Origin of the sequence: Carboxylicivirga mesophila (assembly GCF_018271975.1) — a bacterium.
In the GTDB taxonomy this organism is placed as follows: domain Bacteria; phylum Bacteroidota; class Bacteroidia; order Bacteroidales; family Marinilabiliaceae; genus Carboxylicivirga; species Carboxylicivirga mesophila.
Genome location: NZ_JAGUCN010000014.1, coordinates 1 through 115,343 on the forward strand (window position 1 = coordinate 1; position 115,343 = coordinate 115,343).

Sequence of the window (115,343 nt, forward strand, 5' to 3'; positions counted from 1 at the left end):
ACTAAATTTCAAAATGACAAAGAACGTTTTAGGCTTAATGAGCCAAATTTGTTTAATCATTAATAACGTCCCAATTTTAATGGGACACTAGTGACTCAACTATTATTATTCCCTTATTAATAAATCATAACTCTAACTACATCAGGCATCTTAGAGCGATACCGTCGCCACCATAAAAACACTTTCGGCATGCGGATTAACGGCAAACATGAGTGTGAATGGAAATTCGATGTGCTCATTAATCCTTAATTGACGCTCTGCTGTTACTCCCACATTTACAAATGCAGCCTTAGTTGCATATAAGCTTTCAACTGGTGTAAACCCGGCAAAAACTTTCATCTGATTATCTTGAATCAAGAAACGATACTGCGGCTCAAAATAAGCCGAGTAGTATGATCGATTGCTTTCATCTTTATCATCTCCATATATGAAAACCCCGGCTTCGAGGGAAAATGAACTTTCCATTATATCCCACCACTCAGCAATTAGTTCTACTGCATGGGTTGTGGTGGTATTAGACCAGTCAAAATACTGATGCGAAACATCCAGGGAGTCTATGGAACTAAAATAATCGTAGATAGTCAGACGTTTATTATCATGCTCTATCGATAAGTACACATCAATTTCCTGATAGGGTTCTTTGGCAAATGAATACGAACCCCAAGCACCTAAAGTAACCATCCCCTTATTAAGCTCCAGGTATGGTTGAAATGCCGGTGAAGCACTAAGCAACATACCTCTCCAATAAAACCTTGTTGTTAAATCACCACCTAAATATACCTCTGCCTTTCCTGACTTTTCCTGTGCACAAACATGATTCAATTGGAGCAAAAGCATTGCTATACTCACTGCACAGTGAATAGGTTTAAATATCTTCGACATGTTAAATTAATTAATAGATTCCCCTTTTTACTGCTATTTCCCGGTCTATAGCAGACTTATAAAATATTTCTTAATACTAACTCTTTGGGAAATGCCAACTCATTCTTCAGAACGGCATTTAGCACATTTGCCAAATCTTCGACAATGGTGTGCTTTAAAACGTACCCCCGGAAACCAGCCTCCACCAGTTCTCTTAGGCATACCATATCATTATTTTGCGTAATAGCAACCAGCTTAATATCAGGCAATATACAGTTAATCTGTTTCCCGGCATCTACGCCATTAACGATTGGCATGCTCATATCCATTATAATTAAATCGGCTTGTGCCAGATAAGGATATTCAATCACATCTTTTACATCGCTGAGTATAGCTAAAACCTCATATTGAGGCATATGACTTAAGAGAAACTGCAAACTTTGCCCAAAAGCCTCACAATCGTCTACAATAATCACCTTAAAGATTGTTGCTGCATTCATATGCGTGTAAACGCATATGTACATCTTGAGTTGCGTATATATCCCTACATGTGGAAAGGGTTTTTACTATATCTTTGATAGGGTTTTCCCTATTGTGGAATCAGATTTTAACTATGTGATGCTTGATAGCCCAAACGATTAAACCAGCATTGTTTCGAGATCCTGTTTTTCTCAGAAGTTTTGTTTTTTGACTTTCAATGGCTTTAACGCTTAGAAACAATGCCTCGGCCAGCTCCTTATTGGTGTAACCTTTGCATATTAATGTTAAAAGTTGTTGTTCACTTTCATGTAATTCACCTGCCTCATAACGTAGTACCTTTTCTTCTTCTCGTTCGGATTTGAGACTAGATGCCACCGCCTTTAAAAACTCATCAGAAAAATAAGTCTGCCCTTCATTCACCAGGCGGATAGCATGGGCCAGCTCTTCTACGCTCATATCTTTAAGCACAAATCCTTTTGCCCCCTTTACAAATGCCTCCTTGAAGTAGTTGACATCATGATGCATGGACAGCATAATAATCTGATGATCCGGCTGAATCTGCAAGGCCTTGCCAAGTGCATCCAGCCCATTTAATTGCGGCATATTAATATCTACCAATGATACATCATAGTGTTGACTACCAAAACTGTTCAGCCATTCAACGCCATTATCAAATTCGGCCACTACCTGCATGTCCTCCACTTGATTAATAAACATTTTTATTCCCTCGCGAACCATTACATGATCTTCAACTATGGCAATACGTATCATTAGTATACATTTTAATGCTTGAAAGCTATTTCAACATACACACCAGCTCCTGCACCAGTGTTAAAACTTATTTTACCTCCAATCGTTTCAATTCTATTGGTAATATTGGACAAGCCAAAGCCATTCTGTTTAACTTGGTCAATGTCAAATCCTACACCATTGTCAATATAGGAAACTACTAGTCCACCATCATCATTCTTAATAGCTATCTTAATTTCAGTTGGTGAACCATACTTTATAGAGTTATTGATTAGCTCAATGAGCGCTCTATAAACGGCCAGCTCAATGAGGGAATCACGAAAGGATAACTCATCTACATCTATAAGAAACTGAATACTTGTGATTGGCTGTATATGGTTAACAAACGATTCAACAGCCCTTGCTAATCCATACTTTTGTAATATTTGAGGCGTCACATTGTTAATGGTGTTTCTTAACTCCTTTAAAGCTCCATTTAACAATTCGTTTAGTTTTTCACTTAACATTTCTTTATCTGCATCAACAGTATGATTAGTCAGGCTATGAGCATATATTTTTGCAGCAGAAAGTAAAGGACCTACTCCATCGTGTAGCTCCTGGGCAATCCGCTTGTTTTCTTTTTCTTCAGCCTTCATCATTGTTTCAACAATAAGGCGTCGCTTCCTCTTTCGCTCAGTTAAATCAATAAATGCACAAATAGCCACATCACCCAGAAATGTGTGATTCACTTCTGCACTTTTTACCTCTCCACTTTTTGTAAGAAAATCGTTGTATTCGATTGGCAACTGCAATTGTTCTCGAAAACCATTTTTTATCTGTCTTTGCGAATTTGCTTCAATTTCTATTCTTTTAGCAGGATCAGGATACACTTGTCTAAACCAATCTTCGATATACGGTATTTCTTCGGCGTCAAAGCCAAAATATTGATAGAATGCCTCGTTAAAATAGCTTATTCGCTTATCAACTGTTAATGCAGCTACCGGAATTGGTAAATTATCCAACGTGTAGTTGAACTTTTTAAAGCTATCATGTTGCTCTTTCACTTTATACTGATAAGCTATAAACGTTTTTCGAATAGCATATCCTCCAATAGCCATCACCACTATTGTCAGGATAAAATCAGCCAGCCACACCATTTTACTTCGAACCAGTAATTGAGGAGAAACGTCATACTGCAACTGACCCGTTGTATACAAATGCATATATATGAAAAAGTAGACCACCAAAACGATATTAATACCAATGGCCCACCATCGATTATAGTAAAAGATAGATAAGCCAAAAATGAGTATCATAAAATACTGTCCACCTCCAAAGAAACCATACCGGTAGATGCTATAAAGGTTGCCGAATATGAGCACAAAAAGCAGAAAGAGTGTTTTTACGCGAATGGGTATTTTGGATTTAAAAACAACTACTACCACCAATCCGAGTAAGACAATTGAATTAAGTACAAATGCCAGCACAGGAGACTCTTCAAAATACAGGTTATAAGCATATAGGGGACCCAGCAGAAGAGTTATTGTCAGATATGAAAAATCAATAATATCTCCTTTAACCGTATTAAATGAATTAACAACTCCTTTAAACGTGTAATCAATCCCCAAAACCTTATCCTTTTAATAATGATGTATTCTCAGGCTTACTAACGTTATTTTTCCAATAAGGTTATAGAATTTTGAACTGCTCGCTAACTTATGCCTAGACCCACAATTTGGATGTGGTCCTAAAGATGCCTTTTGTAATATGAGGGTACAAAAAAGGGATAAGTATAAAACTTATCCCTTGTATTTTGTCGGGGTACCAGGATTCGAACCTGGGACCCCCTGGTCCCAAACCAGGTGCGCTAACCGGACTGCGCTACACCCCGAATCAATAAACTTAAAACTCAAAATAAAAGAGCTAAACATTATTTAGCTCTTGAAAGTTGTCGGGGTACCAGGATTCGAACCTGGGACCCCCTGGTCCCAAACCAGGTGCGCTAACCGGACTGCGCTACACCCCGAAACTAAATTTGAGCGGAGGGAGGGGGATTCGAACCCCCGGTACGGTTACCCGTACGCCAGTTTAGCAAACTGGTGGTTTCAGCCACTCACCCATCTCTCCTTTTTCTTCTCTTTCTTTAAAGAGAAACAACCGCTCTGTCTTCTCTATCCCTCGTCCCCTTTGCGATTGCGATTGCAAAAGTAGCAAATAGAATTAAACCTCCAAAATTAAAATGAAAAAAATCTACACAAAATATCATCGCTTTTTTGTTCGGCTCTTCTAACTAATTATCGATCAAAAAAAAAGCTACCCGAAGGTAGCTGTAAAAAAAGTTAATCTTTTTTCGGAGGCTTACCGCCAGGCTTGGCGATTGAGTCTCTCATGGCCGTGTCAGCCTCAATATTTTTATACTTGAGGTAATCCATTACACCTAAATTACCATTACGAAAAGCTTCCGCCAGCGCCTTAGGTACGTCAGCTTCTGCTTCTATTACCTTAGCTCGTGCTTCCTGAGCCTTGGCTTTCATTTCCTGCTCTAATGCTACTGCCATAGCTCTGCGCTCTTCTGCTTTGGCCTGAGCAATATTTTTATCAGCTTCTGCCTGATCAATCTGTAAGCCTGCACCAATGTTTTTACCTATATCAATATCGGCGATATCAATGGATAAAATTTCGAAAGCAGTACCTGCGTCTAATCCTTTTTCTAAAACCACCTTAGAGATCGAGTCCGGATTTTCCAACACGGCTTTATGCGATACTGAAGAACCGATAGAAGATACAATGCCTTCTCCTACACGTGCTAATACGGTCTCCTCTCCGGCTCCACCAACCAACTGCTTAATACTGGCACGAACCGTTACACGAGCCTTAGCAATCAACTGAATACCATCTTTAGCTACTGCAGCTACCGGAGGTGTATCAATCACCTTTGGATTAACCGACATTTGCACCGCCTCAAATACATCGCGACCGGCCAAATCGATGGCAGTAGCCATTTGGAAATTCAAGTCAATATTTGCTTTGGCTGCTGATACCAATGCATGCACCACACTCTCAACATGACCACCAGCCAGATAGTGTGCTTCCAGTTCATCGCGTTTTATTTCCGATAATCCGGCTTTTGATGCTTCAATCAAAGCACGTACAATAATGCCTGGAGGCACCTTACGTATACGCATCAGCACCAGCTGAATTAGCGAGATACGAACACCCGATACCAAGGCTGAGAACCATAGTAATATTGGCACATAATAAAGAAATAGAAATACAACGACTATAATCGCTGCAATTAAGAAAATAGGAGCTAAACCTGCCATTTAAGTATTTTTTGGTTTGACAATTATATAGGTTTTAAAAACTTCTTTTACGGTCACCGGTGAGTTTTCATCAATGAAATGACCAGGACATCTGCCCTCAAGTACTTCACCATTGATCATTACCTTACCAATAGGATTGAGACGGGTAATTGTCACTCCTTCATCTCCTGCATGGATTGTATCTTCACCTACGGTTTCCACCTTACCATCAACCTGCGAATGCAACATCAGGCGATTCCATGTTTTAGACCTGAAGGAGAGAACCAGTATGATTATTCCGGCAAATAATGTACTCACTAAGGCAATATTTCCGTAGGTATTACCATACCCCTGATAGGCCAGAAAGATACCTCCGGCCGTAAATATAAAACCGCCGATACCCGCAAAAGTAACGCCCGGAAATACAAAGAATTCTAAAATAAGCAGAAACAAGCCCAGGAGGATGATCAAGATAATAACAAGTGCTGACATAGGATTAATCTATTGTAACCAGTAAACGTTGTTCTGAGAGTTGTTCTTTCAAAAGGATTAAATCGTCCATGTTGCCCAATTTTATCTGGCATGAACCAGTATAGTGCGTTAAAAAAGCACATTGTTCGGCCTGAATGGCATCATGCTGACACACTTCGCATAGCACATCAATAACATGATCAAACGAGTTAATATCATCATTGTGCAAGGTCAAGGTACGAACTTCATTGCCGTTGCCTTCTCTGTTATGCTCCTCGCTACGTTTACTAAATGAAACCATACATTAAAAGTTTCTATAAATTAACCATATTTTTTTGTGAAATACTAATTTCTACTTTTTGAGTTCTTCGGTCAGGTTAATTTGCTTCCCATCTTTAAACACCACAATAAATGCCCCGGGAAAACCAGATGATTGCACCTGGTCAATATCTTTTTGTGCGTCAGTGTATGATGGGTATTCTCCTGCAAAATATTTGGTTAAACCTTTTGAAGGGATTTCCACCTTTGAGATAGGCGGTATTTTGGATACAGCGGCTGCATCAGGCTCATTTCTAAATACGCCAATCTGTATTTTATAAATCAATTGATTGGCACTTTCTTTCTTAAAGGCTTCCTCAACCACCTTTGCCGGTGCCTTTGTTTCCTCTGCTGTGCCCTGCAACTCCTGATATGTTTTTGGCACATGCCTTTCAACTTCCTCTCCCACTTTTACATCCTCACCCCTAACAACATTGGTATATGTTATGAGACTTTGCTCCTGAATGGAAACAGCTGTACGTTTAACGGCTCCTGATTTTTCATAACCATTCAAATCGTAGCCCTTAATTGGATCAATCAGCTCCATGGCCTCCTTATAGTATTCTCTGCTACCCGCCTGGGCTTCTTCCATAAAAGAAAGATCATCAACAGTATTTGCAATAAGTGTCTCTCTCAACTTATTACTATAAATTTTATACTTACTATCAAGTGACTCGTGATAGAGCTTTAATGCCGTTTCCTTAAGTTCATTGGCTTTATCAACATTGACTCTTGCCTGCCCTTCCTCTTCCAAAGAATCTTTTTGTCGTAATACGGCAATGACAGACTCTGCCTCATCAGTGGCATCATTAGCCATCTCCAATAGCTTTGAAGACTCAAGGTTAAGGATATTACCCCATATATAGAGTGAATCGGCATGGTGAAGCTGCTTAATTTCTTCAGTCGAGAACAATAAACTATACATCTTCTCCAGCTCTTCTAATTGCCTGGCAAATTCTTCATCGGTATAAAAGGTATATTCCTCAGGTATTAATATATCCTGAAGTTTCTTGTCATCAGCCCCATTTTTTTTGACATGCACTGAAGATGAGTATGTTCCTGCAGCTACCCGTTTTTTTATCTCTTCAATCTCGGTTAGACGGGCCTGGTAAAAACTGCTCTCTATTGAATCATCCAAGCCGTATACTTTCTTTTCAAGACTAAGAATATCATTCACCAACATAGCCCTTTCATCGTCTGAATTGGTGCGGGCATATGCCTGTCTCTTTTGGCGCATCAAAGCTGAAAGGCTATCTTTTTGATGTTGCAGTTCCATGGCCTCGGTAAACGTAGCCTTGGCATCAGCACTTTTAAAATGGTCCAATTGGGTATACTCGAGGGTATCGGCCACCATAAAACGAAATGCCGGCTGCTTTGACGCATTAACATCCGATTGTTTAGCTTCTCCGTTTACTCCATAGGTATATGATTCAGAGGATAGTGACAATTCAGCTTCTGAACGCACCTGGTTGATGTCCTCAACAAAATTCTTAACCACCGTATCATCCCATTTGATGGTATACACAATCAGGGTCGAATCATTGGTTTCGCGGTTAGAGGCAAACCAAGCCACACTATTGAATTCATCAGCCACAAATAAAAAGTCATCCTTTGGCGAGTTAAATGGAATACCCATGTTAACAGGCTGTGAAAACGATTTACTTTCAGCATCGTAATTGGCCTTATATAAATCATAACCACCTAAACCTCCTTCACGATTCGATGAAAAGAAGATGGTTGAGCCATCAATCAAAAGAAAAGGATGCCGTTCGTTAAATTCTGAACTGATTCCATCCAATTCCAGGCTTTCGCTCCATCCATCCAGCAGTTTCTCCATTTTATAAATCCCTTCGCCTTTATCTTCCTTCGTCATGGTAAAATAGACCTCATCTCCACGTTCAGTGAGATACAAAATACCTTTGGGGTCCAGACCAGATTCAAAAAACGACTCATTATGCATCACCTTACCCACATCTTTGGCTGGATGATAAGCATTCAAGAAATCCTCTGCCGGAACGGTATCGCGCTGATAAACCGTTAACGAAAATATTTTGGCCGACTGCTGCAGGCCATATTCACACTCTTGCTGATACTTAATGGCCTTCTCATTTCGTATATCGGAAGCAGAAGCATATTTGAGGAATCGCGCATATTGTTTTCCAGCTTCATCAAACTGGTAACTCAGCTGATAGGCACGTCCCAGGTAGTAAAACGCATCTCTGCTAACGCCTTTTAAAGCAGCATATTTCAAGCGCTTTACAGCCTGCGAAATATCATTATTATTTTGCAGCAGGCAAATGCCATAATAGTAGTTGTGCTTTAAATCCCGTTCATTACGTTTTAATAAAGCAGCGTAGGCTTTTTCAGCTTCAGCATAGTCGCCATCTTTAAATAGAGCAAGCGCTTCCTGCGCGGAATATGTCCTATCCTGAGCCATGCTCATTTGCAATGAACCTGCTATAAAAATAAATACTAGTATGAGTGACCTTAAATTATACATTCAGTTATTTTCTTACATGTGGATTAAACTTCAAAATTAAACAATACCGCCAAAATAGCTAAATGCCCAACGAATTTATTAGCCTGAGCAGGTCTTACTGCCTCGTACTCAAAATTATCAACAACTAAATCAAATACCAGGCAAAGCAAGCCTATGATAAGCATTGTTGCTGTTAATAACTTTTGAACCATGCATCCTGCTAATCGTTGTTTAATAAATATATTTGTAAATTAGGAATCATGAAAAAGTCTTTTTCCTATTCCACTCTAAAACAATAAAGTAATGCTTAAAGAAGGAGACAAAGCTCCCATTTTCAAAGGGATTAACCAAGACGAGAAAGAAATCAGTTTGACTGATTTTTCTGGTAAAAAAGTCATCTTGTATTTCTACCCAAAGGACAACACGCCCGGTTGTACGGCTGAATCGTGCAATTTAAGCGACAATTATGAAGACTTAACCTCTAAAGGATTTGAGGTGGTTGGCGTAAGCCCGGATAGTGCAGGATCGCACCAGCGATTTATTGCCAAGCATAATCTGCGCTTTAATTTAATAGCCGATACCGAAAAGGATATCCTTCAGCAATATGATGCCTGGGGACTTAAAAAGATGTACGGCAAAGAATACATGGGTGTATTACGCAAAACCTTCATCATCGATGAAAACGGGGTGATCATCAAAATATTTGAAAAGGTAAAGACGAAAGATCACACAAATCAGATTCTGGAAGCGCTAAGCCTTTAACAATCAACCCCTAATAGAAGAAACAGCTTAAAATCAATATAATGGCAGAAAAAAAAGAAAACAATGTAAACAAAGAAAAGCTGAAAGCCCTTCAGCTGACCATGGACAAGATTGACAAGACCTATGGCAAAGGTACCATCATGAAGATGGACGACACAGCCATTGAGGAAGTTCCTGTTATTTCAACCGGCTCCATTGCACTTAACCAGGCTTTGGGTGTGGGCGGTTTCCCTCGCGGCCGTATCATTGAAATATATGGTCCTGAGTCATCTGGTAAAACTACTTTGGCTATTCACGCTATCGCTGAAGCTCAAAAAGCCGGGGGTATTGCTGCCTTTATTGATGCCGAGCACGCTTTTGACCGTTTCTATGCCGAAAAACTGGGCGTTGATCTGGAAAGCCTTTTGATTTCGCAACCTGACAATGGCGAACAAGCACTGGAAATTGCTGATCAGTTGATTCGCTCTTCGGCCATTGATATCATTGTTATTGACTCGGTTGCTGCTCTTACACCTAAAGCTGAGATTGAAGGCGATATGGGAGATTCACGCATGGGGTTACAGGCCCGCCTGATGTCACAAGCCCTGCGTAAGCTAACCTCAACCATTAACAAAACCAACACCACGTGTATCTTCATCAACCAGTTGCGCGAAAAAATTGGTGTAATGTTTGGTAACCCAGAGACCACTACAGGTGGTAATGCGCTTAAATTCTACGCTTCTGTCCGTTTAGATATCCGCAGAGTGACTCAAATTAAAGATGGTGAAAATGTAGTAGGCAGCCACACCCGTGTTAAAGTGGTGAAAAACAAAGTGGCACCTCCATTTAAAAAGGCTGAATTCGAGATTCGCTATGGCGAAGGTATCTCACGCGTTGGTGAAATTCTTGACATGAGCGTTGAGCTGGATATTGTCAAGAAAAGTGGTTCGTGGTTTAGCTATGGCGAAACCAAACTAGGACAAGGCCGTGAAGCCGTTAAGGAAGTTATCAAAGATAATCCTGAGCTGGCTGATGAGCTGGAACAAAAAATCACAGAGGCCATCAAAGCTACCAAATAACAAAAAGGCGAGCAATGCTCGCCTTTCTTATATCTTCTTTGTCATAAGCTCTATGGCTCTACCACTTTTAGCGAGTAATGCACGTCAACTTTATAGTTTTCAGGAAACTTAGGCATCAACAGCCATTTGCGATTCTCGTACACTTTACCGGGCCGCTGAATCTGCGCATTCCCAAATGAAGCAAAATACACATCTATACGTTTTGCCTGATCATTGCGCAACACTTCCACCTTAGTTGTTTTAATAGCTGTTTCACCATTTCGCACATATTGACTACATACAACCACACTCTTTTTTTCAAAGTTGATTTTGCCAAAATCGACACTTTCGCATTTCGCATTATATTTCAGCGGAATCTTTTTAAGGTCATCAATACTTTGGGCAACTTCAAAGTTGTTAATCTGCAAACACAGTAAAGGATCGAGCTTTACCTCTTTATAAACAACTGGTGTTTGAGCCACGGCGGCGTTTAAAAAGCAAAGCAGATAAATAACCTGACAATAGATTTTTTTCATTTTCTAAGGTATGTTTTCGGATTTAACACCATAAACATAAGCTTTTCGGAGAAAATAGAAAACTACTCGACAGCCAATTCTTTCCTATAACGTTTTTGTTTTCGAATAAAGAGTACTACAAACAGCGTTTTAATAATAATCCCTGTAGACAAAAACCAGGCATACAGATGCATTAATTGCTCCGTTTTTCTTAAGTATACTGCAGTAAAAATCAGCATCAAGCCAAGCGCCAGCAACAGCATCTCGCTACCCAATTTAACCTGCCCCGAACGGACTCCCAAAACCAGGTAGAGTATCTTCATGGTTCCACCAACGCCAAAGCAAATCGCTGCCCATGGTCCTTCAACGCCAAATATTTTAAAAATAATACCTAGCAGAATGAGTGTGCCTCCTGCCATTATTAAATACTTAATCTTATCCATAGTTTGTAATTAATGATTACCTCCTATCAAACAGTCGCCAAATTAAATGGTTCATTCTAACATTTTGCATGTTTAGACTGTTATTTTTCTAATACAAAACCATTGCAACTTATATTTGAGCAAGTTTAACAAACCAAAGAACTAATCTCTATGAAGAATTACGGCTTCCTGATTTTTATAAGTATCATACTAAGCATTCACTTTCTGGTTAACTATTACATTTATCACAGAGGGATACAATGGCTTGAAACAATGCCGGCTTTCAAAACAGCTTTCAGGATAACGATGCTGATATTAGTAATTGCCTATCCTGCCGGACGTTTTCTTGAAAGAATTTGGTACTCACCTGTCTCCAACACACTGCACTGGATTGGAGCATTCTGGTTTGCAGGCATGCTGTATTTTACATTGCTGCTATTTGCCACTGATATTATTAGGATGGCCAACTACATTATTCACTTTTTACCAAAAGTTGGTACACCAGCCTATCTGAATCTGAAATTATACACAGGCATAACCATTACTGCAATAGGATTATTGGTGATACTAGGTGGCTTTATTAATGCCTGGAGCCCTAAAATAAGCAGACACCAACTCACAATCAACAAAACAGCTAATGGTGCAAAAGAGCTGAAGATAGTAGCTGCATCAGATATTCACCTGGGCACAATAATAGGTCCCAGAAAAACCCGCAAGCTGGTTGAAACTATCAACAGCCTGAAGCCAGATATTATTCTACTGGCAGGCGATGTGGTAGATGAAGATGTAATGCCCGTTATTAAGCAAAACCTGGGCGAAAGTTTAAAGCAACTACAAGCACCCATGGGTGTATATGCATCAACTGGTAATCACGAATACATAGGCGGAGCTGAGCGCTCTGTAAAATACCTGGAAGAACATGGCATAAACGTTTTGCGTGATACGTCGGTATTCATCAATAATCAGTTTTATATTATTGGCCGCGAAGACCGCGATAAAAATCGCACTGCACAAGCTCGCCTTGAGATAAATGAACTCATTGCTCAACTTGATCAAACTAAACCTCTGATAATGCTGGACCACCAGCCCTATAACCTGGATCTGCCTACGCAATCGGGCATTGACTTACAAATATCAGGACATACGCACCACGGCCAATTATGGCCCTTTGGCTACATTACCAATCGAATATTTGAACTTAGCCGGGGCTATTTAAAAAAACAGGACAGCCACTTTATTGTCAGCACTGGTTTTGGCACCTGGGGCCCGCCTGTGCGAACCGGTAATCGACCCGAAATACTGGAAATCAATGTAAATTTCAAGTAGACTATTCGACCTGAGTTGTTAAGCGCAAATTGGCAATAAAATCATCTAACTGTCCTGCCTGCATGTGCTTTTCAACTTCTTTCAGTTCCTTGGTCATTTTTATTTTATTGGCTGTATTAGCACAATACTCAACCACGTTCTTCAAAGCATCAAGCTGCAGTTCTCGTAAGCCCCCCTGTTGATCATGGTTCAGGTAGTTAAGCGCAAAATAGGCCATATAAATATCGCCTACTTCCGTATCCTTTTCAATGAGCCCATTGATTAAGTAATTATCAGAATGATTAGCCTCCAGCCATTTTCTTACGAAGCTGCTGGCATTCTGACGCTGACTATCTTTTTTATTGTAGCGTACACCAGTTAAATAACAACAACATTCCATGGCGGCTTCAGCTGCTTCTGTGGACTGCTCCTCATCTTCTACATCAATTGCTTTTAAATAGGAAAAATCTTGTGCGCTGGCAAGAATGCAAACAAACAATACTGTACAAATAAACAATATACGTTTCATTATCAACTTCAATTTTTATTAGATTTAGTTAATCATTAAGCTATTACGACAATATGGATGAACGTTTGTTATATTTTGACAAATTGCTTCTGTAAAACGACTAACCGTTATTACAGCCTGATTAAACACAACAACAAGTTTGTAATGAGCACAATATAAACACATTGATAAATAGATAACAGATACAGCTATTTATCAGCTAAAATTTGCCCGACAAAAACTCTATATTTGCACAATATTTGCTGTAAAAGCGGCCATTAACCCAAATAATAAGTTCGAATGTATCGATTCTACATACTTGCATTTTTTAATATTATTACCCTTTTTGCTTCTGCTCAAACACTACAGGTGAGAGACAAGCAAACACATCAGCCACTTGAATTAGTCACTGTATTTTCTCAGGCCCCTCAGGTTAATACCATCACCAACATGAAAGGGCAGTGTGACTTTAGTGAATTCGAAGGACTTAATAGCATCATTTTCAGACTTATTGGTTATGAAACTATTGAATTAAGCTACGACGAACTCCAGCAGGCTGGCTTCAAACTATACATGGAACAAACCGAACTGTCGTTGGATGAAGTGGTTGTTTCGGCTACTAAATGGAAACAGGGCCGACGAGAAACACCAGCTAAAATATCAGTTCTCAAACCCAAGGAGGTAAACTTTCTGAACCCACAGACAGCTGCTGACCTGGTTGAAATGACAGGTGATGTGTATGTTCAAAAAAGTCAAATGGGTGGCGGAAGCCCTATGATAAGAGGTTTTGCTACAAACCGGGTGTTAATTGCAGTAGATGGAGTGCGCATGAATAATGCCATCTTCCGAAGTGGAAATATTCAGAACATTATATCACTCGATCCGTTTGCCACCAACAGAGCTGAAGTGATATTTGGACCAGGTTCAGTAATTTATGGCAGTGATGCTATTGGTGGTGTTATGGGCTTTTATACCTTCGAACCTATTTTATCGCATGAGGATGAAGAGCAGCTGGTAAAAGCCAATGCTATTACGCGCTACTCTTCAGCTAATCATGAAAAAACAGGCCATATTGATTTAAACCTTGGATTTAACAAACTGGCTTCATTTACCTCCATCAGTTATTCTGATTTTGATGATTTAAAGATGGGAAGTAATGGCCCTGACGATTATTTACGTCCGGAATATGTCAAACGCATCAATGGTGAAGATATTATCATTAAGAATAATGATGACCGGGTACAAACACCAAGTGGCTACAATCAGCTCAATCTGATGCAAAAATTCAAATACATGCCAAATGAGCGCTGGCTGGTCAACTATGGTTTTCACTACTCTCAATCATCTGATGTACCGCGTTATGATCGTTTAATCATGTATAGTGAAGATGAATTAAAATATGGTGATTGGTATTACGGTCCTCAAAAATGGATGATGAACAACCTGAATATTCAGCATTCGGCCAGCAATCAGTATTTCGATCACCTGCAATTAATTATTGCCCATCAACATTTCGAAGAAAGCAGACATAACCGGAAAATACATAAAGACGACATAACCAGAAGAACAGAAAAAGTAAATGCATTCAGCATCAATCTGGATTTTGAAAAACACTGGGACAGTGGACATAAGCTATTCTACGGTAGCGAATTGATAACCAATAAAATTGGCTCTGAAGGTCTTGAAGAAAACTTATCTGACGGTACTACCAGTGCAGCATCCACGCGCTACCCCGACGGCTCAACCTGGCTATCGGCAGCCCTTTACTGCAATTACCTGATGCATATGAGTGAGAAAACAAATGTTCAGGCTGGCTTACGATATAATACTGTGCATATAGATGCTGAGTTTGACAACGCTTTCTACGATTTCCCCTTTACCGGCACATCGGTTGACAATGGGGCATTAACAGGTAGCCTGGGTATCGTTCATAATCCGAATAACAGCTGGCAGTTAAGCAGCTCATTATCCACCGGTTTCAGAGCTCCCAACATTGATGATGTAGGAAAAGTTTTTGATTCGGAGCCTGGTGCTGTTGTGGTACCCAACCCAAATCTTAAACCCGAATATGCTATTAACGGAGAAATTGGTGCAGCCGTTGTTGTAGCGAAAAAATGGAAACTGGACATGGCAGCCTATTACACGCACCTTACAAATGCTATGGTACGCCACGACTACCAGCTAAACAATGCTGATAGCATCATGTACGATCATGAATTAAGCCAGGTGCAAGCCATTCAGAATGCTGCTAAAGCCTATGTTTATGGACTCCAGTTGGGTGTTGAATACAAATGGAAAAGTGGTATCAGTGCCTCTTCACGTTTTAACTATCAAGTAGGTGAAGAGGAGCTGGAGGATGGAACATATTCGCCACTGCGCCATGCTGCACCATGGTTTGGCAATACGCATGTAAGCTACGAAAAACAAAGAATCAAGGTAGATATTTACGTACATTACAACGGCGAAATTAGTTTTAGCAACATGCCTGAGTCTGAAGCTGGAAAAGATTATCTATATGCAAAAGATGCCAATGGCAATCCCTATTCACCTGGTTGGACTACACTAAACATTAAAGCCCAATATGCCTTAAAGCAGTACGCTACCATAACTGCCGGCATCGAAAATATTACTGATGAGCGTTTTAAAACCTATTCTTCAGGTATTGCTGCTCCAGGGCGTAATTTTATTCTTTCGTTAAAAGTGGCATTGTAGTTATAGACATCAGCCTATAGTTGAACTTAAATTATACTACCCGGCTACTGTCAGAGGTGTCCTTATTTGAGGCTTTAGTCATTGATTGCCAGTTATCAATCAACACTTTACCAACTCTACAATGATTCAACTTCTCAACTCTTCAACTAATAAGCTATCTTCAAATCTTCAATCAGGTAGTTGAGCAGTTAGACCATTCAATCCATTCAATAAAATACAACCCCATAACGTTAATTAATCACAAATAATCCATTAAGTAATATTGAATACTGCTGATATTCGAAAAAACGCTCTATCTTTGCCGCTCATTAAAAATAAGGACCACTCCGGTCACTTTCGGTAGCACATCGTGGCATATTTGCTAACTCTGGGTAACAGCTGCAAGAACGTGGTAGCGGGTGGATAAAGAGCAAATTATGCAAACATTTAAAGAAACAGGACTTCCTGAGGAAATCCTAAGTGCCATTGGTGAGCTTGGCTACGAAACACCAACACCTATTCAAAGCAAAACCATTCCTGAAATCCTTAACTACGGTAATGACCTGATAGCACTGGCGCAAACAGGAACTGGTAAAACAGGTGCATTTGGCTTACCGGTTATTCCACAAATCGAACGTGCCGACAAAAATGTGCAGGCGCTGATTTTGTGTCCAACACGTGAGCTTTGCCTGCAAATAACACAGGATTTAAAAGCTTATGCGAAAAACTACAGAGACCTTTACATTACGCCGGTTTATGGTGGAGCTGATATTCGCACGCAAATTAAATCATTAAAGCGAGGTACACACATTGTAGTTGGTACTCCAGGGCGTATGAACGACCTAATCAACCGCAACGCCATACAATTGGGCGATGTGCGCTGGTTAATATTAGACGAAGCTGATGAAATGCTTAACATGGGTTTTAAAGATGACCTGGAAAGCATCATGGCTCAAACACCTGAGTGGCGTCAGACTTTATTATTCTCTGCAACTATGCCACCTGAGATTGCTCGCATGTCGAAAAACTACATGCAGGAGCCGGTTGAGATTAGTGTAGGTAAGAAAAACCAGGGAGCCGAAAAAGTAGACCACCATTTTTATATGGTGCAGGCACATGACCGTTACCGTGCTTTGAAACGCATTGTAGATGTGACACCTGATGTATATGGTATTATCTTCTGCCGTACACGACAAGAAACCAAAGACATTGCTGATAAACTAATGGCTGATGGCTACAATGCCGATGCCTTACATGGCGACCTGTCGCAGGCACAGCGTGATTTGGTGATGCACCGCTTCCGAAAAAAACACCTGCAACTATTAGTAGCTACAGACGTGGCTGCCCGTGGTATTGATGTAAATGATCTGACGCATGTTATCAACTATAACCTGCCCGATGATATTGAGGTGTATATACACCGAAGTGGCCGAACAGGTCGTGCCGGTAAAGAAGGTATCTCGGTATCAATTATTCACTCACGCGAGATGCACCGCATCAAGGCCATTGAAAAGATTGCCAAGAAAACCTTCGTGCGCAAGATGGTTCCAAAGGCCGATGAGATCTGTGAAAAGCAGCTTTTCCACTTCCTTGAGCGTGTAGCTCAAACCGAACTGGAGGAGACATCGCCTGTTAATGCCGTGCTTCCGGCTGTGTATGAAAAGCTGGCAGCCATCGATAAAGAAGAGTTGATTAAGCAATTTGTAGCAGCTGAATTCAATCGCTTCATGGAGTATTATAAAGATGCTCCCGACTTAAATATTTACAAGGAAGAAGGCGGAAGAGCCGGTAAGCGCGACCGCGGAGGCGTTAAATTCAGCCGTTTGTTCCTGAATATTGGTAAAACTGATAAGCTGACTTCTGGTGAGGTGATTGGCCTTATCAACAGCAATATGAAAGGCATTACTGTTAAAATTGGTAAGATAGAGCTCTTACGTAACTTCTCGTTTGTTGAAGTGGATAAAGAATATGAGCAGGAGCTGATTAATAAGCTGAACAAAACGAAACTGAAAGGTAAAAAAGTGAGCCTTGAAGTGGCTTCACCTAAGCCTGCACGCAGAAAGAATAAAAGACGATAGTCTGCTGACAGACATTATAAAAGCCGCATTTCTAAATGAGATGCGGCTTTCTTTATTAAGTCTGTTCTGATTAATTTTCCAGCAAGGCATTGAGCAGTTCGGCATGAGTCGCTGGCGCCTTCGAGTCAATAATGCCAGCAATAATACCTTTTTGATAACTTATCCTCAGCTTACCAAGGTAGGGATCATCAAAATCATAAGTTTTCTCTTTCAACTTTTTCTTATACTTCATTCGCTCAAAGTACTTATTCATGATGGCCTGACACGTATCTTCCGAGCCGGTGTAAATGAATAAGCGAAAGCTCTCTCCTGCCATCGAATAGTTGACCGTACAAACCCCATTAAAGCCTGTAAGCCCCATGAAATTCTCAGGCATGTAACGTTCGCTTAAATCCACTTTACCTTTAGGTGGAAATAAAGCAAATTCAGCCGGCAACTCACAGCTACTGCAAATAGCATTGGCAATAGTTTTAGCAAATGCTAGAAATTCATCAGCCGGTACCTCAGGTCTGCTATTATAAACCTTAACGTAGTAATCATCTGCCAGAAAAAAGACAGCGCCTCCTTCCATAAAGCCCTGCGCCCCTATCGCCTGCAGCTTAACCCCCTGGGGACGTTCCTCAGAGTAAATCCCAAAAGCCTTTAGCTTATTTCCGTGACGATACAATTCGAGGGTCAGCATTTGGTCGGCTTCATTTTTATAATCCACCACCCACAAATCCTGAAAATCATACCCCAGGTAAAAATCTGATGCGCCATTAATATAGTCATACAAGTTATCCTGCGAATAGTATTGCTTCTCCCCTTCAATTGTCCATCCTTCAATACCTGTGAATTTCGTTGGGTACTCTTGTGCAACGACCGTGCTGCTCAATAAAATCAGAGCTAAAATTAATTTGTTGATTTGCATATGTGCTTATTTGTTGATTGGTTCTTTCAACTTATACTTCATATCCGGTGCCAGCTTATATTATACAACTACTGACTACTATCTTTAAACTATAAATTCGTCCGGCACATCCATCAGTCGGCTAACTGCCTTTACTTTATCGCCCACCGCAAATTGTTTCACACAGCTAACTGCACAATCGCTGCAATCGGAGCAAGGATCATTTACAAGGCCCATATTGGCCAACAACTCTTTGGCTTTTCCCATATCGCGGTAGCCATAAGTGTACATGTAAGAACGCATTATTTCCGGAATTGGCAAATTCTTATGACACTGACCATCGCACTGGTTACAGGCATTACAATACAATCCCGCATAGTCGCGGGCAAACTCAAGGTCTCTTTCCTCCTCTTTGGTCAGTTTGAGCTTTTCCATAATACCCCAGCTCTCTTCCAGCTGATCAATAGTTGCTACACTAGGTATGGATGTACATATGTTTTCATTTTGCATGGCCCACTTTAAAGCAGCTTTAGTGTTCACTGCTTTTGTCTTATCCTTATCAAGAAAACCACCAGCCATGGTTTTCATGGCCACAAAGCCTAAACCTTTGGCAGCTCCCTCGGCAATGGCAGCATTTAGCTCTTTGATATGATCCTGCTTAAAGTTATAGGCCGTTAGCACCACATCGTATATACCAGCTTCAATAGCCGCCCGTATCACTTCTGGCTCATTTTTATGCGTTGAAACGCCCAGAAACTTGCACTTACCTTGCTCTTTGGCCTTTTTAATGGCTTTTAGCACCTCAGGGTGTTGCACAGCCTGCTTAGTGGATACGGCATGGACATACAATAAGTCTACCGACTCCACTTGGAGACGCTCCAGACTGGTGTCAAACATCTTCAGAAAATTCTCAGCAGTACAACCTTCGCCCACTAAGCCGGTTTGACGATCCATATCGTCGGGCACTACCTTGGTAACAGTAAAGAGCTGGCTTAAGTCCTGTCCTTTAAGTGCCTCTCCCAACATGGTTTCATTCTTCCCTTTCTGGTATACATGTGCCGTATCAAAGTGCCTTACACCTAATGTTAATCCGGCCTTTATCATGGTAGCATCTTTCATGGCACCCATGCTTACAATCGGTAACTTAACACCTGTTCTGCCTAGTGTTCTGTAAATAATTTTATCGTCTTTTTTGGCTTTGGCCTCTGAAGCCTGGGGTAATAAAGTAGCTCCTGCCAGTCCCGCAGCGGTCACTTTCAAAAAATGACGGCGGTTGTTCTTGTTGGTTCTATTCATGACAATGGGTTTTGTAAAGGAAAATGTAAATTAGTTAAAAATGCGGGGAGTACGAAGATTATCTACCAAAGCCATAAGTATTTAGAAAGATTCTTAACAACTTTCACTATTCAAAACAATATGGTATCGAACTGATAAAAGATTGATTTAACCACTGGGATGCACGATATTGTTATAAGAACAGTATCTGAAAAAACAAAAAACATGCACATTCTAATCACAGGAACCAGTTCAGGAATCGGACACGGATTGGCCCAGGAATTTCTGGCCAGAGGTGCAAAAGTTTGGGGCATTAGCCGCCGTATAGCCGATGACCTCAATGGAGAAGCAAATTTTCATCATATTCAGCTGGATTTAACGAATCATGCTGCCTTATTGCAACAACTTCCGGCATTTATAAGCGACACCAAGCGGTTTGACATGGTCATACTCAATGCTGGTGTACTGGGGCCGGTTAAGTGGATGAGCGAGGTGGATATTGTTGCTATGCAACAAGTGATGGATACCAACCTGTGGTCCAATAAAGTCTTGCTCGACCTGCTGTTTGAGCTGGGCAAGGATATCCGACAGGTAGTAGGCATGTCAAGTAAAGCCTCACTACGAAGCACACCCGGCTGGGGCCCCTACTCCTTATCCAAAGCAGCCCTTAACATGCTGATGAACATTTACGCCAAAGAACACACCAGTACCCATTTTATTGCCTTTGCTCCGGGACTGGTGGATAGTGAAATACAGGAAACCATCTGGAACATAAAGGCAACAGATAAATACCCGGCCGTTAAACGTTTGCAGGAAGCACGATATACCGAGGATATGCCCGACTCACGCGCTGCTGCCTCCAATCTTATTCGAGGTATTGAGAAATGCCGGGAGCTTGAAAGCGGATCGTTTGCCGACGTGCGCGAACTGTAGCTACCCCAGGCTGTAGTTAGTTAAGTATTATTAATACGATGGCAGAATGAGCAAAGTAAAACGAGAGTTAAGTCTTCTGGAGGTCATTAGCGTTTCTTCAGGCGTAATGATTAGCTCCGGCTTGTTTATCTTACCAGCCATTGCCTATGCTCAAACCGGACCTGCCATGATCTTATCTTATGCCATTGCCAGCCTGATGATTATACCCACCGTACTGGCTAAGTCGGAGCTGGTTACGGCGATGCCTGTTACTGGTGGTATTTACATATTTGCCGATCGGAGCATGGGGCCTTTAATGGGTACCATAGGTGGCTTAACCGCATGGATTTCCCTGGCTTTTAAATCAGCCTTTTCGCTGTTGGCTATGGGTATTTTTGTAATTCTCTTAAAACCCGATATCACCGAGATGCAGATGAAAATCATCAGTGTGGCCTGGTGTTTGATTTTTACAGCTCTCAATATCAAAGGCGTTAAGTTTTCTGGACGCTTCCAAACCACCACCGTCATCATTCTGGTACTTATACTTCTGATGTATATTACTGTTGGAGCTTTTTCTGTTGAGACGGAGCGATTTGTCCCTTTTGCTCCTGAAGGTTTTGATGCCATATTTATGACTGCCGGCCTCATTTTTATCGCGTTTTCGGGCACTACCAAAGTTACCGCTATTGCCGGTGAGGTAAAGAATCCCGGGCGCAACCTGCCGCTTGGCATCTTCTCTTCGTGGGGCATTGTATCGCTTTTATATGTGGCTGTTGTTTTTATTACGGTTGGCATTTTAAATCCTGATGAATTGAATAACACTTTCACTCCCATATCCATTGGTGGGCAAGCAATAATGGGGCGTTTTGGTATTGTTATAATGACGTTGGCTGCCCTGCTGGCATTTATATCAACAGGTAATGCCGGGCTGCTGGCGGCATCACGTAATCCATTGGCCATGGGTAAAGATGAGCTTCTTCCAGGCTTTTTCACAAAACTTAGCTCTGCCGGAACCCCAGTGACTGCCATTTTATTCACGGGTGGCCTCATGATAGCTGTCATCATCTTTCTTGACATTGAAACCTTTGTCAAAACGGCTTCGGCTCTGAAACTGGTGCTATTCATCATCGCCAATATCGCCTTGATTTTTATGCGCGAAGCCAATATTAATCACTATCGTCCCAAGTACAGAGCCCCGTTTTACCCCTGGGCCCAGATAATTGGCATCATATGTTATATATTCCTATTGATTGAGATGGGTACTATGCCACTGCTTTTTGTCCTGGTTTTTATTATTGGTGGCATTGCCTGGTATTTTGTTTATGCCCACGGACGCATCAAAAGGGAATATGCCATTTTGCATTTAATAGAGCGGGTAACAGGCATTAAAACAACCGATCAGCTGCTTGAAGAAGAACTTAGAGAAATACTGGTTGAAAGAGACGGCACCACGCATCAATGGTATGAACAATTTATAAGACAACAAGCGATCATGGAAATAGCTAACGCCTGTTCGGCTGAAGAATTTGCCAAGCAAGCTGCTCCTCTCCTTTCACTGAAGATTAAAGTAAATGAACAATGGCTTATTAAGCGGCTTGCTGAAAAGCTGAACAAAGCAGATAGTAAAGTTGCTGATGGTGTAGCATGTCTGATTGTTCCGGTTAAAGGCAATCGAAAGTTTGAATTGATGCTATTCCGATCGCATGAAGGCATTGCCACAGCCCACTCGGCTTCTGTACATACTATAATGATTATTGCCTACTCCAAAGACGAGTGGAACCTTCAGCTTCACACCTTATCACGCCTAATCAAAGCCATTAAATCTGACGGCTTTTTAAATGATTGGCTCAGTGCCGGCAACAACCAACAATTGCATCAACTACTATTAAAAGAGCACAAAAAATAGTTGAAAAGTATTTAAATATATTTTGCATCCACCTTTCCATCCATCACCCAAGCATTCCCTGACAAAACTCAAATCCTGATTACAAATATCTTCTTACCTTAGTCGGAACGAATAAACGCGACAATAACAGTTCATTAATAAATCATATTTACCATGAAACAAATTGCTTTATTAGCATTGGTTGTTATGCTGTTGGGAGCCTGCGCAGCTCCTCAGAAAGCAGACAAAGAGGCAACCTTTACCAACCGAAATATGAAGGTTGACAGCGAAATAATGACTCCCGAAGCACTCTGGTCTTTTGGCCGCGTGGGTAGTGTAGCCGTATCGCCTGATGGCAAAACCGTGGCTTTCACCATCTCTTACACCAAAATTGAAGAGAACAAAACCTATTCTGACATTTACACGATGCCGGCAGAAGGTGGCGACTATAAGCAGATTACCTTTACCAAAGGTGGAGAGTTTGATATCAACTGGCGTCCTGACGGGGCTAAAATCACCTATATGTCGGCTGCATCTGGCGATGTACAGTTGTGGGAGATGAATCCTGACGGCACACAAAACCAACAGGTAACCAAGGTTGATGGTGGTATTGAAGGCTATAAGTATTCACCAACCATGGACAAAATTGCTTTTGCCAAAAGCGTGAAGTTGGACAAAACAGTGCATGACATGTATCCTGACCTGAAATATGCCGATGCCCGCATTGAAGATGATCTGATGTACCGCCATTGGGATCATTGGGTAGATCCGACCTACTCGCATATCTTTTATATCGACTATGCCAATGGGGCAACAACTGGCAGTGCAACGGACATTATGGAAGGTGAGCGCTACCATTCGCCACTTAAACCATTTGGTGGCATGGAGCAGGTTACTTTTACGCCTGATGGCAAGAGCATTGCCTACACCTGTAAAAAGAAAACAGGCATGGAATCAGCCTTCTCTACTAACAGCGATATTTATTTGTACGACATCAAAGCGGCCAGCACAAAGAACCTGACCGAAGGCATGATGGGCTATGACATTGCTCCAAAATATTCGCCCGATGGCAAATACCTGGCTTGGGAAAGCATGGCACGCGATGGTTATGAGGCCGACCAAAATCGTTTATTTATGATGGATTTGGCTAGTGGGGAAAAGAAAGATTACACGGCTGATTTTGACCAGAATGTGCATGGCTTGACCTGGACACCAGACAGCAAGCACATCTACTTCACCAGTGAGGACAAAGGTTCGAACGAAATCTTCCGTTTTGACCTGGCAGACAACAGCATCTCACAAATTACTGAAGGCATCCACAACTATAACTCGGTAGCTATTGCAGCCAATGGACTGATTGCCACACAAACATCAATGAAACACCCGACTGAAATCATCAGTGTGAATGCAGAGACTGGCGAAGGCAGCAACATCTCTAAAGTGAATGAGCCATTGCTTGGCCAGTTAAAAATGGGTGATGTAGAAAAGCGCAGGATCAAAACAACTGACAATAAAGACATGCTGGTTTGGGTGATCTATCCACCAAACTTTGATAAGAACAAGAAATACCCGGCCCTATTATACTGCGGAGGTGGCCCACAGAGCATGGTCAGCCAGTTTTGGAGCCTGCGCTGGAACTTCCAGATGATGGCAGCCAATGATTACATTATTGTGGCACCAAACCGCCGAGGCCTGCCAGGTTTTGGACAGGAATGGAACGAGCAGATCAGTGGCGACTATGGTGGCCAGAATATGAAAGACTATTTCTCAGCCATCGATGCTGTTTCTAAAGAGTCATTCGTTGATGAAAACCGCTTGGGAGCAGTTGGTGCCAGCTACGGAGGTTTTTCAGTATACTGGCTGGCCGGTAACCACAATAAGCGCTTCAAAGCATTTATTTCGCACTGCGGCATCTTCAACTTTGAGCAAATGTACAGCACTACCGAAGAGATGTTCTTTGTGGACTGGGATTACAAAGGCAACTACTGGGATACCGACAATAAAACTGCGATGCGCAGTTATGCCAACTCTCCTCACCGATTTGTGAAGAACTGGGATACGCCTATGCTGGTGATTCACGGTGCCAAAGACTTCCGTATTCCTTACACACAAGGCATGGGCGCCTTTAATGTAGCTAAGATGCGCGGCGTACCGGCCCGCTTCCTGTATTTCCCTGAGGAGAACCACTGGGTATTGTCGTGCCACAACGGTATTTTGTGGCAACGTGAGTTCTTCCGCTGGCTAGATACTTATTTGAAGTAAGCAAAGCTAAAGGATAGAATATCTTATATAGAACACTGAAATATGACGATAATAAACCCCGCCAACTGAATTAGTTGGCGGGGTTTATTGTTATCCTCAGTTCTACTTCAAATGTAACAGCTCTCAGTGAAATAAACTCAGACTATTATTGCTTAATAATCTTTTAGGAATAGAACCGGCCTTTTATCCGACAGCTGATAATATAAATACCATCGCCCAAATCAGCCATCTCAACTTTGCTATCTGGTAAAACCACAATGCCCACTAACTCGCCATTGATGGTGAGAATATCATGTTTGTCAATAAACCCATTTCCCATATAAAATTATGCTCTTAAAAACGGACTATTTGTTGTTTGGTTATATACTCAAATTCTAAAAATCCAATTAAACGCTTCAACCTGTTCGTATTCGAACGATAACCGTACATTTAAGTACGTATTTGCCTATTTAATAATCATGCCAAACACAATTAAGGACTATCCCACTGTCATTTGTTAAATTTGGTGTAATAGTTGAACTACCCCACACACTATTAACTTAATACTTAAAGCCATGAAAAAGATAGGAATAGGAATGGTGCTTATGCTTTTTACAATAAGCATAATTGCACAGGAAGAAGAGGCTATTAAACAGAAGTTTATAGAAGAAACACGCATTGAAGCACCTGTTTTCAGTGGTGACATGAGTAATAATGAAACAGAACGCCTAAGCCTTAATCAATATCTTCAAGATGAACTCAGCTACCTTGCTAACTATGATTACCTGGATGACGAGGGCATCGTATCAGTCACTTTCACCATTGAGGCTGATGGTCAGGTCAACAATGCATTTGTAAGCAATTCGGTAGCTCCGGAACTTGACAACGCAGTACTTAATGCCATCAGCAACAGCAGTCAACTTTGGTTATCAGGAAAGATTAATGGAGAAGCCACCGCAATGGAGAAAACCGTATTTGTGAAATTTGACATCCCTGGCAATGCCAGTCATAACCAATTGGCCATTGATTACATGAACAAAGCTGTTACACAAGTATACGCCATTGAATACATTCAACACCTGCCACTTGCAAAAAACAAACAAGATCGAAAAACCAATCGTAAAGCCCGCTATGCACAAAACTGCCTTGTAAGAGCTGAGAAATTTAAACCTGATGACTTATCTATCACTTTCTGGCAAGCCAAGGTATATGAAATACAGGGAAACAATGATTTAATGCGCCAGCACCTAAATAAATACCTCGAACTAGTGGCCTACAGGGAATTTGAAAATGATTTATTGATGAATCAGGATATGGCAGTTATTACAATCAAATAATATAGACAATTACAATGGCCAAAGATGTTGCTATATAATATCTTTGGCTATTTACATTTATGGCCTACCTGTTTTATAAAGCTCCATAGTAGCATCTAGTTCTGCAATGTATTGCGAAAAGGCATTGAAAGTCTGGTTAATATCAGTAACAGTTGTGTTTAGGCTTGTAATCACTTCAATCAGCTGATGTCCCTCGCCCAAATTGGCTTGCGAAGCCTGTTCAATGGTCGAAAAAACCTCCTGAAATTGCTGATTTTGCTTCAGGTTATCATTAAATTGTGTGGCAATAATAGCATTAATTGCTTCAGTTTGATGAAGTTCATCATTTAAAGCGGCGAATATACCTTCAACCTGTTGCACCGAGCCTGCAATATCCACAGACAGATTACGCACCTCATTGGCAACCACAGAAAAACTCCTGCCGTGTACACCTGCCTTGGCCGCCTCAATACCTGCATTTAGTGCCAGGAGGTTGGTTTGAATGGCAATCTCCTTAATGAGCAAAACAATACGGTTAATCTCTTCAGCATGTTTAGCCAGCTTATTAGCAGAGGTTTCAAAGGATTGTATACTTTTGGAGGTAGTTTCGAGGTTACTGGTTGTACTACGCAACGATTGCCTACTGATAATTACCTTATCCTGAATGGTTTTAGAATGTTCATTGGCTGAATAAACAGACGAGGTTACCTGGTTTAAAATCGCATTAAGGCTATTAATCGATCCACTAACATCTTGCTTATTACCAACTATGCTGCGAGCCTTTCCTGAAATAACCTTCATTTCACCAACGAATTCATTCAAGCGCTGAATAGCTAGGTTAAATCCACTGGCAATATCACCTACTGCATCATCACTTTTGATATCAATAAATTGAGATATATCGCGTTTGGAAATACTATCGGCCACTGCTGACATTTTAAGCAATTGTCGTATTAAAATAATCTTCACAAACCAAAAGCTGACTATCCCTACTGTGATACCCGCCATTATGCACCCTACCAGAAAATAAGGGAATAACCCATCTTTCCATTCAACAAAAAAATTGGCATATACCGGGAAAATAAACCCCATGCCTATGCCAAATCCCATCATATACATAAAAAGCTTGCGCAGAATACTTTTATTTTTCTTCATAGGATTAGATTTTGGGCAACAATAAACGAATATGAATTATTATTAGCAAATTGTAAATCATACATCAAACTGCACTTATCTTCAAAACAATTCTTACTTATAATTTAACACTTACCATGACACATAAAACGAAAAACGCCAACTGGTATTATATCAGTTGGCGTTTTTCAATGCGTATTTTCTTCCTAATTAGTTCTTCACAATATATATACCAAAGGGGGTATCTTGGTTATAACCTTTATAGACACGATTATACTCAACCTGTGATACTGAAATTGCCTGCTCAACAAAAAACACTATCAACTTATCATCTTCAACTAAAATATATACCGGGTATCCTGGCAAATCAATAGTGCCCACATAGTTTCCACTACGATCGTATTTATAGAGTGCCTTACTATTAAATGGAGCGGTGAAAATATTGATAGAGTTAAAAGCAATGTCCTGACAATTTCCGAAATTACTATATACAGTATTGCTAACACCCGCTGGTTTCATCTTTCCATAAGGCTGGATATAAATATGGCCCGTAAAAGGATCTTCCTTTATGCAGCTATAGTTATACCCTTGTAGATAACTAGAGGTGTAATTATTGTAACCAATGTCGCCATACGAATCAGCATTATAAACATACAAGTAACTATAACTATCATCTTCATTAGCGATGAGTGCATTTTGCGATTCACTGTACTTCAAATATTGTTGATCATATGAACTATTAATCAAGTATGCCCCTGTCATATTGCGGTTAATCACCTCAATATAACTACCATAATCACACGAAGCGTATATTTTACCATCACCATTGCTTGCCAAACTATATAAGTATTGGTTATTCAATGGTAAACTACCTGTCTTTTTTAGTGATTTGGTATCATATATCCCAATTTCATTGGTATTATTCTCACCTAAATACAACTCTGTCAACCCATTGTATTTTCCAAAACACGGATATTGGAAATTATAATTAACCTCTTTTGTTCCTACAACAACATCACTCTCATAATTATAAAGCGTAAATTTGTTGCGACCATCAATAAAGCCAATCAACATTTCATCCTTATTATGGATGACGCTCTTAGGGAAAAATGAAAAGGAAGGATAATTACCTATATTAATCGAATCAATGTTACTCTTATACGAACGCGTATAGTCAAAATCATTCCCACTCAATGCCTCTACCCAATAATAATTTGTTCCTAAGGCATTAGGGTTTTCATCAACAAATGTATGGTGAAAAAAATCTGTTCCACTATATATAAGTGAATTCTGGTAATAATTATTTTTATCTTTTGAGCGATATACTCTGTACTCGCGGAAATTATTTATTTTGGCAAGTGTCCACTTTAATTGTACAGTACCATCATTTTCGGTGGCACTAATTCGCAAATTTTTACTTAATGCCGTATAATCATCACTACCTGATTCACAAGATGATAAGATGTTCATCAGAAAAACAAAAACGCCACAAATACTAACTATTTTAACTGTTTTCATAGATTAGGTTACTAAAAAGAATGTTTACTTTTGTAAAATTAGCAAAAAAATATTCATCTTAGCAGAAATTTATTAATAATAAAATCTAACCAAATGAAGCATCTGTTATTAACAGGAAGTATCTTACTATTTCTTTCAACACTTTCATTAGCTCAAACAGATACCACAAAATTTAACCTTACATCTAAAAGAGGCTTTTACTATTTCCCTGAAAAAGGTGACTGGTCGTTGAGTATCAATGCTAATCCGTTTTTAGAGTATTTTGGAAATATGATTGGTAATAAAACTGTAACCAACAATTACTCAAATGGCTATTATTCATACAATGTGGTAAATGATGCTCCAAAATTTGCCTTTACAGCCCAAAATCCAGGAACTATTTACTTTAAATATTATACACGTGATGACAGGGCCTGGCGCGTAAAACTTCTGTTTGGCTATAGTAGCTCAAAAGATAAAGATGGTAGCGGAGAAGAAACTCCCAAAAATGTTTACCTGACTCAAAATGCCCTGGCAATTGGCTTATCTGTTGGACAAGAGTTTTATCGACCGATTAAAAGTCGTATCAGAGGGTATTATGGTTATGAAGCTGGTATATCATCAATGCCCTACAGCGGATACCTGCATAATAGCAATAATACGTACGTTACCGGAAACGTTGAATACGTTGATGAAACTATGCCCGAATTGGAATTTAAGGAAGAGGGAGGGCAGACACTCGGATTTAATGGAGCAGGCTTGATAGGGGTTGAGTGGTTTTTTGCCCCAAAAATTTCACTGGGTGGTGAATTTGGGTTAGGATTTAACTACAGCAAACAAAAAGAAAGAAAGTACACAACAGATGCAAATAAGATTATCGTCGATTCAGGTGGTAATAGCTTCACTTTTGAGCCTTATGCCAGTGGCGATTTAATAGTGCACATTTATTTTTAATAAGATAAAGGCTGTTTCGATTGAGACAGCCTTCTTTTGTATCTAATTAATAGTTAATGATTCATCCACTCCTTAAATGGACCGGCTTTAGCCCGACTAATCATTACCTTACCGTTAAGGCCATTAACCAGTTTCACTACCAGCTTACCACTAAAATAGCTTTCGAAGCGCTCAATAGCATCTACATTGATAATCGTTTGCCTGTTACTACGGAAAAACTTTTCTGGATCAAGCTCTTCTTCCAGCTTATCCAGTGACTGGTTAAGTATGTGTTGCTTACCTTCAAAAGTAACGGCAAACGTTACCCGGGCATCAAAATAAAAATAGGCCACATCTTCAACACCAAGCTTAAAAAAGGCATCACGTCTGGCAATTAAAAAGCGCTTGCGATAACCACCTTGTGTTTTCGCTATCGATCGGGCTAATTCGGTATAATCAATTACATCAGCTTGCTTCTTAGGGCTCTCCCCTTCATGCAAATTATTAATTACCTCAATGGCCTTTTCAAATTTGGTGATGGCTCGTTCCAACTCCTCTTCTTTTATAGGCTTCAATAAATAATCGATGCTATTAAGATTAAAAGCTTTGAGAGCAAACTCATTATAGGCTGTAGTAAAAATGATGCCACTTTCCTCCACTTCAATCTGCTCAAAAATTGAAAAACAATTGCCATCGGCTAGTTCAATATCTAAGAAAATAATCTGCGGATGCTCATGTGTTTTAAGGTAATCAACGGTTTCACTCACACTTTGCAGCATGGCTTTTACTTTCCAGGAAGGACGAATCTCCGCAATCATATCCCGCAGCATTTCACCACTGTGTATTTCATCCTCTACAATTATGATATTGATTTCCATTGCTTCTGCTTTAACTTATTGTTTGATTAGTGGTAATTCTACCCTAAACTCATTGCCATTTTTGATAATAACCACCTCTTTATTCGTCAATAACTTATACCTCTCGCGTAAGTTACTTAATCCTGTATTTGTACTGTAGGTGGTTGTTTTGGCATTGATATTATTGGAGACCACTACCTTTCCATCTTTGGTATACATCTTCATTTTTAAAGGCGATGCTTTAGTGGCTACATTGTGCTTCACTGCATTTTCAAGCAGTAACTGCATACTTAAAGGAGGCAAGTGCCAGTTGTAATATTCTTCATCGAAATGATGCTCTACAACTAATCCTTCTTTTAAACGCTCCTGGTGCAGAGCTCCATATGCTTTCAGAAATTTCAATTCGTCAATTAGTTTGATAGAACGATGTTTATTACTCTCAAGTACATATCGGTACACGTCTGAAAAATTAATGGCAAAACGTATTGCTGCCTCCTTATCGTGCCTGATGATAGCAATAAGCGTACTCAGATTATTGAATAAAAAATGTGGATTAATCTGATCCTGCAAGGCCCGGTAATCCTGCTTAAGTTTATCCTGTTGCAAACGCTCCACCTCTAGCATAACTACGCTTAAGCTCTGATGGTAATTATAAGCGAATAGCAGTACTACATATATCGTTACAAACAATATAGCGATAATGAGGCTAACATTGTAGGCTACTGGAGCCATGGGTTCGCCAGACTCAATCCAAGGTTTAAAATAGTGAGCCATCATGATGGCCAGTAAAAACCATATAATGGAAAAGCTTAATAAAAACAATACACGCCCACGCGTATGCGTATGCCAGGGGTGTTTGCAGGCAATCAGCTTATTAAATGCAAATATCCCTTCGCTGATAAAAATGAATAGCCATAGCGAAAAAAGATAGCCCTTCCACTCAATAGGTTGGCCCGAATAGAAAATTGCCAATAAAACAGTATAAAAAACTGTTCCCATCAAACATTCAAATAGCAACCTGGTTTTATAATTAATAAATAAAATAGGTTTGCCCTTCAAAAAGCGGTCGTAATAACAACTATCAAATGTTTTCATATCTATTCCCATACATGATGATAAAGGTAGTGACTCATCTCAACTTTTTAAAATGAGCCACTACAAATCGAGAAACACTATTAATTACTGTATGTGTCTGCTTCTGTGTATAACTGACCAATTCCTTTATAATAAGCAGTTTTAGCCACCTCGTAGCTGGCCAGTGCATTTAATAGTTCAGCATTAGCACTCAACCAGGCTGCCTGCGAGTTCAAAACATCGGTGGTGGTATTTAATCCGGCCTCAAAGCTGGCTGTTACCTCTTCCAGCGACTCTTCAGATTCTTCTTTATTCTTTTTGGCGAGCATAATGGCCTCATAAGCTTCATTAACCCTTATGATGTACTGCTGTACCTCCAGCTGCACAAAATCCTTAGTTTCATCGAGCTGCAGGCGGGCCTGTTCAATTCGTAATTTGGCAGCATCTTTTTTGTGCTTCTTTTCGCGCCAGTGCACCAATGGTATGGACAATTGAGCAGAGGCCTGTGTCATGGTCTGTCCATCAACCAGGTTTGGAATATCCATGTAACCATAGCTGACCTGGGCACCTAACTGAGGCTTATAAGCACTCATATCTGACTTTTTTTGAAGCTCCGATAGCGTAACTTGTCCATCCAGCATTTTCAGTTCGTTACGGTTTACAAAAGCCAGGTTAACGCTGTTACTCATGGTAATGAGCTCTGGATTGAGGTTTAATGAATCAGTTACATCAATATTGGTATTCATATCAAGCCCAACAATCTGGCAAAGATTCATTTTCATCACTTTAAAAGCATTTTCAGCTTTCATCAGATTTAGCTGAGCCTCGTTTTTTTGTACAGTTACAATCAGCTGTTCACTCTTGGGAGTTAAGCCCAACTCATACATGTCTTTCATCTGTTGCTCCAATGAATCCAGCATTTCGTAGTACTTGTAGGCAACAGTCAGTTGTTCTTTAAAAGCCACCAGGCTCCAATAGGCGTTATCTGTGTTAAAAATAACCTCATCAGTCTTTAGCTGATAGGCTTGCTCGGAAATTTCAACACCCATATCAGCCATTTGGTTGGCATACCTGATTTGTCCGCCCAAATAGAGTGGCAGTTGCATTGCCACCTGACCGTTATAATATTGCATCTTTTCGGTGCCAATACTCATACCCGGGAAACCAACATTTTGGCCTGTTTGGTTACCCGCTGCATCCATCACTGGTAATTGAAAGCCAGGTATATTAATATCGTCCATACTAGGCAGGTAGGTGGCAGTAGCCGTTCCGTCAATATTTGGCAAATAGGCGGTACGTGCTTCTTTACGTTGTGATTCAGCTTCAAAGTGCTTTAACTTGGCTGCTTTAAGCGACTTATTGTAATCGAGTGCCATTTGACGACTCTCCTGCAATGAAACCTGTTGTTGAGCAACCCCTTTAATGCTTATGAACAAAGCTATGATGAATATATAGTGTTTCATACTGAAAGTTTTATAGTAGATGGTTAGTTCATTCTCTCTTTAAAAAGGAACCGGCTAACAAAGCAATGCCAACCAGCTCCTTTACCTAACCTATACATGAAAAAAATTATTCTTCTATCTCTTTTACAATTGTAGCATGTAACGATTTAGTATTGACCCTGTACATCACAGCATACAGCACGGGTATTACAACCAGAGTGATGATCGAACCTACCAGCAAACCAAACATAATGGCAATGGCCATAGTACGAAACATCGGGTCGAAGGCCAATGGCAACATACCCAAAATAGTGGTCAGTGAAGCCATCATTACTGGTCGCACTCTCGATAATGTCGAATCAATTATCGCTGTGAGCTTATCTTTTCCTTCGCCTACCTGCAGATTTATCTCATCGAGTAGTACCACCGCATTTTTAATCATCATACCCATTAAACCAAGGGTACCGATTATTGAAAAGAAGGTGAAATAAGTGCCGGTTACCAGGAAGCCTATAATCACTCCAATAAAGGCCAATGGCATAATTGAGAAAATGATGATGGGTTGTCGGAAATTATTAAATAAGCCTATGACAATGATGATCATTAACAGGATAGCCAGTGGTAGTTTCTCACCCAAACCTTCATTGGCCTCATTACTGCTCTTATATTCACCCAGCCACTCTAATTTGTAACCTTCGGGCAATGGAATGGCTTCAATTTTATCGCGCAAGGCTGTGAACAGTTCTGGTGGCGCAACACCCGTAATCGGGTCACACTGAGCAATTATCGCACGTTGATTATCGTAACGGCGAATCATACTGTTTTCCCATCGTACATCAATGGAATCAACCAACTGACTTAAAGCTACACTTTGTGGCAAACCCGACCATACGGGTACCGAAGCCAACTGATTAACGTCCTGTTCAATGGTTTTATCGAGTTTGAGCATAACTGGAAGCTGGTAATCACCATCGTAAAACAAGCCAACCGGCATACCACTTGATGCAATTGCCAGGGCATTGGCCACATCGGCCCTGTTCACCATCAGTTCACGTGCCCGATCCTGCGAATAAACCGGCGCCAGCACCTTAATCTGGTTCTTCCAGTCGTTTGTGACAAAAACGGCCTTTGGCTCCTGACGCATCACCTCATTAGCCTGCTCTGCCAACTGACGCAACACTTCGTCATCGGGACCGGTAAACTTAGCTTCAATTTTAAAATCACCACCAACAGCAATATAGGTTCTTACCCTTGCAAAAGCCTCGGGGTAATATTGATTGACATAGGTCTGAAGTTCTTCAATGGTTTGGTCAATCTGCTCCTTGTCCTTGATGGTGATAATCAGTTCACCATAGCTCAGGCTAAGTCCGTTCATGGGACGCATAAGCGTGTAACGAGCCGGCGTGCTGCCCAATCCTGTTACAACCGAGCCGATGTTATCCCAGTCTGCAATGGCAACCTGTATCTCATCCAAATCCTTTTCTACCTGGCTGATGTCTTTTCCCTCGGGCAAACGGTACTCCAATATAAACTGATCGTACTCAGCACCAGGAAAGAAGTTTTGTTTCACAAAACCAAATGACCAGAATGACAACACCAATATTACGGTTGTTCCAATCACAAACAAGGACTTATGCCAAAGTGCAAAACGAATAAATCGTCCGAAAAACTGGTAAAAACGACCGCCATAAGGATCGTGCTCTTCGTCATCAGCTCCTTTCTTCGAGCGTTTCTTATAAAAATATTCGGCATGAAAAGGTGTTTGTACCATTGCCAACACCCAACTTACGAACAAGGATATAGCTAACACATAAAACAATGGGCGTAAAAACTCTCCAGCACCTGTACTATTGAAAGCCAGCGGCATAAAAGCCAGAATGGCAACCAGAGTAGCACCTAAAAGTGGTATAGCTGATTTCTTAGCCGTATTTACAAAAGCCTTCTTCCGCTCCATGCCCTTATCCAGGTCAATCAGGATGCCATCGGCTATTACAATGGCATTATCCACCAGCATACCCATGGCGATGATAATAGCTGCCAATGATACGCGGTGCAGCTCTATATCAAACCCGGCCATAATGATAAATGTTGCCAGAATAGTAAACACCAGTCCGCTGGCTATGAGCAAACCAGCACGCATCCCCATGGCCAGCAGCAATACGACTATTACAATAATCACCGACTCAATCAGATTAACCATAAAATCGTCGATTGATTCGCTCACATTATTGTGCTGATAAAACACTTTATGACATTCAATACCAACCGGTAACTTCTCCTGCAATTCGGCTAAGCGTTTCTCAACGGCTTCACCAAGGACAATTACATTACCCCCCTTTTCCATGGAAATGGCCAAACTGATGGCTTCCCGTCCGTTGAATTTAAGCTTTTGAAGGGTTGGCTCGTAAAACTCACGCTCAACCTTAGCTATTTGGCCGAGACGGTAACGTCCGCCGTTGGGTAGTTTCACTTCAAAATTGCGTATCTCGTCCAGGTTCTGGAACTTATTGCCTATGCTAATACGAATGCGTTCACTTCCTGTCACAAAACTACCCGGATCAACAATGGCTCCCTGATCATTGAACGATTGGAAAATTAGCATGGGGTTAATACCCAGGGAGGCAAAATACTCATTATCAAAACTGATATTCACCACCTCGGTGCGCTTACCAAATACTTCGATACGCTTAACGCCGTCTACCAGCATCAGCTCTTGTTTCACGTAATCAACGTAATTCTGAAACTCATGGTACTCGTATCCATCATTGGAAATTGCTAAAAATATACCAGACACATCACCAAAATCATCATTGATAATTGGTTCGGATGCGTTTGCAGGCAAACTACCTTTTACATCAGATATTTTTCGACGAAGGTGATCCCACAGCTGAGGCATCTCCGCGGTTTTTACTCCCGACTTAATATTGATGGTGATTTCAGACAGACCAGGTGCTGAACGCGATTCGAGGAAATCAATATTTTCGAGGCGCTGGATGGCTTTCTCAAGCACATCAGTCACCTCCTGCTCCACTTCTTCGGCTGATGCACCAGGGTAACGAGTAATGACCACAGCTGCCTTCACAGGAATCTCCGGATCTTCGAGCTTTCCCATCGAATTGAAAGAATACAATCCGCCTATAATTAAGGCAATAAAGATGAAGCTCAAAAAAGCTTTTTGAGATAATATCTTATCTAACATGTTGATTTAGGCTTATAAAAGGTTTGTATTCTTTAAAATTCGCACAGCCTGCGATTCGGTTAAACTATACACGCCGGCTGTCACCACATATTCGTTTCCGGTGAGGCCGGAACTGACTGACAAATGGCCATTGTTTTCCAATTTATTGACTTTTACGGCCCTACTTGATACAGTTGAGCTGGCCTCATCAAATACCCATACATAGGCTTTCTGCTCTTTGTAAAACACAGACTCCACTGGCACAACAACACCAGTCTTGTCAGCAGCTTTCAATTGAATCCTCACCTTGGCTGACATGCCAGGCTTCAATCCGCTATCCGCCTGATTGTTTACCATCAGGCGCACATCAAACATATCATTCCCGTTGGCCTTCTCATTAACAGACAACACATTAGCAGGCACATCATAAGCACCAGCATTGGCTACATCAATGGTAATTTGCGAAAAGCTTTTTGCTTTATTCACTTTACTTTCAGGCAGGCTGAATAGTACCTCGAGATGGCTCACATCCAATAAGGCATAAATAGGTTGCCCGGGAGCCACATTTTCAAAATTATTCGTTTGCTTACGATAGATATAGCCATTGAATGGTGCTTTTAACTCTGTATCAGCCAGTGCATTTTCAGCCGATTCATAAGCACTCTTGGCAGCCAGGTAACCGGCTTCGAGTTTTTCCAGCGTGTTAATGGGTAGCTTATTCTTTTTATAAAGTTCTTTGTAGCGGGTATATTCACCACTGGCCTGTTCAAATTGCGCTTTAGCCGATTGTAAACGGATTTTGTAGTCACGAGGATCAATGCGGGCTATCACCTGTTCTTTTGTCACATAATCACCCTCATCCACCAACATATTGTAGACTTGTCCGCCTACTTTAAATGCTACACTCACTTCCTTTTTTTCCTTTAGCTGCCCGTGGAATATAAGCTCCTCGGCACTTTGAGCCTTGCCCAGGCGCTCTACTTTAACATAGCGATGTGTTGTTGCTGATTTGCTTTCATCTGATGAACTACAGCCAATAATCCCCATTCCAATTATTAGCATTGCAACCACCCCTTGTAACATCTGTTTAATCATGATAAAATCCTATTTGTTATCTTTTCGTTTGAGAATAGTTAATTTCTATTGACAAAAATACCTCTGGAAAAAGGGCAGTAGGATGCTTTATGCACGAAGTTGCAATATTGCTGCACGAGGCGGTTGAGCTTTTGATCGAAGTACACAATAAGGCATTAAAAAAGGCCCTAATTATAATTAATTAAGACCTTTCAAATATGGTTTCAGATAGCTCTATTTCGCAAATCGCATGCGGTAACGCGGCGCCACTTTGCCTTCTGCTATCTTGTTTAATTTACCTTTCAACAGTCGCTTTGAGATGCCAGAAAGATGATCGACGTATAAAATGCCTTCGGTATGGTCATACTCATGCTGAATAACGCGGGCATTATAACCGGTAAATGTTTTCTTATGCTTATTGAAATCACGATCATAATACTCAATTTCAATAGCCCAGGGACGTTCCACCTCACCACTCAGGTCGGGTAAACTTAGACAACCTTCATTGTCGGCCCATACCTCATCTGATTCACCTGTAATTTTAGCATTAATAAATACCTCTTTCACCGGTTGCTCATCTTCAAATAAATCTTCTTTATCCTCTTCCTTCATCCCCTCAAACACCTGCACTGTATCAACCGTAAACAGACGAATGGCTTTATTAACCTGAGGAGCAGCCAGCCCAACACCACCAGCCTCATACATGGTTTCCCACATATTGTCAATCAGTACCTGCAAGCCTTCATAATCCGCAGTAATTTCATCACACACTTTTCGGAGTACCTTGGTACCATATGCTGTTATCGCTAATGCCATTTATCTTCTTTTTTGTTTTCCGCTGCAAAAATAGTCTTTTTAGGGTAAACCAAAATCGAAGTGAAAAGTTTATTGCCTTAAAACGATGCGAGTTCACCGGTATTGTTTCATTAACAACAAGCCATTAACGTTTACCTTTACGCACTGTGAACCAAAATTCAGAACCAATGCCTTCCTGGCTGTTAACACCAATAGTGCCTCCGTTCTTTTCCGCAAACTCCTTACAGATAATTAGTCCCAGGCCTGTTCCTTTCTCGCCTTCCGTTCCTTCAGTCTTTAGTTTTTTGTCAATCCGAAACAGTTGCTGCTGGTTTTCTTCACTAATACCCAGCCCTGTATCTTTGATACTTATCTTCCAAAAGCCACCATTTTCATGAATAGAATAGTGTATTTCACCACCGCTACCGGTAAACTTCACGGCATTGCCGGTAAGATTACGAATAATGGTATTGATGGTGTCACGGTCGCCCCTCGCTATCATTGAATCAGCCGCATTATTTACCAGGCTGATGGATTTCCTGGTGGCCGCTGTTCGGTATAGGTTAATGTTTTCGGTTAGTAATGCAGCAACATCAAAATCCTCATCCTTAAAACAAATCTTGCCCCTTTGCGATCGCGACCATGTCAGCAGGTTTTCAAGCAGCTTATAGATGCTATGTACCGAGCTGTTAATACGCTTTACCGCATGCCGCTTATCCTCCTCATCGGTTACTTCGTAATTTTCATCCAACATCTCACTGATCGACATCAGGCTGCTGAAGGGATTTTTCAAATCGTGCGATATTATGGAAAAGAACTTATCCTTGGTGGCATTCATTTGCTTCAGGTTTTCCTCGGATATATGCAGCTGCCTGTTGGCCTCAAGCACCTGCTCATTTTGCACCATCAAAAGCTTATTGGTCTTTATCTTGAGTAAGAAACGGTAGATAAAAATGACGAGCATTAATACAATCAACACCTCAATCAGCACAAACCAGATGGCCTGCCAGAAAGGCGGACGAATGGTGATTTTCAGTTCTGCAGAATCTTGACTCCACACGCCATCGCTATTGGTGCATAATACCTTAAACACATAGTCGCCCGGCTTTACATTGGCAAACGATACATAATTGCGATTGCCGGCCCTGGTCCATTTTTTATCGAGTGGAGATAACTGAAAAGCATATTGGGTTTTGTCCGAAAACAGATGGTTAAGCCCTGAATATTCCAAGGCAAAAAACCGTTGACTGTAATCAAGTACAATCTGCTCTGTATAACTTATATCGGCCGGCAACACGTATTGGCTATCAACTTCTGCCACCGCATTACCATGCCTGTCAGTTCCGGCTAATGTTTTAACTTCATTCCCCAGCACCTCCAGACGCGTAATAACCGGTTGAGCAACAAAAGAACTGGCAGTGAGCACTTCTGGTATCATCACATTTAGTCCGTATACACCCCCGAAATATAATTTGCCTGAACGCCCCTTGTGAAAGGCGCCACCATTAAACTCATTGCTTTGCAAACCATCACTCACGTCGTAATTTTTACATTTAAGCGTTGAGGGATCGATGCAACAAATACCATGATTGGTACTCAACCACAACTGCCCGGTTTTATCTGGTAAAATACTGTATATAACCTCATTGGGCAAACCGTCCTTTATGCCCAATACCTTTACCTGTCCACTGTCCGGATTAAGAATATTCAATCCTTCATTGGTACCCACCCATATCTGTCCGTCGCTGTCTTCATAAATACAAAATACAATATCATTACTTAGGCTCTTTCCCTCTCCCATTTCACTGGTATAGTGCTCAAATACGCCCGACTCAGGATCCAGGCGATTGAGGCCACCGCCATAGGTGCCAATCCAAAGCTTGCCCTGCTTATCTTCGATAATACTGGCATAAACAAAATTATTCGATATACTCTGAGGGTCATTGAGTTTATTTAAGTAATGCTTAAAACGATGCGTTTCGCGGTCAAACAGATTCAGCCCATGCCTGGTGCCCACCCACAATCGCTGCTGACTGTCTTCAAAAATAACTCGCACTGAATTATCAGATATTGTATGCTCATCATCTTCATCACTTACATAGGCTTTAAAACTTCTGGTCGATGCATTAAAACGATTTAATCCCCCACCATCAGTACCAATCCATACCGTACCACGGCTGTCCTGATACACCTCACGTACTGTATTATTGCTTAATGAGCTAATGTCGTCAGCTATATGCGAATAAGTTTTAAACCGATCTGTTTTAGGACAATAACGACATACCCCTTTATCGTTGGTTCCTATCCAAAGGCAGCTATCAGCTGTTTCGAAAATGGACCAGACAAAATTACTCGGCAGGCTATTGGTGTTTAGAGGATTATGCTTTATCAAATCAAATTTATTGGCTGAGGGCTGATAGATATTTATGCCTGCACCATAGGTACCTAACCAGATATTGCCATTTTGCTTGTCGGCATAAAGGCAGTTAAAGGCATTCTGGCTAATACTTTCCTTATCGGTAGGGTTGTGAAGGCACCGCGTCACCTGCATTTTTTTGTTGATAATAAACAGGCCATCGCCATGTGTGGCATACCATACTTTTTCGTTACCGTCAATCCACAACGACTTACTGGTGTTAATAGCCAGGCTTCGTGTAGTATTATATGTATCAACTAGTTTTTTTGCCCATTCCTTTTGAGGAAAGTATACCCATAATCCGCCAATGGCACTTATCCATAAACGTCCTTGCCCGTCTGCTTCCAGGTTATCAATGCCCTCAATAGCTTTTGATACCTTAAGCGATGCCGTAGTTACTCCATCCAATTCGTATTTGAACACCCCAGTTGCAGTGGCATAATAGGCCACGTGCTGACTGATGCTAATATCCGTAATATCAAAACCAGATAAACGCTTCAGCTTATTATCAGACGTCAACCGGAACAATCCATTACTTGCACCGATGATTAAATCATCTTTATATAATTGGATGGAGTTAATAGATACTGGTTCATCAAAAAGTACAGCCTCACCGTTCATTACGTTGAATAGGCTCAAGCCCTTTTTAGTGCCAATCACCACATTATTACCATGAATTTCAAGGCAGGTTATGGTATCGTTAACAATTAGTTCAGACTGCCCGGCCTTGTAATTGGTAAAAACTTCGGTAACCGGATTAAAATTGGATAACCCGCTGCGTGAGGCAAACCAAAGATTCCCTTTGGCATCCTCAGCAATGTGCTCAATCCATTTGTAGCAGATACTATTTGGGTTTTTCACATCAGTGCGATAAATGGTGAAATGATAGCCATCGAATTTATTCAAGCCATCTTCAGTGCCAAACCACATAAAGCCTTTACTATCCTTATGAATGCAATAAACAGAGCTTAAAGACAAACCATCGTTTATGGAAATATTCTGGAAACGAATCGGGGAATCTTGCGCATGCACCAGCCGGCAGCATAACAGCAAAGATACTATTAATAGGAAGTTTTTCATTTTAACCGGGTTAGTTGCATAAAATTACTTAATGATATGCCATAAACCAAGTCAATAAATGGGAATTAAAAACTAAAATAGCAGATGAAGTTGTAGTTCCCAAATTATACGATACACTTTATACAAAAATATCACAAAGAATTATTCAATCCAGATATGTCCCACCATATAGGTACGTGCTCTGCCGCTTATCAACACGCGCTCATCCAAATCCTTACAATAAAGTATGCCTCTTCGTTCAGACACCTGAAAAGCTGTTAACTCCTTTTTATTGAGCTGCTGGCTCCAGTATGGTACTAAAGTGCAATGTGCCGAACCTGTAACGGGATCTTCTAGTATGGTGGCCTGCGGGGTGAAAAAGCGTGACACAAAATCGCAGTTGCTACCTTTTGAGGTAGCAATTACTCCACCTGTCCCCAGGTTTATTCTATCAAAGGTATTACGATCAATCTGCAGATTCATTACCATGCTTTCCGATGGATACACTAACACATAATCGCGGGCTTTCAGCACGGCATCGGGTTGTATATTGATAGCTTCTTTTATGGCCTTTGGCAGTGTTTCCCTTTGCGCCGGCCGTGATGGAAAATCAAGGATAAATACATCCCTGTCACACTTTACTTCCAACTGGCCACTGATTGTCTCAAAAACCATGTTACTACAGGCATGCTCCAAATGAACTTTCAGCACATAAGCAGCAGCCAATGTAGCATGACCGCACAAATCCATCTCAATATCAGGTGTAAACCAGCGCAAGTGGTACCTATCTTCTTTTTTAACAAAAAAGGCAGTTTCGGCCACGGCATTCTCCATAGCTATCTTCAGCAGCAACTCGTCGGGCAGCCAATCTTCCAAAGGCACCACACAAGCCGGGTTACCCCCAAACACTTTATCGGTAAACGCGTCAATCTGATAGATGGTTAACTTCATAACAATAGTTTCATTTTTCTCTAAAAAGTACCTGCAACACCAATAGCCAGGTCAACTCCATAGCTTAAAGATATCAAATATATACCGAACCTGCACCAGCTATAATTAATCAGCCAGCGGCCACAAATGTTTTTTTAATCAGCAGATATGCCAATAAATAGAATGCGCCGGCCATGACCATACCATAGGTGAAACCATATAAAAATACTGGTATTAGCACCAGTGTGCTTCCAATGACTGAAGCAGCTCCATTGATGGCAAATCCCCAATCAATCAGCTCCCCGGATTTTGCACTGCCTTTAACAAATGGCATACCCATAAAAAAGCCAACAGGTGCCACCATCAGGCAGGTGATTATAATACGCCATGCCAATGATAGCACACCCAAATGAGCTACCACAAGCGGAAACAATACAGCATCGGCTATCAACCACAAAACAATGGCAACAAATGGCAGTGAGGTTTTAAAACGCGTACTGAAATAACTACCCAACCCTGAACTGGCCAGCAGTACAAACAGTAACGTCATAAAGGTGTAGGACGATGAACCAATGAACAAGGTATATTTTTGTATTAACACCACTTCGATGGCCATAAAGCCCACACCAATGACAAAGAAATAGAGCCAGCCCGCCGCTGTAAGGGCGCTATTTTTCTTGAGATAGGGCAACAGATTAAGTGGTAATACCACTATTATAACAAGTGCCAGAATAACCAATACAATGACCATCGATAACGGAAAACCCTGAAACTCGTATGGCAACAAGCGCTTTTTAACTTGTTCAAGCGACAAATTTTTCATCAGCCCCAGTTGCCCTGTAAAAGGTCGATCATCGGTGCAGGGCGACAGGTTGGTGGATGCTTCCGCCTGACGCGCCTCCCAACCATTGGTTATAATCTGGTTGATGGGATTGGTCTGCAGGGAGTCAGCTGCCGGATACAACTGCCTGAAAAATGCATAGTTCTCCTCATTTGTTTCATGCACCGCCTGACTTATGGTGGCCCCATCAAGCGGCTGCTTGCCCAACAGTATTAAGTGGCGACGCATGGTAGGCAAATGATATACAGCCAGGTGAGCTGCGGGGTTTTCAATCCCCTCACGCTTCAGGGCATCAAGCACCTCAGATACCATACGAGGTACATAAAACTGATGTTCCATCATCAGATAACCGTTGGGAGATAAGGCCTTGTAATAGTCCTGAAAGGCCTCAGTGGTAAACAAATAATTTTCTGCCAATGCAAATGAACCAGATGCCAAAGCAGCAAAACTATTGGAGCTTAATGAATAGATGACATCAAAATAATTATCGAAGCGACGTACGTAAGCACGAGCATCTTCACTCACTACCTTCACACGCTCATCGTTATACAAGTTACCAGAGAATTCATTTAAAAAACCACTAGTCATCATGTTATTGATGTGTGAATTAACCTCAACAGCGTGCACCTCGGTAACACCATCCTGCAAGGCCATCAGCACATCACCTCCACCACCGGCACCTAACGAAAGAAACCGGCAGTTATCAAATTTGCTTGTGAGATAAGTTGAAGGAATGGAGAAAGGAATCCGTAACGAGTCGGGACGGTTGAAGTTACCATCAAAGGCAATCACTGGCGAGTTAGCCGCATTATCAATATTCAGCCCCCAATACTCATCGCTGTACTTGTATACCTTCAACCTGGCCATGGCGTCCCAGTGCTGGTAGATAACTTCTGCCCTGTCTTTTTGTGCACTCACCAAAAGTTGATCAGTACGGGGTAGTAATATAACACCGGATAACATCAGCAATGCAGGAATGGCCTTAAACCAAGTGGTAAAGGCCAGAAAAGAGGCGATGAACACAGGCAGTACAATCACAAAAGCGGCCTTATCGGTGCCGATGCCATTCATTAATAAAACAGAAGCAACCACGCCCAAGGCTGCGCCCAGCAAATCAGCCATGTATAATTGTGGCATGGCGACATGTGCCTTTCTGAAAATACTACTTAAGACTATACCTCCTGTAAAAAACGATGAGCCCAGAATGATAATGGTCGCCATCAATTTCAACAGCATCTGGTAATTATTCAGAAGCTGCGTAAAATCCAGTTTCAGGTAAAGAACCACTGGTGGTCCGGCCAACATAAGCAAACCTGTTAAACTCAACAGGCAGCCATACGACTCTTTAGCCGCCAGCCGCTTGCTCATCCTTAGTGTTAAAGCGCCAAGCCCCAGCCCGAGAATACTGATACTTAGTATAAGAAAAGCAAATGTGTAGAAGTATTCAGCCGAAAAAATCCTCGACCAGATGATTTCCATGGATATAAGTGATAGTGATAACAGGAAGATCAATACGGTTTGTTTGGTCACTTTCATTTTGTTTAGGTTTTTGTCGTGTTGAGTCTCGCCTAATTAAGCAAGAAGCATACCTAATAGTGCAGCATTATAATTTTCAAGTAATTATATTCAGTCACCTCTAAAATCAGCTGAAAAAGCTGTTCGCATCAGGGCGAAAGAGCGTTCATTTTCGAACACAAGTAAGCTACTAAAACACGCGTAATACCACTTTTATTGATCATTCATAAGGAAACGAAAGAAATGTCATATCCAGAACATAAAGGATTATATATATTCGCCATGCATACATTAATTCAATATCGACAATGAAAAAACACTTTCTATGGCTGATGCTATTGGGTGCCATTATAACGGTTACCTCAGCACAGGAGGCCAACTTTGACCTGGCCAATAAGTTTACGCAGAGTAATGTTAAAAAATACCTTGGTTCGAGCCGTGTTAATCCGAACTGGATTGAAAACAGTCACTTGTTTTGGTATAACTACAAAACAGCTGACGGCAACTTCTATTGGTTTGTAGATCCGGTGAAGCGAACTAAAACACCACTTTTTGACAATAACGACCTGGCCGCCAAAGTAACTACTATCACACACAAGGCCTATAATGTGAATGATTTGCCAATTAAGAAGATTGAGTTTGAGAAAAACAGTCAATCGTTGTTCACGTTTGAAATGGATGAGCTCAAATTTAAGTACAACATGAAAACCAGGCTGGTGAGTAAAATTGATACGGTGAAGAAGGAAACTAAAGATGCCTGGAAAAGCTACTCGCCCGATAGCACATTCATTGTATTTGCCCGTCAGCACAACCTGTACCTGATGCGTGCCAATGATGTCGATAGCGTTGAAACACAGCTGACCACTGATGGTGAACGCTGGTTCAGTTACCAGAGCAATGGCGGCGATACCACCTCTGACAAGCGTCTGAAGGCCTGGGTGTCCTGGTTTAAGGATGAGAAAAAGTTTTACACCATGCGCTATGATATGCGTCAGGTAAAAGAAATGGCGGTTATCAATTCTGTGTCGGACCCGCGCCCTAAGGTTGAAACCTATAAATATGCCATGCCTGGCGATGAACACATTGGCATTCCCCACCTTGAGATTTATGATTTAGCCGGTGAGAATTGGGTGAAGCCCGACCTGGCCAAGTGGAAGGACCAGAGCATACGGACCTACCGCCCCTCAAAAACATCGGACAAGCTGTTTGCCATACGTAAAAAACGTACTTGTGATGAGCTGGAAGTAGTGCGTATCAACACCAATACGGGTGAAGTTACTCCACTTTTCAGTGAAGAGTCTAAGCCTTATTTTAATGACCAGATGAATCAACTGCACGTCATCAACGAAGGTGAGGAATTCATCTGGTGGTCGGAGCGTACCGGCTGGGGGCAACTCTACCGCTACGATGCCAACGGTAACCTCAAGAACCAGATTACAAGAGGTAACTATGTGGTTGGCCAGGTGGCGCGTATCGATACAGCCTCCAACACCATTTACTACCCGGCCTATGGCAAAGAAAAAGGCTTTGATCCTTATTACAACATCTACTATCGCAGCAGTTTTGATGGCACTACCACGCGTATAATCACGCCAGAGGAGGCAAACCACCACTTTAGCATGCCTAAAACAGACAAGCACGCCAACTACTTTGTCAACAACTACTCGCGTGTTGATCAGGCGCCCAAAGCGGTGGTGCGCGATAAAAATGGTGCTGTAATAATGGAACTGGAAACCATGGATCTGTCGCGGGTGAAAGAGCTGGGCTGGTCCTTCCCCGAAAAATTTGTGGTAAAAGCCGAAGATGGCGTCACCGACCTGCATGGCGTTATCTGGAAACCTTTTGATTTTGATTCCACCCGCCAATATCCGGTGATATCATATGTATACCCAGGTCCGCAAACCGAAGCTGTGGTGCGCGATTTTACAGTTACAGCGCGTTACAATACGGCTCTGGCTCAGCTGGGTTTTGTTGTCGTTTCTGTTGGTCACCGGGGCGGTAGTCCAAAACGTCATAAGTATTACCACACCTATGGGTATGACAACCTGCGCGATTACGCCCTGAAGGACGATATGTTTGCCCTGCAGCAACTGGCCAACCGTTACGATTACATCGACATCAAGCGTGTAGGCATCTTCGGGCATAGTGGTGGTGGTTTTATGTCAACGGCAGCCATGTTTGCCTATCCTGACTTTTACAAAGCCGCTGTATCGTCGGCCGGTAACCACGATAACAACATTTACAACAAATGGTGGGGCGAAACGCACCACGGTGTAAAAGAGGTGAAGAAGAAAATTAAGAAAGAAGAGAATGTGAACGACTCGACTAAAGTGGAAGCCAGTGAAGATGAGTATGAAATTACCTTTAAGAGTAAGATACCTACTAATCCATCCATTGCCAAGAACCTGAAAGGACACCTGATGCTGGTGCATGGCGAGATTGATAACAATGTGCACCCGGCCAACACCATGCGCGTTGTCAAAGCTTTGATGGATGCCCGTAAGCGCTTCGATTTTATGATCATCCCTAATGTGCGCCACGGATTCTCGCAGTATTCGCCGTATTTTGAGAAGATGATATGGTACCATTTTGCCGAACACCTGTTGGGCGATTACCGCAATAATGTGGATTTAGATTTGCCTTAAGCGAGAAGATTCAATAAGTTTATAAAAGCGCCCCACATTCAATCAGTAATGCGGGGCGCAAATATTACATTGTTTCTTAAAAGATATTTTGCATTTTCTAACCTTACTCCATTTGCCATAGAGCGGCAGCTGAAATCATCTGCTTTGCATTCAACATGAGGTCTCGCCTATTTGCATTCTCGCATGCCACATAATTATGAATCTCATTAGCTCCGTCGTATCCTGGCGTCTCACCATTATCCGTCATGTCCATTATCATTTCACAGAGTTTCAAAGTTAATAGTTGTGGGAATTTCATCTCATGAATCATATTTCCTGATGAACTTGAACTTAAATAAATGGCACCAGCATCAATACTCCATCCAGACAGTGAGCTGTTTTTAAAATCGTTATGATGAATAAAATTATTTTGTCCTAACACAAGTATACCACCAAAACATAAATTTTGGTTTAAATTCATAAAAGTATTGTCCTCAATGCCTGCATTATTAACCAAGTTGTGAAGAAAGATACCCCAGTAACGAGGTGTTTCAATTGTATTATCAAATACATGAAGGCCTGAGGGAATATTAAAGAAGAACATACCAGGCAATCCGGCTGAATGGATTTTAACATGAGTATTTCTCACAGTTGCCTGTGAATTCAGTACATTCATTCCAGTTATTCCTTGTCCTACATTAATAGCCTGAAGCTTATCAATACTTATCAACGAGCCTGGAGCAAAGCGCATAAATAAACAAGCTGCATCCCCCAGGTTTTCAGCCTCTACATTTTTAACGAAAAGCTTTCCTGATTCATTAATATCTGTAACTGGAGATCCCAACATTACATGGATTCCCCAACTGACATTCATGCCAGCAATATTTCCAAATGCATTAGTTTGCAATCCTCGCAGACATACATTCTCAATATATGTATCATGTTCCCCACCTAATATTTCGATAAATGTGCTTATATAAGTGGAAGGGTTTCCATAGTAATCAGGCATAATATCAGTCGGTTGCTCATCCTCTATTAGAATTGTGAAATTGTTTAAAACCACATCTCCCACTGCATTGTCAAATTGCAAAACGGTAGCTAAGAAGGGATTTCCACCAGTTAAAGACCACCATTCTGAAGTAGCCCCCTCGAATCCTATTTCTGCACTCTGTCTGCCAGCGTGAATTATGCTATTGTACTTTCCTTCTCCACACAAGGTACCCTGAAACCCAGGTACCACTATATTTCTGCTTGTATAGTAATGATCAACTGTCGATTTATCTCCATCAGTCAAACAAACCATTCCGCCAGTTTGACTAACATATAGCAATGCAGTCTCTATATTATCTGCATCCGTAACTCCTGTAGCATCACCACTGGGAGTTACATATACAGCATCCCCGGTAACTACTAAGGCCTTTAAGCCCAATCGCTCCTCATCCACTTTTAATGGCAAATCATCATCAGCAATCTGATTGCAACAAACTAATACTATTGCCATAGTCATCCAAACTCCTATTCTTCTCATCTGACAAATTATTAAAATGTTATATTGTATGTTTCACGCCTTGAGCAATTGCGCAGGTAGGTTACTATGTCACCAAGATACTATGCCAAACAGTAGATGTCAATAAGCGTTTTTGCATCACTATTGGACAACCAAATTAACCTTTTAAAAAACCAATCAAAACCAGTTAAAAAAGCATTATATTGAATTCCTTAAACCAATCTTATGGAAAGGTTTAACCTTTTCATCTCTTTCCTTTAACCTTTCTTGCCAAAAGGTTTAACCTTTACGCCGCTTTCCCTTAACCTTTTATGCCAAAAGGTTTAACCTTTACGTCTCTTGCCTTTAACCTTTGCGTTACAACCATATATCCATACATAATGATGACTATTAAAATGAAAATTATAATTTAGTAGTCACTGAACTAAAAATCCAGAAATGGTATCTGCGTAAGATAACTTTCAGCAAATAAAACCAGATGGAGAATTGGACTACAACAAAAATTGAGCTTGATACTGACAAAAAAGAAGTGAATAAGTATCTGTTTAAATCATTTACGATAGACGCTCGTGGGAATATGCTCAATGAAATAGAATACGATTCTAACAATAACGCCCTTTATAAGCGTGTTTGCAGATACTTTGACACTGATAAAATCAAAGAGTTCATTGAATATGACCCATTTAATGAATTATTAGAGAGGCACCTTTATACCAAGAATGATAATGGAGAAATTGATAAAGTAGAATTTGAGTTTGAAGAAGGTAGAAAAACCGTTAAAACTTTCGCTTTTACTGATATCGGAAACGCTGATAAAGCCACAATAACTGATGAGAATGGGGATGTAACGGGCTATGAGATTTACCAATTGGATGAATTAGGACGCGTGGTGGCTGAAATAGAATTGGATGCTGACAATAATGAAATATCCAGATACGAGAAAACCTACCAAGAAGACGAGAAATTGTTATATGAAAAACTATTTCGCGATGACCAACTTTGCAACGGCGAACACTTTGAATATGACAACAATGGAAACCTAATTAAGAAAACGCAAAGAGACTACATCAATAATAATGAAGTGATTGATACCTATACCTATGACAGTAACAATAATATGCTGCTCAATTGCTCACATCAAAATGGCACCTTGGTTTTTGAAAACAAGTGCACGTATAATGAATACAATCAACTAATCTCAGAAGAGGTCTTTCAGATTAATATTTGGACCGGACACATCATATGCCATGAAAAGTTGATCCACGAAAAGGCAAAATAAACATAATCATTCAACGGCATCAGGCAGTCAACACATTGCCCTCTCACCTTATCGCCTCTGATTTAATACCAATTGCATTTCAATATGAGCTTTAAGCAAAACTGTGAAATTGCAATGGTTAATGCCGATAATAAACGAAAGCGTCTTTGGAAATATATGAACCAAAGGCACATTTCGATATTAAATAGGTATAACAGACATACTTTCAATCACATTAATTGTATGCTCATTTGCGTTATCAGCTCAATCACTTTTAAACGACAGCACTTTTTCAGGACTCCAACTACGCAGCATTGGCCCTGCACTCATGTCGGGGCGCATAGCCGATATAGCCATTCACCCCACCAATCCAAACATCTGGTACGTTGCCGTTGGTTCGGGTGGTGTGTGGAAAACCGTAAATGCCGGCACCACCTGGCAACCCATCTTCGATAAGCAAAGTGTATACTCCACCGGCTGCATTACCATCGACCCAAACAATCACCATGTGATATGGCTGGGCACCGGCGAAAATGTGGGCGGACGACACGTTAGTTTTGGCGATGGCATCTACAAAAGTGAAGACGATGGTGCCACCTGGACAAACATAGGACTGACGGCCTCCGAACACATATCCAAAATCATTGTCCACCCGCATAACTCCAATATAATTTGGGTAGCAGCCCAGGGACCACTCTGGAGTAAAGGCGACGAGCGAGGCATCTTTCTCTCAATCGATGGCGGACAAAACTGGACACAAACTTTGGGCGACAAGCAATGGAAGGGGGCAACCGATTTGGTAATAGACCCGCGTAACCCCAATGTGCTTTATGCTGCCACCTGGCAACGTCATCGTAACGTAGCGGCTTATTTGGGCGGCGGCCCCGGTTCGGGCATCTACCGTTCCGATGATGGTGGCAACACCTGGCAAAAGCTGAATAAAGGACTTCCTGATAGCAACATGGGGAAGATTGGTTTGGCCATATCACCTCAGCAACCCGATGTGGTTTATGCAGCCATTGAGCTGAACCATCGCACAGGAGGCGTTTATCGTTCCTCCAACAAAGGGGCGTCGTGGAGCAAAATGTCGGATGCAGTTTCTGGTGCTACCGGACCACACTACTACCAGGAGCTGTATGCCTGTCCGCATCAGTTCGATAAGCTGTACCTGGTGGATGTACGTATGCAGGTTTCCGCAGATGGAGGCAAAACCTTTAAGCGAATGAGTGAACAGCACAAGCATTCGGATAATCATGCCATCGCTTTCAGGGATGATGACCCTGACTATTTGCTGGTGGGCACCGATGGCGGCCTGTACGAAACATTTGACGGCACCAAAAACTGGCGTTATGTAGCCAATCTGCCGGTCACACAGTTTTACAAGCTCGCAGTAGATGATGCCGAACCATTTTACCATATCTACGGCGGTACACAGGATAATAACACACAGGGTGGCCCTTCTCGCACCGATAAATCCAATGGCATAACCAATGCCGACTGGTACATCACCCTCTTTGCCGATGGCCATCAACCAGCTACCGAGCCCGGTAATCCTAACATTGTTTACTGCGAATGGCAGGAAGGTAACCTGGTGCGCGTGGACAAAACCAACGGTGAGATTGTGCACATACAACCGCAACCTCAAGAGGGAGAGCCCTTTGAGCGCTTTAACTGGGATGGACCCATTCTGGTGAGTCCGCATCAGCCAACACGCCTTTATTTTGCTTCACAGCGGGTGTGGCGCTCCGATAACAGAGGCGATAGCTGGACAGCCATTTCGGGCGACCTGACCAAAAATGAAGAACGGCTAAGCCTGCCAATAATGGGCAGTATACAAAGCTGGGACAATGCCTGGGACCTATCAGCCATGTCTACCTACAACACCATTACCTCACTGGCCGAATCGCCCTTGCAACAAGGCTTGATCTATGCCGGCACCGATGATGGCCTAATTAGTATTACGGACGATGGAGGTGCCAACTGGCGTAGCCTGACCGTGGATAAACTGCCCGGAGTACCAGCCACCGCTTTTGTCAATGATATTAAGGCCGATTTGTTTGATGCCAACACGGTATATGTGTGTCTCGATAACCATAAGTTTGGCGACTTTAAACCCTATTTATATAGAAGTACCAATAAAGGTCAATCGTGGAGTGCCATTAAAGGTAATCTTCCCGACAAAACTCTGGTTTGGCGTTTTGTGCAGGACCATATCAATCCATCCCTATGCTTTGTGGGTACAGAGTTTGGCCTTTACTTCACCATTGATGGAGGCGATAACTGGACGCAGCTGACAGGCAATGTACCAACCATCTCATTCAGAGATATTGCCATACAGCGGCGCGAAAACGATTTGGTGGGTGCTTCCTTTGGTCGCGGCTTTTATGTATTGGATGACTACTCCCCATTGCGCCATGTCAGTCAGGAACAGCTTCAGCAAGAAGCCACCCTCTTCCCTACACGTGCTGCATTGCGTTACATTCCACGCCCAAGCATGACCATGGCTGGAAAAGGAGCGCAGGGTGCCGCTTTCTTTACAGCACCTAACCCCGCTTTTGGTGCTGTTTTTACCTACTATCTGAAGGACGACTATCCCATGCTAAAGCAACAACGCCGAAAAAAAGAAAAAGCAGCCCTGAATAAAGGGGAAGCAATACAATTTCCGGGCTGGGAACAAGTAGAGAAAGAGCGCCGGCAAGATACCACCAAGGTGTGGCTCAGCATTACCGATGACAATGGTCAATTAATCCGCCGCCTGCGAGTTCCTGCTGGCAAAGGGTTCCACAGGGTCGCCTGGGATTTACGTTATGCTTCCATATCCCCTGTCAGCCCCGCTAAACCATCTAGCAAGGGTAGCGGCTACCTCGCACCTTCGGGTACTTACACTGCGAGTTTATCCAAGGAAGCTGATGGTGAAACAATCCCTTTATCATCGCCCATTGAATTTGAGGTGGTGCCCATTAATGCAGGAAGCCTTGAGCAAGCCACCGAAAATAGTTTTGATGGATATATCACTGAGTTGAGGGCTATGCAAAAAGACATCTCAGCCATCAATAAAGTTGTTAAAGAAGCTTTTAAGCAGGTTGATGCATTGACTCTGGCCGCACAACAATCGAAACTGGAAGCAGGCATTGCAGAGCAGCAATTACATGGTATCAGGCAACGTTTATATGAGATTGATAAAAAGTTAAACGGCAATGCCAGCAAAAACATGATTGGTGAAAAAACAAAACCATCGGTTAACAGTCGTTTCATGGCTGCTTCGCAGAATATTGCCAACAACACCTATGGCCCAACAGCTACGCAGAAGGAGAATCTGGCCATTGCTCAACATGCTTTTATGGCTATAAAAGAAGACGTTAAGCAAATCATAGAGATTGACCTGAAGCAGGTAATGCAGCTTATTCTGGATAATGACGGCCCATGGGTGGAAGGCATGCCTCTGCCCTAAAATAATTTTTTCGAAACAGCATCGCAAAAGGACTTTCTGAAAAAAAAAGGAAGTTCCTTTTGCTTGCATCAATAGGTCATTTCCAATTCTTCTGCGTATTTTTAACTGATAATTTCTAACTCTAATCGGATGACTGTCTTTCGTATCTGCTTTTTTATATGCTCCCTGTCAATTGCTGTTCAGGCCAATGGCCAGATAGCTGAAAATGATTCGGCAAGCAACGTTATTGTACAGATAGATGCTATTGAAGTGCCGGGGCGCAGTGCAATGGCCATTTCCCAACTCAATAAAATTGATAAAGCATTATTAGAGCAGGATGAGCTCAACAATCTCATCAGCGAAAGTCAGGAACGGCTGATGGACATCGACAGTATCTACGAAACAGAAAACTACAAAGACCTCAGTAGCTTCAACCGACGTCACCTGCTTAATAAACGCTCATACTGGAAACAACGTCAGGAACAGGTAGAATCAATAGTGGATATTCTTGCAGCAGAGCTGGATAAGCTGGATTCCCAGCGTCGCAGCGTGCAAAAAATTGATAAGCAATGGCGTTCAATTACCCAATACCTTGGCATTGAGGCCAAAGACAGTATTATTCAAACTAATATTAACCGGGTTTACACTAAAAAAAATCAGCTGCTTGGTAAACTTATCAAACAGGAAAGTCAATTACTAATGACCCAGGATCAAGCCATTACTGAAAGGGCCAGAGTTCTGTCTTTAGTAGATGAAATAGAACAACAAATAAATGAAGATGAAGACAATGTTTTTGCCCGTAGTCCTTTAGCATTTAATGAGTTGTTTAAACACGACTCTTTCAGCTCAGTTAAAACAGCTCTTAAAAAGAATGTAAAGATAGAAGGGCAACTGGTGGCGGATTATCTAAAAGACCACCGCGCCAATGCCTTCATGTTCTTAGTATTGTTGTTGAGTGGCATTTTTGCTTTTCGGTGGGTAAAAAAAGTTATCATGCGAAAGGGCATCATTAAAAATGGCTCCTATTACCAACAGCAATTCCATCGCCTCTTAAGTGATTACAAAAGCACTGCATTTGTAATAATCATCTGGCTGTCGGCTTTACTATTTCCCAATCAGCCACTATTATTTAAAGATATCATTCGGGTGGTTATTTGCATCCCTCTCATCATCTTATTGTCTCGCCTGGTTGATAGGCGCTTGTTTATAAATATTCTGATATTATTTACCCTGATTCTGATTCAACTACCTTTCAACTTGTTTCCGCCCAATCAGATTCACTACCAGGTATTTATTATTATTGCAGCACTCATCGAAATGGTGGTACTGGTTAATATCCGCTTGTACCTTCTTCAGTTGATATTGCCCGGCAAACCATTAAGATCTTTCATTAACCGCTTTTTAATTGGTGTTATAGGCTTGCTTGTCGTTTTTTCATTAATGGGAATTGCCGGATATACTGTGCTCACTGAACTAATAGTTAACACCATCCTTACAAATACCTTTAGCATTGCTCTGCTGTTCGTATCTATGCTTATTGCCATTGGTATGATTGATTACCTGTTTGACAGCATGCGTAACCGTAACCTAAAAGTGTTTTATACGCATGGCGCCAGTTTAAGAAAAAGACTGGTGCAGGCTGTTGTTACTGTCTCTGTTATTATGGGTGTTTATATTATTCTGCTGAGTATAAAATTAGATGATGAAGTACTGACATTTATTGGTGATGTGCTCACCTACCAGTTTGTCATCAGTGATACATTTAGTTTTTCACTGGGGCGAATTATTATGCTGATTGCCATTTTAACGCTGTCTATATTCACGGCCAATGTAATTAAAACGATATTGGAAGAAGATGTGCTGAGCCGAACAAAACTTGGCCAGGGACTCCCGCATACCATTGCTTTGCTCGCCAAATACACACTTATTACCATTGGTATTACCCTGGCTGTATCTATGGCGGGTATACCCATGACCAGCCTTACAGTGCTGATTGGGGCCTTTGGTGTTGGTATTGGCTTTGGCTTGCAGAATATCTTTAACAACCTGGTATCTGGTTTAATACTGCTCTTTGAACGTCCTATAAAAATTGATGATGTGATTGAAGTGGGACAGCTGTTGGGACGGGTTAAATCAATTGGCATACGCTCCAGCATTGTGCGCACCTTTGATGGTGCTGAAGTGATAGTGCCCAATGGTCAGCTCATATCCAACGAAGTGATTAACTGGACACATTCTGATCCGCAACGTCGCCATGAGGTAATTGTGGGTGTAGCATACGGCTCCAATGCCGAACAGGTAAAACAGATACTGGAAGATCTTTTACATGCTCATGATGATGTGCTCAAAGACCCTGAACCAAGCGTCCTGTTTATCAACATGGGTGATAGCTCTCTGGATTTCAGGCTATTATTCTGGATATCGAAAGTACAGGAAGGTTTAAAAATTAAAAGTGAAATTACGCAAATGGTTTATGATGCATTGAACCAAGCAGGCATTACTATCCCATTCCCTCAGCGAGATATTCATATTATCAGCCAACCTGACAAAAAGTAGCCAAAATCTGCTGTCAAAATAATGCTAACATCACTTTTTTTGGAAATATCGACTATCCGTTGTTTTTCTGAAATAGCGATTATCGGGAACATGGCCCCCCGTCTGAAGCTTCTGTTTTTGTGTTGCTTTTTGCACCATGGCTTTTGTGGTTGATGGATCATCGCTTAGATACACCGGTATATCTGCATCTTCTGCTATTTCCAATACTCGCCCATAAGACTCTGGCAGGTTCAGGCTTTGAGGAGTCTTCCATACACCCTTGCCCAATACCGCTATCTCCTCACCTTCTTCAAGAATACCTTCACGGTAACGCAAAGTTTTATTAAAACCCAGCATATTCTCGCTCTCGTAGCCCTTATGATTCAGGTACCACTCCAGCTGCTCACTGGCATCATTCATAAACCCTGATGAGAAGTTGCGATCCTGCACAATGTAGCTTTTCAGTTGACCTCTGCCGATACAGGCATAATCTGCACCATCGCGAATGACAAATTTACCGGTTACCTCTTCTTCAATCAACTTCTTCCAATGAGAGCTTTTGCCCGAGGACACCTTTTGCTCAACAAGCACATGGTAATAGGCACATTTTCTGTTTGACAAAGGCGCTACCAAAGCTTCATCGGCAAATTCAACCGTCCCAACCACCTTCGCCACATCGCCATCCCGAAAATCACTAAGGTGCTTCAAAACAGCTTTTTTAAGCTTACGTTTAATCAGTGCTTTCTTGTTAAAAAAAGAAGCCAGAACAATAACGACTATAAAGCCGACCACAAAGATGATAAAAACAGGATTTTCCAACATAAGGGATGTGATTTGAGTAAAACTCCGTAAACAAGAGCACCTAAATATACAATACATTTTGATAATACCATTCGCCCATCACCTCTTATGATAGTTACATTAATATTTATGCATCAAAAACAGACCATATCTGAACAATTTCGATAACAGATCCTTGAATGATTAAACCACATACATGATGAATACATTTAAGGATACTATATACATCCTGTTTGGCAGCCGAACAGGCAACTCCAAGGCGGTTGCTATACTGGCCCATGAATATGCCCAAAGTTTAGGATATGCTTCGGAATTGCGCGATATGCAGGACATGGATTTTAATGAATTGCAACAGATGACATATCTTCTTGTGGCAGTTAGCACCCATGGTGAAGGAGAACCACCTGTACAAGCCGAAGGTTTTTATGAATATATTCACGGAAATACTATCAGTCAATTAAACACCAGGTATGCAGTACTTGGCCTGGGTGATAGCAGTTACCGCTATTTCTGTCAAACAGGTGAAGACATTGATAAGCGCATGCAAGAGTTAGGTGGCCAACGCTTAATGGAGCATGTCAAATGTGACATCGATTTTGAAGAGACAGCCAAAAGCTGGGTGCTGGATGTATTTAAAACACTCGAAAGTCAGCTAAAAGCGGTTAATCCCCCGCAAAAGGAAGGCTTTGTATTTGACCTGAAGCTGGGACACGATTCTACCTCAGCCTACAAAGCTGAACTGCTCCAGAAAACCATGCTTACCGCCGAAGGCAGTAGTAAAAAGGTACTGCATGTGAGTTTATCGCTCAAAAACGCTGGTATGGATTATCAACCCGGTGATGCAATAGGTGTTTATGGCACCAATTCGCGTAGCCTGGTGGATGAGCTACTCAAGCAACTTGACTTCGACAAAGCCTATCCGGTGGTGGTAAAGGACCAGACTCGTATGCTCAAGGAGCTGCTGATACATGATTATGAGTTGACTTTGATTACCCCGCTTGTGATTCGCAACTATGCCGAAATTGTGAATAACACAGCCCTTAACGAACTGATTGTTGATGACCAACAACTGGAAGCGTATGCTGAAGAAAAAGATGTGATGGACATGGTGTCAGATTTTCCGGGCCCAATAACGGTTGAAGAATTTCTGAGTGTACTGCGCAAACTAAGCCAGCGCTTATATTCCGTTGCATCAAGTAGCCTGGTGGTGGGTGAGCAGGCTGATATTACTGTTAAAATCATTGAAAACAGACACGACCAGCGCACCCGTAATGGCGTATGCTCATCCTTTTTATGGAACCGCCTGGATGTGGGTGACCGAGTGCCCGTTACGCTCGAGACCATCTCTAAATTCAGGTTGCCGGAAACAGACACTACTCCCATTATCATGATTGGTGCTGGTACGGGTGTTGCACCGTTCCGCGGTTTCCTGCAGGAACGCTTTGCACGTAAGGCATCGGGCCCAAACTGGCTATTATTTGGTGAAAGAAACAGCCAAACCGACTTTCTATACGAAGAGGAATTAAAAAGCTATCTGCACTCAGGCCTGCTAAGCAAGCTTAATACAGCCTTTTCCAGAGATGGTGAGCAGAAGTTCTACATTAATCAGGTGGTTGAGCAGGAAGGCAGTGAAATCATGAACTGGATAAATAAAGGCGCGGTCATATATGTTTGCGGCAGCAAAGATAAGCTGGCTGTTTCGGTACGCGCAAGTTTAATTAAGGTATTTAGTCAGTATCTGCAGTTAAGTGAAGAACAGGCGGGTCAACACCTCGAAGAGCTTAAAAGCAATAAACAATACCAGGAAGAAGTATACTAACTACTTCTTCCTGATTTTATTTTAATACCTCTTACTTAACCGGCTTCAGCTGATCAATCCATGTAGCCTTTTCGTCGTAATGCATCAAAAATGGCTTGTATGATTGTTTATAATCGCGGTGGCGGATGTACTGTATCTGAAAATACTTGTCGCCATTTACCGGATTATCGATGATGCCCATAATCTGTGCTTTGCCCATGGCCGCCGACATGGATGGAGCAGTTACGGTCTTGGCCAGACTAGATGTAACACGTATGGCATCGGTGTATATTTCATAAGCCTTAGCCAAAGGCACCTGGAAATATTCATAAGGCCCGGTTTCGCGTTCCACAAACATGTAGTAAGGCACCATGCCCATATTCACCTGCTGGTCCCACATTTTAGCCCATACCTCTGCCGAAGCATTAATATGATTTAGCAAAGGGGATTGCGTACGAATCTCGGCACCTGTAGCTCGTATATTATCAATGGCCTCTGCCACCGCACTGTTCGACATTTCCTGGTAGTGATTGAAATGAGCCATAATAGACAGGTGAATGCCCTTATCGGTAATGCGCTTAAAAAGGTCCAGCATCTCCTGTGCCTCTTCATTGTACTGAGGCAGAAAAACAAACGGCCACCATGTTAATGATTTGGTTCCAAACCGGATGGTCTTTAGGTTTTTCAAGTCAGCCTTGAAAATGGTATCAATGTATTTGCTGATGGTGCGCGGACTCATAATCATAGGGTCGCCACCAGTAAATAGTAATTCATGCAAATGCTCATGCTGTCTGAAATACTCACACACCTGATCGATTTCCTTCATGGAAAACTGCAAATCTAAATCCTTTACAAACTGAGGCCAGCGGAAGCAAAAGGTACAATTGGCATGACAGGTCTGTCCCTGAGTCGGGAAAAACAGGGCAATATCGCGGTATTTATGCTGTACTCCTGGCAAAGGCTCACCATTGAGCTGTGGTATATTTGACTGTTGCTGCGCCGGATGCGGATTCAGGCCTAAGCGAATATCGTTGGCTATTTTGGTAATCTCGTGTTGCGCCAGGCCTTTTTCAACCGCCCACCTAACCTTATCATAGTCAGCGTCACGCAGCATATGCCGATTGGGGAAGGTTAATATGTAACAGGGATCCGTTTCAAAATTTGCCCAGTCAATCAGGTAATCCACCACATAATTGTTGGCTTTGAAAGGCAATACCCGCGAAACAATTTCAATCTCATGTTTCACCTCCTCCGGAAGCATTTTCATGTATTCAATCTGCCTGAAATTTTTAATATTATAACTTAATATCTTCATAAAACTTATTGATGCTATTGGTCCTCATCAATACCAACACGAGCCATTACAAATTGTTTTGATGATAGCCGAATACATCTAAACTCAATTATAAATTAACTTTATCCGTCTGTAAAGAACTTAAAACAAAAGGCCGTTGTGTCATCAACAGCCTTCTGATATTTGTTTTAAGCCAGTGCCTCCAAAATGCGTTGAGGCGTTATTGGCATCTGATTGACACGTGCTCCGCAGGCATGATAAACCGCATTGGCTATGGCACCACCAACCGTTATTATAGCTGGCTCTCCTCCACCTTGAGGAGGGGCATTCATATCATCTACAAAAACACATTCGATTGGAGGTGTTACAGCAAATTTGGCAATATCATAAGTATCAAAATTCTGTGTTTCAACGGCTCCTCCGGTAAATTCGATATCCTCGTAAAGGGCATAGCCTAATCCCATAGTCAGACCGCCCTCGGTTTGCACAATGGCACCGTGCGGATTGACTACCTGCCCCATATCCTGGGCACACACCATTCTTAATGGCCTTACTACTCCCGTTTCAGGATTTACTTCCACCTCGGCCACCAATACCACAATGGTGCCTGCATCAGCACCAATAGCTATCCCGCAACCACGATTAGCACCCGTTTTAGCTGCTGTATAGCCAAAGGTTTCTTTTGCCAGTTGTAAAGTCTTTCTTATTTTCGGATCTTCAATATTAAGCAAGCGGAATTCTAACGGATCCATACCTAGACTATCAGCCACAACATCAATATGCGATTCGCGGGCAAAAGTAGTAGTGTTATTACCAGGTGCACGCCAGGCGCCGGTAGCAAACGGATGAACATTCTTACCGTTAAATACTTGTGTTTTAACATTCGGAATATTGTAAAAATCCTGTGTTCCCCTTGGGCCAGCGCAATAAATATCAAAATTCCAAGCACTTAACCGACCATTGTTTTGCACACCGGCTTTGACCTTAACAACGGCCGCCGGGCGAAACCAGTCATACATAAACTCTTCCTGGCGCGACCAGGCCACTTGCACGGGCTTACCAGTCAATCTGGCCAGTTTGGCACATTCAATAGCCTGTTGATTATATATCTTACCACCAAACCCACCACCAATAAATATTTGCTTAATATGCACCTTTTCAAGCGGAATATTTAATGCATCAGCAACAGCTTCGCGGGTTCCAAAAGGGGTTTGTGTTGAGGCCCACATCACGAGCTTATCGCCTTCAAACTTTGCTGTGGCCGCATGTGTTTCAATGGAAGCATGGGCCTTGTAGCCATCTAAATAGTTCGCTTCTACAATATTCTCAGCTTCCTGTAAACCTGCTGCTACATTCCCTTTTTCTTCTGTGGTTCTGCTTGAATCAGCTGTTTGTAATATATGCTCAAAGATGCTGATTGTATCCGCTTTGGCTTCAGGAATATCCCATTCAGCTTTCATCTTAACCATGGCTTCTTCAGCAATTAAGGGGTCATTATGCAAGGCGGCGACTAATCCATCTTCATTAATAATTGTAACCCCTGGAATACTCTGTGCACGCGACACATCCAATGATTTTAAACCAGCACCGTGGGCCGGCGGCCTTTTTAGATAAGCGTACAGCATGCCGGGCAACTGAATATCTGATGTATATACAGCTTGTCCTGTGACCTTTTTAATAGCATCGGTACTGATGATTGGTTTTCCGATGGTCTTAAAATCTTCTGCTTTCTTTAGTTTCGGCGGTGCACTAATGGTTTTAACGATCTTTTGACCCTTTGTCAATTCAGCATAACTCACTTTACGCTTTGCATCTGTTTTTGAAACAATAAAGCCATCCTTATTCATCAATTCACTTTCGGCACACTGCAGCTGAATACTTGCCAACTTTAGCAATTCGGCCTTTGCTTCGGCAGCAGCAGCGCGCAAAAGCGGATCGAAAAAGCGAGTGGTCAATGAGCCCCAGGTACCTGCATCGTATGGACACAGCTCGGTATCCCCCATCACCATATTGATGGTGTTCATTGGTATCTCTAGTTCCTCGGCCAATACCTGCGCCAATGATGTGATAACACCCTGCCCCATCTCAATTTTACCGGTATAGCAATCAACGGTGCCGTCTTCTTTAATGCGTAAATAAGCATTCAAGTCCAGTTCTTCATCACTGCGCTTATCATGATCATCTTCTGAGCGTGATTTAAATGCAAATGAACTAAGAGAAAAAACGATGATTAAACCACCTCCCAGTTTCTTAATAAAATTACGTCGGTTAATGCTCCGAACCGGTCGATCGACATTGTCGAAATAGAGTTGATGTATTTGATTCTCTTTCATTTGTTGCTTCCTCCATTCATTTGTTTAGCTGCTGATTCTACGGCGTCTGTAATGCGACGATATGAGCCACACCGGCACAAGTTTTCGTTCATACCTTCTATTATTTCTTCCCGGCTGGGGTTAGGATTATTATTTAATAAACCCACAGCGTTCATAATCATACCCGGGGTACAATAGCCACACTGCTGCGCATCATGCATAACGAATGACTCCTGCACAGGATGCAGCTTATCACCAATAGCCAGGCCTTCGATAGTAGTCACCTGCCTGCCCGCCACCTCGCTCACAGCCATACCACATGAACGCATGGCTTCACCATCTACAAGAATGGTGCATGAGCCACAAAAACCTATACCACAGCCATACTTGGTACCTGTTAAACCCAGTTTAGTGCGCAAAACCCACAATAAAATATCGTTGGGATTAGCTTCAACCTTAACTGTTTTATTATTAAGAGAGAATGAAATCTGTTCCATAGTTTCTATGTTTATTTTATCTGGTAGTGTTCAACTACTAAGGTAGTTAATTATTTAGTTCTTTACTATAAAGCCAGTTCATCACACAGTTATGTACAGGTAGTAACTTCTCAGGCTTTATCACAAGCGTTTGATTGGATGACTCTAATATAAAGTTATGATCGATATCCATACAGTTGCCCGATAGCTTTTTGTCGGGATTATGTATCTCAATAAGCTTAACAAATAAGCTTTTAAGGGTATCGTATTCTTGCTGGTTAATGATTAGCTCTAATTTTCGCCGGTCAATAGCATCTTTATATTTAAGCTGATAGGTGGAGTCATTTTTTTGTCTCTGAATACGTAAAACACTCTTTCCAAAAGTGGTTGCCGCATAACCTCCATGATGAGGAATTGTTACTTTTACATGACCACTTTCGAAAATGCTTGCTAATTGATCAGTCATTTGGGAGAATGCCGATTGCTGATGGACCCAACTCACCAAACTAAGCAACAACAGCAATAACGGATAATGAGTCATCTGAGATTTCATACATTTAGTATTGACTTAAACCTGAATATCTAAAGTTAATCATTAACCACTTAACAAATCAAATTTAATACCTATTTCAATGGCGCATGGATAAAAACACAATTACTTCAATCCATCCTACTTATCCTTTAAACGTCCCAGAGCTTCGTTGTATTCTTCCCTGTTATCCAAATCTATGACAACTTCATCCGATTCAATTTCAAGATATTCTATATCATCGGCATGCTGGTGAAATAGTTGCCGTAAGCCAATATTAGGATCCAATTGATAGATCTGCTCCTGGTATTTGCTACTAATCAATACCGGATGGCCTTTTTTGCCATTGAAAACAGGCACAACCAATCCTTTATCACTTTTTCTATAGGCATGAATCAGGCGATTGATTGTTGAAGACTGAACGAAGGGTTGATCGCCCGGTAAAACAAGAAATGCACCAAAACCATTGACCGCTCTAACACCGCACTGAACCGATGAAAGCATCCCACTGGCATAACCTTCATTGAAAGCTACCTGCACCGGCAGATGATTTATCTTTTGGGAAATTTGCTCTGCATTTGCTCCTGTCACCACAACTGCATGATTCACTTTTGAATGCAGCGACGCATCCACAACGGTTTCAACGATGGTTTGCCCGCCAAAAGGCAGTAGCATTTTGGCCGCATTCATCCGTTTACTCATGCCGGCAGCTAATATAATCATTGCCACATCCTTTACTGACGCTTTAAAATGACGCACCTGCACCAGCTCTGCCGCAATACTCACTGCTATTTCCTGAACCGTTTTCGCACCAATATCCAAACCAATAGGAGAATAAATAGCATCCAGTTCAGCCTGCGTGGCTAAGTTCTTATTCAGCAAATCATCTTTAATAATCTGCACCTTGCGTTTACTGCCTATCATACCTATATAGCCGGCATCTGATTGCAGGCAAGCCAGCAGGGCAGCGTAATCGGTTTTATGTCCCTGCGTGACAATGACTAAATATGTGTCGGGTGTTGGCTGTAACTTTTTGATGTTATCGCTTAGGTCGCCAAGTATCAGTTGCCGGGCGTCAGGCAACATGGTTTCATTAGCATATTCAGGTCGGTTATCCAGCACAGTTACTTCAAAGCCAAGCAAGGAGCCCATGTGACATAATGCTTGTCCAATATGGCCCGCACCAACTATAATGAGCCTTTGTGGGGGGCTAAGCCATTCAACCAGCACGTGCACATTATCCACCTTGGTATAGCAAGTTGTTTGATGCTGATGACACCTTACCACGTATGGCCTGTAAGGCATTAAGTCATCATCCAGTGTTTCCTTATCTTCCTGCCAATAACGCCTAATACCCTTTTGCTCATCTACAAGTGTGATTAAATGACCAGATTTACCATGCGTTAACGAACTGTTCATCCGGAAGAAAGCCTCGACCTGCTTCTCAGGTGAAAAATCCAGAACAAAACTGGCTTCACCGCCACAAATGGCACCTGCCTCATCATCTATTGTAGCCGTATAATTGATGGTTCGCAGCAAATGATGCTTATCGGCTGCATGACTGCAGGCAAGCCGCTCGGCTTCAGCTTCAAGAATACCTCCGCCTAATGTTCCTTTTAGTAAACCTTTCTGATTAAATATAGCTGAAGCTCCCGGTACCTGAGGCGCTGAGCCTTTCTTACAAATCAGGGTTCCAAGGATAACGGACTGTTCTTGTTCGATTAATTGAAGTAGATCTTGATAAATATTAAGCATAACTGGATGTAGAATATGCCTAAATTTACTTTAATCGTACGAATTAAAAAAGTCAGTCGGCAGAGGTGAAACTGTTCTGCTGGTTCATAACATTCTTTAAATTAAAATTCATGAGACCAGCAAACCATTAACATTTTCCTCTGGCACAGGGACTATTGGTAATAAAAACACCGAAAGCCAAACCCATTAATACATTCTGCATGGCCGTATCACTCCAGAAGATAAGTTTCACGGCATCCTGCTCAATAATAAACAAAACATAACCGATGAAGGCTCCTATTACGGCATATAAAACGGTCTTCTTAAAATGCGGTGACGTAAGTAAACGTTTCAGCCAGTTCCCCTCCTGCTCAATTTCAAGCTTCTTAAATTTAAATGGTTCCATGCAGTTTTTATTTACAATTATAGCCTAAGGAGTTGATTAGTTCTTTCACCACATCCAGCTCAATCTTTCCACCTTCAATTGTTACCGTTTTATTAGCCAGATTCACCTTTGCACTATCAATAAAATCAAGCTTTTCGAGGTTACTTTCAACATTGGATTTGCAATGATTACAAGTCATTCCATCTACCTGGATAACTTTGGCTGTAACAGGTGCAAAAGTAAACTGAGTGGCTGTCTGCTGATTAATAACCGGCGCAACTGTTTCTGCCGGTTTTGCTGACTTATATCTCTGATAATACCCATTGATGATGAGTAACAACAGAACAATGCCCGATGCAATCTGCCACCAGCTTAAGCCTTCGCCATGCTGATGCCCCAGATGCTGGTTAGCTATCTGCGTAAACCACTCGAGTGGTAATACATAATCAATCAGCATACCAGAGGCCAGTGCACCAAAAATGATTGTACCAAGATATGCCAATAAACTACGCTTTCCCATTACTTTCCCAATCATAGTAATGGTGGCCGCATTAGTGGCCGGACCAGCCATCAGCAACACAAAAGCTGCTCCGGGACTGATGCCTTTGAGTATTAAAATAGCCGCTAAAGGAATTGAACCGGTTGCACAGATATACAAAGGCACTGAAACCAGTAAAATCATCAACATCTGCATAACCGGTGGCATATTCAACAGCTCGAAAAAGTTGTTGGGTATTAATGCTGAGATAATGGCAGCCAGCACCAAACCAATTATCAACCATTTGGATATATCCTGAATGAACTCCACGAAACCATATTGAAATACGGCTTTGAATTTTTGGGAGATGGTTTTATGCTTGCTTGTTGATTGATGAAATGCTTGAGTGTTGGGTTCATCAGCTGTGATAACACTGGTGATTAAACCTCCTGATATGCCGGTAACCAGTGCTGCCAGCGGCCTGATAATAGCAAAAGGTAAGCCCATCAGTGAAAAGGTAGCCAATATAGAATCTACACCAGTCTGCGGAGTAGAAATAAGAAACGAAACAGTACCTCCCTTTGATGCCCCGTTCTTATAAAAGGCTGCACCGGTAGGAATAACACCGCAAGAGCACAAAGGTAATGGAATACCAAACAGTGAGGCTAATACTGATGATTTAAAGGGGTGCCCGTTAAAGTACTTCTCTATCCGCTGCTTGGGTATAAAAGCATATAATAAACCTGCAAATAAAAAACCTAAAAGCAGATAAGGGGACATCTCACTGAGAATGGCAAAAAAATCTCCTAAAAATGAAAGTATGAATTCCGTGATTTTCATAATCCGTTTAAGTTATACAACTGGCGTAACCAGATGCGCTGTTACTAACAATACAAAATTAGTGCTAATCAGGTTCAGAAGGCTTACAGTTTTATGGATAAGAGTTACATCTTTTTGGTTTATACTCTATCCAATGGTTTACGCTTGTAATCCTTAAGTTGCTTGAAATGTGATGGTGTAAGCCCCGTAATCTTTTTAAACTGGCTAGATAAATGCTGTACACTACTGTAACCCAATTTCCAGGCAATCTCTTTTAACGACAACTCCCTGTAAGCCAACAACTCTTTGGCCTTCTCAATCTTTTGAAGAATGATGTATTTTTCAATGGTTAATCCTTCAACGGATGAAAACAACTTGCTCAGGTAAGAGTAATCATAGCCCAGGGCATTCGAAAGATAATCGGAGCTGTTAACAATCTCTTCTTCCGCTTCAGAATGATGTATTTTTTCGATTATCAGTGTTTTTATACTATCTATCAGTTGTCCCTTTTTATCATCAATCAGTTCAAAACCATTGCTCATAAGCACAGTTTTTACCTTATTCAAAGCGTCTGACGACAGCTCTTCACCCAACTCTACAATACCTAACTCAATCGATGTCACAGGCAGCTTTAATACCTCAAACTCCTCTTTCACTACTTTTATGCAGCGATTACAAACCATATTTTTAATATGCAGAATGGTCTTACTCATACAGCTGTTAATGATGATGGTGATGCTTATGTGATCGTGGCAAATCCAGTAAGGCTGCACCTGAATCTTTTAATAAACCAACCGACCACTTGATAATAACCAATGAACTGATAATGGCAGCTACAGTATCAATAAAAGGGATATCCCACTTCATGGCAGCCGTCAGACCAATAATAGCAGTTAAACTGGTTAGGGCATCGGCTATTACATGCAAATAGGCGGCTCTTATGTTATGGTCGGAATGCTCATGATCATGGTGCAATAAAAAAGCACTGGCAATATTAACTACCAATCCTATGATGGCTACCAGAATAGCTTCTTTATATACGATATCTGCCGGATGAAAGATACGCTCAATGGCTTCAACCATTATGACTAAAGCAAAAATCAGCAACATTAGTCCGCTGCTATAACCCGAAAGAGAAAGAATTTTTTTTGATTCTCCTTTGAAAGTTCCGGAAGCCGATAAACGCCTTACCAGAACATAGGCCAGCCAGCTTAACCCTATGGCCAGCACATGTGATCCCATATGTATACCATCTGCCAATAAAGCCATTGAATTGGTAGTGATACCATAAATAATCTCAACTACCATGGTAATAGCAGTTAATAAAACAACCCAAAGTGTTTTCTTTTCATGCCGATGCTTTTCCATATCTCTGCTTAACCTGAATCAACAAAACTAATGGCTTTCAACCGTTTTTCAAATACCTATATTTAGTGGTTTATCTATGAAGCAAACACTAGAATAAATAGTCACGAATAATAGCAACAGGCATCAGATGTACAATGTTTCATGCGTAATAATAGATTAGTTCGCGCATAAATAATATATTGCCAGACTTTAAAACGGTATAATTGACATGAATAAATCACGCTTCATCATCTCGAAAATGGACTGTCCCTCAGAGGAAAACCTCATTCGCATTAAACTGCAAGGTCTGCCGTGCATTAAACACCTGGAGTTTGATATAGCCCAACGACTATTAACCGTTTTTCATGAATGTGATGTTCAACATGTTGAAGCATCAATCATTGAATTAAACCTGGGCGGCAGCCATCTGGATACTGAAATAATAGACCATACTGTTTTTGGAGAACACGCCAACCAGCGTAAACTCTTATGGACTGTTCTTCTTATTAATTTTACTTTTTTCATCGTTGAAATGAGCTTTGGCTGGCTTTCTAAATCCATGGGTCTGGTAGCCGACAGCCTGGACATGCTTGCCGACGCCTTTGTTTATGGCATTAGCCTGCTGGCAGTAGGAGCAACAGTGGTGCGTAAAAAACAAGTGGCTCATCTGGCCGGCTATTTCCAGATTACACTGGCAATTATTGGCTTTATTGAAGTCCTGCGGCGATTCTTTGGTATTGAGCAACTACCCGATTTTTCAACAATGATAGTTGTTTCATCATTAGCATTGGTTGCCAACAGTATATGTCTTTACCTGCTGCAAAAATCAAAAAGCAAGGATGAAGCCCACATGAAGGCGAGCATGATTTTCACCTCCAATGACGTCATCATTAACCTGGGCGTCATAATCGCTGCATTATTAGTTAACTGGCTACAGTCTAACCTGCCCGATCTCATCATCGGAACCATTGTATTTTTGCTGGTTATACAAGGTGCCAGACGAATTCTTAAACTAGCTAAATAAAACCATCAATAACACCAAAATAAAAATTAACTCACTTTTACATCTGTCGCCACTAGGGTTACGGCCTGCCAGCTACCATCAATCAACTCGGTGGTATGTGAAAAGCCGGCTTCCAAAAGCAACTGTGCCACCTCATCGAAACCATTTACCAGTTTATCAGAATGATGTGCATCACTGTTAATGGTAATCGGAATATTCAGTTCTTTTATCTTGGCAAAATGTTCGGGGCCAGGAAACAAATGCCCGTCACGAAAATAAGCCTTGGTATTGATTTCCACAATAACACCCTTCTCTTTAATCAGTTCGAGGGTTTTATGTACTTCGTTAACGTACCACTGTTCATTTTCATCAAACAAATTTAAACGAACATTGTGCATCTTGATCTTATCCATGTGCCCAATGATATCGGGAGCAGTCCTTTCAATCATCTCACGTTGCAATTCATAATAACGAATAGCGGCTTGTTTAATATCTCCATCAAAACTCTCTTGCAGTCCTTGTTTAAATTCCTCTACCGGCGCATCAACGGCCCAGTGTGTACCATCGTTCATCTGACCAATAAAGTGCACCGAACCAACGACATAATCCAACTCTGCATTTGTGATTAAATCATGCTTAGCCGAAATCAGGTGCGGAATATAATCCACCTCCAGCGATTTATAAACAGCTATACGCCCTTCATATTTTGCTTTCAACTCCTCTACCTCGTTAAGGTAAGCAGGCAAGTTTTCAGCCCGCATATTCCAATCTGTCCAAAATGGCACAGGAGCATGCGATGAAATACCAATGGCATCCATCTTAAGTTCAATCGCTTTCAAAATATAATCCTCAATCCTGCCCTGACCGTCACAATAATCACAATGCCCGTGGTAGTTTGTCCATCCCATAATTCACTATAATATCAAAGGTTTAATCTCTTGCCTATATTTACTTTTAATTCAGAAGCAAAAATTATAAAATATCTTCAGACTAATGCAAAAAGTGGCTTAAATTTTAATTAAACAAATCTCTTCATGAAAAACATGAAATTGGCTTGATTGTTTAACTTTGCAGCTTGCAAAATTGAAGGACATGGGTTTTATTGATGAAATAAATAGAAGACGTACGTTTGCCATTATCAGTCACCCCGATGCTGGTAAAACAACGTTGACAGAAAAATTGCTTTTATTTGGTGGTGCGATACACGTGGCAGGTGCTGTTAAATCGAATAAGATAAAGAAAACAGCCACCTCTGACTTTATGGAGATTGAGAAGCAGAGAGGTATTTCTGTTGCCACCTCGGTAATGGGTTTCGAATACGATGGTTACAAAGTAAATATCCTTGATACACCCGGTCACCAGGACTTTGCCGAAGATACCTTTCGCACACTAACAGCTGTTGACAGTGTTATTATTGTAGTTGATTCGGCCAAGGGAGTTGAGGCTCAAACGCGTAAACTGATGGAAGTATGCCGTATGCGGAATACCCCTGTAATTGTTTTCATCAATAAACTTGACCGCCCGAGTAAAGATCCTTTTGATCTGCTGGATGAAGTTGAAGAAGAACTGAAAATTAAAGTACGCCCCTTGAGCTGGCCAATTGGTAATGGCCCACAATTTAAAGGTGTTTACAATCTGTTTGACGAAAGCCTTTACCTGTTTGAGCCCAGCAAGCAAGTACTTGAAGACGGCATCTCTGTAAAAGATCTGAATGATCCGGTACTGGCCGAACAGATTGGTGAGGAATCAGCTGAAATGATTCGTGAGGAACTGGAGCTGGTGAACGGTGTTTACCCTGAGTTTGAATCACAAACCTACCTGGATGCACAGGTGGCTCCTGTATTTTTTGGCAGTGCTTTAAACAACTTTGGCGTAAAGGAGCTGCTGGAGTGTTTCCTGAAGATTGCACCATCACCGCAACCTTCGCAAGCTGAAGAACGTGTAGTAGATGCCAAAGAAGAAAAAATGACCGGTTTTGTATTTAAGATTCATGCCAATATGGATCCCAACCACCGAAACCGTCTGGCTTTCTTAAAAGTTTGTTCGGGTAAATTCCAACGTAATACAAACTACCTCCACGTACGCCATGGCAAGAACATGAAGTTCTCAAGTCCTACAGCATTCATGGCCGAAAAGAAGTCAATTATTGATGAGGCTTATCCTGGTGATATTGTGGGGATACCTGATACAGGTAACTTTAAAATTGGTGATACATTAACATCGGGTGAAAAGCTCAACTATAAAGGTTTACCAAGTTTCTCACCTGAGCTTTTCCGTTACATTGAAAATGCCGATCCAATGAAGTCGAAGCAGTTGGCTAAAGGTATTGACCAGTTAATGGATGAAGGTGTTGCCCAGCTTTTTACCAGTCAGTTTAACGGGCGTAAAGTAATTGGTACTGTTGGTGCTCTTCAGTTCGAAGTAATTGAATACCGTTTACTACACGAATACGGAGCCAAGTGTCGTTATGAACCAATCAACCTATACAAAGCCTGCTGGTTGGAAAGCGATGATAAGGAACAATTGGAAGACTTTAAGAAACGTAAGTTACAATACATGGCTAAGGATAAGTTCGGACGTGATGTGTTTATGGCCGACTCAGCCTACATGCTTCAAATGGCCGAGAGTAACTTCAAGAATATTAAATTCCATTTCACTTCGGAGTTTTAAATGTTATAAATCATACAAAGAAGGTGAGTTTAAAAGCTCACCTTTTTTTTGTTGGGTTTATGCCCTGAAGGGGTTTATTTCCTGTAAAAAATAGAGTAAATTTATAGGATTAAGCCCTATTATTATGACCACAGATTGCGATAAAAAACATAAAGGTGCCCCGCCGAGTAATTATCACCTTTCGGTTGGCAGCCAAACAGAGCGAAATATTGTTGTGCACAAGGACGATTTGGCAACCTCATTAAGAACCGGTAAGGTGCCATTTATATCAACCGCTGCCATGATTGTGTATATGGAACAGTGCTGTGTGGCACTGATTGATCCTAACCTGCCGGTTGGCTACGATACGGTTAGTACAGAAATGAATGTACGCCATCTCCACACTGCCAAATTAGGTGAAGAGGTGGTTTGCCGGGCACATCTGAAGTTTATGGAAGGTAAGAAACTGTTTTTCGATGTAGCCATGGTGAATAAAAAAGGTGATTCCATTGGTATAGGTGCCCATGAGCGCTACATTGTTTGCCATAAAACGTTTGTTGATGAACATGGCGGATAAAAATAAAGGCTAACCACAAGTTAGCCTTTTCTATATTTTGTTTGTCAACCTTTAGAAGTTAAACCTGGTCATAATTGGTTTGGCACCAACCTTATAGACTTCTTTAGCACTCCACATATCTTCTGATTTTCCAAGCACTACCAACTCTCCGTTAGTTGTTAAAGCCATCAGGCGACGCCTGCGAGAATCGTAATCAATTCCTCTAAATGGCTCATTGGCATAATCACCTGTCACAATTGCAGCAGTAGAGAGCTCCTCTTCTTCGTCCTTATCAATATAGACTGAATTCTCACAAAGCTTACCATAAACGTAATACAGGGTGCGTCCATCGTTTGAAATTGTTAAGGGATGAGGCGAATCGGCCAACTTAGGACCTAAGTCAAAATCAATTGGTTCATTGGTCAGGTAAGTAGTATCACGTTTATCATCTTCTTCTCCGATTTCTTCTGTTACAAATTGACGGTCTAGTTTAATCAAACCTTGCGTATCACCATTGCAATACACCCATACTTTACGATCGATATCTACGACCATGTCAATGGGATTATTAAATACTAAATCAACCGTATCAACTTTAGCCTGGTTACTCATGTCAATTACGTGCACCTTGGCACCATCGCCACCGCCTTTACATGCCGCATACAGGTATTTTCCAGAACTTATAAGTTTTTTTGGACCTTGCGCCACTTCATAAGTTTTAACAATCGAATTGCTTTCCAGATCGTAGGCCGAAACATTTGATTCGCCATGCGCCACATAAATAATTGAGCCTCCGGTGGTCATTACATCAACTGGAGCAGTAAAATCTTCTATACTGCCGGCTCCTATAAAACCCTCCAGATTAATCATCTCAATACTGTTTTCAGAAGGAACCGCTACATAGGCAATTCCTTTTGTAAAATCAGAGGTCTTATTAATCGCCATGGCTGAGGCACCTGCACCAATGGCATTATAAATATCATTCTTGCACTCTTCGCGCTCGTAATTATAATAGCTGATACTGCCGTTGCTGGTTCCCTGATTTAAAATAAAAGCTCCCTGATGCTCTTCCAGGTTATAGATACTTACATCGTTACAGGCAGTAAAACCAAGGGCAGAAGCAAAGCCAAGGGCAATAAATAATTTCTTCATATGTCTATTCACTCTATGTTTCTTTATTAATGAGGCGCTTGCCTTATTTAAGCTACCAAAGATATTATTCCTTTTTTAAATATTGATAAGTCTCTTCTTTGTTTTTATTACAGAGGCCTAAAACCAATAGCCAGCGCTCCTATTCAACCATTTAAAATAAAAATGGCCGGATATACCGGCCATCATAAAAGCTTTCCTCAAAAAAGAGGACTATTGCTAGGGAAGTTATACTAATTAATATCAAACATCATGATAGGTGAAATCCCACAGCTTAACTCCTTTACCAAGCTTCCTTCAGATGTATAAACATTTATTCTGCCAGCTTGAGTAGCACCAGGAGAGATAAATCCATACACATTATCAGTAATAGAATTTACAGCAATACCATTTAAGCCTGATAATCCATCAACAATATTATTTGTCTCAAAAGTTTTGGAAGCTACATCAAATACAGCAATCGCACCCGATAAGTTCCAATTTGCATCATAAGCTGATGTCATAACATAAAGCTTAGAAAATGTTTTATCGGCTGCCAGTATATTAACATACGATGAACTCACTCCAGATAATTCATAAGTAGTTATTTCATCGGTTATTGTATTGATATATCCCAATCCATCTTTATCAGAGAAGTTACTGTAAGTACTTACCAAAGAAACATATAAGTTGTCGTCTGAATCTTTTAGGAAATATGAACTTACGGCTGGTGTTGTAATATATGATATTGCTTCGTTTGATAGATCAATAACTGCAATCCTATTTTCGTAGTTAAGTGCAGCATATAACTTACCATTGGCAATTGCAAGGCCTTCTGGTCCACCTGGCAAATCTATCTTACCTGTTACTGTATTAGTTGTTAAGTCTATTTTAGCAATATAAGACAAGTTAGTATCCGTCCAAATATCACCACCCCAGCACGATACATACAAAACATCTCCATCAGCAACACAATAGCGAGGTTTAATTATGCCTTCGGTAATTCCATTGCTAGTCTGTTTAAAGCTCTTAGCATCAACAAAATTAACCTGGTCGAGATTGTTACTCATGAAGTAAACCTTATCATTATAATTGTATGCATATTGCACATTGGAAACCATATGAGTTCCATTAACATAGGTAAAATACCCATTTGTCAGCTCATCAGTAATTTTGTCATACAGTGAAATGGTTGTTTTTTCGCCTGAATAACCTCCATAATTAATCACATAACCAAATTCACTTACGGTTACCACTTTCTCTGTTGAGTCTTTAACTCCACTATTATCAACAATAAGTTTAACAGTGTACTTTCCTCCGTTTTGATAAGTATGCTCAGGACTTTCTTCTGTGGACAATTCTCCATCACCAAAATACCACTCGTAAGCTGTGGAACCAGTCGAATAGTTAGTAAACTTTACCGTTTCGTCCACTGAAACAGCGTATGACGATGCCTCGAACTGCGCTTTTACAATAGGCTTTGTTTCATCATCCTCACACGACGTGAATACCAAGGCTAAGGCCATCAAGGCAAATAAACAACTTAAAAGATTGCTTTTCATTTTTCTATTATTACGGTTATTATATTATTTAAAATTATAGGTAATACTTATCCTGTAGTTGGCTCTTGGCATTGGATAACCATAGGACGATTGATAATCCTTATTCATCAGATTATTAAATGAACCCGATATTCGTAATAAATTATCAGTATCTAAATGGAATTGATAGCCAACCTGTGCGTTAACCAGAACAACTTCAGGAATTGTACTTTCCTGCAGTGATATATATTGTTTATGTGTATAACTAGCATCAATACCTGCACTTATTTTCCGGTGTTGGCCATTAAGATACAATACACCCCTATGTAGTGGTACATATTCCAATTGTCGACCAACAGCAACCTGTTGACCATCCGTAGATTCCTTTCTAACAACCGGATTGTAAGTATAATTCAAGCCAGTATTGAAAGTATATTGTCCCATTACCCAATTAAGGTCTGAACTTAGCTCAATCCCTCTACTCAAAACGCGTTGAATATTCTGTGCTTCCCATCCATTATCACCATTCACCCATTGTAACCAGTTATCAACATCCAGGTAAAATGCATTTAACTTAACATGACCTGATAATCGTTCGGTGCAATAACTAATTTTTGTTCCCAGCTCATAGTTAATCCCGTCCTCTGGTTTTAGATCCGGATTTCCGCCAGGCACCCAATAACGATCATTAAATGTAGGAACACGATAGCTGCTGGCAATGTTTCCGGTAAAACTCCACACATAAGAATCGCCCGAAATAGCATTGTACGATAAGCCCATAGCTGGTGTTAAAGGCACAGTAAAGTTTGTTACGAAGGCCTGTCGAATATTCAGTGTTATTGTTAATTTATTAAATAAACTATGAAAGTATGATAGATAAATATCCGTCCAATTTTCATTATTCAAACCCGAATCATAGGCATATACATCAGGGTAAATTGACTTCAGGCTTAATCCTGCTTTAAGTCCCTTATTTGCATCAAACTTATATTCACCTTCTGCTCTACCCGTAATTCGTTGCGTGGCAATATTATCAACAGTTTTATTGTGTATTGAATTATCGTATACATAACCTGCACCAACCTGATAGGAGAGTTTTTGTTGCTTATAGCTATACTCTGACCAAATACGAACATGTTCATCTTCCAACGTTTCACTTAAGGATGGTTGAAATGCATTCGTTTGCATATTTTGCTGGATTTCGTGCCAATCATTTTCAAACCAGGCCTTAACCGTTAAAGCACTGTTGCTGTTAAAACGGTGATTAAACTCCTGAATTACTCCTTTATTATCAATTGCGGCATTTCGTTGAATATCCTCTCCAAAGGCCTCTCCCTTGTTGAAATCATGCGTTGTGTTGTAAAACTTAAAGTTATTAGTCTTACTATAAATGTAGGCCCGCGTAACGCCTTCCCACTTCCCATTTCCATAGAAAAGCTTTGTTCCATATAGCTGCTCGCCAAATGAACCATTTGCAACTCTTACTTCAGCTTTTAAACCATCAACCCAATAGTTCTGCATACCCAAGTGTATGGCCCCTCCAATACTACCAGAACCATTTACTACCGATGCACTACCGTACTGCAAACCAATTTCATCAAATAAGTACATTGGCACATTACTCACATTCGAATGTCCTAATGTTAATGAGTTAATATTTATACCTCCGAAATTGATGCTGGTATGATCAGGGGATGTTCCTCTCAGGCGAATTGTGGAAAATGAACCAGCCATCCCCTTAACTGATATTGGAGTATAGCGCAATAGTAACTGCTCCAAATTACCATCCTGCATTGATAGAAATTTATCTTTACTCACCTTCTCAATCTTTGAGCCTGCCTGAAAACGACTGATACTATGCCCGGTTACAACCACTTCCTCTACCTTAACCGAATCATGCACCTCTCCATCTGCCCACACAGGCAATGACAGCACCAAAAAAATTATCAACAGTTTACACCTCATATTTTTACAGGTTTATTAAACTGTTCTTACAATACGGATATAGAATACACATTGAATGTATCGTTCTGCATTTATTCCGAATGGCATGAACAATTGAATACTCTTTGGCAGGTCTTCTGACTTATCCCACTGTAACCGCCTTCCCGTTCCCCTGAACAGTGGCATTGTTGATTACAGCTTTCTTCCGGTTTGTAACCGGATGGGACTTACAGCAGCGGATACTGTTGCCGACTCTCACGGCATTCCCTCTTCATCACGCGGCAGTGATACTTGCCTTGTGAACCAAATCGGCACAAAAGTAATGCAATTGAATTAGTGACGAAACATTTCAAGTAAAAAAGTTATCTTCTTTAGAAGCAGTATAAATAAAAAGCCAGACTTATACATCTGGCTTGCAATTCATAAACGAATTATTTTATTTTTCTCAATGACAACACTTCACCTCTGTTGTCTTCTCCTGGAACTTTGGACTTATATACGGAATTCCCAGGTTCATGCCTCTTAAAATAAACAGTATCCCTAGTATGACTATGAATATCGGTATAGCCATTCTTAGTTTATGCAAAAAGCGACTTTTTATGATATTGGCAAAGTAGGCTATGGCAAACATCAACGGCAGAGTGCCTAAGCCAAAAAACACCATGAATAAAACACTATCGGTAATCGTGTCTGACGTTACGGCCCTTGAAATGGCCACATATACCAATCCACATGGCAAAAAACCGTTTAAAACTCCAATAATTAACAGATTACTCAGTCGTTTACGATTGAGCGAATCGCCAATCTTCTTTTTCAAAGTGGAATAGATAGAGGTGGATACTTTATTGGTAGATTTGGGCATTTTGATAACACCAGGCAATACAACGGACAAAATCATGAGCACTCCGCAGGCAATAGACACCCATTGCTGAATACCAGACAACTTCAAGCCTGCCCCTAATAAACCAAAGATGAGCCCTAACAAACCATATGTGAATGCCCGACCGCTGTTGTAAAAAATGGCTCCTAAGGCTTTTTTAGTTGCCGAGCTGGTTGGCAATGGCAGAGCTAATGCTAATGGCCCGCACATACCAACACAATGTAAGCTGCCTAAAAAGCCAAAAATAAATCCTTCTATAATATACATATCGCAATTTAGTTGACGTAGACTACTTCTTTGGTTAAATAAGGTTGCCCATTGGCCTGCCATTCTATAATCAACTCATATTTACCATTCATCAAATCAGTAAGTGGTATACTCATGCCATAGGAGCTGTTTAGCTGAATGTCTTTTTCAATATCAAGGTCTTTGTCAGAAGGACGATACAAATGCACCAATCCACTTATATCTGATGCATTGGCAATATTATCAGGAAACTGAATGTATAAGGCATCTCCTAGTGTCACTTCTACTTTTTTACTTAAGGCATTGTAGTTTTTAATCTTCTCAATTTGATCATCGTATTTCAATTCTTTCGGATAGTAGTCTTCCGTAACCATATCGATACGTTCGCGAGTGGTAATAAACACCATCGATAAAAAACCCGCAACAGCTAATACAATTACTAAGATAATTCCGTGTCCCCAGTTAAACTTCATCGGTATAGTATAAATCAGTTAAAATTAGAATTTATGGTCCTACAAATGTGGTATGTATGGTCTCTATCAATTCATCTCCATTATAGATACCTAATACCAAAGGCGTGCTGGTGCCTTCCAACACCTCCTTATCCAGCTTAATAAGGAAAGCCCCTTGTAGTTTCTCCTGTTTCTTTATAAGCAGCGAACTACCTGCCAGCTCTACTGTTCCCTTAGGCGAAACCAACTCTATTCTCAGATTACCTTCATGCTCCGTCTTATTGATAATCTTATAGTTATATATATTGGAATAGGTATCCTCCTCAATCTTCTGGTAGAGTGAGCCTTGCACGCGCAGGATAGTTGTTTCGTAGCTCGAACGTAAAGTAAATAGCACCACCAACACCCCAATCAAAGCGGTTGTAAGAGCCGTGTAGGCAATAATGCGAGGCGTCCACTTAAATGACGAGCCATTTTGTATATTGTTCTGCGAGGTGATACGAATCAACCCTTCAGGCAGATTATAGCGTCGCATAGTACTGTCGCAGGCATCCATACAAGCAGTACAGTTAATACATTCCAGCTGGATGCCGTTACGAATATCAATACCGGTTGGGCATACACTGACACACTTATTGCAATTCACACAATCGCCTTTACCTGCTGCTATTCTATCTTCTCCCTTGCGCATCGGCGCACGTCCTTCACCCCGTTTATAATCGTAAGTCACCATCAGGGTATTATTGTCCAGCAAGGCACCTTGCAAACGACCGTATGGACACACCAATGAACAAACCTGTTCGCGGAAATAAGCAAACACGAAATAGAAAGCGCCGGTAAATACCATAATGGCAATGAAAACACTTAAGTTATCAGACGGTGAACTGACAATGTATTCATGTACCTTATCAGCCCCAACAATATATGCCATCATCGTATGGGTGATGGCCCAGGAGATAACAATAAATATAAAGTGCTTTAGTAATGAACGCCACAGCTTATCAAACGTATCTTCACCTTTAGCCCTGATACGCTGCTGATCGCCACTTCCTTCAATCCAGTATTCAATGCGTCTGAATACCATTTCCATAAAAATAGTTTGCGGACATGCCCAGCCACACCATACCCGACCATAAACCACCGTAAAGGTCACAATGGAAATGATGATGGTGATTAAGCCAATAACAAACAAGTGAAAATCTTGTGGCCAGAATACAACGCCAAACAAAACAAACTTGCGTTGTAAAATATTAAACAGCAATAGTTGTTCTCCTGCTACTTTTATATGTGGTGCTGCAAACAAGAACAACAATAATATCCACGCCACAATTGTTCTCGCAGTATAGTATCTGCCATTTGGTTGATTGGCATATACCCAATTACGACGGCCTTCTTCATTCATGGTGACGATTCGGTCGCGGAAAGAATTTTGATCATTGTTCATATAGCTGGTCTTAGTGTCTGTTAGTTGAAAAGTAATGTTTAAAAGTTTATAGTTTATCTGTTTACAAGTATACTTGAGAAACTATTTCTTACTTCTATTTGACTTAACTAAACCGTTAATGACATTACTAATTTCACTACCATCTTTACGTAATTCATTTAAGATCTCTATTGAAATAAAGGACATATCTGCTGATAGTATTAATTGATTTATTACCTCCATTAAACTGGAATAGGCATATTGATAGAAACGAACCTGATCAACAGGGGATAACCTTGAGCTGCCTTCTGCTAAATTTGATGAAATAGATATTGATGCCCGTCTAAGTTGGCTAACCAATCCATATTTCTCATCTTCAGGAAACATTGAAGTTACTTTATATATCCTACTGACAAACCGTCGGCTCAGCTTCCAGGCTGTTAATTTTTCAAAAGCGAACTGTTGCATACAATCAAATATATAAACGAATAAGACTTGGTTGAAAGTATATAAATTAAGTCTTTCCTCCAAGTCTTATTAAAGCTATACTAAACTAAACTTTAAACACTAAACTCATCAACTAATGATACTTATTCTGCATCCGGCACATACTTTTCTCCTTCCGGAGCTTTAGGATTAGGTGGATTTGTTCCCTGCAAGGTGGTAATGTAACTGGCCACCTGATGAATTTGTTTGTCAGATAGTTGTCCTTTCCAGGCGATCATCCCTTTTTCAACTACACCATTATTAATAATCCGTGTAATATCAGCAAAACTGCCACCATGTATCCAATACTCATCTGTCAGGTTAGGACCAACCAATCCTTGTCCCTCGGCCAGGTGACAAACGGCACAGTTGGTTTTAAAAATCTTGGCTCCCTTATCCAAACCAGCAGCATCGGCCAATGGTACTGAGAAATCAATCTCAACAGTTTCAATACTGATACCACCAGCTTCTTCCTCCTCTTCTTCAGGATTAGCAGCCAACAGCTCATTTTCATACTCCTGTATCTGCAGGTCACCATCGCCATAAAAATGATACTTGGCCAGGTATATGTAGGCAAATAACATTGAAAAAATGAATATAAAAGTGAGCCACCAGGGCGGATTATTTGCTAATTCACGTATCCCATCAAATTCGTGCTCCGGCACAAACTTATCATTTGTCAACGGGTCTATTTCAGGTATTTCCTGCTGTTTTTTATTTTCTTCCATAGATGTGAAGTAATATTTTAACAAAGAGCACCGCACAAGCAGTGCTCTTATTCCATATTTTAACTTTCATTTGACAGCGGCAGCTCATCTGCCTTATCCGTCGCATAATTAGACACTTCGTCAATGTACTCCTTCTTCATACGAATCACCATATAGGTCACAACCAGGAAAAAGGTAAAAAAGATAAAGAACGAAATGATGGGATATATTTCAACACCCGATATTGATTCCAAGTAATGTCTGACTAACTTCATAGCTTCCCTCCTTTATTCAGTAACAGTTTCTGGTGCTGTTTTATAAATATCCGTACCCAAACGCTGCAAGTAGGCAATTAAAGCAATTATCTCTTTGTCGCGTGATGACTCGATGCCAGCCACTTTCAGGTTGTTCACAATCTTATCGGCCTGCTTATAATAATCATCTAATGCCATTACATCATATCCTTCGGGATAAGGCACTCCAAGTGTTTGCATAGCCCTAATCTTAGCTGGCAAATCAGACACATCCAGGTCATCTTCTATTAGCCATGGATATTTAGGCATAATTGAGTTTTCATTCAGCTTTTGCGGATCAAGCATATGCTGATAATGCCATGCATCCGGTTTATAGATTTTGCCTGTCATCACACCTTCGCGGGCCAAATCCGGACCTGTACGTTTAGATCCCCACTGGAAAGGATGATCATACACAAACTCTCCAGCTTTCGAATATTCTCCATAACGCTCTGTTTCGGAACGGAACGGACGTATCATTTGCGAGTGACAGTTGTAACATCCTTCGCGCAGATAAATATCACGCCCTTCCAATTCCAATGGCGTATAAGGCTGTACACTGGCAATTGTTGGCACATTTGACTTAATCAAAAATGTAGGTATCAATTCTATTAAAGTTCCTATGAGCACTGTCACCAGCGATATCACCATAAACTGAACCGGCTTACGTTCTAACCATCCATGAAGTTTTTCACCTTTCTTACCCTTGTGAATATCCTCAACCACTGCTGTTGCTTCTTCGTTGGCTGTTACTTTTCCCTGAGCAGCTGTCTTAAACAGGTTATAGCCCATCAATACAGCACCCAATAAGTATATTAAACCACCAAAGGCACGCATGTAGTACATCGGACGAATCTGTGTCACAGTCTCCAGAAAGTTAGGATATGCCAACAACCCGTCTTCAGTGAACTCTTTCCACATCAAACTCTGTGTCAACCCGGCCCAATACATAGGGATGGCATAAAATAGAATACCGATAGTGCCAATCCAGAAATGCGCACCAGCCAGCTTTTCGGAGTATAATTTGGTTTTAAATATCTGAGGCACTAACCAGTATAACACACCAAACGTTAAGAAACCATTCCAGCCTAGTGTTCCAATATGAACGTGTGCCACTGTCCAGTCGGTAAAGTGACTGATGGCGTTTACATTTTTAAGTGATAACATCGGCCCTTCGAAAGTAGCCATGCCGTAACAGGTAACAGCCACCACCAGGAACTTCAAAGTAGCGCTCTCGCGCACCTTATCCCAGGCACCTCTCAGGGTTAGAAGACCATTTAACATACCGCCCCATGACGGAGCCAGCAGCATAATGGAAAATACAGTACCCAGCGACTGTGCCCAATCGGGTAAAGCTGTATATAACAAGTGGTGCGGACCGGCCCAAATGTATATGAACAGGAACGACCAGAAGTGCACGATTGATAATCGATAGGAATAAACCGGACGATTAGAGGCCTTAGGTATATAGTAGTACATCAGCCCCAGGTATGGAGTAGTCAGGAAGAATGCTACTGCATTGTGACCATACCACCATTGTACCAAAGCATCTTGCACGCCAGCATACCATGAATAGCTCTTTGTCAGAGTAACCGGTAACTCCACCGAGTTAACCACATGTAACAAGGTAACTGTTATGAAGGTCGCCAGGTAAAACCAGATAGCTACATACAGGTGCTTCACCCTTCGCTTCATAATGGTACCAAACATGTTCCAGCCAAAAACCAACCAGATGACAGCAATGAGTATATCAATTGGCCACTCCAGCTCGGCATACTCTTTACCGGTAGTAAAGCCTAAAGCCAGTGTGAGGGCTGCCAATACAATTATCAACTGCCACCCCCAAAAATGCAAATAGCTTAAAACATCACTGTACATGCGTGTTTTAAGCAATCGCTGCATGGAGTAGTATACTCCCATAAAAATACCATTTCCTACAAAAGCGAAAATGGCTGCATTGGTATGAATGGGTCTTACCCTACCAAAGGTTGTATATTCCAACTCAAAGTTAAAGATTGGCATTGCCATTTGTAGTGCCGCCAATACGCCGGCTGCCATACCTACCAATCCCCAAATAATGGTGGCATACATAAAATATTTGACAATTTTATTGTCGTAATAAAACGTCTCTTGCTTCATGTGTTCAACATTTTTCAATATTCAGAAGATGGTCATCAGGCCTTTGCCTGCTTGCCAGCTTTACTGAGATTTTGGATTTTACTATTAGATTCTTTTTTCTCTTCCTGTTGATCGAATAATATGCGCACCGATGGTGAATAATCGTCATCATATTGCCCCGTCTTTACCGCCCACACAAACAAGCCCAGAAATATCAGTGCTACACACAAACTGGCCACTACAAGTAAGATAATTATTTCCATGCGTTATTATTCTAAATGCAAAGCAAAAGTAGAAAATAAATTAAGATTTAAAGGTCTTATAATTCATTTAATTCTTTAACTTTTATCGCCTTTAAAGACAATCAGCTCAATACGATTGTTTAACATTTATTAATTTTTTTAGCGTCATCAAGCTATTTCACTCACAGTCAATCGCAAACATTCAGAATTTAATTTTTAAACATCACAAATCACGCCGTTTGCCAGCCATCATAACACTTAAACTTGTGTACACTACCACCGAAACACTGCTTAAAGGCATTAGTATTGCCGCAAAAAGCGGACTCAACTGACCGGATACTGCAAACGACAACCCCACCACATTGTATAGAAATGAGATGACAATAGAGGCATATACGATTTTAAGAGCCACCTTTGAAAAGTTGATGAACCGGGGTAAATGCTTCAATTCTCCAGCACTAATAATGGCATCGCTCGATGGCGAAAACTGATGTACATCATCGGCCACGGCAATACCCACATGTGCCTCTTTCAAAGCACCTACATCGTTCAGGCCATCGCCTACCATCATTACTGTTTTACCCTGGGCTTTTAGTGCTTGCACATATACCTGTTTGTCCTTAGGCGTTTGAAAGAAGTGTATTTTATCGGCATCCTGCACAATGGCATTGAGCGCTTCCTGCTCGGCATCGTTATCGCCCGAGAGAATATGCACATCGGTATATTGCTGAACAGTTTGCAGCATCTTTTGCCAATCAGGACGGTAATAGTTTTTGATGGTGTAATAGCCTAACACTCGATCATCAATACGCACATAGACCTGGGCTGATTGATTACCCAATTGGTTTTCGGCCTGTACAAATTGAGCTGAGCCCAGCTTCACCTGATGATTCATAATTTGAGCCCTAACACCCGCTCCCTCCTGTTCACTGAAATCAAAGACCTCAAAGGTATCCGCCTTTTCCAGGTGCTTAACAAGGGCACGGCTCAATGGGTGCCTCGACTGATGCGCCAGTGACTTAATAATGGACTGCATATAGTGATCCGGTGCCTCTCCTTTAAATTCAACCTCAAAATGCTCCGGATCGGTCAATGTACCTGTCTTATCAAACACAATGGCATCAACCTTTGTCAGCTTTTCTATAATAGCTGTTAGTTTGAGGTAGAAATGGTTCTTACCTAAAATGCGGCCCGCATGGCCAAAGGCAAATGGAACAGACAGGGCCAAGGCACAGGGACATGCAATAATCAGCACAGATGTAAAGGCCATCACAGCCTTGGAGCCATCAACAAAGGCCCAATATAAACCAGTTAGCGTACTGATTAAAATAATAGCAATGGTAAAATACTTACTTACCACGTTGAGTGTATGCGAAATCATGGATTCCTTTTCATTGGTTCCACTCCGCTCCTTCCATAGTTCAGCCAGATAACCCGTTTCCACCTTCTTCTGCACTTCGAGTAGTAAGGCATTGCCAATGACACGACCACCAGCATATATCAAATCACCTTTTTCTTTCCTGACAGGCACCGATTCGCCGGTGATAAAACTATAATCGACCGAAGCTCCTATGGATAACAAAGTGGCATCGGCAGGTATAATCTCGCCATTGCGCACTTGTATTTTGTCGCCGCTCTGCAGTTCACTTATCGGCACAATTCCCTCATGATCATCAACTATACGAGTGATACCGAGCGGAAAATAAGAGCTGTAATCATTATCAAAACTCAGCGCTTCATAAGTTTTAGCCTGATACCATTTGCCAATCAACAGAAAGAACACCAGACCGGTGAGAGAATCGAGATAACCTGATCCAACATTGGTGATGATTTCAAAAAGGCTACGTACAAAAATAGCCGTAATTCCAATGGCGATGGGCATATCAATGGAAACAATGCCTCGTTTGATATTTTTCCAGGCAGTAATAAAATACTCATTACCCGAATAAAACATGGCCGGGATAGACAATAGCACGCTAATCCATTTAAACCAGGCAATAATCTCGGGGTTTAGTGTAATATCCTCCGACAGGTAATCGGGAAAACTGAGCAGCATCACATTACCAAAAATAAAGCCGGCAATCCCTAGTTTCACCAGCAATTGTTTGCTGCGTTTTGACGATTTCTTTTGCTCCTCAGTTTTAATATGAGGCTTATAATTAATAGAAGCCAATAAGGTCATCAGCTCACTCAACTTAATATCGTCCTCATTAAAGGTGATGGCTGCCTCGCGCCGGTTAAAATTAACCGTTGATTGGATAACTCCTTTATGCAGGCGGTGCAGGTTTTCAATTAGCCAAATGCACGAACTACAATGAATAGCCGGAATATATAGCTTGATACGCCCCACTGAACCATCATAGAAATCAAGTACAGAACGCTTAATATCTTCCTGATCGAGGTAATCGTAATAGTCAACTGAAATCTTTTTATTACGAATACCAGGCGCATTTTCAATATCATAATACGCCCCCATATCGTTCTCTTTCAGTATATCATACACCATTACGCAGCCTTCGCAGCAGAAGTCTTTATCGTCGTGTCGCACCCACGATTGAGAGGGGCTTCCGCAATGGTAGCAAGTTTTTGACATTTATATAAGGTTTAGAATGTGCTGTGATTTATTTGTTATACCATATAAAAACCAGTAGCGGTCTTTTGTTCTTATGAGTACTGCTGTTTATTAAAAATGCTTGCATGTAAAAAGCTTCCTCAGGGTAAATATACCAGCTTACCAACATTTTTACTTGTCAGTACGAGTCAACGTTCCTACTGCAAAATAAAGATTAAACAAACATAGTATTGTTGCAAATAAATAATTCGCAATAAACTTATATATATTACATTTTATTATATTTACTTTCTCAACACAAACTAACTCAATACTTATGAAACTTTCACTAACCTTCCTAGTTACATTTCTTTTAATCGCCCCCAACTTTACCAAGGCGCAGTTTGAAGCCATCAACAGCAACCTAAGAGGCCTAAGAAACGGCGATATTACTTTTACCGATTTTGACTCCGACGGAGATATTGACGTATTAATGATTGGTGATGATATTGAAGCTAATGCCTTTTCTCTTATTTACTTAAATGACAACTTAAGCTTTACGGAATCTGCAATAACTAGCTTCCCGGCACTTATGGATGGAGCCTTTGACTGGGCTGACTACAATAATGATGGCAAAATGGATTTAGCTGTCATTGGCTTTACAATACCTGATGGCCGACTTATAACAGAAGTGCATACGCACGATGGCGAATTTATTAAAACAGACCTTGAGTTGACCGGAATCAGCAGAGGAGGCGTTGACTGGGGTGATTACAATAACGATGGTTTGCCCGATTTACTAATAGCTGGTCAAGATGCCGAAAGCAATTCTGTTACCAAACTCTTTGAAAATAAAGGTACCTATTTCAGTGAAGTTGAATTGCCAAATGTAGAAGGTGTGTCTTTTGGTGATGTAAAGTGGGCTGATTACGATGGCGATGGCCTCCTGGACTTTATTATTTCAGGTGTTCAGGGACAAGCACCTGAAACGACCCCACCAGTAACTAAGCTCTATAAAAATACCGGAGATGGTTTTGAAGAAGTTTTTAAAGATACATTTATAGGCGTTTACGTAAGTTCAATTGAATGGGGCGATGCTGATAACGATGGTGATTTGGATGTAATCATAACCGGATTCACTGCTGATTATATGGGCTCCACCACTTTGTATATTAATGAGGGAACATTATTTCGCATTCACGAAACCGGTCTGCCTAATATCTTAGAAGGTTTTGCCAAGTGGGGCGATTATAACAATGACAATCAGCTGGATATCCTTATTAGCGGAAACAGCCTTGAATCACCGTCTAAAATCTGTGCTGTTTATGAGAACAAGAATCTCGCGTTTGAGAAAGTGTTTGAACATACAGGCGTCGGTCAGTCATCAGGCGGATGGGCCGACCTTAACAATGATGATTACCTTGATTTTATTGTAATGGGACAAACAGAAAGTCTGGAAATGCTAGCTACGGTTTTTATAAATGAAGGAGGCCATGAAAGTAACACGGGTAACAATGCCCTCAAACAGGCCACAGCTACTGTCAATAATCCACCTAGTACACCTGCAAATCTAACTTCTGCAGTTAAGGATGGAAAAGTCACCTTATCATGGGATGCATCCACCGACGACTTAACCAATTCAAATTCACTATCCTACAGTGTTAATATTTTCAAAGATGGCCAATTACATATTTCATCACTCAGCAATGAGAGTGGCAAACGAAGCATTGTAGCTCCAGGCAATGCAGGCCTGCAAACATTTTATGTCAGTGAAAATTTACCCGTAGGCAACTATAGCTGGTCAGTTCAAGCCATTGATAACAGCTATTCGGCATCGTCTTTCTCAGCAACCAACGATTTTAGTATTGAAGAACAGGTTGGCTTAGATGCTGATGAACTGGATAAAAGCCAGGTAAAAATATTCCCAATCCCTGTTAAGGATCAGCTATTTGTCGAAGGTATTAACACCCCATTTACCACACAATTATTCAGTATAAATGGCACATTGGTCATCAGTGAAGCTCAATACAACAATGGAGTAAATGTCAGTCAATTGAAAAACGGCATTTACCTGCTTAAGATTACATCTAACAACCACACTATACACCGAAAATTCATAAAGAAATAATGCCTTACGTTCAGGCCACTTAACCACAAGATCATGACCAATAAACAAGCTATATTCATTGCTATTTTATTACTCGCAGCATCTATAGTAATTGAGGTGTTAGCTGCCACATCTGACATCTCTTTGGACATTGACCACATTGAGTTATTTGCCGGTTTTTTGTTTGGCATCGGTATAGCAATTCTGATTAGGCAGCTATTGGGCAAAAACAAAGGAAAAAAACAGCGGACAAATCCACTAAACTTGTAATTCAGGCATGGTATTTGATATTGCCATGCTCGTATTATTGGATCTATGACAAGGCATCATCTAAATAGAAAACTGCGACTAGGACTATGGCTGGTTATTGGCATGCTGATTAACAACATGCTTAACTACCACAGCAAGAGCATTGATGTTGCCGATCAGCACAATGATATCCAAAGCATTATAGAACTGGCCCTGTCAATAATAGATGATAACATTGAAATTGCCGATATTGAAGACGAGGATAGTAACTCGGTTAAACCACAAAAAGTATGGGCCTGCCACACTCCATTGTTAATCGATTTCCTTAAATTTCACCAGCCGATGGCATATCCCGAATATGTCTGCAATTATCAATCGCCGGATCAAACGATATCCATACCTCCGCCCAAAGCAGGCTAATAAACACTGCCTAATAACAGTGTATGCACTTCATTTTAATAATCACTATTTAACTGCAACAAATCGTTGCAGCTACAAACAGTTATTGCAAAGAACAACTGATTGTAGCCTGCATCATTGTTTGCAACATAACTACAAGCACTATATAAGACACCCATAACCTAAGTGCTCCAAAATACTCACAATGAAAGTACATTTTAATATACTACTCTTAAGCCTGTTCTCTATATTCCAAGCCAAAGCCCAGGAAACAATAATCCCGGAAGATACCCTCTCAAAAAAAGGTGCTATATCTGAGCTGAAATACATCAAACAATCGGGCTTTGCTAATGCATCGTCAAAAATATTTAGCGCCGAACAGCGTTTTACCATCAGTGGCTTTGGCGAGGTCAACTACGTTAATTACGACGGTACTATCAGCAACAAAAACAGTAAAGAGATAGAACAATACTACTCCAACCTTTATCGTACAGGTGTCTACTTTGGCTATAAAATAAGCGATAAGTTCATTGCCATGTCAGAAGTACAGATGGAATATCTCCATGATGGTACACACGAAGGTCATTTTGAGGCCAATGTAGAAGTATCACTCGATTATCTGTTAGATAAACATTTCAACATTAGGGTGGGCAACTACCCGCTTAACCTGGGCTGGGTAAACGTGAACGAGGAGCCTATTGCTTTTTACACAGTAAATCGCCCCGAGGTGGAACGTACTATCATTCCTTCACAATGGCTGGAACAGGGTATTTTGTTCTATGGCGAGCTAATTCCCGATACCGAATACCAGTTTGGTATCACTAAAGGTATGAGAGGACAGGACTTTACATCGGGCACCTGGATACGTAATGGTCGCTACACCAATTGGACCGAATGGCCACCTACAGTAGCCTTCAACGGTAAGCTAGGCTACGGACACGAAGATCGCACCTTATTATCAATAGCCGGATATTATGGCGATGCTTCCGGAGGTTACAGCTTTAGCGAAGGCGCTATGAGCGGTCAGTCACTGGACTCTAACCTGGGACTGTTAACCGTAACAGCAGCACACAACATTGGTGGCTTCACCCTATTTGGTTTATATGCCAAAGGATGGCTGAGCGGAACCGATCAAATCTATCAAATCAACAACGAGATTGTAGGAGCCGAAACAGTTGGCTATTACCTGGAAGGACGTTACGACATAATGCCGTTTATTAATAAAGCATCAGATTGGAAGCTGCCGGTATTTGTACGTTACGAGGGCATGAATACCCACCAAAAGATTGACAGCAATTTAAAGCCGCTTATTGGCCAGGAAGGCGTAGTGGCCGACCCTAAAGACCTGGAAATAATTTCGGTTGGTTTTAATGTGCGTCCCAAGAAAAACTGGACTTTTAAGGCCAACTACCAGTTTCGAAACAATCGCTATGCCGATGCCCCTAAAGAGCAAAATCAATTTGAATTAGGCGTGGGCTTTATCTTTTAAGCCACTAGCTATAAACAACACATTGCGACGGATCGCTTCTTTATACCTATAATGTTTAAAGGGTGGTCCGTTTCTGTTATTTCAAAGTCCAAGATCCAAAGGATGAAGTCAGAGACTATGGAGATGCTGAGTGGTAAAAAAGAGCTGAAGTGCATAGTACTTGGTGCGCTTAACAACTTTACCTTTAGGCTTAGCTCTTTGACATCCTGTAAAAACACCATATAATTAGTTCCAAACACATTTCCGTGTCATTTTTCGCAATGAAAATAACACTGCATACTCGTATTATACCGGGCTGTATGGCACGCAGTTGTGGTTTGATTCTAATATCCTTTCCAAATTTTTGGAACTTTGGAAAAGCTTATGACTTTCAAAAAAAGGCATAAAAAAAGCAGCTAATCGTTTGACTAACTGCTTTACTGTGATCCCGAAGGGACTCGAACCCCTAACCTCCTGGGCCGTAACCAGGTGCTCTATCCAATTAAGCTACGGAACCATTATTTTGCTTTGTTTGTGAACCATTGTTCTCAAATGCGGTGCAAATATAGACATTATAGATTTAATACACCAAATTATCTTGCAAAAATATTGCAATTATTTTTCACACAATCCAGCAATAGCAAGGTTTATAGTACTTTATAGCAATAAAAAAAGCATAACACAAACAGGGGATTATGGGATATTCAGATTAGAGGCCCTAAAAGAACATACCCGGACCAACCAATGCCTGGTGAAAGCTGACTGTGATACCAATTTAGTTTTAAACTGAGCTTGAAATTGTTTGGAATATTTTTAACGATGCATAAGGTTTAAAAAAAGGTTATGGCATAGTTCAATGTAGTATTGGAAAATATAGCGGCCAACTATAAACAACAAAAAAAGGCCACATATAACATGCGACCTTTCCTATGTATCTTACCTCAGGTTATTATTCAACCATATCGGCCATTGGTTTGTCCGAAAACTGCTTGGCATAGGGTTCTATCTCTGGCTGATCATAATTATACGTCAGTACTTTATTATAATGATAGTTACCTTCCTTATCCAGGCTGCGCACAAAAATATCAACTGAATTCTGACCATCCTGCTTTATTTCAGAAATATCGAAAGAAGCTATGCCCCACTGCAGGTAATTATATGGATCGCCATTTTTATTATGCTTCAGCTCCAGAATGATTTCACCATTCTCTGTTGTTAAGTCCTCGGTATCTTTCACCAGATTAATAAAGTGAATATAACCAGGTCCGCCGCCATACTCAAACTGCACATTCAGGTAGTCATCCGTAAACCAGGTATCGGTAATTGTTACCGCATCATTACCAATCGAATCTATTACCGCTTCTGATGTTGTTTCATCAAAGTTGAATATTGGTTTGGTTAGCAACTCACTGATGCCGTTAACTTTCACGTAATAATCGTATTGCCCATCAGGATCTTCTCCTAATATGGTGTAATTAACCAGTATACGCATGCCATCTTCCAAACTACCTGGCGACACATTTGTAGCAGCCGGCCAAAGATCATCCCCTCCGTCAGTTACTACATAAAAGTAATCTGTTGTCTTTACTACCGTACCGGTTGTTACCCAAAAATCTCCTAAAGAATACCCATCATCATCTGAACAACTATAGGTCATAAAACCTATCAGGGCCAATAAAACTCCAAATTTAAACTTCTTCATGGGATAAAAATTTAATGTTAAAAATTTCCATTTTGCTGTAATTGTTATAAATACCGTGCCACTTTTAAGGCTTTTACATTGATTAACCATTTAGAAGGAATTTTAAGAAAGAGGTTGCGTTAAATCCTTTTAAACATCCGCCATTTGATTGCTTTTATGTGCACAGAAAGCTATTTTTGGATGGATTTTATAAATGATAACGAGGGATTGATATGAGGCTATATGCTTTGCTACTAGTATGTACGATGGTTGCCCAGGGGAGCCTGTCGCAGTCAGCGGATTTTGAACGATTTGCTAAACCAATGAAGCTAAAACCATCCGTCAGTGGTAGTTTTGGCGAGTTGCGTTCCAATCATTTTCATTCGGGGCTTGATTTAACCACCAATCGCAAAACAGGCTATCGTGTATATGCTTCTGCCAAAGGCCATGTTTCACGTATCAAAGTATCCCCCTATGGCTATGGCAAAGCCATCTACATCGACCATGCCGGTGGCTACACCACTGTTTATGCCCACCTCGAACGCTATTCCGATAGAATAGACTCATTGGTCAGGGCCGAACAGTATAAACAGCAATCCTTTGCGGTTGAACTGTTTTTTAAGTCGGATGAAGTGCCGGTTGAGCGAGAAGAAATAATTGGCTACAGTGGTAATTCGGGCAGTTCAGGAGGACCGCACCTGCACTATGAAGTTCGCGAGCAAGCCACACAAAAGCCCATCAATCCTTTGTTCTTCAGAGATGACATTGCTGATGATGTACGTCCACAAGTGCAAGGCATGAAACTTTACTGCCTCGCCGATGGTGCAAGTATTGATGGACGGCATAAAGACAAATACATACCTACCGTTTTTTATGACAAAACCTTCCATCCCAAAGGCACCAAAACGTTTACCGCCCATGGTAAAATCGGTATTGGTGTGCAAGTACTTGACTACTTTAGCGACAGTTGGCGCAAATGTGGCATTCGCAGCATCGATCTCTTTATGAACGATACACTGGTTTACAACTTTCTGATTGATAAGTTTAGTTTTGCCGAAACCCGCTATCTTAATTCACACATTGACTATGCCGAGAAAGTAAGAAGCGGCAAAGTGATTCAGAAAAGTTTTGTTGAGCCCAATAACCGCCTTAAGTTATATGGTAAAAAGAATACATACACAGCTGAACTGAAAGAGGGCGACAAGAAGAATTTTAAATATGTAATTGTTGATTTCGCGGGTAACCAATCTGTTTTGGAATTTAGCATACTTGGCGAGAAAGCACTAAACATTATCAGCCAACCTAAAGAAGAAGCGCTGGTGCAGGTTAGCTACAACAGCACCTTTACACTTGATACTTTGGGATTTGAACTCAGCATACCTGCCAATGCTTTATATACCGATGCCAACCTGTTTATTCATAAAGAAGAAAAGCAAGATATGATAGCGCCTGTTTATTTCATAGGCGACCGCTATACGCCCTTGCACCGTTCCATGAAAGTAAGTATACCCGTTCCCGACTCGCTGCTGAAATACAGCGATAAACTGTGTGTGGCAGGCGTATCGGGTTCTGACAAAATATATTCGCTTGGCGGAAAAATGGGGAATGGACGTATATCAACAGAAACCAGAAGTTTTGGCAAATTCACACTTGCCATTGATACCATTGCACCCAGCATCAAGCTGCGAAAAGCACCTGAAGGTAATAACTACAGTGCACGAAAAACCATTGAGCTGATTATCAGCGATAGTTTTAGCGGCATAAGAAGCTACGATTGTTACATCAACGGACAATGGGCCTTGTTTGAATATGATGCCAAGAACTATCGATTGACAGGCACATTTAAGCACATGCCATTTATGCAAAAAGGTAAACATGAGCTGATGGTGACGGTGGTTGACAACAGGGGTAACATAGCTACCAAAACATACAATTTTAGTAATTGATGCTGGCTTAATTTTTGCAAGGTAGCCCCTTGGTTTTTGTTGATGCCATAGACATTATTTTAAATTGATGACCGCAAACAAATGAACAATTGTATCTTTGTTCGCATTGTTTTGACACAAGAAACGGTATGATTAAGAAATTTACACTCATTATATTACTATTTAAATGCCTGTTTTTACCTTCCCTAAATGCGCAGATCAATACCGATCGGATGCTGACCATTGGTAAAAATGCACTCTATTTTGAAGATTATGTACTGGCCATTCAATACTTCAATAAAGTAATCAGGGTTAAACCCTATTTATCTGATCCCTATTTTTTCAGGGGTCTGGCCAAATATTACCTCGAAGATTATAATGGGGCTGAAGTAGACCTTAACACCTGCTTAAGCAAAAATCCCTTTATGGTGGATGCCTATAATGTACGTGGGATCATCATGAGTAAAAAGGATAATCACGAGCAAGCCATCAAAGATTACAGCAGCGGGCTGGAGATCTCGCCTAACAACATCAATCTCCTAATCAACCGTGGCAACAGCCATTCGGCTACTGAAGCTTACAATGAGGCCATTACTGATTTTGACCGTATTATTGACATCAACCCTGGCATGCTAAGTGCCTACCTCAGCCGTGGTGCTGCTAAAACACATGCCGGCGACTCTATTGGTGCCCTTAAGGATTTTGGCAAAGTGGTAGATTTAAATCCCTATATGTCAGATGGTTTTGCTTTCAGAGGCTTTTTAAATTATCAGCTGGGTAATTACGAAGAAGCAAAAACAGACTTCGACCGGGTGATTGAGCTTAAAAGCGACTATGCCAACTACTACATGATACGTGGGGCTATCCTTTACCAGCTGGATGACCTGAGAGGCACTATGCGCGATTTTGACAAAGTGATAGAATTGGATCCCAAGAACAGCATGGCCTACAATAACCGGGGACTGCTGCGGGCGCAGGTGGGTGATAAAAACAGGGCCATTGAAGACTTCTCAAGGGTTCTGGCACTCGATCCGGGCAACCTGCTCACCTTATTTAACCGGGCCATTTTATACAATGAGTTAGGACAAAACAAAGAAGCACTCAGGGATGTCAACATCATCATCGACAATTACCCGAACTTTGGCCAGGCCTATGGCATCCGCTCAGCTATAAAAAAGCGTATGGGTGATGAAAATGGAGCACAAATTGACATGATGACCGCTTACAAACTGGAATCGGACCGACGTGACCGGGACATAGCAATGGACAGCCAGACAGATACTAAGGATAGTGAAGATAAGGACGAAAGTAAAGACAAACGACCCAAGAAAAAAGCCACGCGCAGTAAAAGCGATAAGGACATAAGAAATTACGATAAAATAGCTGTTTTGGATGATTTCGAAGAAAAAGACCAGGATGAACAGCTGGTGGAGAGCATCCGCGGTAAGGTACAAAACCGCAATATCTTCATCGATTTGGAACCAGTCTTTGGCTTAACCTACTATTCAGGTGATACTATACTTAGCCGTCCGGCCTATTACGAAAAAGAGGTGGTAGCTTTCAACAAAAAAGAATTGTATAAAAGGCCGTTGATTATTACCAACCGCGAGATAGAGGCTGAAGGACTTAAATACATACGCCTGACCAATGATATTAACGATATCACACAGGAGCTGCAGGATGAAGAAACCGACCGCGACATCTTAATCGCACGCGGAGCCTTGTACAGCATGGTGATGAACTACAGTAACGCCATGGCCGACTATAATGAAATACTTAAGTCGGACCCAAGCAATGTCGTCGCCCTGTTCAACCGGGCATACGCACGTCATAAAATGGTGGAGGTGATTGCATCACTGGAGGAAGCCACACAGGCACCCAACAATGTAATGCTGCAAGGCCCTATTAAAGCCAAAACAAATCACTCGGCACCAAAGCCAGAGGGTGAGGTATCGCACATCCTGGACTACGAGCTCATCATTAATGATTTGAACCGGGTCATTGAGTTATCGCCAGATTTTGAATTTGCCTATTACAACAGAGCCATCATCCACTGCCTTAAGAAGAACTTTTTACAAGGTGTTGAGGATTTTACAAAAGCTATCGAACTCAACCCTGAATTTGCTGAAGCCTATTTTAACCGCGGTCTGACATTAATATTCCTCAATCAGGAAGCCAAAGGAACAGCCAATTTAAGTAAGGCTGGTGAGCTTGGTATTTACAAAGCATATAATGTAATTAAACGTTATGGCTCAGAAGAATTAACCGGAAAAGAAAGCATAGCAGAGGTAGAGTAAATGAATAATGTATTGCCCGACAACTTTGATACCGATAATACGGAGTTTCAAGATGCCCTGAAGCTGATACAGCACACGAATTCGTCGGTGTTTTTAACCGGGCGGGCCGGAACCGGTAAATCAACATTTCTAAGATACATCTGCCAGCACACACATAAAAAATTTGTGGTGGTGGCACCTACCGGCATTGCGGCTATAAACGCAGGTGGTGTGACTATTCACTCCTTTTTTAAAGTACCCTTCCGACCTATTCTGCCCGATGACCCGGATTTATCGACACAAAAAGGCCGTATTTTCGACTTTTTAAAATACCGCAAATCGCACACACAGATCATTAAAGAACTGGATCTGCTTATTATTGACGAGGTATCAATGGTGCGGGGCGATGTGCTGGATTTTATTGATAGAGTATTGAGGGTGTTTACCAAAAACATGAACCAGCCTTTTGGCGGTAAGCAGCTGCTGATGGTGGGCGATGTATTTCAGCTCGAACCGGTTGTTAAGCGGGATGACTGGCAGATTTTGCGCCGGTTTTATCCATCCCCCTATTTCTTTTCGGCTCGTGTATTTAAACAAATCCCACTGGTACAGATAGAGCTGAAGAAAGTATACCGACAAAATGATGACACCTTTGTTAATCTCCTTGATCGGATCCGGCTAAAGCAGGCTGGCAATAAAGACATTGCTGCCATCAACGAACGTTTTAACCCGGGGTTTCAGAGCCCAATTGATGAGTTCTTTATTACCCTGGCAACTCGTCGGGATACGGTGGATTACATCAACGACAGTAAACTGGAGCAACTCGAAGGTGAAGAGCACACATTTACCGGGCGTATATCCGGTGAGTTCCCCGAATCGGGCTTGCCCACTTTAAAAGAATTGGTACTAAAAGGAAATGCCCAGGTGATGTTTGTTAAAAATGACATGGAAAAACGGTGGTACAATGGCAGCCTGGGACGCGTTGAAGAGATTGATGAACACGGCATATACGTACGTCTTCAAAATGAGGAGATCCACCTGGTGGAGAAAGAAGTCTGGCGTAATATCCGCTATAAATATGATGAAAAAAACAACCGCATCATTGAAGAAGAACTAGGCTCTTTTACCCAATACCCGTTGAAACTGGCATGGGCCATCACCGTCCATAAAAGTCAGGGGCTAACCTTCGATAAAGTGATGCTCGACTTCTCTGGCGGAGCTTTTGCCGGTGGTCAGCTATATGTAGCTCTTTCACGTTGCGTTTCGCTGGATGGTATTGTGCTTAAAACCAAAATCTCGCCTCGCGATGTTATTGTCAACAAAGAGGTAGTTGCCTTTTCCAGGGCTGCCAATAATAAAGTACTCATTGAGAAGGAGCTGAACAAAGCCGAAGCACAGGATTTATACAAAAATGCGCAACTGCACTTCGATGCAGGTAACTTTAACGATGCTGTGCACTCATTTGCATTGGCTAACGAGAAGCAAGAAGCCCTTTCGGTGGAATCGGTCCAGAGAATGATTGCCATTAAGCTATCGAAAATAACTCAACTTGCAAACGAAGTAAAAGAGTTGAACGCCGCCATAAAACGCCAGCAGAAGAATGTGGAAGAATTTGCCCGCGAATATTACCTGATGGCAAATGAATGTCTGCTCAAATTCAAGGATAAACCATCGGCCATGGGCAACCTCAACAAAGCACTTCAACTGAAGCCACAGTTTTTTGATGCATTGGTCAAAAGAGCTGGCTTACATGTGGAGATGGGTGATTTAGAGGGAGCAGACAAAGACTACTCACATGCCGATAAACTCAAGTCAAAATCTTATAAGGTAAAATACAACCGGGGGCGCACACGCCTTGAACTTAAAAAGTATGAACAGGCTTACAATGACCTGCTACAGGCCACCCGCATTAAAAAAGATAATGCCGAAGCCTACTTTTATTTGGGAGTAGCCTGTGAAAAAATGGGTGATATGCAAAAGGCTGCCGAATACAAAAACATAGCTGAGCATCTTGGCTTTGACGAGTAGCTCATTTATCCATAGTATATACTCAATACAGACAAAAACACATCAACGACTTAACAAATAGGCGATTGTTACTCCTTTTCGCTTAACGAGATATGCGGCATGGTAATATTGTATTTAACCGCCCACAATCGTATCCCAATAATGCTTAATACAGTTACACTCTCACAAATCACTTCAGGCACATGCAAATAGTAGATTATCAGGAAAATAATGGCACCTGTAATACAGGCTGTGGCATATATTTCCTTGTGAAAGATGAGGGGTACTTCATTGGTTAAAGTATCGCGGATAATACCTCCCACCACAGCCGATGAAAGCCCCATTATAACAGCAATAGGTGCCGAAATACCAAATGCCAAAGCTTTCTCGAGGCCTAATACCGTGAATACACCAATACCGATGGTATCAAACAGAAACAAGGTATTACGTAGCCTGATTACATGCTTTTTAAACAGGATGGTGATTAATATACCGGCCAGTATGACAAAGAAATAATTATTGGATTGAATCCATGAAACAGGCAAATTCCCCAACATTATATCCCTGACTGTACCTCCACCGATGGCGGTTACAAAACCAATAAATATAGCTCCAAAAATATCCAGGCGCTTTTGAGCAGCTGTAAGCGTTCCACTAATGGCAAACACCATCGTGCCAATGTAGTCGAACAAAAGCAATAAATCGAATGACTGTACCATGGCCATTAACGATAATAAGGTTTAACATCAATTACATGCATACCTGCTGCCACAGCCGCATCCATGCCTAAATGACCATCTTCAAATACCATACACTCAGCAGGGTTAACTTTAATGGCTTCGGCAGCTTTTAAAAAAGTATCAGGATGTGGCTTGTAATTATCCACATCATCTGATGTTATAACTGCTTCAAAGTGATTAATAATTCCACTATTGCTCAGTAAACGCATGGCTCGCTCGCGGCTGGCACCGGTACCAACAGCCATGGGAAGTAAGCCTTCATATCGTTTGACCACATCATATACCGCTTCAACAATTTCCACATTGTGTAAATTCTGTTCAACCAGGTTCTCTTTATTTTGCACCAACTCCTCGGGGGCAATGTCCATGCCAAAGGTGTCAATCAAATCTTTGCCTAATTCCACCACCGGTCGCCCTGTCAATCCAATAAAGTACTCATATTCAAAATCAACCCCAAATGGCTGACAAGCCGCCAACCACGCTTTATAATGAATTGGTGTACTGTTTAAGAGGGTACCGTCCATATCAAAAATCAACCCTTTAATATGTTGCGGTATAACTATTTGATTTAATGCTTTATTATCACTCATGGCTTGTTTTGCTTAGTGGCGCGAAAATAAACATTATGAATGTAAAAATACATTTCGAAACGCTAACATTTTCTAACTTTGGCAGAACATTAGCAGAGCTAAAATGTTTAACCAGCGACTTTAATAGTAAACTTAACTTATAGATTATGGAAGAATTAGGGATTAATGGATTTGACTGGAAACCCATTTATGACTGGGTAATAGCCAATGGTATCAGGCTTCTGGCCGCTATTCTGATTGCCGTCATCGGCCTTTGGATCATCAATAAAATTGTCAAAGGTTTTAAAAAGCTACTGGCCGCCAGGGGTGTAGATGAAACACTTGTTCCATTTATCATTAGCCTTACATCAGTGACCTTAAAGGTACTGCTGTTCATCAGCGTCATTAGCTACCTGGGTATTCAAATGACCTCATTTATAGCCATATTGGGTGCAGCAGGTTTGGCAGTAGGTATGGCACTATCGGGCACCTTGCAAAATTTTGCCGGAGGCGTCATCCTCCTTATTCTTAAGCCTTTTAAAGTGGGCGACTTTATTGAGGCACAAGGCCATACTGGACTTGTTAAGGAAATACAGATATTCAACACCATCCTTACAACACCTGACAACAAAGTGGTGATCATACCAAACGGAGGCTTATCAACCGGGGCCATGACTAACTATTCTAAAGAAGAAACCCGCCGTGTGGATTTTGTATTTGGCATTGGCTATGATGATGACATTGATAAAGCTCGCAATATCATTATTGAGGTAGCCAGCAAACAAGAGTTGATAATGAAAGATCCTGCCATATTTGTTGGTGTGCTGGAACATGGTGATAGCTCTATTAATCTGGTGACACGCGTTTGGTCCAAAACAAGCGACTACTGGACAGTCTATTTCTACATGATGGAATTTGTAAAGAAAGAGTTTGACAAACAAGGCATCAGCATCCCATTCCCGCAAAGAGATGTGCACTTGTTCAACGAAAAATAATTATTAACCCATACAAAGCTCTGTTAACCGGCAGAGCTTTCTACTTATTAATCAATTTATGAAGAAAGCATTAGGCATTAGCCTGTTATTTATGGCGCTAACGGCCGTTGGTCAAACCGCTGAAAACGACACCATCAAACACTGGAAAATAGGTGGCACACCCTCATTTACCTTCAACCAGGTTTCGTTAACCAACTGGGCAGCCGGTGGTAAAAACTCGGTTGCAGGTACTTTTTTACTCAACTCGTATTTTAATTACAGCAAAAACAAAATCAAGTGGGATAATACCATTGACATGGGCTACGGTTTAACCAAGCAAGGTACCGATAACATGGTTAAAACAGAGGATAAACTCTACCTGACATCTAAACTGGGCTACCAGGCCGATGGCAGTAAGTGGTATTACACGGCTTTAATGGATTTCAAAACGCAATTTGATGTGGGTTACAGCGATCCGCCGGAGAATACCACCAAACTATCGGAATTTATGGCTCCTGCTTACCTCAACTTATCGCTGGGTATGGATTACAAGCCCAATGATAATTTCTCGGTGTACCTATCGCCACTAACCAGTAAGATGACGGTTGTACTGGACGACTCGTTATCCAACGCCGGTGCTTTTGGTGTGAAGGAAGGTGAAAATTTGCGCAGTGAATTTGGTGCATCAGCTAAATTGCTGGCCAAAAAAGCCAACATTGTGAAAAACGTGGATGTGAGCACCCGTTTGGATTTATTCTCCAATCTGAAACGACCACAAAACATTGACGTAGACTGGGAGCTGGCTTTTAACATGAAGGTTAATTCATTTTTAAGTGCTGTAGCTACCTTCAACCTCATCTACGATGATGATATTAAGTATGTAAATGCTGCCAAAGAAGAAGAGGGACCGCGCGTGCAGTTCAAACAACTCTTTGGTTTTGGTATAAGTTATAAGTTCGGACAATAGGCCTGACTAATCGGAGAGAAGCCTTGGTTAGATTGCTAATCAAGGCTTTTTTATTTCCTTAAGGGCTTTAGCAGGTATTCCAATCCGTTAAGCTTAATCTCATAGAGGGTGTGCAACAACATGCCCAGCTTTCCTTCGGGAAAGCCCTTGCTATGGTACCAAACCAGGTACGGTTCGGGTAAATCGCATAATATCCAACCTTTATATTTACCATATGGCATGCGCATGGTAGTTAACAGCAGCAGTAATTTTGAATCCATCTTAGAGGTTTATAGCTGCGAAAGTACATTTTTCAGATGATTCTATTCCATCAAATGGCAATTTAAGCGCTTTTCAATTACTTGAGTTGTACAGTAAAATATTAAACATTAACTTTTCTACTTTTTAAAACAACTAAATTAAATCTACACCCACTAATGGGGTCTAAACAAAAACTAAATGCAAATGAAACACCTATTGTTACTTTTAACCGGCATACTGCTGTGTGGCCTGACAGTAAGCGCACAAATCGACCTGACTTACCAGGAACCTTCTGAAGAAATTCTGCAACTGGCGGATGTACCCCTACCTCCCGGCACTTCCATAAACGACGATGGCTCAGTCATTGTTCTTTTCTATCGCAATCAATACAAAAGCATCGGTGAATTATCGGAGCAGGAAATAAAACTGGCAGGCATCCGCACCAATCCTGTGACCAACATTTCATCACGCACCAGGTTTTCCAACACTGTTAAGCTGCAGAAAAAGAAAGAAGGCATTTTGGAAGTAAAAGGCATGCCTCAAAATGCCCGGTTAGCTAATTTCTCCTGGTCGCCTGATCAAAGCAAAATGGCATTTACAAACACAGTAAGCAATGGTACCGAGCTATGGTACATTGATATTGCCACCAGCACGGCACATAAACTCACCGAAGCGAACCTGAACGGCAACCTGGGTATGCCTTTCATCTGGATGAAAGATAACAGTGCTCTGATTGTAAAAACAATACCTGCCAACAGAGGTCAGCTGGTTGATAAAGGAACTGCCATTCCACAAGGTCCTGTTGTATCAGTTAATGAAGGCCAAAAAGCTCAGAACCGTACTTATCAGGACCTACTGAAAGATAAGCTGGATGAGGAGAACTTTATCAAACTGGCAGAATCGGACCTTAAAAAAGTGAGCCTCAACGGCCAACAGGCTGACTGGGCCCCAAAGGCCATTTATCGCAGCATCAATTTCTCACCGGACGGCAACTATGCCATTATATCTATCATTAAGCAACCTTTTTCATACATAGTACCTTATCGCCGGTTTCCAACCGACTATGTTTTAGCCAGTAAGGATGGCAAAAAGCTCCAAACCATTGAAAAGGTACCACTCATTGAAGAACTACCCAAAGGTTTTATGGCCGAACGGACTGGTAAACGTAGCATCACCTGGCGCAATGACAAACCTGCCACCATGGTTTGGACGGAAGTATTAGATAAAGGAGATCCGGAAGTAGAGGCTGAATACCGCGATGAGGTATTTGAATGGCCGGCTCCTTTTACCGAGGAACCAACTTCATTATTAAAAACCATTAATCGCTTTGCCGGTATCACGTGGGGAAGCGATAATGTAGCCATGGCCTACGACTACTGGTGGAATACACGCAATACAAAAACTTACCTGTTTAATCCATCTGATGCCAGCAAGCAGCCAGCAGTGCTTTACGATCGTAACTATCAGGATCGCTATAATGACCCAGGTGACTTTATTACTGAGCGTAATGAATACAACCGCGAAATATTGGTGATGGATAAGGGTAATGTTTACCTCGAAGGCGATGGCTTTTCGAAAGAAGGTCAGAATCCTTTCATTGATATGATGAACCTGAACACTAAAAAAACCACTCGTTTGTACCAGGCTGAAAACAAGGACAAGCTGGAAACCATCTCGAAGATTATTAATATTCGAAAAGGCGAAATCATAACACGTGTTCAATCGCCTACAGACTACCCAAATTATTATGCCCGCAATATTAAATCGCGTAAGGCACCACGCCCGGTAACGCAATTCGAGAACCCGTTTAAAAGCCTGGAAGGCGTGCACAAGGAGTTAGTAAAATATACACGTGAAGATGGTTTACCACTTTCGGGCACCTTATACCTACCCGCTGGTTATGACATGAGCAACAAAGAGCGTCTGCCACTCATCATGTGGGCCTACCCAACTGAATATAAAGACAAACAAAGTGCCGGTCAGGTTACAACCTCAGCCAATGAATTTATCTATCCCTGGTATGGTTCGCCAGTATTTTGGGTGATGAAAGGCTATGCCGTGCTGGATGATGCCTCCTTCCCTATTGTTGGTGAAGGTGAAGAAGAGCCTAATGACACCTTCATTCCGCAATTGGTAGCCAATGCCAAAGCCGCCATCGATTACCTGGATGAACAAGGCTATATCGACCGCGAGCGAGTAGCTGTGGGTGGCCATTCGTATGGCGCTTTTATGACAGCCAACCTGCTAACTCATTCAGATCTGTTTGCGGCAGGCATAGCACGCAGCGGCGCCTACAACCGCACGCTTACGCCTTTTGGTTTTCAGAGTGAAGAACGCAACTATTGGGAGGCTCCAGATATTTACAACACCATGTCACCATTTATGAATGCCAGCAAAATGAAGCATCCACTCCTATTGATTCATGGTGTGGAAGACAATAACTCTGGCACCTACACCATGCAAAGTGAACGTTATTTTAATGCGCTTAAAGGCTTGGGAGCCACCGTTCGTTTAGTGCTGCTGCCATCCGAAAGCCATGGCTATCGTGCCCGCGAATCGGTATTACACATGTTATGGGAGCAAGATCAATGGCTTGAAAAGTATGTAAAAAACAAACAATAGATTATCTTAAGAGCTGCTTTTAATAAAAGTAGCTCTTAATTTTTAAAACCAGACATATGCAACTATCGCAGCTTAATCTTCAGGACATAAAGAAGCACCGCTTTGACTTGGCAATACTGCCCTGGGGTGCCACCGAGGCGCATAACTTTCATTTGCCATATGGTACAGACAACTATCAGAATGGTGTGATTATTAACCAATCGGCACAACTGGCCAACGAACAAGGAGCCAAAGTCCTCGTCTTACCCGAAATACCATTTGGAGTTAATACAGGACAGACCGATATCCCTTATGTCATTAACATGCTTCCCTCAACACAACAAGCCATATTGAAAGATGTGGCCACATCGGTGTTTAAGCAATGTGATAAGCTACTGATTTTTAACGGACATGGAGGCAATGATTTCAAGACCATGATACGCGAGCTGGGGCTGCAGTTTCCAAGCAAGAAACTGGTAACCTGCAATTGGTTTCAGGCCCTGGATGCAGACAAGTACTTTGCTCATGCCGGCGACCATGCCGACGAAACTGAAACTAGCTTGATGCAATACCTCTACCCTGAGTTAGTTCGCCCGTTAAGCGAAGCCGGCAATGGCCAAAACAAGCTGTTTAAGGTGAATGCGCTCAATCAGAAATGGGCATGGGCCGAGCGCGAATGGACTAAAGTGAGTAACGATACAGGTGTGGGTAACCCGTCTAAATCAACCGCTGAAAAAGGCGAACGTTTTTTCAATGATCTTTGCCAGGTGATTAGCCAGTTTCTGATAGATCTGGCCAAAACATCAGTGGATGATTTTTATGGGTATTAAATCACATACAACTCTTTTGAACGCAATTCAATTGTAAAAGAAATAAGCTATCAGCCATCAGCTAATAGCTTATTTTATTATTATTCTTCGTATTCAAAATAAAGCTTGTAGAACTTCAGCCCACGTTGAGAGTCAAATCCTTTTTCCATGTACTGGCGCTTTCCGTGCACATACACATGGAAGTTCTTATCGAGTTTCAGTACCGATTTAAAATGCTTCTTCTCCGACTTAACGGCATCTTTGGAGATATCAAAACTATCCTGCAGAGGCATGCTCTTTTCCGATTCAAAAAAGGTTTTATAATCCTGAAAAGCATCCACTACTTCGGGTTGACGAATCACTTCCTTTTCAAACTCTTTCTCATCAAAAGCAGCATGTTTACTAAAATAATCCATCGAACGGTTGAGTAAATCTACCTGATCGGGACGCTCCACTTCGTTTTCCTCATTAAACACCTCATCCACAAAACCTTTGCACATTTGCAGGTAATTATTGGTGAAGTAGTAGTTATCCTCACGCGGCTTTAAACCCAGGAAGTCATCTTTCCAGAAATGTGCCTCGTTGCCTTTATTGATATTGTCAACTGAGCAAATTTTGTAGCCCATACTCTTTTCGGTATTAAATACCAGGCAGCCCTTATCCAGTCTTTTAATATTAATTCCCTCTTGCGCACCTAACTCAAAGTTATTATCGCGCAGCATCACCTTTAAGAAGGTATCTTTATTCTCAGATTTAAAAATACCAAGCGCGTCTACTATCTCGCCATCCACCACACAATTATTAAATAAAACCATGTAGAATTCACCCCCTTTTATCTTTGGGTGATTGGATTGCTCATACAGATGATTGGCGATGGCAATTGAGTTATCGTAAAACGAGGCAGGATTATTAAAAATGGTATCCACAAGGCCAAACATCAGGTTTTGTTCTACTCCATCGTCGTGATGAAAATTGAAATAAGCCTCTGTCTTAAAAGGTTTAAAGAAGTATTGCTTTAGTACATCAATCACCATCTCATCATCGTGCAGCTGCAACTCACCTTTTGAAAAACGTAGCTCCTCGGCTTCAGCGCGGCAGCCAATATGATGCACTACAATGTGTTGAATGGTTGTTTGTGTAAAGTCAATCATCTTCCTTAAATTTATTCGTTTCGATTATTTCGGCTCACGAAAATAGTATTTTTCAGAGTTATTCTTGGTTGATTATTTGATTTTAAACTCAAAAAAAACAGCTGCAATAACTCAAATTATTGCAGCTGTAACCGTCCATGAAAAGTTAACCTCAACTAAGTCTGCAGTGCTTTGCATACCACGAAACCGGATGCTCGGCACCTGCAATTAGTTCTTGTAAAATCTTCTTGTCATCCCACTGGCTTTCAAAGCTACAGGATTGATCCAATGCTTTTGTTAATAACAGCCACTCCTCAACCATTAGCTGATTGAGCTGCCCTTCAAACTCTTTCATAATCTTCAGACAGCAAGTGTCAATCATGTGAATTTTAGGTTCTTCCCGTTGTAAAGAACTACGCGTAGTGTACAAATGATCATCGATGCGAATGAATTCATTTTCGTCTAACATAGCGGTGAATGTGAAACTGACTTGTGACATGGTAAACCTCCTTTTAGTTTAGGTACAAGCAAATTACGACATCAATGCAATGAAGTAAAGACAGATAGGATTAATTAAAGCAATTTATCTTCATTCTAAATAGATAAAATTGTCGTTAATTAAAGAATGATATTCAATATAGAAAAGCCCTACAGATTTTCTTCTTACTTTTATACACAAAGAATCTAACATGCGTCATATATTTTCACTCCTTATACTCTTACTTTTTGCCACTCATCTCAAAGCCCAGTATTATAGCTCGGGGGCTGACCCTGCCAATGTCAAATGGCGACAGCTGCGCTCCGAATCATTCAGAGTTGTTTACCCAGAGGAGTTTGAGCAGGAAGCCAAGCGCTTTATTGCCATCATGGACTCGCTATATACCTACGGTGGTTATACTTTAGATCATACACCCAAACCAATTGATGTGCTGATTCACTCGCGTTCGGCCTACTCCAATGGCTTCGTATCCTGGGCCCCCAAACGCATCGAAATTTACTCAACCCCTCACCAGGATATGATTGCTCAGGACTGGTTGACTCAACTGGCTATTCATGAATTCAGGCACGTAGTACAAATCGATAAGCTGAACAAAGGCTTTACCAAGGTTTTGACAATTCCCTTTGGCCAGCAAGCCATTGGTGCAGTGCTTGGCTTATATGCTCCCCTATGGTTTTTAGAAGGAGATGCTACACTTACTGAAACTACCTTATCTGAGTCGGGCCGTGGACGTCGTCCTTCATTCGAACAGGAGTTACGGGCGCAGTTGCTTGAAAAAGAGATTTATCATTACGATAAAGCTTATTTTGGTTCCTATAAAAACTATGTGCCCAATCATTACAACATGGGCTACCTGCTAACTGCCGGTGCACGCCATAAGTACGGCGCCGACGTGTGGGAACGGGCTTTGGATGAAGCAGGACGTAAAAGCTGGTCGGTAACGCCTTTTAACCGGGGGATAAAATCAGTGACCGGCAAAAACAAAGTTCCGCTTTACAATGAGGTGTTTAGTGATTGGCAGAATAGGTGGCAATGGCAGTTTGATAGCCTTAACTACTCACCTGTTCGTTATATTAGCAAAAGGGATACGCGCTACAAAAACTACCGCTACCCCACTCCCATTGACAGTATGCACCTGCTGGCCGAAATCAATGGACCCGGCGAGTTAAATCATTTTGCCAGAATTAATATCGAAACAGGCGAAGAGGAGAAACTACTGATAACAGGCAGTCGAGAAAGGGAGCCATTCTCTTATGCCAATAACCTAATTGCCTGGACCGAGCTGGAGCAGCATCCAAGGTGGAATAATCAGTATTTTACCGTCATTCGCACCCTGGATTTAAGCACCAACAAACAAACCAAAATCACCTCTCAATCGCGCTACAAGGCACCAACCCTGTCGCCCGATGGCAGTACCATTGCCGTGGTTCATACTTCGTATAGCAATGAATACAGCCTTCATCTGCTAGATACAAAGACTGGCAATCTTATTAGAGAGATAAAAAACCCTGATGATGCCTACCCATTAACACCAGCCTGGAATGAGAGCGGCAACCAACTGGTGATGGTTATACTCAATAGTAAAGGTAAAAAGTTAGTGACGCTATCGCTTGATGATGAGCAATGGACTGACATCACTCAGCCCGCTTATACTGAAATACGATTCCCGAAATGGAAAGGCCAGCACATCTATTTCAGTGGTTCATATAATGGCATCGAAAACATCTATCGTATTGGTATCAATGGTGAAAACCTCGAAAAACTAACTGAGTCGAGATTTGGTGCTGCTTACGCAACTATTGATAGTGATAATACCATCTACTTCCAGGACTATACATCGGATGGTTACCTCATTGCTTCGGCACCACTCAAGCAACTGCAGCCAAGCAGCGAAACAGCTCAACAACTACCGGTTGAACCCTATATCAAGAAGCTCCAGCAGGATGAAAAGGGTTTGCCACAGCTCGATTCGCTTAAGACCAGCCATTATCAATCTAAGAAATACTCTAAATGGAACCTGTTTAATTTCCACAGCTGGGCACCTTTATATATGAATGTGAATGATGCCGAACTATCAACAGGTGCCAGTATTCTGTCGCAAAACCTGTTGGGCACCACCTTTACCTCCTTTGGCTACAATGCCGATAAACAGTTTTCGCGTGAGAAGTTCAGGTTTAACCTGTCTTATCAGGCCTGGTGGCCGGTTTTTGAGCTAGATATCCGACTGGGTAATGAAGCCGTTGAGGGCATGTACCTGAATGATGTTGAATACTACATCAATAGCTTTGATGCCAAGCCTAATCATGCCCTAATCGATTTGGAGATGAAGCTGCCGCTTAACTTCACAAGAGGTAAATACCTAAGACGTGTAGAACCATCCCTTGGAATGTCGTACCAACATTCGGCTGATTTTGATTACACACGTTACTACCTGGAATTGGATGATAATGGCGAACCCGTTGTGGAAGACGGCAAATATGTGGTGGATTACACTGAGCAACGCAACTACCAGGGCATTGACATTAAATCGGTTGATTACAGCCTGTTTGCCTATAACCTGCTACGCACAACCCAACGTGATGTGGCTACCCGCTGGGGGCAAGTCATTGAGTTAAATTATAGGCACACACCAATGGATGGTTGGAACTACGGAAGCATTCTAGGCTTGCATACCCGCTTATATTTTCCGGGTATCGGGCGTCACCATGCCATCCGAATCGACAATGGCTGGCAACAAAAAACGAAGGGTGATGCCAATGGGCAAATGGGCAATTACAATAGCTACCGGATGTATAGCGACTATCTGAACTTCCCGCGTGGCATTGACCGCTTCTACAACGATGAACTATACTCTTTCAAGGGCGATTATATGATGCCGGTACTCAATCCCGATTTAAACATACCGGGGGTACTATACCTGAAGCGGATCACCGCCAACCTGTTCTATGATTATGCCCATGCTACGCAACGCTTGCAAATGGCTGAAACCGCTCAATGGATAACACAGACGGCATCAGTCAGTTCGTTCGGAACCGAGATACGAGGTGAGTTGCACCCCTTCCGGTTTGTATTCCCCATCACCGTAGGTTACCGTTATGCGCACCTACCCGATACAAGTAATAACCATCACGAATTTTTACTATCCATGGGCTTGTCGGGCTTAGTGGTAGGTAAGCAAGCTAACAGATGAAAATAACAACACACAGTCACCTACTGCAGAGCCATTTACAAGCTCTCAAAGCCTATAAAAAAACTTAAAATTTGTTTATAAACAGTTGATATATCAAACCTTTAATATATTCTTGCGTAACAAAACACCGGGACCAGGAGAATTAATCTGAATAGTAACGAATAGTTGACAGATGAGATACAGTTTGGAAGCGTATGTGGGGTTTATCATTTTTACTGTTCTAATAGACTTTTTACTTCATCGTTTAGTACACAATGATGACGAGAAACAGATTGGTCATTTTGCATTTCCATTAGGCACTTTCTGGTTTTACAGCGTACCCACTTTCTTCATCATGTCATTTTCGGGCATTTTCGCAACCATTAAAACAGTTGAAAGTCCGCAAATATATGTCACCTTTCAGTGGTTGCTGGTGGCTTATCTATCCATCTATTTACCGAAACTCTTTTATTATCTTGGCTATCAAATCACACATAGCGCCATCAGGGTAAAAAGTAAATTCTCCAGCGATGGTAAGATCAAGAAGATGAACGACGGGCGTTATCCCACTATATCACGTAAGAAATTCTTAAGCCAGGTGGGTATTTTTATGGCTTCTGCACCTTTCATATCTCTTATGTTTGGAGTCATGAAAGGACGCTTCGCTTTTAGCAAACGCTATACAAAATTGTCATTCCCCAACCTGCCTGAAGCATTTGATGGATTAAAGATTGTTCAGATATCGGACCTGCATCTGGGCAGTTTGAATGCCAACTACAAAGAGATGGAGGAAGCCGTGCGCTTAATCAATGATGAGCATCCCGATTTAGTATGTTTCACAGGCGACCTGGTGAATAACTTTTACGAAGAAACCATTGGTTGGGAGAAGGTATTCTCAAAGCTACAAGCCCGCATGGGCAAGTTCTCCATACTTGGCAACCACGATTATGGCGATTACTCTAAGTGGCCATCTCAACAGGATAAAACAGATAACCTGAATAATATCAAAGGAGCGCATATGCGCCTGGGCTTTAACCTGCTCAATAATCAGTCGCAGGTACTTGAAAGTAATGGGGACAAGATAGTGATAACCGGTGTTGAAAACTGGGGTCACCCGCCGTTTCCACAGTATGGCGATTTAAAGAAAGCCTCGAAGGGTGTAGAGGATATTCCGTTTAAGCTGCTACTTTCGCACGACCCGGACCATTGGGATGCCGAAGTAAAAAAAGACTACGATTACGACCTGACGCTGGCCGGCCACACGCACGGCATGCAATTCGGCATTGAGTTTAAGAATTTTCAGTGGAGCCCGGCCAAATACAAATTCCGTCGATGGGCCGGTTTATATAACGAGGGCAACCAATACCTCTATGTCAATCGCGGATTGGGCTACCTGGGAATGCCTGCCCGTGTTGGAATGCCACCAGAGATTACCATTATTGAGCTCACTCGCGGGCCATTAGGTACTGAGCCAATGTAATTCTTTTGTGGAGTTGCTTAATTGTGACCGTGTTGAAAAGTTTAAAAGTTGATTGTTTATTACGAAAGCAATACAACCGGAAAATTCCTCTAGTATTCTGCACAGTAGGATTCAATAATTTCTCAACTCCTCTACTTTCAACTCTAAACTCAGCTCAGGCAACTCAAAACCCATTACGATGTTTCCTCTTCATTCATTTGTGTAAACACCTCATCAACCGGCTCCCACAATTCAATTTTATTATTCTCCGGATCGAGGATATGCACAAACTTGCCGTAGTCGTAGGTCTCAATCTCATCGCAAATTGTCACACCGGCTTGCCTTAGTTCTTCCACCAATGCTTCAATATTCTCCACTCTGAAATTGACCATAAAAGGCTTTGCCGAAGGCTCAAAGTACTTAGTATCTTCCTCCATGGGACTCCATTGCAGATAGGCTTTCTTTTCAGGCTTATCCGCCTCTCTGAACTCAAACAGTGCACCATATTCGTTGGTGGCTAAACCCAGATTTTGGCTATACCATGCCCGCATATCTGCCGGACTTTTACACTTGAAAAAAATACCCCCTACTCCTGTTACCTTCTTACTCATAGCTTATTAATTAAAGTTTGAGTAAAAAGATAATGAGAAACTCCCTTAAAGTCTAATGATTAAGCCATTGTTGCAGGGCATCAAACTGTTGAAGCATATATTCATACCCTACCTGATAAAGGACATCCAGCTTTTGCGGATTATTTTCAATGCGTGACACGGGCATTGGCTCCTGTGGTCGGATGATAAACACCCGGCCTTCCTTCTCAAGCCGGTCCAGCTCATCGAGGGTGTGGTTATACCGCTCAGCTCTTGATAAGATAGCCTCCACTAGATTCGGGTAGTTTCGGTAAGCCATTCTCATCAACCACTGCCCTTTTGGCGGATGCTTACGATAATCATTATCGCGGGTGAGCACCACTACGGCACGTTCATTACCATCCTTAAGCGCTCGTGCAATGGGAATGGAGTCAGCCAATCCGCCATCCATATACGATTGCTCATTAAGCCGGGCTATCTTCGATACAAAAGGCAGGCTCGATGAAGCGGTAATAGCAGCAAGCAACTGCTGACGGTTCATGGTTTTTGTTGACAAATACTCTGCTTTGCCACTTAATACGTTAGTGACACCGACCATAAACTCGGTAGATGTATTAAAAAAAGTAGTATAATCAAAAGGCACCAATCTGTTTGGCACCTCACCATACACAAAATCCCAATCAAACAGGTTGCCTTTTTTGAGTAGATTACCCCAACTCATATAGCGAGGATCGGCCGTATATTTCAGATTTACCTCCTTATTACGCCCAAATTGTTTGGACACATACGAAATGCCATAGGCAGCCCCAGCTGATACACCAATCACATACGGAAATTCTATTCGACTGGCCAACAAGGCATCCAGCACACCAGATGTATACATACCCCTGAAGCCGCCACCTTCAAGCACCAATGCCGTTTTGCTTAAATTAGTCATTTGCACTAGTACCTGAGGCCTTTTATTACCGGACGCGACACAGGACCGGTCATCTCCAATATAATAGCATCACCATTACGTGGTAATGATTGCATGGTCATTAATTCAAAGGTAGATAAGCCATTTTGAATTCCAGGGGCCAGGTTGCTGACGATCAGTGTCGCTGATTCGATCTGCGATGCACCTGGAGCCTCAGAGCTGACATTTACTTTGGCATTGAGATCAATATCCATGAAGGATGACTGTAGCTCAGAATCGGTAATGGTTAGCCAATCATTAGCTAATACAGAGTTGATGGCCAGTTTGCCCACTGTAATTTTATCCATCTTCAGGCCTAACAGGGCTGTTTGCGCCTCCAGCTGGGCTCGCTTAGTCCCGGCGTATTCTACACTTAAGTTTTCGAGCAGAATATGACTCGATTGTGATTGAACGCTAGGGGTACTGCCACTATAATCAACCACAGCATCCGATTTGATTGATAGTTTATCTAACGAGAATTTTCCATTGGTTGTAGCATCGCCCCAGGTCATACCATTTTGTTTCAGCTTTAAATTAAATGATGACTCAGCTTTCTTAGCCTTGGCATTGGTGAGCCCCTCGCCCACGTAGTTTAGCACACCGCTGGACTGGCAATCGAGCCAATCGGCATCCAGGTTAAATTTAACCAGCTTTAATTGCGACTGCAGGGGCTGTAACTCACATTCAATACTCAGCTCATTAAACTGATTAACATCCTTAATTTGTTCAGGGTTAAAACCCAAAGCATGCAACCAGGGCGTCTGCCCCAGTGTAACATCTTTGGCCTGCACCCGCAAACGTTGATTAACCGATGGAAAGGCCGTTTGAATGGTTTGTATATCTGCTTTATTGATAGCTCCGTTAAAATCAATAAATAAATGCCCCAACAACAGCTCTCCACCTGCCTCATCAATACCAACACGCAGGTTATCAACCTTTAGTTTTAGGGCCTTTAGTTCATCTACTTTCTTTCCGTTCAGCAGACGAATGGCTTCGTTGTAAGGCATATCCAGCACCACCTTTTCGCCTTGAGCCAGCTCCTGACCTTCCACAGTGGTTACCTGCAGCCCCTTCAATTGAAGTTTTGATAATAATGGGTTGACTTTAACATGGTCAAACTTAACCACTAGCCTGTCGTTCACACTCTTTGATAGTAGCAGTATCCTGTCTTCAATCTTTTTAGATAAAATATTGCCATACACCCAATTGCCGGTAAAAACAAGGATAAGCAGTGCTATCAGAATCAGCAGCTTCTTCATCATAAGTAATACGTTAAGCATTAGAAAGTTTTAAAATTAGAAAAAAGCCATTGTAATCAATGAGATATCACAATTGATTTACATATCCCCCTTATTTTTTAACCATGATTAACGTTTAACCGCCACTTCAGTCCCTATTTAGTTAATATACACCGTAAGGCCTAAGGCCAAAGTTAGTGCCATATGAGGTTTAACGTACTGGGTTCTGATAGCTTCCAGCAGATAAGCATCTAAGGCAGATAATTCGGCATATACGCCCATCCCTTTTATCTGCTTATTTGGCTTCAGATTAACATATAATTCGCCACCTACAAAGGGTGCAGAATGCACTTTATTCTGAAAATAGTATTCATCCGGATAGTATTCGGGCAATGAACGAAAGGTATTGTTAGTGTTGCCCCAGTTGATGGACAAGCCAGCATAAGGTCTAAAGTATTTCAACAAAGGCTGGCGGCTTAGGTAAAAACTGTTTTTAACCGATACACTCAGAACCCGGTTTTGGC

At 41.4% G+C, this 115,343-nt stretch carries 90 protein-coding genes, 4 tRNA genes and 1 riboswitch (1 of these 95 running past the window's edge); of the genes, 31 read left to right on the forward strand and 63 right to left on the reverse strand.

All coding sequences use genetic code 11. The features are described from left to right. Nucleotides 1–150: 150 nt before the first annotated feature. From KEM09_RS12635 to KEM09_RS12685, 11 genes are all read right to left on the reverse strand, one after another. Entirely contained in the window at nucleotides 151–882 is a 732-nt protein-coding gene (locus KEM09_RS12635) for a hypothetical protein (RefSeq protein WP_212228800.1), read from the reverse strand. A 56-nt stretch (nucleotides 883–938) separates the two neighbouring features. Next, on the reverse strand, nucleotides 939–1,361 hold the full coding sequence (locus tag KEM09_RS12640; protein ID WP_212228801.1) for a response regulator: 423 nt from the start codon (nucleotides 1,359–1,361) through the stop codon (nucleotides 939–941). 100 nt (nucleotides 1,362–1,461) lie between these two features. Next, nucleotides 1,462–2,112, reverse strand: a complete 651-nt coding sequence (locus KEM09_RS12645) for a response regulator transcription factor (protein ID WP_212228802.1) — start codon at nucleotides 2,110–2,112, stop codon at nucleotides 1,462–1,464. An 11-nt stretch (nucleotides 2,113–2,123) separates the two neighbouring features. Beyond that, entirely contained in the window at nucleotides 2,124–3,698 is a 1,575-nt protein-coding gene (locus KEM09_RS12650; protein ID WP_212228803.1) for a sensor histidine kinase, read from the reverse strand. A gap of 188 nt (nucleotides 3,699–3,886) precedes the next feature. Beyond that, nucleotides 3,887–3,961 (reverse strand) — tRNA-Pro (locus KEM09_RS12655). Between the two features lie 60 nt (nucleotides 3,962–4,021). Continuing rightward, nucleotides 4,022–4,096 (reverse strand) — tRNA-Pro (locus KEM09_RS12660). Nucleotides 4,097–4,110: 14 nt separating this feature from the next. After that, nucleotides 4,111–4,197: transfer RNA gene (locus tag KEM09_RS12665), tRNA-Ser, on the reverse strand. 212 nt (nucleotides 4,198–4,409) lie between these two features. Continuing rightward, nucleotides 4,410–5,393: a flotillin-like protein FloA gene (floA, locus tag KEM09_RS12670; RefSeq protein ID WP_212228805.1), complete on the reverse strand. Its 984-nt coding sequence runs from the start codon at nucleotides 5,391–5,393 to the stop codon at nucleotides 4,410–4,412. Next, a complete protein-coding gene (locus tag KEM09_RS12675) occupies nucleotides 5,394–5,864 on the reverse strand; it encodes an NfeD family protein (RefSeq protein WP_212228807.1) in 471 nt (156 codons plus the stop codon). Nucleotides 5,865–5,868: 4 nt separating this feature from the next. Continuing rightward, nucleotides 5,869–6,144: an ATP-dependent Clp protease adaptor ClpS gene (locus KEM09_RS12680; protein WP_212192975.1), complete on the reverse strand. Its 276-nt coding sequence runs from the start codon at nucleotides 6,142–6,144 to the stop codon at nucleotides 5,869–5,871. Nucleotides 6,145–6,195: 51 nt separating this feature from the next. After that, entirely contained in the window at nucleotides 6,196–8,661 is a 2,466-nt protein-coding gene (locus KEM09_RS12685) for a PD40 domain-containing protein (protein WP_212228809.1), read from the reverse strand. A 282-nt stretch (nucleotides 8,662–8,943) separates the two neighbouring features. Here KEM09_RS12685 and bcp point away from each other — a divergent pair, with 282 nt between their 5' ends. Next, on the forward strand, nucleotides 8,944–9,402 hold the full coding sequence (gene bcp, locus KEM09_RS12690) for a thioredoxin-dependent thiol peroxidase (RefSeq protein ID WP_212228811.1): 459 nt from the start codon (nucleotides 8,944–8,946) through the stop codon (nucleotides 9,400–9,402). 41 nt (nucleotides 9,403–9,443) lie between these two features. After that, nucleotides 9,444–10,460, forward strand: coding sequence for a recombinase RecA (gene recA / locus KEM09_RS12695; RefSeq protein WP_212228813.1), 1,017 nt, complete (start codon nucleotides 9,444–9,446; stop codon nucleotides 10,458–10,460). A 50-nt stretch (nucleotides 10,461–10,510) separates the two neighbouring features. Here recA and KEM09_RS12700 read toward each other — a convergent pair whose 3' ends face one another. Together KEM09_RS12700 and KEM09_RS12705 are read right to left on the reverse strand one after the other, a co-directional pair. Beyond that, nucleotides 10,511–10,975: a hypothetical protein gene (locus KEM09_RS12700; RefSeq protein ID WP_212228815.1), complete on the reverse strand. Its 465-nt coding sequence runs from the start codon at nucleotides 10,973–10,975 to the stop codon at nucleotides 10,511–10,513. A 62-nt stretch (nucleotides 10,976–11,037) separates the two neighbouring features. Next, nucleotides 11,038–11,397: a hypothetical protein gene (locus KEM09_RS12705; RefSeq protein ID WP_212228817.1), complete on the reverse strand. Its 360-nt coding sequence runs from the start codon at nucleotides 11,395–11,397 to the stop codon at nucleotides 11,038–11,040. A gap of 150 nt (nucleotides 11,398–11,547) precedes the next feature. Here KEM09_RS12705 and KEM09_RS12710 point away from each other — a divergent pair, with 150 nt between their 5' ends. Further along, the gene (locus tag KEM09_RS12710; protein ID WP_212228819.1) at nucleotides 11,548–12,702 is read left to right on the forward strand and encodes a metallophosphoesterase; all 1,155 of its coding nucleotides are present in this window, start codon (nucleotides 11,548–11,550) and stop codon (nucleotides 12,700–12,702) included. A gap of 1 nt (nucleotide 12,703) precedes the next feature. On the opposite strand, the gene KEM09_RS12715 is transcribed toward KEM09_RS12710, so the two are convergent. Further along, nucleotides 12,704–13,210: a hypothetical protein gene (locus KEM09_RS12715; protein ID WP_212228821.1), complete on the reverse strand. Its 507-nt coding sequence runs from the start codon at nucleotides 13,208–13,210 to the stop codon at nucleotides 12,704–12,706. Nucleotides 13,211–13,489: 279 nt separating this feature from the next. Between KEM09_RS12715 and KEM09_RS12720 the strand changes: the two genes are divergently transcribed. Together KEM09_RS12720 and KEM09_RS12725 are read left to right on the forward strand one after the other, a co-directional pair. After that, entirely contained in the window at nucleotides 13,490–15,901 is a 2,412-nt protein-coding gene (locus tag KEM09_RS12720; protein WP_212228823.1) for a TonB-dependent receptor, read from the forward strand. A gap of 416 nt (nucleotides 15,902–16,317) precedes the next feature. Continuing rightward, nucleotides 16,318–17,958, forward strand: coding sequence for a DEAD/DEAH box helicase (locus KEM09_RS12725; protein ID WP_212228825.1), 1,641 nt, complete (start codon nucleotides 16,318–16,320; stop codon nucleotides 17,956–17,958). Between the two features lie 70 nt (nucleotides 17,959–18,028). Here the strand turns inward: KEM09_RS12725 and KEM09_RS12730 are convergent, their stop codons facing one another. Then, nucleotides 18,029–18,868, reverse strand: a complete 840-nt coding sequence (locus KEM09_RS12730; protein WP_212228826.1) for a DUF6599 family protein — start codon at nucleotides 18,866–18,868, stop codon at nucleotides 18,029–18,031. A gap of 84 nt (nucleotides 18,869–18,952) precedes the next feature. After that, nucleotides 18,953–20,143 carry an aldo/keto reductase gene (locus tag KEM09_RS12735; RefSeq protein ID WP_212228827.1) on the reverse strand — a complete coding sequence of 397 codons (1,191 nt, stop codon included), beginning with the start codon at nucleotides 20,141–20,143 and terminating at the stop codon, nucleotides 18,953–18,955. A gap of 204 nt (nucleotides 20,144–20,347) precedes the next feature. Between KEM09_RS12735 and KEM09_RS12740 the strand changes: the two genes are divergently transcribed. From KEM09_RS12740 to dpp5, 3 genes are all read left to right on the forward strand, one after another. Next, nucleotides 20,348–21,055, forward strand: coding sequence for an SDR family NAD(P)-dependent oxidoreductase (locus KEM09_RS12740; RefSeq protein ID WP_212228828.1), 708 nt, complete (start codon nucleotides 20,348–20,350; stop codon nucleotides 21,053–21,055). A gap of 46 nt (nucleotides 21,056–21,101) precedes the next feature. After that, nucleotides 21,102–22,940 (forward strand): APC family permease, encoded by a 1,839-nt coding sequence (locus KEM09_RS12745; protein ID WP_212228829.1) that lies wholly within the window; start codon nucleotides 21,102–21,104, stop codon nucleotides 22,938–22,940. A gap of 153 nt (nucleotides 22,941–23,093) precedes the next feature. After that, nucleotides 23,094–25,181: a dipeptidyl-peptidase Dpp5 gene (gene dpp5, locus KEM09_RS12750; protein WP_212228830.1), complete on the forward strand. Its 2,088-nt coding sequence runs from the start codon at nucleotides 23,094–23,096 to the stop codon at nucleotides 25,179–25,181. A gap of 163 nt (nucleotides 25,182–25,344) precedes the next feature. Here the strand turns inward: dpp5 and KEM09_RS12755 are convergent, their stop codons facing one another. Next, complete coding sequence (locus KEM09_RS12755) at nucleotides 25,345–25,500, reverse strand: hypothetical protein (protein ID WP_212228832.1); 156 nt, start codon at nucleotides 25,498–25,500, stop codon at nucleotides 25,345–25,347. Between the two features lie 235 nt (nucleotides 25,501–25,735). Here KEM09_RS12755 and KEM09_RS12760 point away from each other — a divergent pair, with 235 nt between their 5' ends. Continuing rightward, the gene (locus KEM09_RS12760) at nucleotides 25,736–26,497 is read left to right on the forward strand and encodes an energy transducer TonB (RefSeq protein ID WP_212228834.1); all 762 of its coding nucleotides are present in this window, start codon (nucleotides 25,736–25,738) and stop codon (nucleotides 26,495–26,497) included. Between the two features lie 57 nt (nucleotides 26,498–26,554). On the opposite strand, the gene KEM09_RS12765 is transcribed toward KEM09_RS12760, so the two are convergent. Beyond that, nucleotides 26,555–27,631, reverse strand: a complete 1,077-nt coding sequence (locus KEM09_RS12765; RefSeq protein WP_212228836.1) for a methyl-accepting chemotaxis protein — start codon at nucleotides 27,629–27,631, stop codon at nucleotides 26,555–26,557. A gap of 189 nt (nucleotides 27,632–27,820) precedes the next feature. Further along, on the reverse strand, nucleotides 27,821–29,128 hold the full coding sequence (locus KEM09_RS12770) for a hypothetical protein (protein WP_212228838.1): 1,308 nt from the start codon (nucleotides 29,126–29,128) through the stop codon (nucleotides 27,821–27,823). Between the two features lie 93 nt (nucleotides 29,129–29,221). Here KEM09_RS12770 and KEM09_RS12775 point away from each other — a divergent pair, with 93 nt between their 5' ends. Continuing rightward, nucleotides 29,222–30,061 (forward strand): myosin/kinesin family protein, encoded by an 840-nt coding sequence (locus KEM09_RS12775; protein WP_212228840.1) that lies wholly within the window; start codon nucleotides 29,222–29,224, stop codon nucleotides 30,059–30,061. Between the two features lie 53 nt (nucleotides 30,062–30,114). Here KEM09_RS12775 and KEM09_RS12780 read toward each other — a convergent pair whose 3' ends face one another. From KEM09_RS12780 to KEM09_RS12820, 9 genes are all read right to left on the reverse strand, one after another. Beyond that, nucleotides 30,115–30,918 (reverse strand): LytR/AlgR family response regulator transcription factor, encoded by an 804-nt coding sequence (locus KEM09_RS12780; RefSeq protein ID WP_212228842.1) that lies wholly within the window; start codon nucleotides 30,916–30,918, stop codon nucleotides 30,115–30,117. Nucleotides 30,919–30,933: 15 nt separating this feature from the next. After that, nucleotides 30,934–31,896 carry a sensor histidine kinase gene (locus KEM09_RS12785; RefSeq protein ID WP_212228844.1) on the reverse strand — a complete coding sequence of 321 codons (963 nt, stop codon included), beginning with the start codon at nucleotides 31,894–31,896 and terminating at the stop codon, nucleotides 30,934–30,936. A gap of 176 nt (nucleotides 31,897–32,072) precedes the next feature. Further along, on the reverse strand, nucleotides 32,073–33,434 hold the full coding sequence (locus KEM09_RS12790; RefSeq protein ID WP_212228846.1) for a TolC family protein: 1,362 nt from the start codon (nucleotides 33,432–33,434) through the stop codon (nucleotides 32,073–32,075). Between the two features lie 106 nt (nucleotides 33,435–33,540). Beyond that, a complete protein-coding gene (locus tag KEM09_RS12795) occupies nucleotides 33,541–36,612 on the reverse strand; it encodes an efflux RND transporter permease subunit (RefSeq protein WP_212228848.1) in 3,072 nt (1,023 codons plus the stop codon). A 12-nt stretch (nucleotides 36,613–36,624) separates the two neighbouring features. Continuing rightward, nucleotides 36,625–37,686 carry an efflux RND transporter periplasmic adaptor subunit gene (locus KEM09_RS12800; protein WP_212228850.1) on the reverse strand — a complete coding sequence of 354 codons (1,062 nt, stop codon included), beginning with the start codon at nucleotides 37,684–37,686 and terminating at the stop codon, nucleotides 36,625–36,627. A 213-nt stretch (nucleotides 37,687–37,899) separates the two neighbouring features. Continuing rightward, nucleotides 37,900–38,481 (reverse strand): peptide deformylase, encoded by a 582-nt coding sequence (def, locus tag KEM09_RS12805; RefSeq protein WP_212228852.1) that lies wholly within the window; start codon nucleotides 38,479–38,481, stop codon nucleotides 37,900–37,902. Nucleotides 38,482–38,605: 124 nt separating this feature from the next. Continuing rightward, complete coding sequence (locus KEM09_RS12810; protein WP_212228854.1) at nucleotides 38,606–41,956, reverse strand: sensor histidine kinase; 3,351 nt, start codon at nucleotides 41,954–41,956, stop codon at nucleotides 38,606–38,608. A gap of 141 nt (nucleotides 41,957–42,097) precedes the next feature. Beyond that, the gene (locus tag KEM09_RS12815) at nucleotides 42,098–42,886 is read right to left on the reverse strand and encodes a PhzF family phenazine biosynthesis protein (protein WP_212228856.1); all 789 of its coding nucleotides are present in this window, start codon (nucleotides 42,884–42,886) and stop codon (nucleotides 42,098–42,100) included. Nucleotides 42,887–42,995: 109 nt separating this feature from the next. Beyond that, the gene (locus tag KEM09_RS12820) at nucleotides 42,996–45,242 is read right to left on the reverse strand and encodes a spermine/spermidine synthase domain-containing protein (protein ID WP_212228858.1); all 2,247 of its coding nucleotides are present in this window, start codon (nucleotides 45,240–45,242) and stop codon (nucleotides 42,996–42,998) included. 287 nt (nucleotides 45,243–45,529) lie between these two features. Between KEM09_RS12820 and KEM09_RS12825 the strand changes: the two genes are divergently transcribed. Next, on the forward strand, nucleotides 45,530–47,866 hold the full coding sequence (locus tag KEM09_RS12825; protein WP_212228860.1) for a S9 family peptidase: 2,337 nt from the start codon (nucleotides 45,530–45,532) through the stop codon (nucleotides 47,864–47,866). Nucleotides 47,867–47,969: 103 nt separating this feature from the next. Here the strand turns inward: KEM09_RS12825 and KEM09_RS12830 are convergent, their stop codons facing one another. Further along, nucleotides 47,970–49,373, reverse strand: a complete 1,404-nt coding sequence (locus KEM09_RS12830) for a right-handed parallel beta-helix repeat-containing protein (protein WP_212228862.1) — start codon at nucleotides 49,371–49,373, stop codon at nucleotides 47,970–47,972. 457 nt (nucleotides 49,374–49,830) lie between these two features. On the opposite strand from KEM09_RS12830, the gene KEM09_RS12835 reads away from it, so the two are divergent. The 3 genes from KEM09_RS12835 to KEM09_RS12845 all read left to right on the forward strand — a co-directional run bounded on the left by KEM09_RS12835 (nucleotide 49,831) and on the right by KEM09_RS12845 (nucleotide 56,596). Then, a complete protein-coding gene (locus KEM09_RS12835; protein ID WP_212228863.1) occupies nucleotides 49,831–50,631 on the forward strand; it encodes a hypothetical protein in 801 nt (266 codons plus the stop codon). Nucleotides 50,632–50,938: 307 nt separating this feature from the next. Then, nucleotides 50,939–54,061 (forward strand): VPS10 domain-containing protein, encoded by a 3,123-nt coding sequence (locus tag KEM09_RS12840; protein ID WP_212228864.1) that lies wholly within the window; start codon nucleotides 50,939–50,941, stop codon nucleotides 54,059–54,061. 129 nt (nucleotides 54,062–54,190) lie between these two features. Then, on the forward strand, nucleotides 54,191–56,596 hold the full coding sequence (locus KEM09_RS12845) for a mechanosensitive ion channel family protein (RefSeq protein ID WP_212228865.1): 2,406 nt from the start codon (nucleotides 54,191–54,193) through the stop codon (nucleotides 56,594–56,596). Between the two features lie 30 nt (nucleotides 56,597–56,626). On the opposite strand, the gene KEM09_RS12850 is transcribed toward KEM09_RS12845, so the two are convergent. Beyond that, on the reverse strand, nucleotides 56,627–57,397 hold the full coding sequence (locus tag KEM09_RS12850) for a hypothetical protein (RefSeq protein WP_212228866.1): 771 nt from the start codon (nucleotides 57,395–57,397) through the stop codon (nucleotides 56,627–56,629). 175 nt (nucleotides 57,398–57,572) lie between these two features. On the opposite strand from KEM09_RS12850, the gene KEM09_RS12855 reads away from it, so the two are divergent. Further along, complete coding sequence (locus tag KEM09_RS12855; protein WP_212228867.1) at nucleotides 57,573–59,195, forward strand: diflavin oxidoreductase; 1,623 nt, start codon at nucleotides 57,573–57,575, stop codon at nucleotides 59,193–59,195. A gap of 31 nt (nucleotides 59,196–59,226) precedes the next feature. Here the strand turns inward: KEM09_RS12855 and KEM09_RS12860 are convergent, their stop codons facing one another. The 9 genes from KEM09_RS12860 to KEM09_RS12900 form a co-directional block, all read right to left on the reverse strand. Then, nucleotides 59,227–60,489, reverse strand: coding sequence for a KamA family radical SAM protein (locus KEM09_RS12860; protein WP_212228868.1), 1,263 nt, complete (start codon nucleotides 60,487–60,489; stop codon nucleotides 59,227–59,229). A gap of 167 nt (nucleotides 60,490–60,656) precedes the next feature. Beyond that, the gene (locus tag KEM09_RS12865) at nucleotides 60,657–62,801 is read right to left on the reverse strand and encodes a xanthine dehydrogenase family protein molybdopterin-binding subunit (RefSeq protein ID WP_212228870.1); all 2,145 of its coding nucleotides are present in this window, start codon (nucleotides 62,799–62,801) and stop codon (nucleotides 60,657–60,659) included. After that, nucleotides 62,798–63,277 (reverse strand): (2Fe-2S)-binding protein, encoded by a 480-nt coding sequence (locus KEM09_RS12870; protein ID WP_212228872.1) that lies wholly within the window; start codon nucleotides 63,275–63,277, stop codon nucleotides 62,798–62,800. Before KEM09_RS12870 ends, KEM09_RS12865 begins: the two co-directional genes overlap by 4 nt. Before the next feature lie 46 nt (nucleotides 63,278–63,323). Further along, nucleotides 63,324–63,809, reverse strand: coding sequence for a hypothetical protein (locus KEM09_RS12875; RefSeq protein WP_212228874.1), 486 nt, complete (start codon nucleotides 63,807–63,809; stop codon nucleotides 63,324–63,326). Nucleotides 63,810–63,926: 117 nt separating this feature from the next. Next, nucleotides 63,927–65,540: an XdhC family protein gene (locus tag KEM09_RS12880; protein ID WP_212228876.1), complete on the reverse strand. Its 1,614-nt coding sequence runs from the start codon at nucleotides 65,538–65,540 to the stop codon at nucleotides 63,927–63,929. Nucleotides 65,541–65,667: 127 nt separating this feature from the next. After that, on the reverse strand, nucleotides 65,668–65,925 hold the full coding sequence (locus KEM09_RS12885) for a hypothetical protein (protein ID WP_212228878.1): 258 nt from the start codon (nucleotides 65,923–65,925) through the stop codon (nucleotides 65,668–65,670). Between the two features lie 7 nt (nucleotides 65,926–65,932). Beyond that, nucleotides 65,933–67,222, reverse strand: coding sequence for a permease (locus KEM09_RS12890; RefSeq protein ID WP_212228880.1), 1,290 nt, complete (start codon nucleotides 67,220–67,222; stop codon nucleotides 65,933–65,935). 119 nt (nucleotides 67,223–67,341) lie between these two features. Beyond that, complete coding sequence (locus KEM09_RS12895; protein WP_212228882.1) at nucleotides 67,342–67,914, reverse strand: helix-turn-helix domain-containing protein; 573 nt, start codon at nucleotides 67,912–67,914, stop codon at nucleotides 67,342–67,344. A 7-nt stretch (nucleotides 67,915–67,921) separates the two neighbouring features. Continuing rightward, entirely contained in the window at nucleotides 67,922–68,569 is a 648-nt protein-coding gene (locus tag KEM09_RS12900; RefSeq protein ID WP_212228884.1) for a cation diffusion facilitator family transporter, read from the reverse strand. Between the two features lie 208 nt (nucleotides 68,570–68,777). Here KEM09_RS12900 and KEM09_RS12905 point away from each other — a divergent pair, with 208 nt between their 5' ends. Continuing rightward, nucleotides 68,778–69,572, forward strand: a complete 795-nt coding sequence (locus KEM09_RS12905; RefSeq protein ID WP_212228886.1) for a cation efflux transmembrane domain-containing protein — start codon at nucleotides 68,778–68,780, stop codon at nucleotides 69,570–69,572. A 26-nt stretch (nucleotides 69,573–69,598) separates the two neighbouring features. On the opposite strand, the gene KEM09_RS12910 is transcribed toward KEM09_RS12905, so the two are convergent. Next, on the reverse strand, nucleotides 69,599–70,459 hold the full coding sequence (locus KEM09_RS12910) for a histidinol-phosphatase (RefSeq protein WP_212228888.1): 861 nt from the start codon (nucleotides 70,457–70,459) through the stop codon (nucleotides 69,599–69,601). Nucleotides 70,460–70,643: 184 nt separating this feature from the next. Between KEM09_RS12910 and KEM09_RS12915 the strand changes: the two genes are divergently transcribed. Together KEM09_RS12915 and KEM09_RS12920 are read left to right on the forward strand one after the other, a co-directional pair. After that, nucleotides 70,644–72,221, forward strand: coding sequence for a peptide chain release factor 3 (locus KEM09_RS12915; RefSeq protein WP_212228890.1), 1,578 nt, complete (start codon nucleotides 70,644–70,646; stop codon nucleotides 72,219–72,221). A gap of 124 nt (nucleotides 72,222–72,345) precedes the next feature. Then, a complete protein-coding gene (locus KEM09_RS12920; RefSeq protein WP_212228892.1) occupies nucleotides 72,346–72,777 on the forward strand; it encodes a thioesterase family protein in 432 nt (143 codons plus the stop codon). Nucleotides 72,778–72,828: 51 nt separating this feature from the next. Here KEM09_RS12920 and KEM09_RS12925 read toward each other — a convergent pair whose 3' ends face one another. The 12 genes from KEM09_RS12925 to KEM09_RS12980 form a co-directional block, all read right to left on the reverse strand. Continuing rightward, entirely contained in the window at nucleotides 72,829–73,908 is a 1,080-nt protein-coding gene (locus tag KEM09_RS12925; protein WP_212228894.1) for a YncE family protein, read from the reverse strand. A gap of 230 nt (nucleotides 73,909–74,138) precedes the next feature. Beyond that, nucleotides 74,139–75,446 carry a PKD domain-containing protein gene (locus tag KEM09_RS12930; protein WP_212228896.1) on the reverse strand — a complete coding sequence of 436 codons (1,308 nt, stop codon included), beginning with the start codon at nucleotides 75,444–75,446 and terminating at the stop codon, nucleotides 74,139–74,141. Nucleotides 75,447–75,470: 24 nt separating this feature from the next. Continuing rightward, nucleotides 75,471–77,390: a TonB-dependent receptor gene (locus KEM09_RS12935; RefSeq protein WP_212228898.1), complete on the reverse strand. Its 1,920-nt coding sequence runs from the start codon at nucleotides 77,388–77,390 to the stop codon at nucleotides 75,471–75,473. Between the two features lie 89 nt (nucleotides 77,391–77,479). After that, nucleotides 77,480–77,692, reverse strand: a riboswitch (cobalamin riboswitch). A 122-nt stretch (nucleotides 77,693–77,814) separates the two neighbouring features. Next, on the reverse strand, nucleotides 77,815–78,516 hold the full coding sequence (locus KEM09_RS12940; protein WP_212228900.1) for a sulfite exporter TauE/SafE family protein: 702 nt from the start codon (nucleotides 78,514–78,516) through the stop codon (nucleotides 77,815–77,817). Nucleotides 78,517–78,524: 8 nt separating this feature from the next. Beyond that, nucleotides 78,525–78,968 (reverse strand): FixH family protein, encoded by a 444-nt coding sequence (locus KEM09_RS12945; RefSeq protein WP_212228901.1) that lies wholly within the window; start codon nucleotides 78,966–78,968, stop codon nucleotides 78,525–78,527. Between the two features lie 31 nt (nucleotides 78,969–78,999). Continuing rightward, nucleotides 79,000–80,391, reverse strand: coding sequence for a cytochrome c oxidase accessory protein CcoG (gene ccoG, locus KEM09_RS12950; protein ID WP_212228902.1), 1,392 nt, complete (start codon nucleotides 80,389–80,391; stop codon nucleotides 79,000–79,002). A gap of 81 nt (nucleotides 80,392–80,472) precedes the next feature. Then, nucleotides 80,473–80,838: a four helix bundle protein gene (locus KEM09_RS12955; protein WP_212228903.1), complete on the reverse strand. Its 366-nt coding sequence runs from the start codon at nucleotides 80,836–80,838 to the stop codon at nucleotides 80,473–80,475. Nucleotides 80,839–80,960: 122 nt separating this feature from the next. Further along, complete coding sequence (locus KEM09_RS12960) at nucleotides 80,961–81,584, reverse strand: c-type cytochrome (protein ID WP_212228904.1); 624 nt, start codon at nucleotides 81,582–81,584, stop codon at nucleotides 80,961–80,963. 59 nt (nucleotides 81,585–81,643) lie between these two features. After that, nucleotides 81,644–81,838 (reverse strand): cbb3-type cytochrome c oxidase subunit 3, encoded by a 195-nt coding sequence (locus KEM09_RS12965; RefSeq protein WP_212228905.1) that lies wholly within the window; start codon nucleotides 81,836–81,838, stop codon nucleotides 81,644–81,646. Between the two features lie 12 nt (nucleotides 81,839–81,850). Then, nucleotides 81,851–83,995 (reverse strand): cytochrome-c oxidase, cbb3-type subunit I, encoded by a 2,145-nt coding sequence (gene ccoN, locus KEM09_RS12970; protein WP_212228906.1) that lies wholly within the window; start codon nucleotides 83,993–83,995, stop codon nucleotides 81,851–81,853. 35 nt (nucleotides 83,996–84,030) lie between these two features. Then, entirely contained in the window at nucleotides 84,031–84,237 is a 207-nt protein-coding gene (gene ccoS, locus KEM09_RS12975) for a cbb3-type cytochrome oxidase assembly protein CcoS (protein WP_212228907.1), read from the reverse strand. A gap of 202 nt (nucleotides 84,238–84,439) precedes the next feature. Beyond that, a complete protein-coding gene (locus KEM09_RS12980) occupies nucleotides 84,440–86,809 on the reverse strand; it encodes a heavy metal translocating P-type ATPase (protein ID WP_212228908.1) in 2,370 nt (789 codons plus the stop codon). Between the two features lie 295 nt (nucleotides 86,810–87,104). Here KEM09_RS12980 and KEM09_RS12985 point away from each other — a divergent pair, with 295 nt between their 5' ends. The 4 genes from KEM09_RS12985 to KEM09_RS13000 all read left to right on the forward strand — a co-directional run bounded on the left by KEM09_RS12985 (nucleotide 87,105) and on the right by KEM09_RS13000 (nucleotide 91,011). After that, complete coding sequence (locus KEM09_RS12985) at nucleotides 87,105–88,895, forward strand: T9SS type A sorting domain-containing protein (RefSeq protein WP_212228910.1); 1,791 nt, start codon at nucleotides 87,105–87,107, stop codon at nucleotides 88,893–88,895. 33 nt (nucleotides 88,896–88,928) lie between these two features. Next, a complete protein-coding gene (locus KEM09_RS12990) occupies nucleotides 88,929–89,144 on the forward strand; it encodes a hypothetical protein (protein WP_212228912.1) in 216 nt (71 codons plus the stop codon). Between the two features lie 45 nt (nucleotides 89,145–89,189). Further along, the gene (locus KEM09_RS12995) at nucleotides 89,190–89,543 is read left to right on the forward strand and encodes a hypothetical protein (protein WP_212228914.1); all 354 of its coding nucleotides are present in this window, start codon (nucleotides 89,190–89,192) and stop codon (nucleotides 89,541–89,543) included. A 184-nt stretch (nucleotides 89,544–89,727) separates the two neighbouring features. Then, nucleotides 89,728–91,011: a hypothetical protein gene (locus KEM09_RS13000; protein ID WP_212228916.1), complete on the forward strand. Its 1,284-nt coding sequence runs from the start codon at nucleotides 89,728–89,730 to the stop codon at nucleotides 91,009–91,011. A gap of 422 nt (nucleotides 91,012–91,433) precedes the next feature. Here KEM09_RS13000 and KEM09_RS13005 read toward each other — a convergent pair. Further along, nucleotides 91,434–91,507 (reverse strand) — tRNA-Arg (locus KEM09_RS13005). A gap of 432 nt (nucleotides 91,508–91,939) precedes the next feature. After that, nucleotides 91,940–92,692, reverse strand: coding sequence for a NigD1/NigD2 family lipoprotein (locus KEM09_RS13010; RefSeq protein ID WP_212228918.1), 753 nt, complete (start codon nucleotides 92,690–92,692; stop codon nucleotides 91,940–91,942). A 302-nt stretch (nucleotides 92,693–92,994) separates the two neighbouring features. On the opposite strand from KEM09_RS13010, the gene KEM09_RS13015 reads away from it, so the two are divergent. The 3 genes from KEM09_RS13015 to KEM09_RS13025 all read left to right on the forward strand — a co-directional run bounded on the left by KEM09_RS13015 (nucleotide 92,995) and on the right by KEM09_RS13025 (nucleotide 98,900). Continuing rightward, a complete protein-coding gene (locus tag KEM09_RS13015) occupies nucleotides 92,995–94,617 on the forward strand; it encodes a M23 family metallopeptidase (RefSeq protein ID WP_212228920.1) in 1,623 nt (540 codons plus the stop codon). Between the two features lie 128 nt (nucleotides 94,618–94,745). Next, nucleotides 94,746–96,893 carry a tetratricopeptide repeat protein gene (locus KEM09_RS13020; protein ID WP_212228922.1) on the forward strand — a complete coding sequence of 716 codons (2,148 nt, stop codon included), beginning with the start codon at nucleotides 94,746–94,748 and terminating at the stop codon, nucleotides 96,891–96,893. Next, nucleotides 96,894–98,900 (forward strand): AAA family ATPase, encoded by a 2,007-nt coding sequence (locus KEM09_RS13025; protein WP_212228924.1) that lies wholly within the window; start codon nucleotides 96,894–96,896, stop codon nucleotides 98,898–98,900. It begins immediately after the preceding gene. 68 nt (nucleotides 98,901–98,968) lie between these two features. Here the strand turns inward: KEM09_RS13025 and KEM09_RS13030 are convergent, their stop codons facing one another. Continuing rightward, nucleotides 98,969–99,598 carry a trimeric intracellular cation channel family protein gene (locus KEM09_RS13030; protein WP_212228926.1) on the reverse strand — a complete coding sequence of 210 codons (630 nt, stop codon included), beginning with the start codon at nucleotides 99,596–99,598 and terminating at the stop codon, nucleotides 98,969–98,971. 5 nt (nucleotides 99,599–99,603) lie between these two features. After that, nucleotides 99,604–100,209, reverse strand: a complete 606-nt coding sequence (locus KEM09_RS13035; protein ID WP_212228928.1) for an HAD family hydrolase — start codon at nucleotides 100,207–100,209, stop codon at nucleotides 99,604–99,606. Nucleotides 100,210–100,355: 146 nt separating this feature from the next. On the opposite strand from KEM09_RS13035, the gene KEM09_RS13040 reads away from it, so the two are divergent. Further along, the gene (locus KEM09_RS13040; protein WP_212228930.1) at nucleotides 100,356–101,183 is read left to right on the forward strand and encodes a mechanosensitive ion channel family protein; all 828 of its coding nucleotides are present in this window, start codon (nucleotides 100,356–100,358) and stop codon (nucleotides 101,181–101,183) included. 58 nt (nucleotides 101,184–101,241) lie between these two features. Next, nucleotides 101,242–102,129 (forward strand): DUF3078 domain-containing protein, encoded by an 888-nt coding sequence (locus tag KEM09_RS13045; protein ID WP_212228932.1) that lies wholly within the window; start codon nucleotides 101,242–101,244, stop codon nucleotides 102,127–102,129. A gap of 50 nt (nucleotides 102,130–102,179) precedes the next feature. Here KEM09_RS13045 and KEM09_RS13050 read toward each other — a convergent pair whose 3' ends face one another. Beyond that, a complete protein-coding gene (locus tag KEM09_RS13050) occupies nucleotides 102,180–102,389 on the reverse strand; it encodes a DUF3820 family protein (protein ID WP_212189363.1) in 210 nt (69 codons plus the stop codon). 184 nt (nucleotides 102,390–102,573) lie between these two features. Here KEM09_RS13050 and KEM09_RS13055 point away from each other — a divergent pair, with 184 nt between their 5' ends. Both KEM09_RS13055 and KEM09_RS13060 read left to right on the forward strand, forming a co-directional pair. After that, nucleotides 102,574–104,991 carry a S9 family peptidase gene (locus KEM09_RS13055; RefSeq protein WP_212228934.1) on the forward strand — a complete coding sequence of 806 codons (2,418 nt, stop codon included), beginning with the start codon at nucleotides 102,574–102,576 and terminating at the stop codon, nucleotides 104,989–104,991. A 56-nt stretch (nucleotides 104,992–105,047) separates the two neighbouring features. Further along, nucleotides 105,048–105,800, forward strand: coding sequence for a creatininase family protein (locus KEM09_RS13060; protein WP_212228936.1), 753 nt, complete (start codon nucleotides 105,048–105,050; stop codon nucleotides 105,798–105,800). Between the two features lie 80 nt (nucleotides 105,801–105,880). Here KEM09_RS13060 and KEM09_RS13065 read toward each other — a convergent pair whose 3' ends face one another. Together KEM09_RS13065 and KEM09_RS13070 are read right to left on the reverse strand one after the other, a co-directional pair. After that, nucleotides 105,881–106,930: a nucleoid-associated protein gene (locus KEM09_RS13065; protein ID WP_212228937.1), complete on the reverse strand. Its 1,050-nt coding sequence runs from the start codon at nucleotides 106,928–106,930 to the stop codon at nucleotides 105,881–105,883. Between the two features lie 151 nt (nucleotides 106,931–107,081). After that, nucleotides 107,082–107,408, reverse strand: coding sequence for a hypothetical protein (locus KEM09_RS13070; RefSeq protein ID WP_212228939.1), 327 nt, complete (start codon nucleotides 107,406–107,408; stop codon nucleotides 107,082–107,084). Nucleotides 107,409–107,598: 190 nt separating this feature from the next. Here KEM09_RS13070 and KEM09_RS13075 point away from each other — a divergent pair, with 190 nt between their 5' ends. Together KEM09_RS13075 and KEM09_RS13080 are read left to right on the forward strand one after the other, a co-directional pair. Further along, nucleotides 107,599–110,598, forward strand: a complete 3,000-nt coding sequence (locus KEM09_RS13075) for a TolB family protein (protein WP_212228941.1) — start codon at nucleotides 107,599–107,601, stop codon at nucleotides 110,596–110,598. A 172-nt stretch (nucleotides 110,599–110,770) separates the two neighbouring features. Beyond that, a complete protein-coding gene (locus KEM09_RS13080; protein ID WP_244824991.1) occupies nucleotides 110,771–112,057 on the forward strand; it encodes a metallophosphoesterase in 1,287 nt (428 codons plus the stop codon). A gap of 173 nt (nucleotides 112,058–112,230) precedes the next feature. Here KEM09_RS13080 and KEM09_RS13085 read toward each other — a convergent pair whose 3' ends face one another. The 4 genes from KEM09_RS13085 to KEM09_RS13100 form a co-directional block, all read right to left on the reverse strand. Continuing rightward, on the reverse strand, nucleotides 112,231–112,647 hold the full coding sequence (locus KEM09_RS13085; protein WP_212228943.1) for a VOC family protein: 417 nt from the start codon (nucleotides 112,645–112,647) through the stop codon (nucleotides 112,231–112,233). 52 nt (nucleotides 112,648–112,699) lie between these two features. Continuing rightward, nucleotides 112,700–113,563 (reverse strand): patatin-like phospholipase family protein, encoded by an 864-nt coding sequence (locus tag KEM09_RS13090; protein WP_212228945.1) that lies wholly within the window; start codon nucleotides 113,561–113,563, stop codon nucleotides 112,700–112,702. A 5-nt stretch (nucleotides 113,564–113,568) separates the two neighbouring features. Then, on the reverse strand, nucleotides 113,569–114,843 hold the full coding sequence (locus KEM09_RS13095; protein ID WP_212228947.1) for a hypothetical protein: 1,275 nt from the start codon (nucleotides 114,841–114,843) through the stop codon (nucleotides 113,569–113,571). Nucleotides 114,844–114,978: 135 nt separating this feature from the next. After that, a protein-coding gene (locus tag KEM09_RS13100; protein ID WP_244824993.1) for a hypothetical protein crosses the window boundary here: on the reverse strand, nucleotides 114,979–115,343 show its 3' portion. It continues 322 nt past the right edge of the window; the window shows 365 of its 687 coding nt (coding positions 323–687); its start codon lies off the right edge, out of view — the gene reads right to left on this strand; its stop codon occupies nucleotides 114,979–114,981.

Coding starts and splice junctions, on each gene's coding strand:
- KEM09_RS12760 (WP_212228834.1), top strand. CDS start 25,736: ATGAAAAAGATAGGAATAGGAATGGTGCTTATGCTTTTTACAATAAGC.
- KEM09_RS12735 (WP_212228827.1), bottom strand. CDS start 20,143: ATGAATAGAACCAACAAGAACAACCGCCGTCATTTTTTGAAAGTGACC.
- KEM09_RS12755 (WP_212228832.1), bottom strand. CDS start 25,500: ATGGGAAATGGGTTTATTGACAAACATGATATTCTCACCATCAATGGC.
- KEM09_RS12780 (WP_212228842.1), bottom strand. CDS start 30,918: ATGGAAATCAATATCATAATTGTAGAGGATGAAATACACAGTGGTGAA.
- KEM09_RS13035 (WP_212228928.1), bottom strand. CDS start 100,209: ATGAGTGATAATAAAGCATTAAATCAAATAGTTATACCGCAACATATT.
- KEM09_RS12850 (WP_212228866.1), bottom strand. CDS start 57,397: ATGTTGGAAAATCCTGTTTTTATCATCTTTGTGGTCGGCTTTATAGTC.
- KEM09_RS12795 (WP_212228848.1), bottom strand. CDS start 36,612: ATGTTAGATAAGATATTATCTCAAAAAGCTTTTTTGAGCTTCATCTTT.
- KEM09_RS13040 (WP_212228930.1), top strand. CDS start 100,356: ATGGAAGAATTAGGGATTAATGGATTTGACTGGAAACCCATTTATGAC.
- KEM09_RS12715 (WP_212228821.1), bottom strand. CDS start 13,210: ATGAAACGTATATTGTTTATTTGTACAGTATTGTTTGTTTGCATTCTT.
- KEM09_RS13050 (WP_212189363.1), bottom strand. CDS start 102,389: ATGGATTCAAAATTACTGCTGCTGTTAACTACCATGCGCATGCCATAT.
- recA (WP_212228813.1), top strand. CDS start 9,444: ATGGCAGAAAAAAAAGAAAACAATGTAAACAAAGAAAAGCTGAAAGCC.
- KEM09_RS12875 (WP_212228874.1), bottom strand. CDS start 63,809: ATGAAATCTCAGATGACTCATTATCCGTTATTGCTGTTGTTGCTTAGT.
- KEM09_RS12880 (WP_212228876.1), bottom strand. CDS start 65,540: ATGCTTAATATTTATCAAGATCTACTTCAATTAATCGAACAAGAACAG.
- KEM09_RS13085 (WP_212228943.1), bottom strand. CDS start 112,647: ATGAGTAAGAAGGTAACAGGAGTAGGGGGTATTTTTTTCAAGTGTAAA.
- KEM09_RS12685 (WP_212228809.1), bottom strand. CDS start 8,661: ATGTATAATTTAAGGTCACTCATACTAGTATTTATTTTTATAGCAGGT.
- KEM09_RS12915 (WP_212228890.1), top strand. CDS start 70,644: ATGGGTTTTATTGATGAAATAAATAGAAGACGTACGTTTGCCATTATC.
- KEM09_RS12910 (WP_212228888.1), bottom strand. CDS start 70,459: ATGGGATGGACAAACTACCACGGGCATTGTGATTATTGTGACGGTCAG.
- KEM09_RS12785 (WP_212228844.1), bottom strand. CDS start 31,896: ATGGGAACAGTTTTTTATACTGTTTTATTGGCAATTTTCTATTCGGGC.
- KEM09_RS13090 (WP_212228945.1), bottom strand. CDS start 113,563: ATGACTAATTTAAGCAAAACGGCATTGGTGCTTGAAGGTGGCGGCTTC.
- KEM09_RS12890 (WP_212228880.1), bottom strand. CDS start 67,222: ATGAAAATCACGGAATTCATACTTTCATTTTTAGGAGATTTTTTTGCC.
- KEM09_RS12730 (WP_212228826.1), bottom strand. CDS start 18,868: ATGCAAATCAACAAATTAATTTTAGCTCTGATTTTATTGAGCAGCACG.
- KEM09_RS12900 (WP_212228884.1), bottom strand. CDS start 68,569: ATGGAAAAGCATCGGCATGAAAAGAAAACACTTTGGGTTGTTTTATTA.
- KEM09_RS13080 (WP_244824991.1), top strand. CDS start 110,771: ATGAGATACAGTTTGGAAGCGTATGTGGGGTTTATCATTTTTACTGTT.
- KEM09_RS12740 (WP_212228828.1), top strand. CDS start 20,348: ATGCACATTCTAATCACAGGAACCAGTTCAGGAATCGGACACGGATTG.
- KEM09_RS12800 (WP_212228850.1), bottom strand. CDS start 37,686: ATGATTAAACAGATGTTACAAGGGGTGGTTGCAATGCTAATAATTGGA.
- KEM09_RS12765 (WP_212228836.1), bottom strand. CDS start 27,631: ATGAAGAAAAATAAAAGTATTCTGCGCAAGCTTTTTATGTATATGATG.
- KEM09_RS12825 (WP_212228860.1), top strand. CDS start 45,530: ATGAAAAAACACTTTCTATGGCTGATGCTATTGGGTGCCATTATAACG.
- KEM09_RS12725 (WP_212228825.1), top strand. CDS start 16,318: ATGCAAACATTTAAAGAAACAGGACTTCCTGAGGAAATCCTAAGTGCC.
- KEM09_RS12840 (WP_212228864.1), top strand. CDS start 50,939: ATGTCGGGGCGCATAGCCGATATAGCCATTCACCCCACCAATCCAAAC.
- KEM09_RS12865 (WP_212228870.1), bottom strand. CDS start 62,801: ATGAAAGAGAATCAAATACATCAACTCTATTTCGACAATGTCGATCGA.
- KEM09_RS13015 (WP_212228920.1), top strand. CDS start 92,995: ATGAAGCTAAAACCATCCGTCAGTGGTAGTTTTGGCGAGTTGCGTTCC.
- KEM09_RS13025 (WP_212228924.1), top strand. CDS start 96,894: ATGAATAATGTATTGCCCGACAACTTTGATACCGATAATACGGAGTTT.
- KEM09_RS13075 (WP_212228941.1), top strand. CDS start 107,599: ATGCGTCATATATTTTCACTCCTTATACTCTTACTTTTTGCCACTCAT.
- KEM09_RS12925 (WP_212228894.1), bottom strand. CDS start 73,908: ATGAAGAAATTATTTATTGCCCTTGGCTTTGCTTCTGCCCTTGGTTTT.
- KEM09_RS13070 (WP_212228939.1), bottom strand. CDS start 107,408: ATGTCACAAGTCAGTTTCACATTCACCGCTATGTTAGACGAAAATGAA.
- KEM09_RS13060 (WP_212228936.1), top strand. CDS start 105,048: ATGCAACTATCGCAGCTTAATCTTCAGGACATAAAGAAGCACCGCTTT.
- KEM09_RS12830 (WP_212228862.1), bottom strand. CDS start 49,373: ATGAGAAGAATAGGAGTTTGGATGACTATGGCAATAGTATTAGTTTGT.
- KEM09_RS13055 (WP_212228934.1), top strand. CDS start 102,574: ATGAAACACCTATTGTTACTTTTAACCGGCATACTGCTGTGTGGCCTG.
- KEM09_RS12980 (WP_212228908.1), bottom strand. CDS start 86,809: ATGTCAAAAACTTGCTACCATTGCGGAAGCCCCTCTCAATCGTGGGTG.
- KEM09_RS12855 (WP_212228867.1), top strand. CDS start 57,573: ATGATGAATACATTTAAGGATACTATATACATCCTGTTTGGCAGCCGA.
- KEM09_RS12990 (WP_212228912.1), top strand. CDS start 88,929: ATGACCAATAAACAAGCTATATTCATTGCTATTTTATTACTCGCAGCA.
- KEM09_RS12960 (WP_212228904.1), bottom strand. CDS start 81,584: ATGGAAGAAAATAAAAAACAGCAGGAAATACCTGAAATAGACCCGTTG.
- KEM09_RS12920 (WP_212228892.1), top strand. CDS start 72,346: ATGACCACAGATTGCGATAAAAAACATAAAGGTGCCCCGCCGAGTAAT.
- KEM09_RS13010 (WP_212228918.1), bottom strand. CDS start 92,692: ATGAAGAAGTTTAAATTTGGAGTTTTATTGGCCCTGATAGGTTTTATG.
- KEM09_RS12860 (WP_212228868.1), bottom strand. CDS start 60,489: ATGAAGATATTAAGTTATAATATTAAAAATTTCAGGCAGATTGAATAC.
- KEM09_RS12885 (WP_212228878.1), bottom strand. CDS start 65,925: ATGGAACCATTTAAATTTAAGAAGCTTGAAATTGAGCAGGAGGGGAAC.
- KEM09_RS12645 (WP_212228802.1), bottom strand. CDS start 2,112: ATGATACGTATTGCCATAGTTGAAGATCATGTAATGGTTCGCGAGGGA.
- KEM09_RS12935 (WP_212228898.1), bottom strand. CDS start 77,390: ATGAGGTGTAAACTGTTGATAATTTTTTTGGTGCTGTCATTGCCTGTG.
- KEM09_RS13065 (WP_212228937.1), bottom strand. CDS start 106,930: ATGATTGACTTTACACAAACAACCATTCAACACATTGTAGTGCATCAT.
- KEM09_RS12985 (WP_212228910.1), top strand. CDS start 87,105: ATGAAACTTTCACTAACCTTCCTAGTTACATTTCTTTTAATCGCCCCC.
- KEM09_RS12680 (WP_212192975.1), bottom strand. CDS start 6,144: ATGGTTTCATTTAGTAAACGTAGCGAGGAGCATAACAGAGAAGGCAAC.
- KEM09_RS12770 (WP_212228838.1), bottom strand. CDS start 29,128: ATGAAAACAGTTAAAATAGTTAGTATTTGTGGCGTTTTTGTTTTTCTG.
- KEM09_RS12810 (WP_212228854.1), bottom strand. CDS start 41,956: ATGAAAAACTTCCTATTAATAGTATCTTTGCTGTTATGCTGCCGGCTG.
- KEM09_RS12870 (WP_212228872.1), bottom strand. CDS start 63,277: ATGGAACAGATTTCATTCTCTCTTAATAATAAAACAGTTAAGGTTGAA.
- KEM09_RS12720 (WP_212228823.1), top strand. CDS start 13,490: ATGTATCGATTCTACATACTTGCATTTTTTAATATTATTACCCTTTTT.
- KEM09_RS13020 (WP_212228922.1), top strand. CDS start 94,746: ATGATTAAGAAATTTACACTCATTATATTACTATTTAAATGCCTGTTT.
- KEM09_RS12845 (WP_212228865.1), top strand. CDS start 54,191: ATGACTGTCTTTCGTATCTGCTTTTTTATATGCTCCCTGTCAATTGCT.
- ccoS (WP_212228907.1), bottom strand. CDS start 84,237: ATGGAAATAATTATCTTACTTGTAGTGGCCAGTTTGTGTGTAGCACTG.
- KEM09_RS12940 (WP_212228900.1), bottom strand. CDS start 78,516: ATGTATATTATAGAAGGATTTATTTTTGGCTTTTTAGGCAGCTTACAT.
- KEM09_RS12705 (WP_212228817.1), bottom strand. CDS start 11,397: ATGGATAAGATTAAGTATTTAATAATGGCAGGAGGCACACTCATTCTG.
- KEM09_RS13000 (WP_212228916.1), top strand. CDS start 89,728: ATGAAAGTACATTTTAATATACTACTCTTAAGCCTGTTCTCTATATTC.
- KEM09_RS12945 (WP_212228901.1), bottom strand. CDS start 78,968: ATGAAGTTTAACTGGGGACACGGAATTATCTTAGTAATTGTATTAGCT.
- dpp5 (WP_212228830.1), top strand. CDS start 23,094: ATGAAACAAATTGCTTTATTAGCATTGGTTGTTATGCTGTTGGGAGCC.
- KEM09_RS12930 (WP_212228896.1), bottom strand. CDS start 75,446: ATGAAAAGCAATCTTTTAAGTTGTTTATTTGCCTTGATGGCCTTAGCC.
- KEM09_RS12835 (WP_212228863.1), top strand. CDS start 49,831: ATGGAGAATTGGACTACAACAAAAATTGAGCTTGATACTGACAAAAAA.
- KEM09_RS12905 (WP_212228886.1), top strand. CDS start 68,778: ATGAATAAATCACGCTTCATCATCTCGAAAATGGACTGTCCCTCAGAG.
- floA (WP_212228805.1), bottom strand. CDS start 5,393: ATGGCAGGTTTAGCTCCTATTTTCTTAATTGCAGCGATTATAGTCGTT.
- KEM09_RS13095 (WP_212228947.1), bottom strand. CDS start 114,843: ATGATGAAGAAGCTGCTGATTCTGATAGCACTGCTTATCCTTGTTTTT.
- KEM09_RS12640 (WP_212228801.1), bottom strand. CDS start 1,361: ATGAATGCAGCAACAATCTTTAAGGTGATTATTGTAGACGATTGTGAG.
- KEM09_RS12790 (WP_212228846.1), bottom strand. CDS start 33,434: ATGAAACACTATATATTCATCATAGCTTTGTTCATAAGCATTAAAGGG.
- ccoN (WP_212228906.1), bottom strand. CDS start 83,995: ATGAAGCAAGAGACGTTTTATTACGACAATAAAATTGTCAAATATTTT.
- KEM09_RS12775 (WP_212228840.1), top strand. CDS start 29,222: ATGAAGCATCTGTTATTAACAGGAAGTATCTTACTATTTCTTTCAACA.
- bcp (WP_212228811.1), top strand. CDS start 8,944: ATGCTTAAAGAAGGAGACAAAGCTCCCATTTTCAAAGGGATTAACCAA.
- KEM09_RS12635 (WP_212228800.1), bottom strand. CDS start 882: ATGTCGAAGATATTTAAACCTATTCACTGTGCAGTGAGTATAGCAATG.
- KEM09_RS12820 (WP_212228858.1), bottom strand. CDS start 45,242: ATGAAAGTGACCAAACAAACCGTATTGATCTTCCTGTTATCACTATCA.
- KEM09_RS12895 (WP_212228882.1), bottom strand. CDS start 67,914: ATGAGTAAGACCATTCTGCATATTAAAAATATGGTTTGTAATCGCTGC.
- KEM09_RS12745 (WP_212228829.1), top strand. CDS start 21,102: ATGAGCAAAGTAAAACGAGAGTTAAGTCTTCTGGAGGTCATTAGCGTT.
- KEM09_RS12955 (WP_212228903.1), bottom strand. CDS start 80,838: ATGCAACAGTTCGCTTTTGAAAAATTAACAGCCTGGAAGCTGAGCCGA.
- ccoG (WP_212228902.1), bottom strand. CDS start 80,391: ATGAACAATGATCAAAATTCTTTCCGCGACCGAATCGTCACCATGAAT.
- KEM09_RS13030 (WP_212228926.1), bottom strand. CDS start 99,598: ATGGTACAGTCATTCGATTTATTGCTTTTGTTCGACTACATTGGCACG.
- def (WP_212228852.1), bottom strand. CDS start 38,481: ATGGCATTAGCGATAACAGCATATGGTACCAAGGTACTCCGAAAAGTG.
- KEM09_RS13045 (WP_212228932.1), top strand. CDS start 101,242: ATGAAGAAAGCATTAGGCATTAGCCTGTTATTTATGGCGCTAACGGCC.
- KEM09_RS12675 (WP_212228807.1), bottom strand. CDS start 5,864: ATGTCAGCACTTGTTATTATCTTGATCATCCTCCTGGGCTTGTTTCTG.
- KEM09_RS12995 (WP_212228914.1), top strand. CDS start 89,190: ATGACAAGGCATCATCTAAATAGAAAACTGCGACTAGGACTATGGCTG.
- KEM09_RS12710 (WP_212228819.1), top strand. CDS start 11,548: ATGAAGAATTACGGCTTCCTGATTTTTATAAGTATCATACTAAGCATT.
- KEM09_RS12815 (WP_212228856.1), bottom strand. CDS start 42,886: ATGAAGTTAACCATCTATCAGATTGACGCGTTTACCGATAAAGTGTTT.
- KEM09_RS12965 (WP_212228905.1), bottom strand. CDS start 81,838: ATGAAGTTAGTCAGACATTACTTGGAATCAATATCGGGTGTTGAAATA.
- KEM09_RS12700 (WP_212228815.1), bottom strand. CDS start 10,975: ATGAAAAAAATCTATTGTCAGGTTATTTATCTGCTTTGCTTTTTAAAC.